Here is a 109401-nt window from a genome sequence, read left to right as displayed (position 1 = left end):
TCTCCAGCCTCCTCAGCGTGGCGGAGTGGGGGTGGTCACGGGCGGGGTCGAATGCGTTCAGCGCGGGTTCTGGCACGGTACAAGCCTGCCTTATCCGGGCGGATGCATGGCACGGACCCCTCGGCTCCGTGCACCCGTGGCTCAGATACGGCCTCCCGCGGCGGAGTCCGCGGACAGCCGCTGGGCGAGGTAGACCGGGATCACCGACGCGGCGACCAGGACGGCGGCCACCACGTTGACGACGGGTGCCTGCTGCGGCCTGGCCATGTTGCCGAAGATCCACACGGGGAGGGTCTGGACGCCGGGGCCCGCGGTGAACGTGGTGACGACGATCTCGTCGAAGGAGAGGGCGAAGGCGAGCAGCCCGCCCGCCAGCAGCGCCGTGCGCACCAGCGGGAAGGTGATGTCGCGGAAGACCTGGAAGCCGTCGGCCCCCAGGTCCATCGCCGCCTCCTCGTACGAGCCGGAGGTGCGCCGCAGCCGGGCCACGACGTTGTTGAAGACCACCACGACGCAGAAGGTGGCGTGGCCGACGACGACCGTGAACAGGCCCAGCCCGACGCCGAGCGGCTCCAGCACCGTGCGGAACGCGGTGTTCAGGGCGATGCCCGTGACGATGCCGGGCAGCGCGATCGGCAGCACGACGACGAAGGAGAGCGCCTCCCGCCCGAAGAAGCGGTACCGGGAGACCGCGAAGGCGAGCAGGGTGCCCAGCACCAGGGAGACCGCCGTCGCGCCCAGGCCCGCCTTCACCGAGGTCCACAGCGCGGAGCGGGCGCCGGAGCTGTGCCACGCGTCGGCCCACCAGTGCAGGGTCAGGCCCGAGGGGGGCCAGCCGAAGCCGCGGGCGGCGTTGAAGGAGTTGAGCAGGACGAGCAGCAGCGGCACGTAGATGACGGCGAAGCCCAGCACGGCCGCGACGCGCAGGACGATGCGGGCGGGACGGGAGAGGTGCATGGTCACGGCCTCACAGACTCTGGAGCGCGCCGGTGCGCCGCATGGCCAGCAGGTAGACGACGATGACCGCGACCGGCACGGTGCCCAGTGCGGCGGCGAGCGGCAGGTCGAGGGTGATGTTGGAGTAGACGACGTTGCCGATCAGCTGGGTCTTGCCGCCGACGATCTGCACGGCGATGTAGTCGCCGAGGCTGAGCGAGAAGGTGAAGACCGAGCCGGCCGCGACCGACGGCAGCACCATCGGCAGCACCACGGACCGGAAGGTGCGCCAGGTGCGGGCCCCGAGGTCGGCGGAGGCGTCCAGCAGGCTGGCCGGCAGCTGCTCCAGCCCGGCGTGGACCGGCAGGATCATGTACGGCAGCCACAGGTAGGCCAGCACCATGATCGTCGCGGGCAGGCCGTAGCCGGGCCCGTCCAGGCCGAGCGGCCTCAGCGCCCAGTCCAGCGGCCCGTTCTCGGAGAGCATGATCCGCCAGGCGTACGCCTTGACCAGGTAGCTGGCCCACAGCGGGGTGAGCACGGCGACGACCAGCAGGTGCCGGTACCGCGGGGCGGCGACCCTGGCGGTGTAGAAGGCGATCGGGAAGGCGATGACGATGTCGATGACCGTCACCGCGACGGCGACGCCGAGGCTGCGCAGGGCGACGTCCCGGTAGACGCCCGTGGTGAGGACGGTGCGGAAGTTGTCCGTGTTCCAGACCTTGACCACGTCGGAGGTGAAGGCGTCGGTCGTCCAGAACGCGGAGAGGAACAGCGCGGCCAGCGAGCCCAGGTAGGCGAGGACCAGCCACAGCAGAGGGGCGGACAGCAGCAGCGACAGCCGCAGCCGCGGGCGGCGGTGCAGGGAACCTGCCAGCCGCCGCCCGAGGGAGCCGCTCGTCGTGGTGGACGGGGTGGACGGGGTCGTCACGGGTGGCTCAGCCCTTGATCTCGGTCCAGGCCTGGACCCACTTGGCGTAGGGCACGCAACGGACGTCGGTGCGGCCGTCCAGGCACTGCGGGATGGGCGTGTTCCAGAAGTGGACCTGCTTCCAGTACGGCTCGTCGGCCGCGTGGAAGACCGTGCAGTGGTTCTTGTCCGTGGTCAGGGCGCAGGACTTCTCGTTCGCCGGGGCCTCGCCGAACCACTCGGCGACCTGGGCGTTCACCTTCGGCGAGACGATCCAGTCCAGCCACTTGTAGGCGCAGTTGGGGTGCTGGGCCTTGGCCGAGACCATCCAGGTGTCGGACCAGCCGGTGGCGCCCTCGCTCGGCAGGACCGCCTCGACCGGCGCCTTCTCGGCCTTGGCGAGGTTGGCGATGACCTGCCAGCTGGTGCCGATGACGGAGTCGCCGCTCTTGAAGGCGGAGATCTCCTTCAGGTAGTCGCTCCAGTACTCGCCGACGTCCGCGTTCTGCTCCTTCAGCAGGGCGACGGAGGCGTCGAACTGGTTCTGGTCCAGCGCGTACGGGTCCTTGATGCCCAGCTCCGGCTTGGTCTTCATCAGGTAGAGCGCGGCGTCCGCGATGTAGATGGCGGAGTCGTACGCGGTGACGTGGCCCTTGTAGGGGGAGGCCTCGTCGAAGACCGCCGACCAGGAGGTGGGGGCCGGGGAGACCTTGTCGGTGCGGTACATCAGCAGGTTGGCGCCGCGGCCGTGCGGGATGCCGTAGGCGACCTCGTCCACCGAGTTCCACTTCTGCATCTTCAGGCTGGCGAAGACGTCCTTGTAGTTGGGGACCAGGTCGGTGTTGACCGGCGCCGCGTCGCCCGAGGCGATGAGGCGCAGCGAGGCGTCGCCGGAGGCCGAGACCGCGTCGTACTGGCCGGTCTTCATCAGGCTGACCATCTCGTCGGAGGTGCCCGCCACCTTGGTGTTGACCTGGCAGCCGGTCTCCTTCTCGAACGGGGTGACCCAGTCGACGGACTTGTCGTTGGAGCCGTCCTCGGCGTAGCCGGCCCAGGCGATCAGGTTGACCGCGCCCTCGGTCTTGCCCAGGGCCTTGGGCGCGCTGAGCTTGGGCGGGGTGAAGGCGCCGCCGGAGGCGCCGGCGCCCTTGCCGGGGGAGGACGACCCGCCGCAGGCGGTGGCCAGGGCCAGGACGGTACAGGCTGCGAGGGCACGGGTCAGACGCACGTGGACTCCGTTTCCGGGTGGGGGGACTGGACGGTGACGTTGTGTCGGCGGTGCCACTGGAGGCGGACACGGGTTCCCCGGTAGGCGGCGACGTCGGCCGAGGAGGTCTCCTGGTTCTGCTGCAGGGCGGTCAGCCGGCCGCCCTCGTCGAGGTCGACCAGGAAGCGCGTGGTGTCGCCGAGGTAGATGACCTCGGCGACGGTGCCGGAGACGGTGCGCAGCCCGTCGTCCGGGGCGTGCGGGGCGTCCGAGGGGCCGGCGGGAGCGCCGGGGCCCAGCAGGCGGATCTTCTCCGGGCGGACGCTGTAGGTCCCGGTGTCGTCGGTCAGCAGGTTGGAGGTGCCGACGAAGCCGGCGACGAAGGGCGTGGCCGGTCGCTCGTACACCTCGGCGGGGGTGCCGACCTGCTCGATCCGGCCCCCGTTGAAGACCGCGATCCGGTCGCTGAGGGTCAGCGCCTCCTCCTGGTCGTGGGTGACGAAGACGAAGGTGATGCCCACCTCGCGCTGGATCGCCTTCAGTTCGACCTGCATCTGTTCGCGCAGCTTGAGGTCGAGCGCCCCCAGCGGCTCGTCGAGCAGCAGCACCCGGGGACGCCCCACCAGGGCGCGGGCCAGTGCGACCCGCTGCCGCTGGCCACCGGACAGCTGTGCCGGACGGCGCCCGCCGAACCCCTCCAGCCGGACCGAGGCGAGCGCCGCGCGGGAGCGCTCGGTCCGTTCCGCCTTGGGCACCTTGCGCACCTTCAGGCCGTAGCCGACGTTCTGCTCCACCGTCATGTGCGGGAAGAGCGCGTAGTCCTGGAAGACGGTGTTGACGTCCCGCTCGAAGGGGGCGAGCCGGGTGACGTCCCGGCCGGCCAGCTCCACGGTGCCGGCGGTGGGGGCCTCGAAACCCGCGACCATCCGCAGCACGGTGGTCTTGCCGGAGCCGGAGGGGCCCAGCATCGAGAAGAACTCGCCGTCGGCGATCTCCAGGTCCACCCCGGCGACCGCGTGCACCTGGCCGAAGGACTTGCGCAGGTCCCGCAGGCGTATCGCGGGCGTCCCGGTGCCCGTTTCCTTGGCCGTTCCCTCCATCGGCGGGGAACCTTTCTCTTCGGCTGGAGCATTGACCGGAAACCTATGAAGTTATATTTCAGAGGACAAGGCCTGGCCGGGGTAAAACTTTCCCCAAGTGAGAAGGTGTGCGGGTGAGCAAACTTTCGAATGGCGCACTGCACGCCGTCTTCGCACCGGTCGGCAACCTCGCCCGGGTCGACGCGGTCGTACGACGCCTCGCGGACGCCATCGAACTGGGCCTGCTCGCCGACGGCGAGCAGCTCCCCGGTGAGAGCGAGCTCGCCACCCGCCTCGGTGTCTCCACCGTGACCTTGCGCGAGGCCCTCATGGCCCTGCGCCAGCAGGGACTGGTCACCACCCGCCGCGGCCGCGGCGGCGGCAGCTTCGTCACCGCCCCCGACCAGCCGCGCACCGCCCGGCTCGGCCACCGGCTGGCCGACTGGAGCACCGAGGAACTGCGCGACCTCGCCGACCACTGGGCCGCCGTCGCCGGCACCGCCGCCCGGCTGGCCGCCCGGCGCACCGAGCCCGCGGACCTCGCCCCGCTGGAGCGCTCCCTGGAGGAGTTCGAGGCCGCCGACGACCTCGCCGCCCGCGGCCGCGTCTACGGCAGGCTCCACGTGGAGCTCGCCGCGGCCGCCCAGTCGGCCCGTCTCACCAAGGAGGAGATCCGTATCCAGGCGGAGATCGGAGCGCTAATCTGTCTCGCACTCGGGGAGGACGACGCCCGCGCGGCGGTCGTCGAGCTGCACCGCGCGCTGCTCCGCGCCGTGCGCGACGGCGACGCGGAGCTGGCCCGGTCCCTGGCCGAACGGCGGGTGCAGGACGCGATGGAGCGCCTGATCGGACTGCGTCTGACCGTCACCGGCTGACCCGGGCGTCCGCACCACCCGTCCTCCCGCACCGGAGGCAGCCGCCGTGGCCGTCAGCTCAACCGCCTTGGTCGACAGCGTCGTCGCCGACGTCGTGGACCGGGTCCGCGGCACCCTGGAGGACGTCTTCGCCGCCGTCGCCCAGGTCGCCGAGCGCACCACCGCCATCGCCGCGGTCCGTGCCGCCGGCCGGGCCCCGACCACCGCCGACCTCGCCGCCCTGCGCCCGCTGCTGCACGAGCGGCTGCGGCGCCGGCACGACCTGATCTCCGGCATCGGCTTCATCGCGGAACCCGGGCTGCTCGGCGACGTACCGGCCTGGCTGGAGTGGTGGCAGAACCACGGGGAGGACGGGCTGCGGCCGCTCCTGCCCGATCTCGACCCGGGCACCTCGGCCTACTCCGACTACACCCACTGGGACTGGTTCGCCCTGCCCCGCGCCACCGGCGAACGCGCCGTGGCCGGACCGTACGTGGACTACCTGTGCTCCGACGAGTACAGCCTCACCCTGTCGGTGCCGGTCCAGCACGGCGGCCGCTTCCTCGGCGTCGCCGCCGCGGACGTCTACCTGCGCCACTTCGAGGCCGCCGTGCTGCCCCTGCTGCGCCGCCTGCCCGCCCCGGCCGCCCTGGTCAACGCCCGCGGCCGGGTCGCCGCCTCCACCGACCCCCGGCACCTGGCCGGCTCGCTCCTGCGCAGCGTCAGCGGACGGTCCTGCGGACCGATCCCGCTGACGCTGGTCACAGCTCTGCCAGCACCGCCTCCGTGAGCGCCGGCCACAACGGCAGGGCCCACTCGCCGAAGTCACGGTCCGTCAGGACCACGCAGGCGGCCCCGGCGTCGGGGTCGACCCACAGGAAGGTGCCGGACTGGCCGAAGTGGCCGAAGGTGCGCGGGGAGGACGAGGCGCCCGTCCAGTGCGGGGACTTGTGGTCCCGGATCTCGAAGCCCAGGCCCCAGTCGTTGGGGTTCTGGCCGCCGTAGCCGGGCAGCACGCCCTTGAGGCCGGGGAAGGCGACGGAGGTCGCCGCGGCGACGGTCCCCGGGGCCAGCAGCCGCGGTGCCTGCAGCTCGGCGGCGAAGCGGACCAGGTCGTCGACGGTGGAGACGGCGCCCGCGCCGGCCGAGCCCGGGCAGTCGGTGGCGTGCATGCCGAGCGGCTCCAGCACCGCCTGCCGCAGGTACTCGGCGAAGGGGATCTCGGTGGCCTTGGCGATGTGGTCCGCCAGCGCGTCGAAGCCCGCGTTGGAGTAGATCCGCCGCGTGCCGGGGGCCGCCATCACCCGGTGCTCGTCGAAGGCGAGGCCGGAGGTGTGGGCGAGCAGGTGCCGTACGGTCGAGCCCTCGGGGCCGGCCGGTTCGTCCAGCTCGACCGCGCCCTCCTCGACCGCGACCAGCGCCGCGTAGGCCGACAGCGGCTTGGTCACCGAGGCCAGCCGGAAGCGCCGCCCGGTCTCGCCGTACGCTCCCAGGACCGTGCCGTCGCGGCGGACGACCGCCGCCGCGGCCGTCGGGACAGGCCAGTTCTCGATCGCGCTCAGGCTGTTCAGGCTCCGCATGGGCGTGAGCCTAACGAATGGCCTTGCCTGGAGTGCACTCCAGGGTTTTAGCGTGGAACCCATGACCGTGACGCAGGTGGCCAAGAGCAAGCCCGGCAGCGTACGCAGCTGCGCCGACGAGGCGCGGCACCCCCTCCCGGACGGCCGGGACCGCTACACGATCAGCGAGGTGGCGGCCTTCACCGGGCTGAGCGCGCACACCCTGCGCTGGTACGAGCGGATCGGGCTGATGCCGCACGTCGACCGCTCCCACACCGGGCAGCGCCGCTTCACCAACCGCGACCTCGACTGGCTGGGCTTCGTCGGCAAGCTGCGGCTGACCGGGATGCCGGTCGCGGACATGGTCCGCTACGCCGAGCTGGTGCGGCTGGGGGAGCACACCTTCCCCCAGCGCCAGGAGCTGCTGGAGTCGACCCGGCGCGACGTGCTGCGGCGGATCGCCGAGCTGCAGGACACCCTCGCGGTCCTCGACCACAAGATCGACACCTACGCTGACGCCCGCCGGGCGTCGGAGAGGGCATGAACGGCATGAGCGACAACAACGAACCGATCGCCAAGGTCACGCTCGGCACCGACGGCCCCCTGGTCGGCGTGCAGGGCCTGGGCTGCATGGGCATGAGCGAGTTCTACGGCCCCACCGACGAGGCCGCCGCCCGTGCCACCCTCGACGCGGCGCTGGACCTCGGGGTCACGCTCTTCGACACCGCCGACGTGTACGGCCTGGGCGCCAACGAGGAGTACCTCGCCCCCTTCGTCCGCGCGCACCGGGACGAGATCACCCTCGCCACCAAGTTCGGCATAGCGCGGAAGGCCGACGACCTGCGGTTCCGCGGGGTGCGCAACGACCCCGACTACATCCGGGAGGCCGTCGACGGCAGCCTGCGCCGTCTCGGCGTGGACGTCATCGACCTGTACTACATGCACCGCCGCGACCCCGCCGTGCCGCTCGCCGAGTCCGTCGGGGCGATGGCCGAGCTGGTGCGGGCGGGCAAGGTCAGGCACCTGGGCCTGTCCGAGGTGACCGGGGCCGAGCTGCGCGAGGCGCACGCCGTGCACCCGATCACGGCCGTGCAGTCGGAGTGGTCGCTGTTCAGCCGGGACGTGGAGGTCTCGCTGACCGGTGCCGCCGCCGAGCTGGGGGTGGCGCTCGTGCCGTACTCCCCGCTGGGCCGGGGCTTCCTGACCGGATCCTTCCAGGACGCCTCCGAACTGTCGGCGGACGACTTCCGCCGGCACCAGCCCCGCTTTAGCGGGGAGAACGCCAAGCGCAACCTCGACCTGCTGGAGCCGCTCCGCGAGGTCGCGAGGGCGCACGGCGCCACGCCCGCCCAGATCGCCCTCGCGTGGGTGCAGCAGCGGGCGCAGGTCCACGGGCTGACCGTGGTGCCGATCCCGGGCACCCGCAAGGCCGAGCGCCTGCGGGAGAACACCGCCGCCACCCGGATCGTGCTGGACGGGACCGAGCTGGGATGGCTGGAACCGATCGCCGGGCAGGTCGCGGGGGACCGCTACCCGGACATGTCGTCCACGTCGGCGGCGCGCGAGTAGCCGTCCCGGTCCAAGGCGGGCCGCGTCCGCGCGGCCCGCTGGACCGCCGCGAGGACCGCCGCCGCCAGCGGCAGCGACTCGTGGACGAGGCCGTACCCGAGGCCGAACACGACGGTCGCGGGGTCGTCGTCGGGGTTGCCGGAGCGGTGGCCGTCGGCGTCGCGCGGCAGCAGCCGCAGGTGGCCGCCGAGCATCTCGGGGGAGCGCCAGTCGACCCCGGACAGCCCGTCGACCGGGAAGTGCTGGTCGCCGGCCTTCCACTTGGCCGTCGAGGCGCCCGTCCAGAACCAGCGGAAGGACACCGTCTCGCCGTCGAAGGAGGCCTTGCCGTCGTACGCCTTGAAGGACAGGGGCGCGGACGGCACGTCCACCAGGTGGCGGGGGGCCGGTTCCGCGTCCGCGCCGCCGCCGGCCGTCGCGATCGCGGACAGCAGTTCCCCGGCGTAGTACTCGGCGAGCAGTTCCCGCTCGGCGGGCAGCACCAGGCGGTAGGGGTCGGCGGTCTCCTTGAGCTGGCCCTTCGCGGCCTCCATCAGCGGATCGGCGCCCCGCCGCGGGAGCATGCGCAGCGCGATGGCACCGCGCCGCCCCGGGACCAGTTCGACGCCCGCGAGTGCCTCGTAGGGGACACGCCGCCGCCCCAGGGTCTGCAGCAGCTTCGAGTTGCGCATCCCCCGCTCGTAACGGATGAGCACCGCATCGGCATCGAACTCCCATACGGCGTTGGATCCGGCCAATACGTCACCCATACGGGTCATCGTAGGCCGCGTCGCCGTTTCGGGAACCGGCCGGGCGCGGCCGGACTAGGCCACGTCCGCCGTGCACCGGCTGCCGTCGGCGCACCGGACGTCCGGGTAGTGGCCGAGGGCGATGCTGGTGAAGTTGGCGAGGCTGTCGGTGCCGGAGCGGAAGTAGCCCGCGTGTCCCTCGGCGTCCTCGGAGGTCACCACGCGGGCGCCGAAGGACCGGGAGACGGGGTCGGCACCGTGGCCGAGCCCGGCGAACTCCATGTGCGGCACGTCGCCGATCCAGTCGGTGCTGTCGCGGGTGGCCCACACCCGGGCGGCCGTGCCCAGGTCGGCCGCCTTGTCCACCCGCATGCCGGGGCTGCCGAAGACGGTGATGTCGGAGACCCGGCCGGACGGCAGGTCGGGGGCGGCGACACCGCACAGCACCGAGCCGTAGGAGTGGCAGAACAGCGAGACGCTGCCGCGCGCCGGCAGCGCCCGTACCAGCGCGGCCAGCCGGACGGCGCCCTGCTCCGCCAGTTCCCCGGTGGAGGCGTCCAGGCCGACGCCCTGCGGGGTGGTGTAGTCGGCCCAGGCGACGACGGCCGTGCGCGTGTGCGGGGCGGCGGCGTGCTCGGCCGCGTACAGCGAGCGGGCCATGCCGACGGGGGCGCGCGTCGGATCGTCCTCGCGTTCGAAGGAGAGCACGTCGGTGTCGACCCCGGGCACGACGAGCGACACCCGTTCGGCGGTGCCGAGGTCGCCGAAGGCCTCGGCGGCCCGGCCGCGGCCGGTGGGGTCGAAGGCGAGGATCTGCCGGCCGCCGTCGAGCAGGGAGGCGTACCGCTCGGCGCGCTGCGCGGCGTCCTGGCGGCCCTCGGCGGTCAGCAGGGAGCTGTGCGAGCGGGCGGTCTCCTGGGCGCGGGCCGTGCCGAGCGAGCGCCGGTTGGCCTGGTAACGCAGGGCGATCGGGGCGCCGTTGAGGTTGCCGACGACGAGCGGGTAGCGGACGGCGAGCCGTTTGGCCCCGTCCGGCCCGACCGAGGCGAAGAAGCGCGCGATGACGCCGGGGGCTGCCTGGGGGTCGGGGAGCGGACGCCCGCCCACCGAGCCGTGCCGCCACGCGGCCGTGGCCACCGCCAGCGCGTCCCCGCCGCCCTTGTGGTGGCGCAGCGCGGTCCAGCCGGTGGTCGCCAGCATGACGAAGACCACGGCCAGGGCCAGGAGGGCGCGCAGGGAGGGGGAGCTGAAGCGCTCGTCGACGAGGTTCACTGGGGGACACCCTAGGAGACGCCGGAGATCCCCTGCGCACCCCGTGACCCAAGTCACGTTTGGAACAAGGAGATTCCGGACACACCCTGGTGTTCGGCCCACGGCTGTGCCAGGACCGGGACCAGCAGGTCAAGGTGTTCCTCGGTGATCCGGCGGATGGACTCCACGCTGGTCTCGTCACCGTCGCCCCACAGCCGCTGGGCCACCCGGATGACCCCGCCGACGGCCGCCACCAGGACCCGCGGTCGCGGGTCCGCCGGGTCCAGGCCCTCGCGGGCGGCGATGACCGAGGCGAGCCGTTCCTCGACGAGCGCCGAGTGGCGCATCTGGGCGGACAGCAGCGGCGGCGTGGACTCGATCACCCGGTACATCGCCATGTACGTGGACAGCGGCACGACGGCGGCGATGACGGCGCTGATGCTGTGCCAGGAATCGTCCAGCGCCGCGCGCAGCGCCACGAAGGGCGGTTCGCCGGCCGGCCGCTCGGCCACCGCGGTGACGAAGGCCTCCTCGACGCTGTCCTCCAGCGCGAGCGCGACCTCCTCCTTGCCGGCGAAGTAGCGGAAGAAGGTGCGCTGCGAGACCTCCACCTCGGCGGCGATCTCGTCGACGGTCGTGCGCTCGTACCCCTTGAGGACGAACAGTTCGATCGCGGCCCGTATGAGCGCGTCGCGCGTCCGCTGCTTCTTGCGCTCGCGCAGTCCGCACACGGGCGTCGCGCGCATCGCGTGCTTCATCTGCCGTCCACCTCCAGGGGGCACCACGATACTTGCGTGCCCTCCTGACAGTTACCGACGGATGACTGCTTTGGTCAAATGTCAGGGGCTGACATAATCTCTTGCCCATGACCCAAGCCTCCGTCGTCACCGACAAGGGCCCGGACTCGATACCGGCGCCTTCCAAGAAGCCCCTGCGCGGCCACCCCTGGCTGACCCTGTTCTCGGTCGCCATCGGCGTCATGGTGGTGGCCCTGGACGGCACGATCGTCGCCGTCGCCAACCCGGCCATCCAGGCCGACCTCGGTGCCTCCCGCGAGCAGATCCAGTGGATCACCACCGGCTACATGCTGGCCCTGGCGGTCTCGCTGATCACCGCGGGCAAGCTCGGCGACCGGTTCGGGCACCGGCAGACCTTCCTCGTCGGCCTCGCGGGCTTCGCCGTCACCTCCGGCCTGATCGGCGTGTCCAGCGGCGTGGGCATGGTGATCGCGCTCCGCGTCCTGCAGGGCGTGTTCGGCGCGCTGCTCCAGCCCGCCGCGCTGGGCCTGCTGCGCGCCACCTTCCCGGCCGAGAAGCTCAACATGGCCATCGGCATCTGGGGCATGGTCATCGGTGCTTCCACCGCCGCCGGGCCGATCGCGGGCGGTCTGCTGGTCGAGCACGTCAGCTGGGAGTCGGTCTTCTTCATCAACGTGCCCGTGGGTCTGGTCGCGCTGGTCCTGGGCCTGGTCATCCTGAAGGACGTACGGGCCGAGAACGCGCCGCGGTCCTTCGACATCCCCGGCATCGTGGCGCTCTCCGGTGCGATGTTCGGCCTGGTGTGGGGCCTGATCAAGGCTCCGGAGTGGGGCTGGGGCGACCCGCTCACCCTGGGCTTCCTGGTCGGCTCGGTGCTGCTGTTCGTCCTGTTCGCGTTCTGGGAGACCAAGGCCTCCGAGCCGCTGATCCCGCTGCGGATGTTCCGCTCGGTGCCGCTGTCCGCGGGTACCGCGCTGATGGTGCTGATGGCCTTCGCCTTCCTGGGCGGCCTGTTCTTCGTCACCTTCTACCTGCAGAACGTGCACGGGATGTCGGCGGTGGAGTGCGGTGTCCACCTGCTGCCGCTCACCGCGATGATGATCGTCAGTTCGCCGGTCGCCGGCGCGCTGATCACCAAGTTCGGCCCGCGGGTGCCGCTGGTCGGCGGCATGGTGTGCACGGCGGTCGCGATGTTCGGGATGACCGGCCTGGAGGCGGACTCCGGCACCCTGGTCATGTCCGTGTGGTTCGGGCTGCTGGGCCTTGGCCTGGCCCCGGTGATGGTCGGCGCCACCGACGTCATCGTCGGCAACGCGCCGCTGGAGCTGTCCGGCGTGGCCGGCGGCCTCCAGGGCTCCGCGATGCAGGTCGGCGGCAGTCTGGGCACCGCCGTCCTCGGTACGGTCATGGCGTCCCGTGTGGACGGCCTGCTGCCCGAGAAGTGGGCCGCGGCCGGACTGCCCCCGCTCAAGGGCGAGCAGGCCGCGCAGGCCGCCGACGCGGTCGTGGTCGGTGTGCCGCCGGTCGCCAAGGACACCCCGGCCGAGATCGTCGCGGTGATCACGAAGATCACCAACGAGACCTTCCTCTCGGGGATGGGGCTGGCCTTCACCGTCGCCGGCATCGTGGCGGCCTTCGCGGCGGGCATCGCCTTCCTGACCAAGCGCGGCGTCAACGCGGACGCCGCCGGCGGCGGGGTGCACATCTGACGCCGGACGATTCCCTATCCGGGTGAACGAGGCCCGGGGCCCTTGGCGGCCCCGGGCCTCGCCGTTCACCGTGGAGCTCCGACCACCACGGGGGAGTGATCCACATGCGCAGCGCAGCCCTGACCCTTGTCCTGACCACGGCCGTCGTGGCCGCCGCGGCCCTGGCCGCCCCGGCCCCGCACGCGACGGCCGCCCCCGCGGGCGGCTGCGACCCCGGGGAGCTGTGCCTGTGGAGCAGACCGGACTACCGCGGGGCGCGCCTGGTCCACGAGCTCGCCGACACCGACGTCAACTCCTGCGTGCCGCTGCCGCCCGGGACGTCCGCGAAGTCGTTCGTCAACCGGACCCGCAAGCTCGTGACGACCTACCAGAGCGCCGAGTGCTCCACCGAGGGCGACTTCGTGACGTTCCCGTCCGGCACCTGGGTCCCGGAGTCCCGGCACACGGTCCGCGCCTTCCAGATCGTCGACCAGTGACACGGGCCCGCGGGGAGCCGGGAAAGGCCAGGGGCCCCCGTCGCGCCACCGCGCGACGGGGGCCCCTGGCCTTTGACGACGGCGTTACGCGTCGCCGCCCGCGGCGCCGGGGTCGGCGGCGGCGACGTCGAGCAGCTGGTAGCGGTCGATCGCCTGCTTCAGCACGGAGCGGTCGATCTTCCCCTCCTTGGCGAGCTCGGTGAGCACGCCGAGGACCACCGACTGGGCGTCGATGTGGAAGAACCGGCGCGCCGCGCCACGGGTGTCGGCGAAGCCGAAGCCGTCGGCACCGAGGGACTGCCAGGTGCCCGGCACCCAGCGGGAGATCTGGTCCGGGACGGCCCGCATCCAGTCCGAGACGGCCACGAACGGGCCCTCGGAGCCGCTGAGCTTCTGCGTCACGTACGGGACGCGCTGCTCCTCCTCGGGGTGGAGCAGGTTGTGCTCCTCGGCCTCGACGGCGTCGCGCCGCAGCTCGTTCCAGGAGGTCGCGGACCACACGTCGGCCCGGACGTTCCACTCCTCGGCGAGGATCTTCTGGGCCTCCAGCGCCCACGGCACGGCCACGCCGGACGCCAGGATCTGCGCCGGGATCGCGCCCGCCTCGGCGGTCCGGTACCTGTACAGGCCCTTGAGGATGCCCTCGGTGTCCACGCCCTCCGGCTCGGCCGGCTGGACGATCGGCTCGTTGTAGACGGTGAGGTAGTAGAAGACGTCCTCGTTGGCCTCGCCGTACATGCGGCGCAGACCGTCCCTGACGATGTGCGCGATCTCGAAGCCGAACGCCGGGTCGTACGCGACGACGGCCGGGTTGGTCGAGGCCAGCAGGTGCGAGTGGCCGTCGGCGTGCTGCAGGCCCTCACCGGTGAGGGTGGTGCGGCCCGCCGTGGCACCGAGCACGAAGCCGCGCGCCAGCTGGTCGGCCATCTGCCAGAACTGGTCGCCGGTGCGCTGGAAGCCGAACATCGAGTAGAAGACGTACACCGGGATCAGCGGCTCGCCGTGCGTGGCGTAGGAGGAGCCGGCGGCGATCAGCGAGGCGGTGCAGCCCGCCTCGGAGATGCCGTCGTGCAGCATCTGACCGGTCGGGGACTCCTTGTACGCCAGCAGCAGCTCGCGGTCGACGGACTCGTACGTCTGGCCCAGCGGGTTGTAGATCTTGGCCGACGGGAAGAGCGAGTCCATGCCGAAGGTGCGGTACTCGTCGGGGGCGATCGGCACGAAGCGCTTGCCGATCTCCTTGTCCCGCATGAGGTCCTTCAGCAGCCGGACGAAGGCCATCGTGGTGGCGATCGTCTGCTGGCCGGAGCCCTTGCGGGTGCCCGCGTAGGCCTTGTCGTCCGGCAGTGCCAGCGGCTTGGCGCGCACGACGCGGGTCGGGACGTAGCCGCCCAGGCCCTTGCGCCGGTCGTGCATGTACTGGATCTCCTCCGAGTTCCGGCCCGGGTGGTAGTACGGCGGGGCGCCGGACTCCAGCTCCTTGTCGGAGATCGGCAGGTGCAGCCGGTCGCGGAAGCGCTTGAGGTCGTCGACCGTCAGCTTCTTCATCTGGTGGGTCGCGTTGCGGCCCTCGAAGTTCGGGCCGAGCGTCCAGCCCTTGACGGTCTGGGCCAGGATCACGGTCGGCTGGCCCTTGTGCTCGCGGGCCGCCTTGTACGCCGCGTAGATCTTGCGGTGGTCGTGGCCGCCGCGGCCCAGGTGCAGGACCTGGTCGTCGGTGAGGCCCTCGACCATCTTGCGCAGCCGGTGGTCGTCACCGAAGAAGTGGTCGCGGATGTACGAGCCGGTCTCGGTGGCGTAGGTCTGGAACTGGCCGTCGGGCGTGGTGTTGAGCTTGTTCACCAGCACGCCGTCGCGGTCCTGCGCGAGCAGCGGGTCCCAGGTGCGGTCCCAGATCAGCTTGATGACGTTCCAGCCGGCGCCGCGGAACTGCGACTCCAGCTCCTGGATGATCTTGCCGTTGCCGCGCACCGGGCCGTCGAGCCGCTGCAGGTTGCAGTTGACGACGAAGGTCAGGTTGTCCAGGCCCTCACGGGCGGCCAGGGACAGCTGGCCGAGCGACTCCGGCTCGTCCATCTCGCCGTCGCCGAGGAAGGCCCACACGTGCGACTGCTCGGTGTCGGCGATGCCGCGCGCCTGCAGGTAACGGTTCATCCGGGCCTGGTAGATCGCACCCAGCGGGCCGAGGCCCATGGAGACGGTCGGGAACTCCCAGAAGTCCGGCATGAGCCGCGGGTGCGGGTAGCTCGACAGGCCGTACGGCGCCTTGGACTTCTCCTGGCGGAACGCGTCGAGCTGGGTCTCGGAGAGCCGGTCCAGCAGGAAGGCACGGGCGTACACGCCGGGGGAGGCGTGGCCCTGGAAGAAGATCTGGTCCCCTCCCTTGCCGTCGTCCTTGCCCCGGAAGAAGTGGTTGAAGCCCACGTCGTACAGAGAGGCGGAGGAAGCGAAGGTGGCGATGTGCCCGCCGACGCCGATACCCGGACGCTGCGCCCGGGACACCATGACCGCCGCGTTCCAGCGGGTCGCGTTCAGGATGCGCCGCTCGATGTCCTCGTTGCCGGGGAAGAACGGTTCGTCCTTGGTCGCGATGGTGTTCACGTAATCCGTGCTGCGCATCTCGGGCACGGCAACCCGCCGCTCGCGGGCTCGCTCGATCAGGCGGAGCATGAGGTAGCGGGCGCGCTCGCGTCCGCGCTCGTCGATGGCGGCGTCAAGCGAGTCGAGCCATTCCGCCGTCTCCTCGGGATCGAAATCCGGGACCTGGCTGGGAAGGCCGCCAATGATGATCGGGTTGCGATCTGATCCGGAAGCCACGCTATTCCTTCGCTTCTAGGGTCTTGCTCTGCTGGGTCGCGCCGCCTCCATCGTGTACCGCGCGTTCGGGATACGTCATCTCTACTGAGTGGTAACCACCACTAAGTGAGACAGACCCCTCTTCCAGACCCTCTTGAGGCTCTCGCATGGCTGTCCGGTGGCCGTACGACCAAACCGCAACTCTACGCCCACTCGGACGTACGACCGACCGCAACCCCGATTCGGGAGAAATGCTGGCATAGTGGAGTGAGCCACGTCACCCCTCACGGTTCGGGTTGCGGTGACACGTCAACGTTTGGGCGGGATGGGCGGCTGGGTACTTGCGCGATCCGCCGCGCCCGTGTGGACTACCGCCCATAACCCCGCACAGGAGCGGGAAGACAACCCCCATGACAGGAGGCAGAGCGTGAGCGCGACCGCGGGCCACGCGGAGGAGCAAACCAACCCGGCGAGCCGGCTTGGTTTTGAGCCCGGACAGGTGGTCCAGGAGCTCGGCTACGACGATGACGTCGATCACGAGCTCCGTGAGGGTATTGAGGGGATCACGGGCGAAGAGCTCGCGGACGAGGAGTACGACGACGTCGCCGACGGCGTCATCCTCTGGTTCCGTGATGATGACGGCGATCTGACCGACGCCCTGGTCGACGCCACGTCCGCCATCGACGAGGGCGCCCAGATCTGGCTCATGACCCCGAAGACCGGCCGTGACGGGCACGTCGAGCCGAGTGACATCGGAGAGGCCGCGCAGACTGCCGGCCTGGCTCAGACCAGCAGTGTCAACGTCTCCAAGGACTGGACCGCCAGTCGACTGGTGACCCCCAAGACGGCGAAGGCCGGCAAGCGCTGAGGCGTTCCTGACCGGCACCGCGCCCCCGTGACCGAGCGTCGCGGGGGCGCCTCGCATTGCCCCGGCGCGGCGGTGCGAGACTGGCCGCGGGGCCCCGCGCCGCGGGTCCCGTCACCGTCACCGGAGAGGTGTGTCCACCATGGCGCTCGCCGTAGGCGAAAAGGCCCCCGACTTCGAGCTGCGGGACCAGCACGGCCGGACCGTGCGGCTGTCCGACTTCCAGGGCTCCAGGAACGTCGTCCTGCTCTTCTTCCCCTTCGCCTTCACCGGGGTCTGCACGGGCGAGCTGTGCGCGCTCCGCGACGAGCTGCCGGCCTTCCAGAACGACGAGGTCCAGCTGCTCGCGGTCTCCAACGACTCGATGCACACCCAGCGCGTCTTCTCCGAGCAGGAGGGCCTGGAGTACCCGCTGCTGTCCGACTTCTGGCCGCACGGCGAGGTCTCCCGGGCTTACGGCGTCTTCGCCGAGGACAAGGGCTGCGCGGTGCGCGGCACCTTCGTCATCGACAAGGAGGGCGTGGTCCGTTGGACCGTCGTCAACGGCCTGCCGGACGCCCGCGACCTGAACGAGTACGTCAAGGCGCTCGAAGCCCTGTAGTCCTGGGGAACCGGGTACTAACCTCAGGGCGTTGATCCTGATACGAGCAGCACGCGATGACATGGGAGGACCCGTGGGAGTCAGCCTCAGCAAGGGTGGCAACGTATCGCTGACGAAGGAGGCCCCCAACCTCACGGCCGTCATCGTCGGCCTCGGCTGGGACGCCCGCACCACCACGGGCGCGGACTTCGACCTCGACGCCAGTGCCCTGCTCACCGGTGCGGAGGGCAAGGTCCTCTCCGACCAGCACTTCGTCTTCTTCAACAACCTCAGGAGCCCCGACGGCTCCGTGGAGCACACCGGCGACAACATCACCGGTGAGGGCGAGGGGGACGACGAGCAGATCAAGGTGAACCTGGCCGGCGTGCCGGCCGAGGTCGCCAAGATCGTCTTCCCGGTGTCGATCTACGACGCCGAGAGCCGTCAGCAGTCGTTCGGCCAGGTCCGCAACGCCTTCATCCGCGTCGTCAACCAGGCCGACGACAAGGAGCTGGCCCGTTACGACCTCACCGAGGACGCCTCGACCGAGACGGCGATGGTCTTCGGCGAGCTGTACCGGCACGGGGCGGAGTGGAAGTTCCGGGCCATCGGCCAGGGATACGCGTCCGGCCTGCGCGGCATCGCGCAGGACTTCGGCGTCAACGTCTGATTCGCCGGGGCCTCGCGGTCCGCGTCCGGCGGACCGCGAGCCCCGCGGGGGAGGAGAACAGCATGGGCGTGACGCTCGCCAAGGGGGGCAACGTCTCCCTCACCAAGGCCGCACCCAATCTGACCAACGTGCTGATCGGGCTCGGCTGGGACGCGCGCTCCACCACAGGGGCGCCCTTCGACCTGGACGCCAGCGCGCTGCTGTGCGCCTCGGGCCGGGTGCTCGGCGACGAGTACTTCGTCTTCTACAACAACCTCAAGAGCCCGGAGGGCTCGGTCGAGCACACCGGCGACAACCTGACCGGTGACGGCGACGGCGACGACGAGGTCCTGCTGGTGGACCTGTCGGCCGTGCCCGAGCGGGTCGACAAGATCGTCTTCCCGGTCTCCATCTACGACGCCGACGCCCGCGGCCAGACGTTCGGCCAGGTCAGCAACGCCTTCATCCGGGTGGTCAACCAGACCGACCAGAGCGAACTGGCACGCTACGACCTCTCCGAGGACGCCTCCAGCGAAACGGCGATGATCTTCGGAGAGCTGTACCGGTACGGCGGCGAATGGAAGTTCCGAGCCGTTGGCCAGGGGTATGCATCAGGCCTCCGGGGCATCGCCCTAGACTTTGGGGTCAACGTTTCGTAAAGGGATTGGATATCCAGTGCTCCTCCGAACTTTCGGCTGGTCGTTCGGTGTCACCGCCGCCGGCCTCGCCCTCGCCGGTTTCCTGTGGGGTGCGGAGGGGCTTGCCCTCGTCGCCATCCTGTCGGTGCTGGAGATCTCGCTCTCCTTCGACAACGCGGTGATCAACGCCGGCATCCTGCGGAAGATGAATGCCTTCTGGCAGAAGATCTTCCTCACCATCGGCATTCTGATCGCCGTCTTCGGCATGCGCCTCGTCTTCCCGATCATCATCGTGTCGATCACGGCGAAGATCGGGCCCATCGAGGCCATCGACCTGGCGATCAACAACAAGGAACAGTACGAGCACCTCGTCACGTCGGCGCACCCGGCGATCGCCGCGTTCGGCGGGATGTTCCTGTTGATGATCTTCCTCGACTTCATCTTCGAGGAGCGTGAGCACAAGTGGCTCGCCTGGCTGGAGAAGCCGCTCTCCAAGCTCGGCAAGCTCGACACGCTCTCCGTGGTCGTCGCCCTGGTCGCCCTGCTGATCACCGCCACCACGCTCGCCACGGACGTCTCGCACGGCGGCGGCGACAAGTCCTCCACGGTGCTGCTCGCCGGGATCGGCGGCCTCATCACGTACCTCGTCGTCGGCGGAATCTCGAGCTACTTCGAGGACAAGCTGGAGGACGAGGCCGACGAGGCCGACGAGGAGCTCGAGGAGCGGAGCTCGGGCGGCAAGCCGGCCGGCAGCGGCGCCTCGGCCGTGGGCCTGGCGGGCAAGGCGGCGTTCTTCCTCTTCCTCTACCTGGAGGTCATCGACGCGTCGTTCTCCTTCGACGGCGTCATCGGCGCGTTCGCGATCTCCAACGACATCTTCATCATCGCCCTCGGCCTCGGCATCGGTGCGATGTACATCCGGTCGCTCACCGTGTTCCTGGTCCGCAAGGGCACCCTGGACGACTACGTCTATCTGGAGCACGGCGCGCACTACGCGATCGGCGCGCTGGCGGTCATCCTCCTGGTCACCATCAAGTTCGAGATCAACGAGGTCATCACCGGCCTCATCGGCGTCGTCCTGATCGGCGCCTCGTACTGGTCGTCGGTGGTGCGAAACCGCCGTCTCGGGGAAAGCTCCGAGCAGCGGGACGACAAAGCGGAGGTGACGAGCGGGGTCTGACCCCCGTCTCGTCACGACATTCGGGTCACGCCGCCCCCCGCCGACCGGCGGGGGGCGGCCTGCGTGCAGGGGACGGACGGACATGTGGAACTTCCTGCGGCCGAGCGGCGGCTTCAACGCGCAGTTCGACATGGCGAACGCGCACACCATCGAGCTCACCAGGCGGCACCAGGTCGTCTCGCTGTCCAAGCAGGGCGCGGCCGTCGGCAACCTGCGCATCAACCTGTCCTGGCAGATGCGCACCTCCGACACCGGCGGCTGGAACCAGCGCAGCGGTTCGTGGCTGAGCCGCCAGACGCACCTGTTCAAGCCGGAGCCCGTGCAGGCGGCCGGCCCCGCCATGGTCAACGTCGACCTCGACCTGGCGTGCATGTACGAGCTGGCCGACGGCACCAAGGGCGTCGTCCAGCCGCTCGGCAACTTCCTGGGCGACCTCGACGCCCCGCCGTACATCCAGATGACCGGCGACGACCGCTTCGGCGGCTCGTCCGGCGAGACGCTCTACATCAACCTCGACAAGCACGACGAGTTCAAGCGCATGCTCGTCTTCGTCTACATCTACGACGGCACGCCCGCCTTCGACCGCACCCACGCCAAGGTGGAGATCTTCCCCAGCTCGGGTCCGCGGATCGAGATCCTGCTGGACGAGCGCGAGCCGCAGGCCCGCTCGTGCGCCGTGGTGCTCATCGAGAACAAGAAGGGCGACCTGACCGTGCGCCGTGAGGTGAAGTACGTCTACGGCTTCCAGGCCGAGCTCGACCGGCTGTACGGCTGGGGCCTGCAGTGGGGCCGCGGCTACAAGACCAAGGTCTGACCGCGCGGCCCCCTGGCGGGCCCGCTCAGCGGCGTTCCTGGAACTGGGGGCCCATCGGCGGCAGCCGGAACCCCTGCATCGGCTGCGGATAGCCGTACGCGGGGGCAGGAGAGGGAGCGGGGGCGGCCGCGGTCGGCGCGGGCTGCTGCGGCGGGTAGCCGTAGGCCGGGGCGGCCACCGTCGGCTGGGGCTCCTGCGGGTAGCCGTACGCCGGGGCGGCCACCGTCGGCTGGGGCTCCTGCGGGTAGCCGTACGCGGGCGGCGCGGTGGGCTGCGGCGGCACCGGCGCGGGGGCCTGCAGGGTGTACGCGTCGGGTGGCTCGGTGGTCAGGACGGTCGGCGGCACGGGCTGCGGCACCGAGGCCGCCTCGCCCTCCGGCCGCGGCGGCGGTGCCTCGTCGAGGTCGCCCTCCTCGACGGTGATGCCGAACTCGGTGGCGAGCGCCTCCAGCCCCGAGGCGTAGCCCTGCCCCAGCGCGCGGAACTTCCAGCCACCCGCCCTGCGGTACAGCTCGCCGCAGATCAGCGCCGACTCGTCGCCGGTGTCCGGGACGACGTCGAAGACCGCCAGCGGCTCGGCGTCGGAACCGGCGGCCGTGTCGTAGAGCAGCACCGTCAGGTCGGAGACGAGGGCGAAGGGGCCGCCGTCCGCGGAGGCCGCGACGACCACCCGGTCCACGCCCGCCTCGAGTGCGGCCAGGTCCACCTCGATGGCGTCCGTCAGCCCGGCCGGCTCGCTGCGCTTGGGCAGGTGCCGGGCGGCGCCGCCCGGGTGCCGGGGCTGGTTGTAGAAGATGAAGTCCTCGTCCGAGCGCACCTGGCCGTCCGCACCCAGCAGCAGCGCCGAGGCGTCGACGTCCGGCACACCCGCCCCCGGGCTCCAGCGGAGCACCGCCCGCACCCCCGAGGCCGTCACCGGGATGTTGGAGCCCTTCACCATCGCCTGCGTCATGCGCGTAATCCTGCCCTCCCGGGGGCCGCGCCCACAACGCGGGGCGCACGGCGGGTGCGCCGGCGGGGAAAGATGGGGACAGGGCGACACGTACCGGACCCGAGGGGGTTACCTGATTTTCACGTACGCCGGGAACGTCCGCAGGGGGCTCGCACGTACGATAATCGGCCACGGCGTCGGGGGACGCTTCCCACCTCCTCTCCAACCACCACCTGCCACGGGGGAAAGCATGCGCCACTTCGGGCACCTCGCGCCGGACGTACGGAACGAGCTCTTCCACCGGGAGCCCGCCGAATTCACCGCGGCCTCGTCGGCCGGCACGCTCGCCGTCGCCCTCGGCGCCACCCTCTACTGCCCGGCCACCCGGTCGAGGCTCGCCGACGACGTGCTCAAGCAGGCCGCGCGCGGCGTGGTGTCGATGGTGCTGTGCCTGGAGGACTCCATCGACGACCGGGAGGTCGAGGCCGCGGAGGAGAACCTGGTCCGCCAGTTCGGCGATCTCGCCCACCGGATCCCCGACGGCGACCCCCCGCTGCTCTTCATACGGGTCCGCACCCCCGGCCAGATCACCGACCTCGTGCGCCGGCTCGGCGACGACGTGTCCCTGCTCTCCGGATTCGTGCTCCCCAAGTTCACCGAGGAGTCCGGGGTCCCCTTCCTGGAGGCCCTCGCCGCCGCCGAGGCGGACTGCGGGCGGCGGCTGTACGCGATGCCGGTCCTGGAGTCCCCGCAGCTGCTCCACCTGGAGACCCGCACCGAGACGCTGTACGGCATCTCCCGGACCGTCGACAAGTACCGCGACCGCGTGCTCGCGCTGCGGCTCGGCGTCACCGACTTCTGCTCCGCCTACGGGCTGCGCCGCTCGCCCGACATGACCGCCTACGACGTCCGCATCGTCGCCTCGATCATCGCCGACGTGGTCAACGTCCTCGGGCGCGCCGACGGCACCGGCTTCACCATCACCGGACCGGTCTGGGAGTACTTCAAGCACTCCGAGCGCATGTTCAAGCCGCTGCTGCGGCAGAGCCCCTTCGTCCCCGAGGCCGTCGACCTGCGCGAGGCCCTCATCCAGCGGGACATGGACGGGCTGCTGCGCGAGATCGAACTGGACCGGACGAACGGCCTGCAGGGCAAGACCTGCATCCACCCCTCGCACGTCCAGCCCGTGCACGCGCTCAGCGTCGTCTCCCACGAGGAGTGGAGCGACGCCGTCGACATACTGCACGAGGACCGCAGCGGCGGGGGCGTGCTGCGCTCGGCCTACACCAACAAGATGAACGAGGTGAAGCCGCACCGCGCCTGGGCCGAGCGCACCGTGCGGCGCGCCGAGGTCTTCGGCGTGGCGCGTGAGGAGATCGGCTTCGTCGAGCTGCTCTCCGCGTGCGTGCCGTCGTGACCGGCAACGAGAGGGAGAGTGCCGAAGGCATGGCAGTGGAGCACGTCTGGTCCGGGCAGTGGGTCGCCGACCGGCTCGGGGTCACCCTGCGGGGGGACGGCCTGAGCGGTCTGCTCGGCCTCGCCCTGCGCCGCAACCCCAAGCGGGCGCACCTGCTCGTCTCCAACGTGCTGGGCAAGCACGTGCCGCAGCGTCCGCACGTCGTCTACGACGCCGGGTACGGCCTCGGGGTGCGCGTGCGGGAGCTGCTGGGCGAGGACGAGGCGGCCCGGGCCGTGGTGCTCGGCTACGCCGAGACCGCGACGGGCCTCGGGCACGCCGTGGCCGACGGCGTCGGCACCGCCCCGTACCTGCACTCCACGCGGCGCCCGGTCGCCGGGACCGAGCCGGTCGGCGGCTTCGAGGAGGAGCACAGCCACGCGACCTCGCACCTGCTGCTGCCCGAGGACGCCGGCCTGCTGGCCGGGGACGGGCCGCTGGTGCTGGTCGACGACGAGTTCTCGACCGGCCGGACGGTGCTCAACACGGTGCGGGCGCTGCACACGCGGTATCCGCGCCGCCGGTACGTGGTGGTCGCCCTGGTCGACATGCGGTCGGAGGCCGACCGCGAGCTGCTCGCCGGGTTCGCCGCGGAGCTGGGCGCGACCGTCGACGTCGTGGCCCTGGCCTCGGGAACGGTCGTCCTCCCCGAGGGCGTCCTCGAGCGGGGCGAGGCCCTGGTCGCCGCCCACGGCACCGCGGCGCCGGCCACCGGCCCGGCCGGGGGAGCGGCACCCCACCGGGTGCACCTCGACTGGCCCGCCGGGCTCCCCGACGGCGGGCGGCACGGCTTCACACCCGCGCACCGCGCGCGGCTGGAGGCGGCGCTGCCCGCGATGGCGGCACGCCTGGCGGAGGCCCTGCGCTTCTCAGGCGACGGCACGGCACCGTGCGTCCTCGTCCTCGGCAACGAGGAGCTCATGTACGCCCCGCTGCGGCTGGCGCGGGCACTGCAGGACGCCCTGCCCGCCGCGGAGGTGCGGTTCTCCACGACGACGCGTTCCCCGGTCCTGGCCGTGGACGACCCGGGGTACGCGATACGCACCCGGATGACCTTCCCCGACCACGACGACCCGGCGGACGGCCCCGGCGAGCGCTACGCGTACAACGTGGCGGGCGCGGGCTTCGACGCGATCGTCGCCGTCGTGGACAGCGCGGGCGACACGCCCGCCCTGCACGCCCCCGGAGGGCTGCTCGCGCAGCTCGCCGGACACACCGAAAGGCTCCTGCTGGCCGTGGTCCCCTCGTACGAACCCCGCCCGCCCGCCCCGACGCTCCCGGAGCCGCTGCGCGGTCCCGCGTTCGGCTCGTACGCGCCCGACGAGGTCGGCTGGCTGCTGAAGGACCTCTCCGACGTCGAGCTGGAGGCGCCGACCGAGGAGCGCGAGGAGGCGATCCAGAGCGGCGGGGCGCACTACGCGGAGTCGCTGCCCGTGGAGTACCAGCCCAGCGCGGAGTACCAGGAGCTGTTCCGGACCGCGCTGGCGGAATCCGCGGGCCGGATCGCCCGCGCCGTCGGCGCCGTCACCGAACTGGTGCTCGCCGAACGCGGGCCGGAGGCCGTGCTGGTGTCGCTGGCCCGCGCGGGCACCCCGGTCGGCGTGCTGATGCGCCGCTGGGCCCGGCACGCGCACGGCCTGGACCTGCCGCACTACGCCGTGTCCATCGTCCGCGGCCGGGGCATCGACACCACCGCCCTGCGCTGGCTGGCGGAGCACCACGACCCCGCGCGGGCGGTGTTCGTGGACGGCTGGACCGGCAAGGGCGCCATCACCCGCGAACTGGCCGACGCCGTGGCCCCGTACGGCGGCTTCGACCCGGAGATCGCGGTGCTCGCCGACCCCGGGTCGTGCGTCCGCACCTTCGGCACCCGCGACGACTTCCTCATCCCGTCCGCGTGCCTGAACTCCACGGTCTCCGGTCTGGTGTCGCGCACCGTGCTGCGCGCCGACCTGATCGGCCCGGACGAGTTCCACGGCGCGAAGTTCTACCGCGAGCTGGCCGGCTCGGACGTCTCCGGCCTCTTCCTGGACGCGATCACGGCACGCTTCGCCGCCGTGGCCGACGACGTCGCCGCGGACGTCAAGGAGCTGCAGTCCGCCGACCGTGCGCCCACCTGGGAGGGCTGGGCCGCGGTCGAGCGGATCAGCGAGGAGTACGGCATCGGGGACGTCAACCTGGTCAAGCCCGGCGTCGGCGAGACGACCCGGGTGCTGCTGCGCCGCGTGCCGTGGCGGGTGCTCGCCCGGCGCGGCGCGGGACAGGACCTGGCGCACATCCGGCTGCTCGCCGAGCAGCGCGGCGTCCCGGTGGAGGAGGTGGACGACCTGCCCTACTCGTGCGTCGGGCTGATCCACCCGCGCTTCACCCGGGGCGCGACCGGCACGGACGGCAAGGCGGTGGAGGCCAAGTGAAGCAGCGCCCGGAGATCGTGAAGTCCCTCGTCGCGAGCGACCTGGACCGCACCCTCATCTACTCGCCGTCGGCCCTGGCCCTGTCCGTGGCCGACGAGGAGGCGCCGCGGCTGCTCTGCGTCGAGGTGCACGAGGGCCGGCCGCTGTCGTTCATGACCGAAGCCGCCGCCGTGCTGATCCAGCGGCTCGCGGCCGCCGCCGAGTTCGTCCCGGCGACGACCCGCACCCGCAAGCAGTACCGGCGCATCAACCTCCCCGGCCCGGTGCCCCGGTACGCGATCTGTGCCAACGGCGGGCACATCCTGGTCAAGGGCCACACCGACCACGACTGGAACGCCGAGATGCGCCGCCGCCTCGCCGAGGGGTGCGCGCCGCTCGAGGAGGTCCGCGAGTTCATGGCGCGCACCGCCGACGAGTCCTGGCTGCGCAAGGAGCGCGTCGCCGAGGACCTGTTCGTGTACCTGGTCGTGGAGCGGTCGCTGTTGCCCGAGCGCTGGGTGAAGGACCTCGCCGAGTGGGCCGAGGAGCGCGGCTGGACCGTCTCGCTGCAGGGCCGCAAGATCTACGCCGTGCCCAAGCCGCTCACCAAGTCCGCGGCCCTGGCCGAGGTCGTCCGCCGCACCGGCGCCGACCACGTGCTCGCCGCGGGCGACTCCCTCCTCGACGCGGAACTGCTGCTCGCCGCCCACACCGGCTGGCGGCCCGGCCACGGCGAACTCGCCGACACCGGCTGGGGCGCGCCGCACGTCGACGCGCTGGCCCTGCCGGGCGTCGCGGCGGGGGAGGAGATCCTGCGCCGGATGCTCAGCGTGGCGCGCCGCTGACCCCGCCGGTCCGCACCACCCGTGTGCACGAGCTGCGCGTCGCCTCGACGCGCAGCGCGTTCGGCCGTTCGCTGGCCTCGATGAAGGCCCGGGCCTCCGCCTCCGTGCGACCGCCCGTCACATGCCGGGCCAGCAGACGGTCCTCACGCACCTCGGGGTCGGCCTCGACGAACCACAGCTCGTCCAGCAGGTCCCTGACCTCGTGCCAGCCGGCGCCGTCGTCGGCCAGGTAGTTCCCCTCCGTCACCACCAGCCGCGCCTGCGGGAGTACGGCGATCCCCGCCGCGACCGGCTCGTCGAGGTCCCGGTCGAAGTCCGGCGCGTAGACGGCGTGGCCCTGCCACGAGCGCAGCCGCCGCAGCAGGTGGACGTAGCCGTCCACGTCGAAGGTCTCCGGCGCGCCCTTGCGGCCGCGCAGCCCGAGCCGGTCCAGTTGGGCGTTGGAGAGGTGGAAGCCGTCCATCGGCACGTACGCCGCCGTACCCGCGCCGAGCCGCGCGTCGACCCCCTCCACCAGCGAACGGGCCAGGGTCGACTTGCCCGCCGCGGGCGCGCCCGCCAACCCCAGGAGCACCCGCCTGCCTGGCATGCTGGGCACCAGGGCGAGGACGTCATCCACGTACATGCCGCCACCTTAAGGAGCAGCCGTGCCCGAGACCAAGAACCCGCAGCTCACGCCCGAACTGTACGCGTATGTCCTCGAGCACAATCCGCCCCTGGACCCGGTCCAGGAGGAACTGGTCGAGATCACGCACACCCGCTTCGGCGACGCGGCGGGCATGCAGTCGGCGCGCGAGCAGGGTCCGCTGCTGGCCTTCCTGGTGCGGCTGACCGGGGCCCGGCAGGTCGTGGAGGTCGGCACCTTCACCGGCTTCTCCGCCCTGTCCATGGCGCAGGCGCTGCCCGCGGACGGGCGCCTGATCGCCTGCGACATCTCCGAGGAGTGGACCGCGGTCGCCCGGGAGGCCTGGGCCAAGGCCGGTGTCGCCGACCGCGTGGACCTGCGGATCGCGCCCGCCCTGGACACGCTGCGGGCGCTGCCGCGCGATCCGTGGATCGACCTGGTCTACCTCGACGCCGACAAGGGCAACTACGTCAACTACTGGGAGGAGCTGGTGCCGCGGATGCGGCCCGGCGGGATCATCGCCGCCGACAACACGCTCTTCCACGGACGGGTCGTGGACCCGCGCGCCACGGGTGACACGGCGGGGATCCGGGCGTTCAACGACCGCGTCGCGGCGGACGGGCGCGTCGAGGGGCTGCTGCTGACCGTGGCGGACGGCCTGACCCTGGCGCGCAAGCTGTGAGCCGTGGTTAATCTGTGCCCATGCCCCGTTACGAGTACCGCTGCCGCTCCTGCGGCACCACGTTCGAGCTGAGCCGCCCGATGGCGGAGTCCGCCGCGCCGGCGGAGTGCCCCGCCGGGCACGACGACACGGTCAAGCTCCTGTCGACGGTCGCGGTCGGCGGCACCGCCGCCGCCTCCGCGGCGGCCGCCCCCCGTCCGGCCGCGGGCGGCGGGGGCTGCTGCGGCGGGGGCTGCTGCGGCTGACGGGCCGCGGCAGGGCCGGATGACCGATCGCCGGACGGCGCCCCCGCGCGGGACACTGCCCGGGTGACGCAGCAGCAGGCGGCAGGACGCGTGGTCGACGTCGTGGTGACGTACGACGGCGAACGGCTGGGCGGGTACGGCCCCTTCACCGTCGCGGGCCCCTGGTGGTCCGACGTCACGGAGGTCGTGGCGCGCCTGGAGGCCCTGCTCGGCGTGCCGGTGGCCGTGCTGCGGCTGGTCGCGGTCGAGGGCGGTGAAGGCGGGCGCGACGGCGCGGTGACGTACCACGCCGAGGCACTGCGCAGGGCGCCCGAGTAGGCGCCGGTGGCTCACCGCGTACGGCTAGCGTCCCGAGGCACGGTCCTCGCGGATCGCGGCGACGACCCGGGCCGCCATGTCGCGCACCGCTGCGGTCTCGGTGAGGAAGTGCCACCAGTCGGGGTGCCGGCCCTGCAGTCCGTCGACGGCGCGGTCGAGCCGGGCGACGGCCTCGTCGAGGGGGCGCGCGTGCCGCTGCTCCGGTGTCGTACGGCCCTGCATGGCGAGCCGCTGGGCGTCCCGGACGGCGAACCGGGTCCGCTCGATCTCGCCGTGCGGGTCCTTGCTGACCTCGTTGAGCCGCCGCAGCCGGTCGCCGGCCGCGGACACCGCCGCGTCGGCGTCGTCGAGCAGCGCCCGCACCGTGCCGAGCAGGGCCGTCGCGTCCGGCCAGCGCTGCTCGTCGCGGGCCTTGGCCGCCTCCGAGAGCTTCTGCTCCGCGCGGCCCACGGCCTCCGTCGCCCGCTCCGGCACGTGCTGCAGGTCCTGCCAGCACGCCATGCTGAACCGGCGGCGCAACTCGCTCAGGACCGGATCGACGCCCTCCGTGCGGGTCGCCAGGGCCTGGGTCCGGGTCCGCAGCGACACGATCCGCTTGTCGATCTCACGGGCCCGCTCGGGCAGGCGTTCGGCCTCCGCGCGGATGGCCTCGGCCGTGCGCAGCACCTCGTCGGCGCGCCGGATGGTCTCCTGCACGCCGTGCGTGCCGGCGCCCTGGTTGAGCTTGGTCAGCTCCGGGCCGAGGGCCGCCAGCCGGGCCGCGAGGTCGTCGGCGCGAAGACCCGATGCCCGTACGGAGTCCAGCGCGTTGGACGCGGCGAGCAGGGCCTGGCGGGCCCGTTCGACGGCGGGGGCCAGGCGGGCGAGCTGGGTCTCGGCCTTGTCCAGCAGCGGGCCGAGCCCACGCGCGAAGGCGTTCAGGTCGGTCCTGGCACGGACCAGGTCGTCCTTCGCCTTGGTGAGCTCGGTACGGGCGCGGGCCGCGGTGGCGGCCTCCAACTCGTCGCGGTCCAGGTCGTAGGCGTCGACCGCCGCGATGTAGGCGGCGCTGACCTGGTCGATGCGCTCGCCCAGAGCCCGGAAGTCATCGCTCGCGCGCCGCGCGGCGGGGGAGCTGTCGACGGCGGTGATGGTCTCTATGGAGATCACCAGGTCGCGCTGGGCGGTGTCCAGCTCGTAGAACGCCTCGGCGGCGGCGTCCTTCGCGGCCTGGGCGTCGGCGCGCAGGTTGTCCCCGCGCCGCCACCACGAGCGTGCCGTCGTCACAGTCGCCCTCTCCCGCAGGTCCGCCGCCGGTGGTTGTCCGCTCCAGTCTCCCACCTGGCTGGGACGAATACACGGGCCGGGCGGTTGCGGTCAGCGGCCGGCTTCCGTGACGCTCACCGAGCCGTCGCCCGTACGGACCGTCACGACGTGGCCGCTGGTGTCGTCGCGGGGGACGTCCACGCTGACGTGCCCGTCGCCTGAGCGTGCGGAGACCTTGTAGCTCTGGTGGGGCAGCACGACGCTGACCCGGCCGTCGCCGGTCGTCGCCTCGACGAGGTCGGGCACCTTGTCGAAGGCCAGCTTCACCGAGCCGTCCGAGGTGTGGGCGCTGACCTCGCGGGAGCGGATGCCGCCGGCGTCGATCCGGCCGTCGCCGCTGGAGAGCCGGAGCGGGCCGGTCACGTCCCGGACGACCACCGAGCCGTCGCCCGTGGTGAGCTCCAGCGGGGTGCTGAAGCCGCTCGCCTCCACGCTGCCGTCGCCGTTGACCACCGTCAGGCGGACCCCGCGCGGCACCAGCACCTCGTGACGCACCGAGCAGTCCTGCACGGCGCCCTGGCACTTGGTGCGGAAGGTCAGGGTGTGCCCGTGCATCGACCAGGTGGCCTTCGGCGTGTCGCCGAACACGGCCCAGCCGTCGAACCAGCGGGTGACCTGGATCTCGTCCACGTCGGCCGGTTTCACCACCACCTTGCTGTCGGAGGAGTCGATGGTCAGTTCGTTCCCCTCGAGCGCGAAGCTCTTGCGCTCCGGCTCGCTGTCGTCGGAGGCGTTCGCGCAGGCGGACGCCGTACCGATCAGCGCCACGACGCCCGCGGCGGCGGCGAGGGTCCTCAACGTGCGGGTGCTCTTCGTCATACCCAGGACGCTACGGAGCGTCCGATGTGCCCGGAATCAGGCCGCCCACCGGAAGCGGGGTGGGGAAAACCCCCGCCCCGCCCGGGGGTTCGGCGGGCCGACGGCGTGCTCGTGGCGGACGGTACGGGCCGGCCGGGGCCGCCCGCCCCGCCACGAGCACGCGCCGCCGCTCCCGGAGGCCGTGTGCGCGCCGGGGCCAGGCTCCGGGCCTAGGCCCCGGGACGCGCGATCTCCACGTTCTCCAGGACGCCGAGGGCGTCGGGGACGAGGACGGCCGCCGAATAGTAGGTGCTGACGAGATAGGAGATGATCGCCTTCTCGTCGATCCCCATGAAACGCACCGAGAGGCCCGGCTCGTACTCGTCCGGAATTCCCGTCTGGTGCAGGCCGATCACGCCCTGGTTGTCCTCGCCGGTGCGCATCACCAGGATCGAGGTGGTGTTCTCCCGGGAAATCGGGATCTTGTTGGAGGGGAGGATCGGGATTCCGCGCCAGGACGGCACGTGGTGGCCGTGGAAATCGATGGTGTGCGGTACCAGACCGCGGCTGTTGAATTCCCTTCCGATGGCCGCGATGGCCCGCGGATGGGCCAGCAGGTACTGGGCGTTGCGGCGCCGGCTGATCAGTTCGTCGAGGTCGTCGGGGGTGGGCGGTCCGGAGTGCGTGGTGATGCGCTGCCGGTAGTCGGCGTTGTGCAGCAGCCCGAACTCCCGGTTGTTGAGCAGTTCGTGCTCCTGCCGTTCGCGCAGTGCCTCGACGGTCAGCTTCACCTGCTGCTCGACCTGGTTGTAGGGCTGGTTGTACAGGTCGGCGACGCGGGTGTGGACCTTCAGCACGGTCTGGGCGACGCTCAGTTCGTACTCGCGCGGGGAGAGGTCGTAGTCCACGAAGGTGCCGGGCAGGTCCGGTTCCCCGACGTGGCCCGAGGCCAGTTCGATGGCCTTCTCGCCGTACTTGTTCTGCGCCTGCTGGGTGCCGGTGACGAAGCCCGCGACGTGCTCGCGCAGCCCGTCGGCCTGCTGCATGACGGCCTGGAAGGCCTGGCGCGGCAGGGCGAGCACGGTGACGGCGGTGGCCGCCCTGGCGGTGTAGTCCCAGGTGCTGTCGGGGCCGGCCAGCCCTTCGGAGCCGAAGTGGTCGCCGTCGGCGATGCTGCCGATCACGCCCTGGCCGTCCCACTTGGCCGGGGCCAGCTTGTCGATCCTGCCGTGGGCGACGAGGAAGACGTGGTCGGCCGGCTGCCCGGCGGCCACGAGCGTCTCCCCGGCCGTGAACTCCCGTTGCTCGAACTGCCCGGCGAGCGCGGTCAGCACCGCGTCGTCGGTGAAGCCGCGCAGCAGCGGCAGTTCGCCGAGCTCCGCCGGGATCACCCGGACCTCGGAGCCGGTCTGGACGAAGTCCACCCTTCCGTCGCCCACCGAGTAGCTGAGCCTCCGGTTGACCCGGTAGGCGCCGCCGGCGGCCTCGACCCACGGCAGCACCCGCAGCAGCCACCGCGATGTGATTCCCTGCATCTGCGGCGCGGATTTGGTGGTCGTCGCCAAATTCCGCGCGGCAGCGGTGCCCAGACTCCGCTGAGACTGGCCGTTCCCCGTCGCCGCCTCCGACGCGACACCCGGCTCAACCGTCATGGATGGTCCTTCCCTTGCGGCCCGATGGCCCACGCGCACAAAAGCGTGGATTAGGCAATCAATTCACGGTGAAACGAGGTTTCTCGTGCGGTGGTTCCCCCTGCCTTCTGCCGCTTTCCTCTCGGAAGCTACCCATCGGGTGGAGCGCCCTGCACTCACTCATTCGGGTGAGCGTGACGTCCCGGGCCCGCCGGCGCGGGCCGGACGGTTGTGGACGTACGCATGTGCGAGGGCGGGAGCCGGATGCCGGAGGGCTGAATGCGTGGCATGTCCATGATGCGGACTGAAGGCCGAGCGGAACATCTCGTTCCGGGGACGTTCTGTCGTCCCTCCCGGTTAATCGCGTGCTATTCCCGATCGTCACCATCGAAGATGAGGAAAACGTCACGCGCCCCGAGGGGATCACAGGAGCATGGCTGGCGTACGCTGTACGGCTGAGAGCGGATCGCAGAGGAACCGCTTCTGCGTGATACCGCCTCACACCTCGGTGGCGCCGCGCACTCGCAGGGAGAGGAGGACGCGGTGTTCATCGGAGCAGGTTCCCTGTTCGATTCACCGTGGATCTACGCCCTGGTAGCCGCCTCCATCGTGCTCGACGTCTTCCTGCCGGTGATGCCGAGCGGCGTCCTGCTGATCTCGGCGGCCACGGCCGGCACCGCCGCCGGCGGCAACGACGTCCTCGACGTGCTCGCCCTGCTGCTCTGCGCGGCCGTCGCCTCCACCCTGGGCGACCTGGCCGCCTACCGCCTCGCCTGGCGCGGCGGCGAGTGGATCGACCAGCACGTGGCGCACTCCCGCCGGCTCTCCACCGCCCAGGAGATCCTGGGTGCCGTCCTGTCCCGCGGCGGTGGCGCGCTCGTCGTGCTCGCCCGCTTCGCCCCGGCCGGCCGCTCCGTCGTCAGCCTCACCGCCGGCGCCGCGCACCGCCGCATCCGCGAGTTCCTGCCCTGGTCGGCGCTGGCCGGCCTGGCCTGGGCCGCGTACAGCGTGGGCCTGGGCTACGCGGGCGGCCAGTGGCTCGGCGCCGGCTGGCTCGGCACCGCCACCTCCGCCGTCGCGCTGATCGGCTCCGGCTCCCTCGCCGCGTACGTCTTCCGCCGGGAGCGCCGCGCCCAGACGGTCGTCCCGGTGACGCTGCCCGCGCAGACCGCGGCCACGCCCGAGCGGGCCGCCGTCGCCGAGGCCCGCTGAGCCGCACCGGACCGCACCCCGGGTGGGCGCCGCCGATGGGCGGCCCCGCACGAGCCGTGACAGCATCGGTACGGACAGAAACCGGTCTGGGGGGCCAACGGACGGATCGGAGACCCCCCGATGCGACTCGGACCGCTCACCGGCCTGGCTGCCGTGATCCTCGCCGCCGTCTCCTACGCGCTCCAGGGGGACACCCCGGGGATCGGCAGCTCGGGGGTCGCGGTCAGGGCGTTCTACCTCACCCACGACACGCGGCAGGGCGTCGGCCTGTACCTGCTGCTCGTGGCGGGACTCTTCCTGGTCTTCTTCGCCGGCTACCTGCGGCACGTCCTGGCCACGTCCGACCGCACCGGCTGGCTGCCCCAGGTCGCCTTCGCCGGCGGCATCCTGGCCGCCCTCGGCTTCTGGATCAGCGCCGGGCTCACCCTCAGCCTGGTCGAGGCCAGCGACCGGGCCCTGGTCGGCGGCGGCGCCCTCCAGGCGCTCAACGCCCTCGGCAGCGACCTGTTCATGCCCATCCTGGCCGGGATCGGCGTCATGCTGCTCGGGGCGGGACTGGCGATCTCCCGCGGCGACGGCGACCCGCTGCCGCACTGGCTGGGCTGGGTGGCCTTCGTCCTGGGCGTGCTGATGTTCATCCCGTACGCCGGCTTCATCGGCCTCGGGCTGGCCGGGCTGTGGGTCATCGCCGTGTGCGTGATCCTGCTCGCACCGGGGCAGCGGCAGGGCACGCCCGGCGGTCCCGGCGCTGCCGCTCCCGGCCCGGCCGCTCCGGGTCCCGGTCAGCCGCGGGACGACACCGGCCGCTGAGCCCGCTGCGCAGCGGGCTCCGGCCGTGCGGGGCCGCGGCTCAGCGCGTCCTGCGGTACGCGGTCCCGTCCGCCGACCGCTCCAGCCAGCCGCCTTCCACCAGGTAGCGGCGGAGGGCCGCGCAGTCGTCGTGCACCGTGCGCAGCGCCTCGTTGACCTCGCGCTCGTGGTAGTCCCGCCCCGGCCGGAAGAGGGTCTCGGTCAGATGCCGCAGCAACTGCTCGCGCCGCGCCACCCGGCGCGGGATGACCGTGAGCCGTCCCTGCGAAAACAGGGCCGACACCGCATGCGCACCGCTCTCGGACACAGCGCACTCCTCCATGCTCGGGACGACACATTCCGCCGGGCAGCGTGACACGCGGGGCTGACCGGGGGCACGCGAATTTCGGCTGGCACGATAGGGACATGAGCGTCGTCAAGATCAACGTACTGACCGTCCCGGCCGAGCAGCGCGAGGTGCTGGAGAAGCGGTTCGCCTCACGGGCGGGCGCCGTGGAGGGCTCGGACGGCTTCGAGTGGTTCGAGCTGCTGCGCCCGGTCGAGGGCACCGACCAGTACCTCGTCTACACGCGGTGGCGCAGCGAGGAGGACTTCCGCAACTGGATGTCCGGCCCGATGCAGGCCGCGCACCGCGAGGGCGGCGAGGGCGGTGCGGAGCGGCCCAGGCCGGCCGCCAGCGGGTCCACCCTGTGGTCCTTCGAGGTCGTCCAGCAGGCCGCGCCGAAGCAGGCCTGACCCCGCGCGGCGCCCCGTTCCCGCGGGGCGCCGCCCACCGGCCCGGGAAACCGCCTTGCCGTCCGCGATCACCGCGCGTCAGGCTGTGACCATGGACCGGCCGCTGCTCTTCCTCGACGTCGACGGCCCTCTCAACCCGTACGCGGCCAAGCGCACCCGGCGGCCCGAGGGCTACACCACGCTGAGGGTGCCGGCGCCCGGCGTCTCCGCCCGCCCGCTGCGGGTGTGGCTCAACCCCGCGCACGGCGAGGCGCTGCTCGGGCTGGGTTTCGACCTGTGCTGGGCCACCACCTGGATGGCGGAGGCCAACCGCTGGATCGCGCCGGTCATCGGCCTGCCCGAGCTGCCGTACGTCGACTTCGGCGCCGCGCTGTTCGCGCACCGTCCCGACCTCGTGCACTGGAAGACCGAGGCGCTCGTGGCGTACGCCGCCGGCCGCCGTTTCGCCTGGGTCGACGACGAGCAGGGCCCCGCCGACACGGACTGGGTCGCCACCCACCACCCCGGTCCGGCACTCCTGCACCACGTCGACCCGCGTGTCGGCCTGCGCGAGCCCGACTTCACCGCGCTCGCCGCCTTCGCCGCGTCACCGCGGTGACCGTCCCGGTCCCGGCCGCCCCGGCTGCTCACGCCGCGGGGCGGTGGGGGCCGGGGCGGTCCTGGTCCTGGCCGCAGAGTTCGGTGGTCAGACGGGTGAGCAGGGCGGCCAGGTCGGCGTGGCGTTCGGGGTTCCAGTCGCCCAGGAGTTCGGCCAGCACCTTGCGGCGGGCCTCGGTGAGCAGGGCCACGACCTCCTGACCGCGTTCGGTGAGGTACAGCGGGTTGCCCCGGCGGACGGCGTAGCGGTGTTCCTCGACCTCGAAGGCGGCGCCCTCGATGACCGTGTACGGCACCGTGGTCTGCAGGGCGAGGTCGACGGGGTCGGCGGAGCCGGTGCGGGCGATGTACAGCAGCAGCCAGGCGGAGGCGGGCTGGAGGCCGAGGCCGGTCAACGCGGTGATCCGCACGTACAGGTCGCGGCGGGCCTCACGGCTGCCGAGGACGCTCAGGCCGCGGGCGATCTCGTCGAGGGAGGAGCGGTCCACGGGGTTGGTGCCGATCGTCTCGCTCGCGTCGGGCACGGTGAGGGTGCGCCGCAGCGGCTGCTCCTTCAGGAACCAGGCCAGGACGAAGGCCAGCGAGCACACCGGTACCGCCCACAGGAAGACGCTGGTGATGGCGGTGGAGTACGCGTGCAGCACGGGGTCGCGCAGGGACGGCGGGAGCTGCCGCACGCCGCGCGGATCGGACTGGATCATCGCCGGGTCGAAGCCGGGCGGCAGGGCGAGCCCGGCGAGGGCGGCGGTGACCTCACGGGCGAGGTTGGTGGAGAAGATGGTGCCGAAGATGGAGACGCCGAAGGCCGCCCCGATGGAGCGGAAGAAGGTGGCGCCGGAGGTGGCCGCGCCCAGGTCGGCGTAGCCGACGGCGTTCTGCACGACGAGGATCAGTACCTGCATGACCAGGCCGAGCCCGAGGCCGAAGACGAGCAGGAACAGGCTCAGCGCCCAGACCGGTGTGGTCTCGTCCAGCCGGTGCAGCAGGACCAGCCCGACGATCGTGACGGCGGTCCCGGCGATCGGGAAGACCTTGTAGTGGCCGGTGCGGGAGACGACCTGGCCGGAGGCGGTGGAGGCCACCAGCATGCCCACCACCATCGGGATCATGTGCACGCCGGACCAGGTCGGCGAGTAGCCGTGCACGACCTGGAGGAAGGTCGGCAGGAAGGTCAGCGAGCCGAACATGGCGAAGCCGACGACGAAGGAGATCACCGAGCACATCCAGAAGGTGCGGATGCGGAACAGCCGCAACGGCAGCACCGGTTCCTCGGCCCGCCGCTCGACCAGGACGAAGGCCGCGACCAGCAGCACGCCGAGCACCGCGAGCCCGACCACCTGCCAGGAGCCCCAGGCCCAGGTCGTACCGCCCAGTGAGGTCATCAGCACCAGGCAGGTCGCCGCGGCCGCCACCAGCACCATGCCCCCGTAGTCGATGCGGTGCGTGGTCCGCCGTACCGGGATGTGGAGCACGGTCGCGATCACGGCGAGCGCGACGATGCCCAGCGGCAGGTTGACGTAGAACACCCAGCGCCAGCTGAGGGTGTCCACGAACAGCCCGCCCAGCAGCGGCCCGAGCACGCTGCTCGCGCCGAACACCGCCCCGAACACGCCCTGGTAGCGCCCCCGGTCGCGCGGCGGCACGATGTCGCCCACGATCGCCATCGACAGCACGATCAGTCCGCCGCCGCCCAGGCCCTGCAGGGCGCGGAAGGCGATGAGCTCGCCCATGCTCCGGGAGAGGCCGCACAGCGCCGAGCCGATCAGGAAGATCACGATGACGGACTGGAAGAGCTTCTTCCGTCCGTACATGTCGCCGAGCTTGCCCCACAGCGGGGTGGCGGCGGTGGAGGCCAGCAGGTAGGCGGTGACCACCCAGGAGAGGTGCTTCAGCCCGCCCAGGTCGCTGACGATCGTCGGCAGCGCGGTGGAGACGATGGTCTGGTCGAGGGCGGCGAGCAGCAGACCGAGCGCGAGCGCGCCGATCGCGACGTGGACGGACCGCTTGTCGGTCACTTCCGCCGGGCCGTCCGCCATGGCCCGCCCTGCGGGGGAAGTGGTGTCGTCCTGCGCCATACGGACTCGTTCCGCTCGGGCACCGGGGCTCCGGTACCGCGTTCACGTCACTTCCTTATAAATATTCACACCCTTTCCACAAGATTGGCTCCGTTTGTACGACCGTCGGGAACGGAGGCGCCTGGGCACCGGGCATGCGCGGTCTGCATAATCACTGCGACTGTCAGGGGATGGGGAGGGGGCGCCGGTGGCGTCTGACAAGCCGGCATCACCGGCTTCGCAGGAGGAGCACGAGTACGAGTCCCTCCGGGTACGGCCGTACGTGCCGGGACCGGAGGAGTACGCGGACGCGGAGGAGGCCGTCCCGGCCGCCGTGGCGGCGGGGGCCGCCAAGGCCTTCCCACCGCAGGACGCGGACCCGCCGACCGCGCCCATGGCGCCGGTGCCACCGGAGGAGGCCGCGGGGGCCGCGGGGCCGGAGGAGGACACCGACGTCATCGACCTCGGCACGGTCTCCTCGGACCGGCTGCCGGTGCCGGTGGCCGCCGCGTCCCGTGAACTGGTGCCCTACCCGTCCCGTGCCGTGAGCAGGCGCCGTGCCGGGGCCCATCGCCGCCGCCGCGGTGCGCTCGTCGCCGGCGCGGGCATCGGGGCGGTCGGCCTCGCCGTCGGCGCGGTCTTCCTCACCGCCCAGCTGACCGGCCTGCCGGACCGTACGGAGGCGGCCCCCGACCAGGGCGCCTCCGAACCGGCGGTCGAACTGCCGTCCTCCGCGCGGCCCTCGGCCTCCGCCTCGCGCTCGGCCTCGCCCAGTGCCACCCCCTCCACGCTCGCGTCCGCGAGCGCCTCGGCCTCGGCGTCGGCCACGACCGGTGCCCCGACGCCCAGCGCCGCCACGTCGCAGCCGACGGCGTCCGCCAGCGGCCAGGTCTCCCAGGCGCCCAGCTCCGCAGCGCCGCCGCCCGCGCCCGCGACGCTGCAGCGCGGTGACAGCGGACCCGCCGTCGTGGACCTCCAGAACCGTCTCAAGGCGGTGCGGCTCTACTACGGCCCCGCGAACGGCGAGTTCGACCGGAAGGTCGGCGACGCCGTGGCCCGCTTCCAGTTCTTCTACGGGGTCAAGGGCGATCCGCAGGGCGTCTACGGGCCCAACACCCGGGCGGCCCTGGAGGCGAAGACCGGCGCGACACCGGACCCGGACTCGGGCGGCAACGGGAACGGGAACGGCTGGGGCTGACCGGCCTCCGTCGTCCGTGAGCGCCCGCCCCGGGACCAGGTCCCGCGGCGGGCGCCGCCATGTCCGGCCCCGGGGCGCTCCGGCAGGATGGGGGCGTGGCGATCGACGACTTCGGCCCCAGGGGCTTCCAGCTCGTCCTGCTGCGGCGCATGGCCGACCACCGGCCCGAACTGGTGGAGGAGGCGCTGCGCAGGCTCGGGGCGAGCCGTACCGAGATGCGGGAGGCGAACCGCCGCTGGCAGGCCTGGGGACACGCCAAGGGCTTCCCGCGCGGCGAGCGCCGCTACCGCGCGGTGCTCGGGCCGCCCGAGGCGGTGCTCCGGCGGAAGGTGGGCGACCTGACCTGCCCGGCGCTGCTGTGGCCGGTCCCGCTGTGGCCCACCCTGCGGTTCGAGGTGCTGTGCGCCCCGGGCGGCGGGGCGGTCTGGAACGAGTGGCTGGTCCGCGCCCCGGGGGAGCAGGGGCCGCAGTTGTCGGGCCTCGACGACCTCGCGCCGTGGTCCTGCACCGTCGACGAGGTGGCCCGGGCGTTCCCGCCCGCACGGCCCCTGGAGGGCGACGCCCCGACCCGCTGGCGGCTGGAGTTCACCGACCCCCAGGCCCCGCCCGGGGCCGGCCGCCGGACCGCCGGCTTCACCTACGGACTGCTGCAGTACGTGGACGGGGCGGGCGACGCGTCCTGAGGTCCGCGGGGCCCGTGAGGCGGGGCCGTGAGGCGGGGCCGGCCCCGGCGGCGGCCGCGTTCGGGCACCCCCCTGGCGGAACCGCCGCACGGTTTTGTATCGTGTAGGAACAAAGTGGCTCCGCCCGTTTCCCCTGACCGGCGGGCGGGCCACTTGATTTGTCCGTCCGAGGGAGTTCCATGCTGTCGCCGTCCACCGTCGTCCCCGCCCGCGCCCTGCTGCTGGACATGGACGGCACGCTGGTCAACTCCGACGCCGTGGTCGAACGCTGCTGGCGCCGGTGGGCCGCCACCCACGGGCTCGACGGCGACGCCGTGATGAAGGTTGTCCACGGCCGCCAGGGCTACGCCACGATGGCGGTGCTGCTCCCGGACCGCCCGATGGCGGAGAACCACGCCGACAACGCCCGCATGCTCGCCGAGGAGACCGCCGACGTCGACGGCGTCGTCCCGGTCGAGGGCGCCCCGGCCTTCATGGCCGCCCTGCAGGGCCGCCCGCACGCGCTGGTGACCTCCGCGGACGAGGCCCTCGCCCGGGCCCGCATGGACGCCGCCCGCCTCCCGATGCCCGCCGTCATGGTCACCGCGGAGCGCGTCAGCGCCAGCAAGCCGGACCCGGAGGGCTTCCTCAAGGGCGCCGCCGAGCTGGGCTTCGGCCCCGAGGACTGCGTGGTCTTCGAGGACTCCGAGGTCGGCATCGCGGCCGCGAAGGCCGCCGGTATGCGGGTGGTCGGTGTCGGCCCCCGCGCCGCGGCCCACGAGCCCACGGTCCACGTCGACACGCTCGCCCAGGTCCGCGTCGAGGCCGCCGCCGACGGGACGTTCCTGCTCTGTATCGGCTAGCGCCTCCGACCCGGGGTGCCGCTTGCGGGCCGGTGGTCGTGTGCGGGTGCGTTGCGCCTGCGGGCGGCTGCGCCGGGCTGCCCGGTGGTTGTGTGCGGGTTGTATGCGCCTGCGGCGGGCGTCCCCCCGCCCGCCGCAGGCGCATACAACCCGCACCCGCAGCAGGCCGCACCCGTAACGGACCCCCGTGCTGCCCGGCGCCGTCTGGACGTGCGCGACCTCGTGGACGTCCACATCCGCGCGATGGCCTCGCCGCAGGCCGCGGGTGAACGCTTCCCGGCCACGGGCGAGTTCCGCTGGATGGCGGACATGGCCCGCACCCTGCGCGAGGGGCTCGGTGAGGACGGCCGCGAGGTGGGCACCTGGCAGGCGGTGCCGGACCGCGCCCGGAGCCCCGTCGAGCACGGCGCGGTGTGACCCGCCCGGGGAAATCCCCGTGTGCCCCGTGCCGCCGAGGTGACATCCTGGCCGGGTGAGCGGTGTGAACGGACCCGAGATCGGCATCAGCTTCGCCTCCGCGCTGCGGCTCTTCGCCGCGGCGCCACGACGGGAGGGGCGGACCACCGTCGTCACCGACGGGGTGTCCACGCTGGGACACGTCGTGGAGTCGCTCGGCGTCCCGCTCACCGAGGTCGGCCGGCTGCTGGCGGACGGCCGCGAGGTCCCCGTCTCGTACGTCCCGGTCGCCGGCGTGCACGTCGAGGTCGAGCCCGTCACCCGGCCGCAGTCCGTGCCGGGGGCGCCGCTGCGCTTCCTGCTCGACGTGCACCTGGGCACGCTCGCCCGGCGGTTGCGGCTGCTGGGGGTCGACGCCGCGTACGAGAGCGAGGACATCGGCGACCCCGCCCTGGCCGCCCGGTCGGCCGCCGAACGGCGGGTGATGCTCTCGCGGGACCGCGGCTTGCTGCGCCGCCGGGAACTGTGGGCGGGCGCCTACGTCTACAGCGACCAGCCCGACGAGCAACTGCGCGACGTGCTCGGCCGGTTCGCCCCCGTCCTGGCGCCCTGGACGCGCTGCACGGCGTGCAACGGGCCGCTGCGGGAGGCCGACAAGGACACCGTGTGGGAGAAGCTGGAGCACGGCACCCGGCGCAGCTACGACGTGTTCGCGCAGTGCGTCGTCTGTGAGCGCCCGTACTGGCGCGGCGCCCACCACGCCCGGCTGGACGCGATCGTCCGGGACGCGGTGGGCGAGTTCGGCGGCGGCTCCGCCGTGCCGTCGGGGGCCGGGGGTTCCTGAGGGTCGCGGGCGGCTCCGGCGTCCCGCGGTGGGGACAAGTGCCCCAAAGGCCCACAAGCCGCGGCAACTGTGAGCCATGGCACAGCGCTTGCGCTTCACGATTCGTCCCACCGGCTACTCACCGGTAAGGGTCGTCGCTACGGTACTGCGCAACCGGTTCCGCCGAGCGGAGCGTAGTCGTACGGGCGCGTAGCGTGTCCCGCGCGGCGGGATCCGGCTGTCCACCGTCCGAGCAGCCTGGAGAGTGCATGCGTCGCCGTCCCGGCAGCCGCACGATCCGCACCCGGATCCTCGCCCTGGTGCTGATCCCCGTCGTCGTCCTCGTCTCACTGTGGACCTTCGCCGTGGTCTCGGTGACGGGCGAACTGCGCGACCTCATCCGGCTGCAGGCCGTCTACGTCCACTACGGGACCCCGGTCGACACCGCCGTCGGCCAGATCCAGGTCGAACGGCGGCTGTCCGCCGCGTACCTGGCCTCCGGGAGCAGCCGGAGCGCGCTGGCCGACCTCACCGGGCAGCAGCGGCACACCGACGAGGTGATCGCCGCGATGCGCGCGGCGATCGGCGACCGGGGCGAGCGCGGTGACCTCAGCGCCGGCCAGAGCCGGGTGCTCACCCGGGCGCTCGCCGCCGTGGACCGGCTGCCCGCGCTGCGCCGCGACGTCATCGCCGGGCGGATCGACTGGGCGCGCGCCGTGGACCGCTACACCGACGTCGTCCTGCCCACCTTCGAGGTGCAGACCGGTCTGACCGCCCTGCAGAACGGGCAGCTGGCCCGCGAGGCGCAGAACGTCGCCGGGCTCGTCCGGGTGCGCGAGTTCGTCTCCCACGAGGACGCGCTGGTGACCGGAGGACGGGTCGCGGGCGGCTTCACCACCGACCGGTTCCGCCGGCTGGCCGCCACGATCGAGGACCGCCGGGTCTTCCAGCGCACCTACGTACCGGCCCTTCCCGCCGACTCGCGCGCCCTCTTCCGGGAGTTCGAGCGCGGGCCGCTCTACCGGTCCCTGGTCGAGGGCGAGGACGCCCTGCTCCGGGCCGGCGCGACCGGCACCGGCAAGGTGCTGGTGAGCGCGTCGTGGCGGCGGACCATGGACGACGCCGTCCGCAGGTACATGCTGCTGTGCACCGACGCGGCGAAGAACGCCGCCGCCCGCGGCCGGGACTTCGCCCGGCGGGAGCTGCTGTACGCGGGTGCCGCGGGCGGCGCGGGACTGCTCGGCGTGGGACTGTCCCTCTGGTTCTCCGTCCGCACCGGGCGCCGGATCACCCGGCGGCTGGAGGAACTGCGGGACGCCGCCGACACCCTGGCGGTGCGCCAGCTCCCCGAGGTGACCCGGCGGCTGGGCGCGGGCGAGCAGGTCGACGTGGCCGCCGAGGCGCCGCCGCTCGCCTTCGGGCGGCCGGAGGACGACGGCTCCGACAGCGCGGGCCCGGACGAGATCGGGCAGGTCGGCCGCGCGCTGAACGCGGCGCGCCGGGCCGCGGTCGAGGCCGCCGTCCGGCAGGCCGACCTGCGGCGCGCGATGTCGGCGCTGTTCCTCAACATCGCCCGCCGCAACCAGGCGCTGGTGCACCGCCAGCTGAAGCTCGTCGACACCCTCGAACGGCGCACCTCCGACCCCGACGCGCTCGCCGAGCTGTTCCGCATCGACCACCTCACCACCCGCATGCGCCGCCACGCCGAGGGCCTGATCATCCTCTCCGGGGCCGCGCCGGGACGCGTCTGGCGCAAGCCGGTGCCGATCGTCGACGTCGTCGGCGCGGCGGTCGGGGAGGTCGAGGAGTACGCGCGCGTGGTGGTGCCGCCCATGCCGGAGGTCGGCGTGGTCGGCGAGGCCGTGGTCGACCTGATCCACCTCATCGCCGAACTGGTCGAGAACGCCACGGTGTTCTCCCCGCCGCGCACCCAGGTGACCATGCGGGTCGGCGAGGCCGCGCACGGCTTCGCCCTGGAGATCGACGACCGCGGCCTCGGCATGGACGCCGACGAGCTCGAACAGGCCAACGCCACGCTCCGGCACGCGGAGGACTTCGACCCGGCGCGCAGCGAACGGCTCGGCCTGTACGTCGTCGGCCGCCTCGCCCACCGGCACGGCGTCGAAGTGACGCTCACCCGCTCCCCGTTCGGCGGCACCACGGCGGTGGTCTTCCTGCCGGGGCCGGTGCTGGCGCCCGTCACCGCCGGGCCGGGTACGGAGTCCGGGCCGGAGCCCGTGGCGACCGCCGCCGGGGCCCGGGCGGTGATCGCGGGGAGCGCGCCGGGCGACGGGGCCGTGGCGGAGCCGTCCGGCCCGCTGCCGCGGCGCAGGCGTGAGCCGGCCACGCGGGCGGTGCCCGGGCCGGCCCCGGCCGTGCCGACGGCTCCCGGGACCGGCGCGGCGCCGGCGCTGCCCACACGGGTGCGCCAGGCGAACCTGGCCCCGCAGTTGCGCGCCGGGGCGGACGATCCGGGGGCCGGACGCGAGGTCACCGGCGCCGGCCTGTCGCCGGAGCAGATGGGGGCGATCTTCGGGGCCTTCCAGCGAGGGCTGAACCGGGGACGCGACGGTGCGGGAGAAGGAGGGGCAGGGACATGACTGACGCCGAGCCGTCCGGCACGGCACATCCCGAGGACGCCGGGGCCGCCGAGGGCCTGGACTGGCTGCTGGACGACCTGGTGGACCGCACGGATCACGTGCGCCAGGCCGTGCTGCTGTCCGGGGACGGGCTGGCGACGGCCTCGTCCAAGGGGCTGACCGGCAAGGACGTCGACCATCTGGCCGCGGTGTGCTCCGGTTTCAACGGCCTGGCCAAGTCGGCCGGCCGGTCGTTCGCGGTGGGCGGGGTCCGCCAGGTCATGGTGATGCTGGACGACGCCTACCTGTTCGTCACCCCGGCCGGCGAGGGCAGTTGCCTGGCGGTCCTGTGCGCCTCGGGCGCGGACGTCGGGCAACTGGCCTACGAGATGGGCCTGCTCGTCAAGCGCACCGGACGGCACCTGGCCACTCCCGCCCGCGCGGCGGACGATCCGGGCGAGGAGTGACCCGGCGCGCCGAGGGCGGCGAGGACCGCTGGTACGACGAGGAGTCCGGCCCGATCGTCCGTCCGTACACCGTGACCGGGGGCCGTACCCGCCCCGACACGGAGCGCTCCTTCACGCTGATGGACCGCGTCCGGGCCCTGGACGAGCCCACGGGCCCGCGGGCGCAGGGGCTGGTCGACCACGCGCGCGCCTCCCTGCTGGAGCTGCTGCGCCGTCAGGGGCCGCTGCCCCTGGTGGAACTGGCGGCCGACGCCGACCTCCCGGTCACCGTGGTGCGGGTCGTGCTCGGTGACCTGGTCGACGCCGGGCTCGCCCGGGTGGACCCGCCGCCGGCCGCGGCCGGGCGGCCCGACGCGGATCTGCTGCGCGAGGTGATCCGCGGGCTGCGCGCCCTGTGAGGGCGGGTCCCCCGCGCCGGCCCGCGGGGGAGGAGGGGCGGATCCGGTGCGGTCCGACCCCTAGACATGACGTGTCCATGTCGCCAACCTGTTACCTGCCGCTCGTCCGGCAGAAACGTCCCAGCAGAAGGATGGCCGACGGTTCCAGCGGCCAAACACCCCCACACCCAAGGGAGTTCCCTATGTCCCGGATACGCAGTGCTCTCGCGCGGCGCAGTGTCTACGCGCGTCGACGCCTGGGTCTCCTCGTGGCGCTCACCAGCCTGTTCGCCGGCTTCGCGACCCTGAACGGCCCCACCGCCCAGGCGGCGCTCCCCACCCCCGTCAGCGCCGCCACCGCCCGTACCTACCTGGCCTCGCTCAGGGTCGCCACCGAGAACCGCACCGGATACAACCGCGACCTGTTCCCCCACTGGATCACCATCAGCGGCGCCTGCAACACCCGTGAGACGGTGCTCAAGCGCGACGGCAGCGGCGTGGTCACCGACTCCTCCTGCGCCGCCACCAGCGGCAGCTGGTACTCCGTCTACGACGGCGCCACCTGGACCGCCGCGTCCGACCTCGACATCGACCACCTCGTGCCCCTCGCCGAGGCCTGGGACTCCGGCGCCTCCGCCTGGACCACCTCCCAGCGGCAGGCCTTCGCCAACGACCTCACCCGCCCGCAGCTCATCGCCGTCACCGACAACGTGAACCAGGCCAAGGGCGACCAGGACCCGGCCACGTGGATGCCGTCCCGCACCGCGTACGCCTGCACCTACGTGCGCGCCTGGGTCCAGGTGAAGTACTACTACAACCTGGCGGTCGACTCCGCCGAGAAGAGCAAGCTCAGCACCGTCCTCAGCGGCTGCTGACGGCGCGTCCCGGCCCCGCCCGGCCGCCGGGACCGCGGCCCGGGCGGCGGCCGGGAACTCACGCCTTCCCTCCGACGTCCACAACTCACGACGACGGAGGGAAGGCCGACCGCCATGGCAGAACTGCGCCTGGGCCCGCTGCTGAGATACGTGGACGAGGACACGGCCACCGTGTGGGTCGAGGCGGACCGCCCCGCCACGGCGACCGTCGCCTGCGAGGACGGGGCCACCGGCAGCGAGCGCACCTGGCAGATCGCGGGCCACCACTACGCGATCGTCACCGTGACGGGGCTGCGCCCCGGCACCTCCACGCCCTACCGCGTCCTCCTCGACGGGCAGCAGGTCTGGCCGCTGCCCGGCTCCCCGTACCCGCCCAGCACCATCCACACCGCCGGGCACGGCGGGGACGGCGGGGACGACGGACAGCCGCTGCGCGTCGCCTTCGGCTCCTGCCGCTGGGCCGCGCCGCCCCCGGACGAGCCCGACCCCATCGGCCCCGACGCGCTGGACACCCTCGCCCACCACATCGGCTCCGGCGACGCGCCCCGCCCCGACCTCCTGCTGCTGCTCGGCGACCAGATCTACGCCGACGAGACCTCCGCGGCCACCCGCCGCTGGCTCGCCCGGCGCCGCGACCTGGACGAGCCGCCCTGGGACCAGGTCGCCGACTACGAGGAATACACCCACCTCTACTACGAGTCCTGGCTCGACCCGGACATCCGCTGGCTGCTGTCCACGGTGCCCAGCTGCATGATCTTCGACGACCACGACGTCATAGACGACTGGAACACCTCCCACACGTGGCGCAACACCATGCGGGAGACGGCCTGGTGGCACGAGCGCGTCACCAGCGGCCTCACCTCGTACTGGGTCCACCAGCACCTCGGCAACCTCACCCCCGCCGAACTCGCCGCCGACAAGCTCCTCGCCGCGGTGCGCGCCGCCGAGGACGGCACGGAGACCCTGCGCGCCTTCGCCGCACGCGTGGAGGCAGACCCGGCGCACACCCGCTGGAGTTACCGCCGCGACCTCGGACGCACCCGCCTGCTCATGGTCGACTCACGCGCCGCCCGCGTCCTGGACGAGCACGACCGCGCCATGCTCGACCCGGCGGAACTCGACTGGCTGCGCCAGAACGCCCGCCCCGACGGCAGCTTCGACCACCTGCTCATCGGCACCTCCCTGCCCTGGCTCCTCCCGCACGCCGTCCACGACGCGGAGGCGTGGAGCTCCGCCCTCTGCGGCGGCAGCCGCGGCCACCGCTGGACGCACCGCGGCGAACGCCTGCGCCAGGCCGGCGACCTCGAACACTGGTCGGCCTTCCCCGATTCCTTCGACGCCCTCGCCGGGCTCCTCACCGACGCCGCCGACGCCCCCGAGGCCCCCGCCACGATCTGCGTCCTGTCCGGCGACGTCCACCACGCCTACACCGCCGAGGCCCACCGCCCCGGCACGCCGCTGCGCTCCCGTCTGCTGCAACTGACCTGTTCGCCGGTCCACAACACGATCCCCGGCTTCATGCGCCTCGCCTTCCGCTTCGCCTGGACGGGCCCTGCCCGGCTCATCGGCCGCGCCCTCGCCCGTCACGGCCGCGCCGGCACCCCGTCGCTGCGCTGGCGCAAGACGGGCGGCCCCTGGTTCGGCAACCAGCTCATGACCCTGTCCCTGCGCGGCCGCGCCGCCGCGCTCCGGCTGGACCAGACCCGGGCCCCCAAGGGGACGGCACGGCGTGCGGAGTTGGTGACGGTGATGGACACCCACCTCACGACGGACTGAGCAGGGACGCGTAACCCGAGCGGAGGGCCCCGCGCGGCGCGCGGGGCCCTCCGTCGTGCTGCGTGCACCGGATCAGAAGGTGCTGGTGCTGTTGAACCTCGCGGTGGACCAGCGGTAGCCGAGGACGGTGAGGCCGGCGCACCAGGCGGCGGCGATCCACGCGTTGTCGCCGATGCCGGTGCCCAGGAGGAGGCCGCGGAGGGTCTCGATGGCGGGGGTGAAGGGCTGGTACTGGGCGATGGGCCGGAACCAGCCGGGCATGGAGTGCAGGGGCACGAAGGCGCTGGACAGCAGGGGGAGCAGGATCAGGGGGGTGGCGTTGTTGCTGGCGGCCTCGGCATTGGGGCTGACCAGGCCCATGCCGACGGCGATCCAGGTCAGTGCGGTGGCGAAGCCGACGAGCAGGGCCAGGGCGGCGAGCCATTCCAGGGGCGTGGCGTGGGTGGAGCGGAAGCCGATGGCGACGGCGACGGCGGCGACGAGGACGACGCTGAGGACGGATTGCAGGACGCTGCCGATGACGTGTCCGACGATCACGGAGCCGCGGTGGATGGCCATGGTGCGGAAGCGGGCGATGATGCCTTCGGTCATGTCGTTGGAGACCGAGACGGCGGTGCCGATGGTGGTGCTGCCGATGGTCATCAGGAGCAGGCCGGGGACGAGGTAGGCGATGTAGGCGGAGCGGTCGGGGGTGCCGCCCGCGATGCCGGCGCTCATGGTGTCGCCGAAGACGTAGACGAACAGCAGGAGCAGCATGATCGGGGTGAGGAGGAGGTTGAGGGTCAGGGAGGGGTAGCGGCGGGCGTGCAGGAGGTTGCGGCGCAGCATGGTGGAGCAGTCGCGCAGGGCGTGGGTCGGGGTGCTCATCGCAGGGCCTCCGTGGGCTGGTGGGGGACGGTGGCGGTGTCGCCGGTGAGGGCGAAGAAGACGTCGTCGAGGTCGGGGGTGTGGACGGTCAGCTCGTCGGCGTGGACGGCGGCGGCGTCGAGCCGGTCCAGGAGGGTGCGCAGGTCGCGTTGGCTGCCGTCGCTGGGCAGTTGCAGGGTCAGGGCGTCGTCGTCGCGGGCCGCGCCGGGCAGGGCGGTGGCGGCGTGGTGGTAGGCGGTGGGGTCGGTGAAGCGCAGCCGGATGTGGCCGCCGGGGATGAGGCGTTTGAGTTCGTCGGGGGTGCCTTCGGCGGCGATGGTGCCGTTGTGGAGGACGGCGATCCGGTCGGCGAGTTCGTCGGCCTCCTCCAGGTACTGGGTGGTGAGGAAGACGGTGACGCCGCCGGTGACGAGTTCGCGGATGATCTGCCACATGGTGTGGCGGGAGCGGGGGTCCAGGCCGGTGGTGGGTTCGTCCAGGAAGATGATGCGGGGGTCGCCGACCAGGGTCATGGCGATGTCCAGGCGGCGTCTCATGCCGCCGGAGTAGGTGGCGGCGGGCTTGCCGGCGGCCTCGGTGAGGTCGAAGCGTTCCAGCAGCGCGGCGGCCACCCGCCGTCCCTCGGCCTTGGACAGGTGGTGCAGGTCCGCCATCAGCAGCATGTTCTCCTCGCCGGTGATCAGCCCGTCGACGGCGGAGAACTGCCCGGTGACCCCGATCGCGGCACGCACCGCCTGCGGATCGCCGGCCAGGTCGTGGCCGGCGACCTGGGCCTGCCCGCCGTCGGCGGCGATGAGCGTGGACAGGATCTTCACCGCGGTGGTCTTCCCCGCCCCGTTCGGACCCAGCAACGCGAACACGGATCCGGCCGGGATGCGCAGGTCGATGCCGTCGAGCACGGTCTTGTCGCCGTAGGACTTGCGCAGACCGATGGCGGAGATGGCGGCGGGTGAGGCGTGACGGTCACCTTGCCTGGGCGTGGGCATGACAGATGAAGGCACGGGGCCCTCCATTCGAAGGCTGAAGTGGGTGGGGGTCGGCGAGGGTCGGGGTCGTGGTGCTCAGACCCGGGTGCGGCGGATGTCGATGTTGCCCCAGCGGGTCCGGGCGTGGACCTCGACGGTGTCCTCGGTCGCCTCCGGGGTCCCGGACGCGGTGAGCGTGTTGCGGACCTGCCCGCGCTCGGAGCTGACGTCGAGCCAGGCGGCGGTGCCCTCGCGGACGCCGACCTCGATGGCGCCGTAGGAGGTCTCCAGCTGGACGGTGCCGCGGGCGACCTCGGCGACGCGCAGGTTGCCGTGGGCGACGGTGGCCGTGACCGAGCTCTCGGCACGCTCGACGTCGACGTTGCCGTGGGCTCCGCGCACCCGCAGTTCGCCGAGCGCGGCGCCGACGGTCGTGGTGCCGTGCGAGTTCTTCAGGACGGCGGGACCGTCGAGGGTGCCGACGCGCAGGCTGCCGGAACTGGTGGTGATCTCGGCCGTGCCCTCGATCCGGTCGACGGTGATCGAGCCGTGGGAGGCGGTCAGCTGCAGCGGGCCGGTCGTGTCGAAGCGGACGTCGTTGGACGAGGTCTTCACCCGGACCTCGCCGAGCCGGCCCTCGCCGAGCACCTGGGTCCAGGAGCCGGTCACGTTGACGCGCGAGCCCGTGGGCAGTTCGACCGTCACGTCGACGGCGCCGCTGGGCCCGATGAGGTAGCGCTCCTTGGTCCTGACGGTCAGGGCGCCGTTCGCGTAGGTGACCTCGGTCTGGCCGGCCGCCCGGACGTCCTTGTCCCGCTTCGGGTCGCGGGGCAGCACCTCGACGACGGTGTCGGGGCGGTCGCCCGCGGCGAACCGGATGGAACCGGCGCCGACGTGGGCGGTGACGGAGATCGGTTCGGGGGTGTCGAAAGAAGGCATGGCTGTCCCGTCCTCTTGGGTCTTGGGGTCGTCCCCGCTGGTGGGACGTGGTGTGGGTGACGTGGAGCGGGTGCGGGTGCGGGCGGGCCCGGCTAGCGCACCCAGCCCGTGAAGCTCTGTCCGATGGTGCGGGTCTTCTCCGTCGTACGCTGCTGCGGGCCGCCGTCGACCGCGGCCGACACGGCCCGTACCAGCCACGCGTTGACCGACAGGCCCTCGCGGTTGGCGGCCTCCTCGGCGCGGGCCTTGAGGTGCGCCGGCAGGCGCAGGTTGACGCGTGCGGTGCCTCCCTCGTCGCCCTCGGCCGGCGCGGGGGCCGGGGCCTTGAGCGGTTCGACGGGCGCGTCCACCCGGTCCGCGGGGCCGCCGCCGGTGGGCGGCAGCGTCACCACGAAGTCGGGGTCCAGCCCGCGCAGCCGTACGTCGACCGAGCCGGGGGCGAGTTCGCGGGTGATCTCGTCCATCGCGGCGGAGAGCACGTTGAGCATGGTCAGGCGGGTCGCCGACTCCAGCGGAGCGGTGAGCCGCTCGGCCAGCTCGCGGGCATCCTCTCCGCCGGCTTCGGCGGCCACCGCGAGTTCACGGCGGAGGGTGTCGACATACGGGGTGAGGTCCATGACGTCATAGTGGCACCACTATGGCGCCATGTGCAAGCCTGAAGGGCGCCACATGGTGCCCACCCTGTGGTGTAGCCGACCTGACCTGGTGAAACGTGATGGCGGTGGCCTGAGCCATGATGGCGTCACATGGGCGCGATGCGCCATGGATGGCGCCGGATGGTGTCACGTGGTGCCAGATGGTGCCGCCAGGTGGTGCCAGGTGGCGCCAAGAGCTGACGCCGCCGGTACGCCGGTCCCGCGATCAGCCCGCGCGCTCCAGAGTGACGGTGCTGCGCACAGGCGTGGCCCGCCACATGGCGGCCAACGGCGGGTAAGACCGGATCAGGCGGAGCGTCTCCGCGAGCGCGGCGGTCCTGGGCGCGCCGATGGCGTGGTGGTCGAATCCGGTGTCCTGGAGGCCCAGGTCGTCCAGTTCGGCCCACGCCGGATCCTCGGCGAAGCAGAGCTGCAGCTCCACCTTCCAGTACTCGGGTTGCCGGTGGGGGTCGTCGCGGTTGCCGCCGGTGTCGTGGACTGCGAGCAGCCGCCCGAACGAGAGCGCGGGCAGGTCGTCGTTCCAGTCCCACCGGCCCCATTCGGCGATGAAGCCGTCGCCGTCGGCCTCCTCGACGCCCTCGACCTCGATGGCGAGGAACTCGGCGAACGACTGCCAGGCCGCGTCGACGTCGTGGACCGCGCCGGGCGCGGCGCCGTGGCGGCGCAGGATCCGGGCCAGGGCCTCGTCGGCGGATCGCCAGGGGATGGGCACCGGGGCGCTATCCCTCGTGCTCGTCGAGCCAGAGGACGATCCCGGTCACACCGCCCAGGACGGCCGCGACGCCGGCGCGGACGGCCGCGGCGCAGCGGGCGGGGGTGAAGGTGGCGGGGTCGTACGTCGAGGACATGCCCAGACCCTCGCCGCGGAACGACGCGCCGGACCAGTCGACGGCGGTGACGTTGGCGGTGGGCTCGGCCAACTCCGCGCCCACCACGAGGAACTGCTGGGAGAGGTGGTTCGGGGTGACCGTGGCGAGGGGGTCGATCAGGTCGTTGCCGGCGCTGACGATGAGGTCCGGATGCATGTCGAGGGCCCGGGTGACGTCGGACAGGAGGTCGGCGGGGTGGTCGGTGACGACCGTCCTGAGGTCGACGTGCTCGGCCTGGGCCCACTCCTTGACCGCGGTCGCCAGCGCCTTGGCGGGGCGGTCGTCGCCCGCGGTCAGCAGGACGACGCGGTAGCCCTCCGAGGGGTGGACCCCGGACCAGGAGCCGGGGCGCGGGGTGGCCGTGGCCTCGGGGGCGGGCGGGGCGGCGCGGTCGACGAACCCGGGGCCCGGGGTGCCGACGGCGCTGGGGCTGGGGTGCGGGTGTGACCAGTCGTCGCCGGAGCCGCATCCGGTGAGCAGCGCGGCGGCCGCGGCCAGGGTGGCAGCGGCGCGAAGCGGGGGGCGCAAGGCGATCGACCTCCGGGTGGTGACAGGTGGTGCCGCCCCCATCCTGCAATCCCGTTCCCGTCGTCTCCATCCGGGGGGCGCCGTTGTCGAACTTGTTTTCGCACGATTCGCCGACCGGCCGGTTCCGGTTCACCCGTGACGTGCACGGTGCAGTGGCAACCTGAAGGAGCCACATGTCACATCGCGTCCGCCGCACCCTCGTCGGGATCACCGCGGCGGTGATCGCCTTCCTGGGCCTCGGGCAGCAGTCCGCGCTCGCGCACGGCTTCACCTCGACCGTGTACGTGGACGTCGCCCCGGCCGACGGAGGCCGCATACGGACCACGCTGCAGCTCGAGTACGACCTCTTCGTCGTGTCCGCCGCCGACTACCAGCACGACGACACCCTCTTCCGCGAAGGGACCGCCGCGTTCGACGCCGGCGACGCCACCGCCCAGGCCGCGGCGCTGGAGGCGCACGCGAAGTCGGCCGTCGCGTACGCCACCGGGCGTTTCACGGTGAGTTCCGACGGCAAGGCCTGCACCCCCGCCCAGGCGGGAGGCTTCACGATGGGCCGCCGGGAGGGCGTGCCGTACGCCACCCTCCGCCTGGACTGGAACTGCCCGCAGGGCGAGGACCGCGAGGTGCGCAGCGGGCTGTTCCCCGATTCCGAGGGCTACGTCAAGGGCACCAAGACGATCGTCACGTACGCGGTCGACGGCAGTTCCGGCAGTGCCGCGCTCGACGCCGAGCACCCGTCCTTCTCCATCGGCCAGTCCTGGTACGAGCGGTTCTGGGAGTTCTTCCGCCTCGGCGCCGAGCACCTGCTGACCGGGATCGACCACATCCTGTTCCTGCTCGCCCTGATCGCCGGATCGCGGCGGCCGCGCGAGATCGTGCTGGCGGCCACCAGCTTCACCCTGGCGCACTCGGTGACGTTCATGCTCGCCGCGCTGGGCGTGGTCGACGTGCCCGCGCGCATCGTCGAGCCCGTCATCGCGCTGTCGATCGCCGTGGTCGCCGGCTGGTACCTGTGGCGGATCTGGCGGCGCGGTGACCACGCGACCGACCTCGAGGCCGCCGGGCAGGGGCATTTCAGCCTGGACCGGGCCGGATGGACCCGCCTCGGCGTGGTGTTCTGCTTCGGCCTGGTGCACGGCCTCGGCTTCGCGGGCGCGCTGGGGATCGACGAGGCGTGGTCGTGGACCCTGCTGTGGTCCCTGCTGGTGTTCAACGTCGGCATCGAGGCCGTCCAGCTGGCCGTCATCGCCGTCGTCTTCCCGCTGCTGCTCGTGCTGCGCCGCCGGTCGGCGCGGGCCGGGCTCTGGACCACGGGCGCGATTTCCGCGGGGGTGTCCGTCATGGGGCTGGTGTGGTTCGTGCAACGAGTGTCCGGATTCTGAGACTACGTCCAGGACACGTGTGAAGTTCAACTATCTCGGGGCTCGCATTTATGTTCGCTTTACCTGACGAGGTGAGCGTGGGGGTCTCCACTCGATGCACACGATTCGTGCACAGAAGGAAAAGACAAAAATGAGATCGAGCAACTCCTCGCGGACCTCCGGGTCCGCGCGGCGCCGTGTGGCCACCGGGGCCACCGCGGCGTTCCTCGGCCTGACGGTTGCCCTTGGCAACGGGCTGGTCACCTCGGCGTCCGCCGCCGACACCGCCACCCTCAGCGGCATCGTCCTCGGTGTCGGCGCCAACGAGGCCCAGCGCACCGTGACCTGGTACTCCTCCGCCGACACGGCGCAGCAGATCCAGCTCGCCCCGACCGCGCAGGTGGCCGACGGCCAGTTCCCGGCCGGCGCCGCCACCTTCGACGCCATCGGCGCGGCGAACATCGCCTCCAGCGGCGGCTACAACCGCCACGCGACGATCACCGGCCTGAAGGAGAACACCCAGTACTCCTACCGCGTCGGCAGCGAGGGCAACTGGTCCTCCACGTACTCCTTCAAGACGCAGGACTTCGAGGGCGAGTACGACTTCCTGTTCTACGGCGACCCGCAGATCGGCGCGTCCGGCAACCTGGCCGCCGACCAGGCCGGCTGGCAGGACACGGTCGACGTCTCGCTGCGGGCCAACCCGAACGCCGAGATCCTGGTGTCGGGCGGTGACCAGGTCGAGACGGCCAACACCGAGTCCCAGTGGAACTCCTTCCTCGCCCCCGACGGGCTGCGCCAGTACCCGTGGGCCGCCACCATCGGCAACCACGACGTCGGCGGCAAGGCCTACGAGCAGCACTTCACCACCCCGAACACCGACCGCTCGGCCCCGTACTACGACAACGGGAACCCCGCGGGCACCAAGTCGGGCGGTGACTACTGGTACATCTACAAGGACGTGCTGTTCATCGACCTGAACAGCAACAGCTACAACTCCGCCAACGGCGGCGGTGACGCGGCGCACGTCAACTACGTGACCGACGTCATCAACAAGCACGGCAACGAGGCCAAGTGGAAGGTCCTCGTCTACCACCACGCGATCTACTCGCCGGCCTCGCACGCCAAGGACGGCGACAACAAGCAGCGTCGTCAGGACTTCCCGACCACGTTCTCCAAGCTCGGCGTGGACCTGGTCCTGCAGGGCCACGACCACAGCTACTCCCGCAGCTACCTGATCAAGAACGGTGAGAAGGAGAACCCGGCCGAGCAGCCTGGTGCCTCCGACGTGTACCCGGGTCCCGGCGGCGTCCTCTACGTGACGGCCAACTCCGCCTCGGGCTCGAAGTACTACGACATCACCAAGCCGGACAGCAGCGGCACCAGCGGCGCGGGCAACGGCGCCGACCCGCTGAACCCGGACAACTACTGGTACAACTCGGTCCAGAACCAGGAGCACGTCCGCACCTACGTCAAGGTCCAGGTGCGCAACGACAAGCTCGTCGTCGAGAACGTCCGCAGCGCCGCCAACGGCGCCGACCAGCCGGTCGGTTCGCACGTCGACGACGTCACGGTGCACCCGTACCACGGGGACAAGCAGGACCTGCAGGTCAACGTCCCCAACCCGGCTCCGGGTGAGTTCGGCTGGACGATCGACGGCTACAACGGCCTGGTGGACCTCGGTACCGCCAAGGAGCAGAACGGCGACCACTTCGTCGCGGGCGGCAAGATCAACCCGATCCTCGTCTCCGACAGCCGCCGTTCGCTCGCCCCGTGGTCGATCTCGGCCAACGTGGGCGACTTCAAGGACGCCGACAAGACGTTCTCCGGCTCCTACCTCGGCTGGACGCCGTACGTCCTGGACGGCGGCGCCGGTGCCGCGGCCGGTGACCCGGTGGCGTCCGGTTACGACGACCACGGCCAGGGCCTGTCCGTCTCGCGTGGCCTCGGCTCCGCCGAGCAGGGCCACCCGCGGGGTTCCGCCAAGCTCGGCGCCGACCTGGATCTGAAGATCCCGGACAGCGTCGAGAAGGGCGGCTACCGCGCCACCCTCACGATCACTGCGCTGAGCAGCTGACCGTACCCGTTTGACGGCGGGGCAGGCACCGTCGGTGCCTGCCCCGCCTCCCGCTCCAGGAGAACCCCGACATGCACCCGTCCGCACCGCGCCGCACGACGCCCCTCGCCCGCACCGCCGTCCTGGTCCTGCTCGCGGCCCTCGCCCTCGTGGGCCTCCACGCCGGCCCCGCCCGTGCGGCCGACGGCGACGTCACCTGGACGGTCAGGACGGCCGCGAACGGGTTCGGCAACGACCGGTCCAGCTACAGCTACACCGCGAACCCCGGCGGACAGGTCAAGGACGCCATGGTCGTGGCGAACCGCAGCACCTCCGCGCTGCGGCTCGCGCTCTACGCCGCCGACGGCTACACCACCGACACCGGGCAGCTCGACCTGCTCACCAAGGACAAGAAGTCCGTCGGGATCGGCGCCTGGGTCCACGCCGACCGCGACAGCGTCGAGATCAAGCCCGGCAAGACCGCCGAGATCCCCTTCACCGTCACCGTCCCGGACAACGCCACCCCCGGTGACTACGTGGGCGGCATCCTGACCTCGCTCAAGCAGTCCGACGAGGCCCAGGGCATCAACGTGGACCGGCGCCTGGGCATCCGGGTCAAGCTGCGGGTCAGCGGGGAGCTCAAGCCGAAGCTCGCCGTCGAGGACCTCCACGTCGACTACGACGGCCCGGCCGGCCCCTTCGCCTCGGGCGACGCCACCGTCACGTACACGATCCACAACACCGGCAACGCGATGCTGTCGGCCCGCCAGTCCGTCTCGGTGGCCGGCCCGTTCGGATGGCTGCGGGCGAAGGCCGGCGACATCCCCGCGCCGCCGGAGCTGCTCCCCGGCGAGAGCTGGAAGGTGAAGGTGCCCGTCCACGGCGTCGCACCCGCCGTCCGCCTCACCGCGACCGCCACCCTCACCCCGATGCTCACCGACGCGTCGGGCTCGATCACCCCGTTGGACCCGGTCGAGGCCACCGCCCACGGCTGGGCCGTGCCGTGGGTGCTGGTCCTGCTGATCGTCCTCCTCGCCGCGGCGGTCGCCGCCGCGATCGTCCTCACCCGCCGCGGCCGCACGCGGCGCAAGCAGCGCGAGGACACCCGCGTCCGGGACGCCGTGGAGAAGGCGCTCCGCGACAAGGAGACCCAGAAGGGCTGACCCCGGGCCGTCAGTCCGCGCGGACGGCGGGGCCCCGGGGCCATGAGGCCTCCCGCCCCGCCGCCAGGGCCCGAAGACGCGCCGGAGCCGGGCCGACGGCCGCCGGGTGGTCTTCCGCCCGTTCGGTCGACGCCCGGCACCCGTGCGGGAGGGGCCCGCCGCGTCAGAGGATGTACTCCCCGAGCGCGTAGCCCTTCCGCTCCGTGATGAGCTCGATCCTGAGCCCGTTGGGGTCGGCCAGGAACATGCTGTCCGCGACCTCGGTGGGGAAGGACGCGTACGGCAGGCCCCGCTCGTCGAGGCGGGCCTTGACCATGTCGTAGGCCTCCTGCGTGACCGCGAGGGCGACGTGGTGGCCGCCGCCCACCGTCTCCGCGTAGTCGGGGTGGGGGTGGCCCGGGAAGTCGAAGAAGGCGAGCATGTTCTCGCCGCCCATGTCGAAGAAGAAGTGGGTCGATCCGCGGTAGTCGCGGTTCTCGATCAGGTCCACCAGCGGAAGCCCCAGCACGTCCCGGTAGAAGAGGATGGTCTCCTCGACGTCCCGGGCGATGAACGCGGCGTGGTGGACCCCCTGGGTGGTGGGTGCCGGGCGTTCCTCGGCCGGGAGGAGATAACGGTCCCTCAGTTCCGCCTGGCGCTCCAGGATCGCCTGCAGCTCCTCGCCGTGCGGCTGTGCCATGGTCGTGACTCCTCATCGTGGGGGCGGCGCGGACGGGCCCCGGGGCGACGGTACGGGGCCCGCCCTGCTCCCATCATCGCTTGACGTGTCAAGCAAACATAGAGGCATTTATTTGACACGTCAAGGATTCGGGAAGGGGGCCCGGCTTCCGGCAGGCCGAGCGGCAGGGGGGCGGGCGCCTCGGCCCGTCCATGTCCGCGCCCGGTTCCCGACACCTGTGGGCAAGGACGCGGGATCAAGGTCTCCAGGTAGTTGTATCTCCCAACCGGAGGTTTTGAGCCATGTCCTCAGTGTCCCGGAGAGACTTCCTCGGCACCGCCGCGACCGTCGCCGGCGCGGCCGCCATCGGCGCCACGCTGCCCGGCGTGAGCGCCGCCGCGACCCCCGCCCAGGCCGGGCCCGCCCCGCGTGGCCACGGCCACGGCCACGCGCACGGCGACATCCGCGACATCAAGCACGTCGTCGTGATCATGCAGGAGAACCGCAGTTTCGACCACTACTTCGGTGCCCTCAGGGGCGTACGCGGCTTCGGCGACCGCGCGACGATCCAGCTGCCCGGCGGCGGCTCCGTGTGGCAGCAGCCCAAGACGCCGACGGAGGGCGCCGAGACCCAGTACCCGTGGCGGCTGAGCGGCGCGAAGTCCTGGAGCGGCCCGACCCCGCCGAGCGCCGAGCTCGGCGCCGCCAACTACGGCGGCACCAGCCACGGCTGGACCGACCAGCACGGCGCCTGGTACGGCGGCCTCATGAACGGCTGGTACTACGCCAAGGGCGGTCCCACCACCCTCGGCTACCTGGACCGCAAGGACCTGCCCTTCCACTACGCCCTCGCCGACACCTACACCGTCGGCGACGCCTACCACTGCTCCGTGCTCAGCGCGACCGGCCCGAACCGCACCTACCTGTGGGGCGGCACCATCAACGCCGACAAGAAGCACGGCGACTTCACCGCCAACGACGGCGGCGACGAGCGCGGCAGGTTCCTGCCCTGGGAGTCCTACGCCGAGACGCTCCAGGAGGCCGGCGTCAGCTGGCGCGTCTACCAGTGCGCCGACGACTACGGCGACAACGGGCTGGAGTACTTCGGCACCTTCGCCAGGCTCGACGCCACCCAGGGAGGTCAGGCCGCCCCCGGCAACGTCTACTACGACAACGGCGTCAAGGACGTCCCCGAGCCGGTCACCGGCCTCGCGGGCAACGCCGACAACATCAACGCCGCGATCCGCGCGGACGTGCTGGGCGGCACGCTGCCGCAGGTCAGCTGGGTCGTCAACAACCAGTTCTTCTCCGAGCACCCGGTCACCGCGCCCAGCAACGGCGGGTACTTCCTGCGCGGCGTCCTGGAGGCCCTCCACGCCGACCCGGACGTCTTCGACTCGACGCTGGTGATCGTCAACTACGACGAGAACGACGGTCAGTTCGACCACGTCCCGCCGCCCGTCCCCGCCCCCGGCGAGGCCGACGAGTTCGTCTCCGGCACCATGGGCCAGTACGGCGTCACCGAGCCCCTCCCGGTCGGCCTCGGCTTCCGCGTGCCGCTGCTGCTCATCTCGCCCTGGACCCGCGGCGGCTGGGTGACCTCGGAGGTCTCCGACCACACCTCGGTCATCCAGTTCCTGGAGAAGTGGACCACCGCCCTTGGCACGCCCGCCATCTGCCCCAACATCAGCGACTGGCGGCGCGAGGTGTGCGGCGACCTCACCGGCGCCCTCGACTTCGCCTCCCCCGTCTACGGGCTGCCCCACCTGCCCGACACCGGCCCGCTCGTCCCCGAGACCCGGTACACCCCGCTGCCCGGCGACAACGAGATGCCCACGCAGGAGAAGGGCACCAAGCGGGCCCGCCCGCTGCCGTACCAGCCCAGCGCCAACCTGACCGGCTTCGCCGACGGCGCGGTCCAGCTGGAGTTCGGCAACGAGGCCCCCTTCGCCACCAAGGCGAGCCACTTCTCCGTCCACAACAACCTCGGCGGGTTCCCCTCGCTGGCCGCGTACCCGGCCGCGTTCCCCGGCCAGTACACCGTCTCCGCGGGCGCGCGGGTCACCGGCACCGGCCCCGTCGGCTCCACCGCCGGCGACACCGTGTACGACCTGACGGTCACGGGCCCCAACCGGTTCCAGCGCCGCTTCACCGGCGACACCGCCGGCGCCGGCAAGGACCTCGTCGTCGAGGCCCGCTACCACGACGGCAGGGCGACCGCCCACCCGAAGCTCAAGCTGTGGCTGCGCAACGACGGCCGCAAGCCGGTGACGTTCACCGTCACGCACAACCACTACATCCAGGGCGCCCCCACGAAGGTGCGGGTCGCCCCGCACGGCAAGGAGGCGTGGACGGTCAACCCGCTGGAGGTCAGCGACGGCTGGTACGACGTCACCGTCACGGCCGACTGCGACCGCACCTGGTCGCAGCGCTTCACCGGGCACCTGGAGACCGGCCGGGCCAGCGTCACCGGCTGACCTGACCTGACCTGACCGGCCGGGGACGGGCCACCGCCGTCGCCCGTCCCCGGCCGCGTCCGTGCCCGGCGTCCCGGCCGCGGTCAGATGACGGTGAGCGTCAGGACCGCCATGTAGGTGCCGGGCCGCGTGCCCGTCGGCGCGTCGAGGTCCAGCCGGGCCCCCACGTCGGCGCCACCGGGGCCGGCCCCGGTGGCCGGGGTCCGGGCCCGCCCCGGCCCGCCGTCGTCGCCGGGGAGGACCGGGGGGCCCGCCGTGACGCCCCGGACGTTGCCGGCGTCCACGACCTCGGGTGCCCAGGTCAGGCTGCTCACGGGGATGCCGGTGCGTCGGCTGGACGGCCCCAGGACAGGCCGGCGACTTCGCGGGCCCGTACTGCCGGGTCCGGTGCTCGACGCGTCGGGTGAACGCCTCCACACCTCCGGGCGGGTGACCCCGGTCACCGTCACCACGACGCGCGGGCTGCCCTCGATGGAGATCACCAGCGCGCCCGGTTCCACGACCGTCATGATCGACTGCTGGCCCCCTCCCGGGGTCGTGCTCCCGCACGTGGGGACGCCCAGCCGGTCGCACGCCCGCGGCTGCGGAGCGCTCCCCAGCGCCTCGGTGGCCGAGGCGACGCAGCCCGAGGTGTCGACGTCGCCGGACGTTGAACCGGGGATGCCCGCCGCGGTGTTCAGGCCTTTCCCGCGTTGATCGGTCGCCGCCGGGACGATCAGGTAGCCGACGATCGGCAGGGGATACGTCCGCGGGTCCGGGTCGGTGCAGGCGGTGGCGATCCTGACGAGGCCCGAAGGGTCGGAACAACGCCGTGGCCGGCCCCACCGTCACGCCCCGGTGGACGTCCTCCCGTTGCGCGGGACCGGAGAAGCGGGTACGGCCCTCCCGGACGGCCCCTCCTGGACGCTGCGCGAGGAGGCGGACCCGGCGATCGTGTGACGCGGCCGGGCGCGGGCCGGACCGCCGGCGACGGAGGGTGACCGTGACCCCCGGGTCCTGGCCAAGGGCCGCCGGTGGGTGAACGCCCGCCCCCGGCGCCCGGAAGATTTCCCACAGCGCCCTCGCATAGCCGCTGACCTGCGAAGAAGCGCCCGCCGCGGCGCTGCGCCGCGGCGCTTTCTTTTGACTACGGGCCCCACCCGTGTCACGGTCATGTCCTCGGCGTTTGCCGCCTTGCATCACGGCGTCCCTGCCCGGTGAGCGAGAACGCGTGGGTCACGTGGCCCTCGTCCTACCGGCTCCAGGCACACGAAGCCGGTTCGACGACGGTCGGAAATGGCACGGCCGTTGTCCACCAATCTTCACGTACGAAGGAGATTGACATGCGTGCAAACATCACCGTCCGCCGGACTGTCGCCGCAGCGCTGGCGGCACCGTTGCTCGCCGTCGTCGCGGCGGGCACCGCCGACGCGGCACCACAGATCACGACCTCAGCCCTCCAGACGGCCCCGACCAGCTACGTCCAGGGCGGCGGCGGCGGCTTCGGCGGCATCGGCGGCTTCCGCGGCAACGGGTTCTACGGCAACAACTTCTACGGCGGTTTCGTCCCCGTCGTCGTCGTCCCCGTGGCCGTCCCCGTCGGCGGCTTCGGCGGGTACTTCCCGTTCCGCTGAGGGCTCCCCGCCCCACCGACCGCGGCACACCCCGACCGGCCGGAAGTCCCGTGGCGAACCGCCGCGGGACTTCCGGCCGGCGGGCCGCCCTCGCCCCGCTCCTGTCACACCCCCACGACGGCTCCGGTCTCAGCTGTCGGCCCCGTCCACGCGGGGCCGGTCCAGTCGACGACGAGGAGAGCACCGTGACCGTCCGGTCCAGGGAATTCAACTTCGGCATGCCGTGGGAATCGCTCTACGGGTACAGCCAGGCCGTACAGGCCGGCGACACGCTCTACATCTCGGGGCAGTTGTCCCACGACAGCGCCGGAACCTTCATCGGGACCGGCGACTTCGAGCTCCAGATGAGCACGACCCTCGACAACCTCGACCGCGTGCTGGAGCACTTCGGCGCCGGCCGCGACCAGATCGTCGAGACCACCGTCCTGGTCAGGGGCCTGCGCGACCACTTCGACACCGTCGCCCGCCTGCACGCCGCCTACTGCGGCGACCACCGCCCCACCAGCACCGTCATGGGCGTGTCCGACCTGGCCCTGCCCGACCAGCTCGTGGAGATCGGCGCGGTCGTCCGCCTCGACATCACCCACTGACCGGACACCGGACGCGGGGCTAGGATCCGGGCCATGGCCCTGACCCTGCACGACGTGGACCGGTTCGAGGCCTCCAGGCCGCGCCTGGAGGCCGTCGCCTACCGGCTCCTCGGCTCCGCGAGCGAGGCCGAGGACGCCGTGCAGGAGACCTTCCTGCGCTGGCAGGCCGTCGACGTCGACCGCATCGACGTCCCCGAGGCGTGGCTGACCAAGGTGCTCACCAACCTGTGCCTCAACCAGCTGACCTCGGCCCGGGCCCGGCGCGAGACCTACGTGGGCCAGTGGCTCCCCGAACCGCTGCTCGCCGGTGACCCGATGCTCGGCCCGGCCGACACCGCCGAACAGCGCGAATCCGTCTCGTACGCGGTCCTCGTCCTGCTGGAGCGCCTCAGCCCCAACGAGCGCGCGGTGTACGTGCTGCGGGAGGCCTTCGACTACCCGCACCGCGAGATCGCCGGGATCCTCGACATCACCGAGGCCGCCAGCCAGCAGATCCACCACCGCGCCAGGAAGCACATCGCGGACGGCAAGGCCCGCAAGGCCGGTACCGAGGTCGACGAGGCGGCCACCCGGCGGGTCGTCGAGGAGTTCCTGGCGGCCGCCACCAGCGGCCGGACGGAGCCGCTCGTGCGGCTGCTCACCCAGGACGTCGTCGCGGTCGGCGACGGCGGCGGGAAGGTCCCGGCCCGCGCGAAGGCGTTCGAAGGCGCGCTCGCCGTCGCGAAGTTCCTGCGGGGCCTGTTCAAGCCCGGCACGGCCAAGCGTGCCCTGGTCGGCGGCTCGGCCGAGATCCACGCGACGACCGCCAACGGCGGCCCCGCCGTCGTGGCGGTCGTCGACGGCCGGGTCGTCGGCGTCATGTGCCTGGAGGTCACCGCCGAGGGCATCGCCGCCGTACGCAACCAGGTCAACCCCGACAAGCTCCGGCGCGCGACCGGGCGATGGGCGGCCGGCGACCACGGGGAACCCCTGCTCCACGCCTTCTGACCCCGGTGTGACGTGCTTCACATCGCGTTCCTGTCAGGAAACGGCGGGCCGCCCGGTTCAAGGGGCGAACCCGCTGGAGAGAAGACAGGAGCCAGGACATGCAGCACCGCATCGTCGTCCTCGGAGCCGGATACACCGGAGCCAGCGCCGCCGGGCGCCTCGCCAGGCGGCTGCACCGCGAGGACGTCGCCATCACCCTCGTCAACGCGGAGCCCGACTTCGTCGAGCGCGTCCGGATGCACCAGCTCGCGACCGGCCAGGACCTCACCACCCGGCCCCTCGGCGAGATGTTCGCGGGCACCGGCGTCGAACTGAAGGCGGCGAAGGTCACCGGCGTCGACCCCGACCGCAGGACCGTCGCCGTCCACGGCGCGGACGGCGCCGGGGAACTGACGTACGACACCCTCGTCTACGCCCTCGGCAGCGGCTGGAAGGACCAGGGCGTCCCCGGCGCCGCCGAGCACGCCCACGAGATCGCCGGCCGCCCCGGGGCACTGCGGGTGCGCGAGCGCCTGGCCGCCCTGGACGCCGGACGGCCCGTGCTCGTGGTCGGCGGCGGCCTCACCGGCCTGGAGGCCGCGACCGAGATCGCCGAGGCCCGCCCGGACCTCGCCGTCGCCCTCGCCGCCCACGGCGGCCTCGGCGACTGGCTCTCCGCCAAGGGCGCCCGGCACCTGCGCAAGGTCGTCGACCGGCTCGGCATCACCGTGCACGAGCACACCACCGTCACCGCCGTGGCGGCCGACCACGTCACCACCGCCGACGGCACCTCCGTCCCGGCCGCGGTCACCGTGTGGACCACCGGCTTCGCCGTCCACCCGATCGCCGGGGCCACCACCCTGGAGACGACCGGCACCGGCCGGATCGTGGTCGACGGCACCATGCGCTCGGTCTCCCACCCGGACGTCTACGCCATCGGCGACGCCGCCCTGGCGATGGGCCCCGGCGACAAGCCGCTGCGGATGTCGTGCGCCTCGGGCATCCCCACCGCCTGGCAGGCCGCCGACGCCATCGCGGCCCGCCTGACCGGCGGCAAGCTCCCCAACACCCCACTGCGGTACTTCAACCAGTGCATCTCGCTCGGCCGCAAGGAAGGCCTGATCCAGTACGTCACCGCCGACGACCGCGCGGTCAGCGCGGCCCTGACCGGACGGCTCGCCGCCCTCTACAAGGAACTGGTCTGCAAGGGCGCCGCCTGGGGCGTCGCCAACCCGACGATGGGCCTGCCCACCCGCCGCCGCCGCGTCACCCCCCGGCCCGCCCCGTCCGGACCCGCGGTCCGGACGCCTGCCTGACCCGCACCGCACGCGCCGTCCCGCCGCGGGGGAGCCGCCCCGCGGCGGGACTGCGGCGCTGCGTGCGGCCGGGGGATCAGGAGCTGGCGATCAGCGCCGCCGTCGGCAGCAACGTGCCCAGGACGCTGAGCAGCCAGTAGGTGCGTGCGGACAGCGCCGTCCGGACGGCGAGGGGCCGGTTGGCCACCCACCAGAGCACGGCGTAGAGGAGCACGACCGGCCCGAAGAGCAGCAGCCCGGGCAGGATGCCGTCGTTCTCCGTCGGCTCCCGCACGGTCAGACCCAGGTCGGCGAGCGGCCAGTTCGCGGCGAGGTACCAGAGCATCCACATCGGCACCACTCCCGGGATCCCCAGCAGCAGATTCACGCCCAGGGCGGTGCACCACCGTCCGGTCATCCCCGTCGCCCCTCCCCGTGATCGTCCGTGGAGACGGTACAACGAAGGCGGGCAGAGCCGACCGCCGCAGCCGCAACGGACTTCCCGCGCGGAGCGGCGGTCGGGCCTCCCGTACCCGCTGCTGGCCGGGCGTCAGCCGATCTCCACCGCCATCCCCTTGACGTTGGTGGCGTCCAACGCCTTCCGGATCCCCTTGGCGAGCTTGACCGCGTCACCGACGGCCCAGAAGTGGACGAAGAAGAGCCGCGGTTCGTCCGTCAGCCCGTGGTTGTGCAGCTCCACGAGTTGGCACCCGGCACGCCTGAGGGCCGCCAGGACGTCCTGGACCTCGCTGGCGATCATGGCGCAGTCGCCGCTGACCGCGGCGCGGCCGTTGCCCAGCGGCTGGTAGTTGATCGCACTGGTGGATCCGAGGCCCGGCGGCAGGACCATACCGGCGTCGGTGATGGTCTCCCGGCGCACGAAGGTGTTCTTGTAGACCCCGTCGTCGATGCCGCCCTTGATGCCCATCACCTTGTCGATGGTGGCGACGTCCATGTCGAGCTTGCGCGGCACGGTGTGGTCCGGCCGTCCCGGCGGCGGGGCGCCGGTCCGGTCGAGCGCCGCACGCAGCCCCGTGGCGATGGCCACGGGGTCCTTGCCGTGCGCGTGGACGTGGACCCACCAGATCTCCGGGTCCTGCGAGAGCAGGTGCTTGTGGATCGCCGTCTGCTCGATCTTGCGCTCGTGCAGCACGTCGGCGAACGACTGCATCTCCTTCTCGGTGACCACCACGTCGCCCATCAGCAGCGTGTTCCCGTCGGCGTAGCGGACGAAGGACACGTGCGAGCCCAGGGCGAGCCCCGGTTTGACGGTGACGCCCTGCGAGACCACCTTGAGGTCCCGGCGCGGCAGACCCGTGTGGTACATGAACTCGCGCCTGATGTCGCCCGTCCGCCCGAGCGCGACGGACACGTCCTTCCAGTCCGTCAGAGCGGTGCGCACGGGCATGACCGACGGGTGGTTGTGCTGTTTCGACGTTCCGGTTGGCGCGCACGCGGAGATCGCCCCGCCCAGCATCGGCGCCAGAGTGGCCGCGGCGAGCAGATGCCGCCGTGACGCACCCGCCTGCGGGTGGGTGTCCTGCTGTCGGTCCTCACGCATCATGTGTGCCTCCTGACGGGATGGAAGCACGACGAGCCACGGACAGACCCCAGCACCGCCAGCACTGCGGCCAGGTGGGTGAAGCGCCCGTCGGCAAACGGGTGAGCAGGCCCGCCGACGGAGCCCGTACGCCCGCCCCGGCCACGCCTGGCGGCCCCCCAACTGCGCCACGACGCTCCGCATGCTCGACCGACTGGCGCAGTGCAGCGGGCCCGGCCGGCGAACCCTGCCACGGACCGTCACCGAGGGAAGCCGTGCCGTGTGCACGGCGTGGCCCCCCTCCGGCCCGTTCTGGGACCCTCCGACCATGCCGACGCACCGCTTCGCCGAGGTCCCCGCCGACGCCTTGGCCGTCATCGAGGAGCACACCGGGCCCGTGCTGGAAGCCGAGTCGGTCCCGACGGGCCTCAATTCGGAAGTCGCGGCCCGTATCCGTACGGCGACGGGCGCCGTCTTCGTCAAGGGACTGCGGCTCGGGCATCCACGGGCCTGGACGCAGGAACGCGAAGCGGCCATCGCCCCGCACGTCACGCCGCTGGCTCCGGCCCTCCTCTGGCACACCCGGTGCGCGGGCTGGGACCTCCTCGGCTTCGAGGACCTCGACGGCCCCCACGCCGACTACGCCCCCGGCTCACCCCACCTGGCCCTCGTCGCCGACGCGATGCGCACCCTCGCGGCCCTGCCGCTGCCCGACCTGCCGCTCAGGACCATGCCGGACCGCATGCGGGCCCACGCCGGCGACGACGCCGGGCTGTTCACCGGGGACCGGCTGCTCCACACCGACTGGAACCTGCACAACGTCCTCATCGCCGGACGGGCCCGGCTCGTCGACTGGGCCTGGGCCGCCCGAGGCGCCGGGTGGATCGACCCCGCCCTGTGGGCCATCTGGCTCATCGCCTCCGGCCACACTCCCGAGCAGGCAGAGCAGTTGTCGGCCGAGCACCCCGCGTTCGCCGCCGCCCCGGCACCCGGGCTCGACGCGTTCGCGCGAGCGCAGCACCGGCTCTGGGACGAGATCGCCGGCGACTCCCCGAGCGAGTGGACGGCCACGATGCAGACCGCGGCCGCGGCGTGGCCCCGGCACCGAAGCGGCTGACCGAGCCGCGGTCGCCTTGCGCAGTGCCCAGGAACCGATGTGAACCCCCTCCGCCAGCAGCAGCGTTGACGTGACCGCGGCATGGCCCGGCCACCTCGCCGGCGGCGTGGCGTTCCGTTTCCTCACCCAGCCGCTCGGGGCGGGCGGATCCCGTCACCTGCCATGCCCGACTTCGCGGCACGCCGTCAGCAACCCCGATCAGCACGGCCCTCGGCGTTGGTGCGTTCGCTGTCCGTCCTTCACCGGGCTGTCGCCCCGGGTTGCGGCGATCCGCGCATTCTTACGCGATGCGATCAAGGCTCAGGGGGCGGCCGTCGATCGCGCTGCGGGCACGGACACCGTGCCCGGCGACAGGGGGGGACGACGGTTCATGGGAAGCGGTCGGCGATCAACGGCACCGGTCCGTGCAGGCCCGCGCCGGGACGTCGAGCACGCATGAGCAGGCGAGCCCGCCTCAGGTCCTCCGGGCACCGCCCAGGCCACCGAGCAACCGCCCCACCACCACGGCCCGCACTCACCCACACCGACCAGGAGTCACCCGCCATGCACGGCCCGCCTCCGGCACTCCTCGCCCGCCCGGGAATCGTCACCGCCCTCTGCCTCCTCGCCGCCCTCTTGTTCGGCGCCACCCCGGCGACCGCCGCGACACACGTGCCGATCGCGGGCGCCGGGTCGACCTGGAGCCAGAACGCGCTCGACCAGTGGCAGGCCGACGTCCAGCAGTACGACATGCGCGTGACCTACAGCGGCACGGGCTCGTCGGACGGCCGCAACCAGTTCCGCAACGGCACCGTGGACTTCGCCGTCTCCGACATCCCCTACGGCCTCGAGGACTCCGGCGTCGCCGACCCGCCGCCGTCCCGCACGTACGCCTACATGCCGATCGTGGCTGGTGGTACGTCGTTCATGTACAACCTCACCATCGGCGGCCGGCGCGTCACCGACCTACGGCTGTCCGGCGAGGTCATCTCCAAGATCTTCACCGGACAGATCACGACCTGGGACGATCCCGCCATCAAGGCCGACAACCCCGCGCTCGCCTCCACGCTGCCCGCCCGCCCGGTCGTCCCGGTGGTGCGCTCCGACAGCTCCGGCAGCACAGCGCAGTTCAGCACCTGGATGAGCAAGCAGTACCCGTCGCCGTGGGACGACTACTGCCGCCGGGCGGGCCGCAGCACCCCTGCGGGACGGCGTCGGTCTACCCGGTCGTGCCGGGCAGCACCTTCGTCCGCCAGGCAGGCTCGAACGGCGTCTCCGGCTATGTGGCGCAGTCCCGCAACGTGGGCACCATCACCTACGTCGAGTACTCTCACGCGGCACTCACCACCAGGTCCCCGGTCGCCAAGGTGCTCAACAAGGCCGGGTACTACGTCGCGCCCACCGCGCAGAACGTGGCGATCGCGCTGCTGAAGGCGCGGACCAACGAGGACAGTTCCTCGCCCGGCTACCTCACGCAGGTCCTTGACGACGTCTACAACAGCACGGACCCGCGCGCCTATCCGCTCTCCGGCTACAGCTACGCGATCGTCCCGACCAAAGTGGAGCGCAACTTCACCCTTCAGAAGGGCGAATCCCTCGGTGCCTTCGCCTACTACTTCCTCTGCCAGGGGCAGCAGCACGTGGACGAACTGGGCTACTCGCCGCTGCCCGTCAACCTCGTGCAGGCGGGCCTGAACCAGGTCCGCAGGATTCCCGGCGTGGACGTCCAGAGTATCGACATCAAGAGCTGCCACAACCCCACCTTCTCCACCGACGGGACCAACACGCTCGCCCTGACGGCCCCTTACCCGTCCCCCTGCGACCGGGTGGGCAGCACTCCGTGCGACGGCACCGCCCCCGGCGGCCGGTCGCAGTCGATCACGACGACCCTCGAACCCGGGGCGCTGCTGATCTCCGTCGCGGGCGACCCGCACGTCGAGTTGCCCGGTCCGGTGCTCGACCCGTCGGGCGAGTTCCTCCACGCCTCGGGGCAGATGACCCCGGTCACCGTCACCGACACCCGCGCCGGCAACGTCGGCTGGACGGTCTCCGGCCAGGTCGGCGACTTCACCGGCCCGGCCGGAAGCACCATCGACGGGAGCAGCCTGACCTGGGCCGCCGCGATCGCCGACCGTGGCAATGTCCCGTCCATCACGCCGGGCGCCCCGGTCGTACCCGGCGACGGCAACGGGCTCAAGGAGTCCCGGACGCTGGCCACCGGCATCGGCCCCGGCACCGCGGATGCCGGGGCCGGGCTCGACTTCGACGCCCCGACCTCCACGCCCCCCGGCACGTACACGGCGGTCCTGACGCTGACCGTCATCTGATCCCCATCCGCTGGAGAGCTGACGGCCGCCGGTGCGGTTCTCACCGCACGCCCACCGGGCATGCTCCGGGCGGCCGTCAGCCGGTGTCGGGCGTTGGCAGGCAGTGGGAGACCCGGCCGTTCCAGCGGCTGATGGGCGAAGGTGTCCAAGCGGCCGCGTCTGCTGTTCGGGTAGCCGGCGAAGGTACACCGATGAGTTCCGCCGGCCAGGCCGGTCTCCCAGTACGCACGCCATCGAGCCGCCGACTGGAGACCCACCATGACGAATCCCGCACACCCCGGCCGCATGCTGTTCGTGAACCTCCCCGTAGCGGACCTCGAACTCAGCAAGGCGTTCTTCGCCAAGCTCGGGTTCGGCTTCAACCCGCAGTTCACCGACGAGTCCGCAGTCTGCATGCTGGTCGGCGAGCAGGCCTTCGTCATGCTGCTCAGCCGCGGGAAGTTCGCGGAGTTCGCGAAACTGCCGATGGCCGACCCCACCACGCACACGCTGGCGTTGTACTGCTTCAGCGTGCCGTCCCGCGATGAGGTCGACACGGTCAGCGTCGCCGCACTCGCGGCGGGCGGCTCCGAGGCGGATGCCGCCGAGGACCACGGCTTCATGTACTCACGCAGCTTCTTCGACCTCGACGGCCATGGCTGGCAGGTCATGTGGATGGATCCGGCAGCGGCGGAGCAGGGCCCCGAGGCGTTCGCGGACTCCACCACCCGCGACGCCGACACCCCGGCCTGACCTTTGGACTTCCCGCTGCCCGCTCCGGCACGACGGTGGCACGGCATCCGCGCTAGTTCACGCCGATGGGCAACGGGACGACCGTCGAGCCCTACCGTGGAGCGCACGGGCTGGACCTCTCGCTCGATCCGGCCCTCGACGAGATCGTGAGCGTGCGTGACGCACAGGCCGCCGAGCTCGAGGCCTGGCTGGACGAGGTCACCGCTGTGCAGCTCGCAGCGCGAGCGCCGGTGCCCGACGACGATGTCTGGCCGCCGTACGCCCGGGGCCGCTCGGTGCGGCAGTGCCTCGGTACGGTGCTCAACGAGACCTTCGAGCACCACGGCTTCTGCGTCCGCGACCTCGACCTGATCGAGGCACAGGACGCCGAGTAGGGCCGGCTATGGAGCCACTTCCTTGCTTTCGCTGCTGGTGCGGATCTTGCCGCCGGTGATGCGGGCGCGGAAGCAAATGGAGAACTGCTGCCGTACCTCGCCGTCGTCGTAGGCCATGACGTGATCCGAGTTGGTGTAGATGCCGATCAAGCCGGTCACCTCTACATCGAACCCGGTCTCTTCCTTCATCTCCCTCACGGCTGCGGCCAGCGCGGACTCCCTGACGTCGACGCCTCCGCCTGGAGTGGACAAGCAAGATCTCCCCGGCCTCGTTGAACGCGACCGCCGTGACCGAGGGCACGATGCTGTTCGCCTTCGGGGTGCTTGGTCGTTGAAGTAGTCGACGCGGGCCATGCGGCGAGCCTCACACATACGACCTGCCTCCTTCAGTCCGTGATGAAGGGGGCGTATCCGGTCGGAACCTCACTGACGCGCAAGTCAGAGAAGAGCAGGGTGAGACGGTGCACGTTCGTCTCGATGCAGACCTCATGAAAGTCGAGCCCGGTGGCTCGGGACCAACGAAGAGCCGCTTCTGACTCAGGGAGAATCGACGCGCCCGGGTACATGCAATGCCACTTGACGCCCCAGACATAACCATCGAGGTTGGCAGCCGTCTCGTGGTCGATGAGGCGGTCGTCGAGAGAGGAACGCCAAGTCTCGGGCGGCACAGAAGACTCGCATCGCGCCTCGACGCAGTACCTGAAGAGGTACCTCCGATGGCCCGGCTCGATGCCGGTTCGAGGATCCGCAGTCATGTAGACGATGACTTCGTAGTCGCGCATGTAGTCGGTGTATCCATGGTGCACGACCGCGTGATCGAAGGCCTCATCCAGCAGTCGTTCCAGTTCAGCGACGTCCATGCCGCCGTTCTACCTCACGTGATCAGCTCTCCGCAGTGAGGTATCCGACGGTGCTGGCCGGTACTGCGGCTGCAGCGATCTCCCGTCCAGGATCTCGATGTCGACGATGGCGGTTCCGGTCGGGTCGAGGTTGAGCCAGATCACCACTTCGCCGTCCTCCTCCAGTGGGCAGATGTAGGGAGTGGGCGAGCCTTGGGGTGACGTCAGAAGGTTGCGGCAGGTGGCCGAGCAGGTGCATACGCCGTAGTACCGCAGCGTTGGGATCTGTTCGCTGAGAACCCCTCCATCCGGCTCAAGGAGACGCAGGATGTCGGCGGCCAGCTCCGGGAACACGTCGGCAAACAGGGGCAGGTCGGCGGTCATCGGACGGCGGGAGTCCCGCGCTCCCATGCGTAGTCGAAGCTGCGCATGTAGTGCCGGAAGGTACGGGCGCCGGGCAGGTAGCGGAAGTGCAGGACCGGGTTCTGGCCGGCGGGAGCTCCGAGGACGTGCGGGTTGACCAGGACGTCGTCGTCGAAGCGGTAGCTGGAGTTGTAGAGGATCGTGTCGTGCGACCTGACCTCCACGCCTGGGGTGGTCATGGTCGGTTCGAGGTAGCGGCGCGTGATCCGGGCTCGCGTGGCCAGGTCCCCGCCGATCCCCTCCTCATCGCCGCGCTGGCGGACTGCTTCCGAGTCCGGGTCGCCCAGCAGTATCCGCACCTGGGCGCCAGCGGCGGCTTTCTGCGCCAGCAGGTCGGGGAGGTCGGGGTGGCTGTCGAAGAGGAACAGCCCTGCGTAGACCAGGATCTCGACGTGGCTGGTGGCCTGCTCGATCAGCGATGACCACAGGGCCGCCGGGACCGCTCCGCGGTGCGGGTAGTACGTGATCAGCTCGGATGTGCTCGCCGTCTCGGCCTGTTTCTGGACCGACGGCCACATGTAGACCTCGTCGACACCGAGGAAACTCGCCGCTTTCCAGCGGTGGCCGCGGTGGGGTGTGCGGTTGGTGGTGATCCAGCGCTCCACGCTTTTGGGATCAACGCCGACGTGGTCCGCCACGGACTGGATGGTCTCGTCCTTTGCCGAAATCGCCGCGCGTAGCCGTTCGTTCGCCATCGTCGTGCCCTCCTGAGAGGACGCTAGCGACGTTTTGACGATAGTTCAGGCGTCCCCAAACGTCCATACGGACCGTGAGGCGTCCACTACCTCTCGCGGTCTCCTGATGTCACCGCCGAACGACGGCGGAACGCCTACTCCCACAGGAGACAGACGATGCGTCAGATTCCCGTGGACACCTCCGCCGCCACCGTGATGGTGGCCCAGGCACCCCAGCCGAAGATCCGCGACCGCCGTACCGGTGAGATCGCCACGGATGCCGAGACCGGCGCGACGATGATGACCGTCGACGTGATGTTCGCGGCGAACGGCGAGGCCGAGATCCTGGCAGTGGCCGTCCCGGAGTCGGGCATCTCGGGTGACCTGGTGATGGGCACGCCCGTCGCGCTGACCGGTCTGGTGGCCCGGCCGTGGGAGAACGAGTTCAACGGCCAGCGCCGCCACGGGATCAGCTTCCGCGCGGTCGCGGTCACCTCGCTCGCCGCCGGCGCTGTGAAGGCGGCCTGACCCATGACCCGCTTAACGGTCGCGCTGCTGCTGGTCGTCGCCATCGCCCTGATTCTGCGGTGGCGGCGTCCCGCCTGGTACTGGCTGACCTTCGGGGTCTCGCTCGCGCTGCTCCGGGTGGCCGTCCGCTACAGCTCGGTGATGGACGCCTGCGGGCTGACCGTCCCCCCGTCCCGCTGGCGCCTGGCGCTCGCCCGGGCCGCCAACCGCCCCGTGCCGGGGTCGCGGGTGCAATCGGCACGGCCGGCCTCGGTGACGTTCACTTCCACGATCGGCGGCACACCGGCAGCACCCTCGCCGCGACGGGCGGGCCTTCCACGCGGGAGCTGATGCGTCGCACGGGGCACTCGTCGGTGCGGGCCGCGCTGATCTATCAGCACCTCGTCGACGGCCGCGACCACGAGATCGCGGGGCACGTGGACGACCAGATCCGGCGGGTGAAGGGGCCCGGCGCCGATCCATCTGGCACGTGAGTGGCACGGCGGCCCTCACAGGAGGCAAATGATCAAGGCTCGGGTTTCCGGAGCCATGCCGGATGACCTGGGCCTTTGCCATGCGCTGGGGCTGGGGCTGGTGGGCGTAGACGGTTTCGAACCGCCGACATCTGCCTTGTAAGTTCGGGCCAGGCTTCTTACGGACTGGCAAAGGGCGCCTACACGGGCGGTCTCTCTTCGGTCTCCGGTCGCCTTGCTCTGCAGGTAGCCGCTGACGTTGATGAAGCTCCTATAGAGCGTCAAGCATCGTGCAATGTGGCCGTTGCGCGGGTGGTTCGCTGGGTGAGGTGGTGGTAGACCTCGCGGGCGATGAAGCGTTTGAGGCAGCGCAGGATGTCCCTCTTGGACAGGCCTTCGGCGGTGCGGCGGGCAACGTATGGGTCTGCTGCACGATCGGGTGACATCTTGACCTGCCCCACAGTTTGGGTTCCAGCTGCGGTGGCTAACTGGCGGCGGGGACGGTGTCTTGTGCGGAGAGTAGCTCGTACTCGATCGGGGTGCGGTAGCCCAGTGCTGAATGTCGTCTCTGGCGGTTGTAGAAGATCTCGATGTACTCGAAGATCGCGTTGGCCAGTTCGACCCGGGTCTTCCAGCGCTTGCGGTTGAGCAGCTCGATCTGCATGGAGGACCAGAATGACTCCATCATCGCGTTGTCCAGGCCGTCCCCGACGGTGCCGAATGGCGGCAGGAGGCCGGCGGAGCGGATCCGTTCGCCGAAGACCCAGGAGGTGAACTGGGTGCCGTGATCGGCGTGAACGATCCCGCCCGGCTCGGGGCGGCGGTTGCGGATGGCCATGTCCAGCGCGTTGACCACGAGGGTGGAGTCCTGCCGTGAGTCGATGGACCAGCCCACGATCCTGCGGCTGAACGCATCCAGGACTGCCGCGCAGTACACCCACCCTTCCCTGGCGCGGTGCTGCGTGATGTCGGTGACCCACAGCTCGTCGGGACGCAAGCGATGGAACTTGCGATTGACCAGGTCCTCGGCGGTGACGATGCCACGCAGCCGCTTGATGCGCACCGGTCTGGGCAGGCCGTGGATCCCGGCTTGTGTCATGAGCACCGACACGGTCCTGGTGCAGACCCGGATGCCCATGCCCAGGGTGAGCTCGGCGTGGATGCGGCGGTAGCCGTAAGTTCCGCGGGAAGCGACGTGAACCTCTCGGATCAGCCCGGTCAGCCAGTCTCGCCGTAGCTGCCGTGGAGTGGTCGGTGTGCGCTTGTGCTTGTAATAGTTCTGCCGGGCGACACCAAGGATCCGGCAGCATCTGTTGACCGGTGCCCCGGCATCGACGAGTCGGTCGATCACCGGGTAGAGCCTTTTGGGGCCGGCTTGTCCTCACCGAGGAACTTCGCCGTCTGCCGGACGATCGCCAGCTCGGTTTCCAGCTCATGGATCCGCCGGCGAGCGGCCCGCAGCTCAGCAGACTCGCTCGACGGCGTTCCCGGTCGCCGCCCGTTGTCGATGTCGTCTTGCCGCAACCACTTCGACAACGTGACGGGATGGATGCCGAGCTCCACCGCCGTCTGTCTGGCCTGCTTGCCGGCGCGGATGAGCGCGATGGCGCGCGCCCGGAACTCCGGAGGATAGGGACGAGGCATGGCTGCCAGCCTTCCGTGAAGGGCTGTCAGTTAGCCACCAGAACTGGAACCTGAGAGGGGGCAGGTCATCTGAACTGGCTTGCCCTGTGGGGCGGGTGGGAAGGATGTCGCTGTGCCCAAGGCAAAAGATCAAGGCCCAGGCACCCGGAGTGATACCGGTTTACCTGGGCCTTTGCCATGCACGTTTCGAACCACTGACATTTGCCTTGTAAGCCTGTTGGTTAGGGCTGTTGAGGGTATGTGGGTCACAGCCGCTTGGAAGGGTCCCCAGCTCGCCTGCGTCGAATCGATGTTGACGTGACTGACTACCCGAAGTGACACGACTATGGCGCGCGTTGACGCCGGTGGGCTTCCGGGCAGGCAGTATGCTGCCGTCGTAGGCGGGGGACCCTTCACGTCACAGACTGCGGCGATCAAGCCACATTGAAGGTCTTCCAGAGCCCCGGATGTAGCTGCATTGCGTCGTCATAGACCAAGGCGGCCTGAGGGTTTCGAAATTTGAATCTGAAGTATTGCTCATAGCCGCCAGCGGGGCCGCCTGAAGTTACATTGCCCAGGAATCCGCTATCAAACATTGCGGATAGAATCTTTTCGGGGTCAACTTTCCCCTTGAAGCGGTGGTCGCGCTGCACTACGTCGACAAGTTCTTGATGTGAGAATTGCCGCTTACGCAATGTGCCAAGCAGTTCTTCGATACGTCGGATCTCTTCTTGCTGGAAGTAGGTCGAGAGGGCATCCCTCATCTCTCCGATGAAGTAACTGCCAGAATATTCGGCGACGCCCGCCAAGATGACGGGCTCCGGGATTGGGCCGGGTTGTTCTACGTGCCCTTGGATGATCTTGAGGAGCTGGAGCAGATCTCTTGGAGTGTGGCGTGTTTGCAGCAAGAGAAACTCAATAGCACCTCTATTCGAGATCCGTTCAGGGAGGAACTCGTCGAACACATTGGAGCAGTTGGGATCTACCAGTTTTGCGCGAAGATTAGCCAGTCGGACAAGGTGGGTCGCTCGATAATCTCGCGTATTCTGATACCAGTTCAACTCCAGCCCGTCATCGCGGCGAATCTTTCCTGCCCGGGGAAGGGATAGGCGGGCGTACAAATCGGTCCGACAGCAGACAATAATTTTGACCGGGCTCTGGACCGTCACGAACATATCATTAAGGTCGGCTGCGGCTTGAATGAGGCCACCGAGCAACGCTGCTCTGCCTTCTTGGACGATAGAGGCATCGTCCAGCCCGTCAATAAAGACGTAGTGCTGTCGCGAGCTTCTAAAGGACGAGACCTCGTGCTTTAGGTAGAGAATCCAGTCTTCGAGCCTACTTGCGTCGGTGCTTCGTCTGGTACCCGATGATTGCAGCAAAGTGTCAGTCGTGTCGACGTTACTCGTGCGCAGCCGTTTCATTGCTGCCGGGCTTTGTGGTGTAACACCTGCTTTCTTGAGTTGCTCGTGGGCAGCGCTGATACTCTCTCTGTGCTTTTTTTCTGCCTGAGCATCTTGAGTCAACTGGGACACAATGTGAATCAACAGATGTAGCTCCCAGACCCATTTATGGCGAATGTGAGGGTCAATCGCCTCCGGAACGATTCCCCTAAACTCCTTGAGGGAGAGTCGATCTACATGAATTGGCGCTGGAGCGGAGTACCGGGCTGGCGAGTCCTGCGCAATCAGTTGCAATCGCCCACCAATTGCTGATTTTCCGGACCCCTTATAGCCGAGAATCAGGAATTCGTGCGAATTTATTACGCTTTCTTCGATCCTGCCAAGATCGTAGTAGCCCTCCCGTAGTAGCCGCGGAGATCGACTGAATTCACGAACTGAATCAGCATATCCGAAGTCAAACTTACGAAAATCGCTGGCTACCATGACAAGACACTCCCCATGTTGGCTGCGTGGCGTCGAGGACCGGATAATTATCTTGAGTGTTCAGGTAGATTCAAGATTGCGGATTTACTGGACTCTGTTGGCGGTTTAGGCGCTGCTGGCGAGCGCGCTCTACGCGGGCCGGAGATTGGTAGACTTCGAGAAGGACCTCGTCCATCAATGTTAGGATCTCTGCTGTTTCCTCGCGAGAGAACGGGCCGTTCAGAATATCGCCGTGCGCCACATCATTTCCGCCCATTCGAACCTCATGTGCGGCCTCTTTGATATGCTCTCGAATGAGGCCGGAGGCGTGAAGTTGGTCAATCTTTGCGTACAGGCTTCCGTTCGTAATTCCCTTGTCCTTGGCCGTGGCTTCAATTACGGCTCGGGCAAGGATTACTGCCCCTCTGCCTGCATTAACGGATAGGCAGTCGTGGGCCTCTATGGCGAGCGATGCAATTTCGATAGGTACGTCGGGAAATTCCTTGTGTGCCCCTGTCCTAGGCAACCACTGCTCAGGCTCTCCTCCATCCATGTATCCATACCTGATGAGAAGCTTTCTGCAGTGATCGCATTCATGGGCTTGAGAGTATGTTTCTCGCTGAAACTCTTCTCCACCCTGAAAGATGGTTTCGCTCAACGGACGCATGTTGGCCACTCGGCCGCACCATCCACACATCGTGCTCGTCATGGAGTGAGGCTACCGGCCTATGTTGGGTAGCACCTGCCGCATGCCGGAAGTTGATCGCGGACTCCGTAGGACGGTGAAGCGGGTTGGCCGGTGGCATGCCCGGCCCCAGCCCAGGTTGTTCGGGCGCGTCCACAACCGGCCCGACACCGGCCGCTGCCGCTGCGACACCCAGCACTCCGCTGGCGACCTGGCCCTCGGTACTGCGATCGACCCGGCCATGTACGACTACGCGGGGGCGGTGCTGTTCAACAACCACGCCGGGCAGCTGTGGCAGCGCTTCACCAACCGGCTCCGCCGCGAGATCGCCGCCCGCGCCGGCCTCACCCAACGCGCCATGGCAGACGTCCTGCGGGTCTCCTTCGGCAAGGTCGCCGAATTCCAAAAGCGCGGTGCCGTCCACTTCCACGCCGTCATCCGCCTCGACGGCCCCGAAGGTCCCGACACCGAGCCACCGGCCTGGGCCACCACGCAGTTACTGGAAGACTCCATCCGCGCCGCCGCCCACCACGGCTACACGAGCGTCAGCGTCCCGGCCGCCGGTGACCAACCTGCCCGGACCCTTCCGCTGGGGCACTCAGCTCGACGTCAGCCCAGTCAAGGCGTTCGGCGACGGCTCGGACATCACCGAACAAGCCGTCGCGTCCTACGTCGCCAAGTACGCCACCAAAGCCGCAGAGAACACCGGCACCCTCGACCGCCGCATAGGCGAACTGACGGAGCTCGACCGCTACCAGGTGCCCGACCACGCCCGCCGCCTCATCCAAGCCTGCCGCGACCTCGACGACCTCTACCCCGACCGGCGCCTGTGGGCCTGGGCACACATGCTCGGCTTCCGCGGCCACTTCTCCACCAAATCCCGCGCCTACTCCACCACCCTCGGCGCGCTGCGCCAGGAACGCGCCGACTACCGCGCCGCCCAAGAACACGCGGACCTCGGCCTGGAGGACATCGAGCCGGACACCGTCCTGGTCCTGGCCGACTGGCAATACGCCGGCCACGGCCACACCCCCGGCGAATCCGCCCTCGCCGCGTCCATCGCCCGGGACCTCCGGCTCAACCGCGAAACCGCCCGCGAAGCCCTGCACGATCAACTGGCCCTGGAAGGAGCCGCAGTATGAAGGATCGATACCTCAGCGTGGACCAGGTGGCCGAGATGCTCGGGACCTCGGTGCGCTTCCCGCGTCGGCTGATCGCCGAGCGCCGCATCACGTTCGTCAAGGTCGGCCGCCACGTCCGCATCCCCGAGAGCGCGGTCGAAGCCTTCATTGCGGATCACACGGTCCAGCCGGTCACGAGCGGCACGGCGCGGCTGAAGGCGGTGGCCTGATGGCGAACTCCAAGGGGCGCCGCCGTCGCTTCGGGTCGGTGCGGAAGCTGCCTTCGGGGCGTTTCCAGGCCCGTTACCGGGGCCCGGACGGGCTGATGCGGACGGCGGACAAGACCTTCGCCAGTCAGACCGATGCGGACCGCTGGCTGGTGAAGCAAGAGGCCAAGATCCTCGACGGTGACTGGCAGAACCCCGACGTCAAGATCGCGTTCGGTGAGTACGCCGAGAGCTGGTTCAAGGATCGGGACTACGCGGCCACGACCCGCGAACGGAACGGCAGCGCGCTGTACTTGCACATCCTGCCGACCTTCCGCACTGTGCCGCTGAGGGACATCACCACCCCGCAGGTCCGGCGTTGGCGGACGACCCTCCTTGACCAAGGTGTGGGCGGGGCGACCGTCGCCAAGGCCTATCAGATCCTCCGCGCCATCATGAACACCGCCGTGGACGACGGCCTGGTCCAGCGCAATCCGTGCCGGATCAAGGGTGGTGCCACCGCACCGAGTGCCGAGCGCCCGTTCCTGTCGGTGGCGGAGGTCTTCCGGCTCGCGGACGCCGTGCCCGCGCGCTACCGGGTGATGATCCTGCTGGCGGCCTTCACCGCGCTGCGCTTCGGGGAGCTGGCCGGCCTCCAGCGGTGGGACGTGGACCTGGAGCGACGCACCATCTCGGTCCGCCGGTCGGTCGCCGAGACCCGGTCGGACGGACTGACGGTCAAGGCCCCCAAGTCCGCAGCCGGCGTGCGCACTGTGGCGTTCCCCGCCTCGCTCACCGCGGAGCTGGTGGCGCATCTCGCCGACTACGCCGAGCCAGGGCGCACGGGTCGGGTCTTCGTCGGCCCGCGCGGGGGAGTGTTGCGGCGGAACAACTTTCGGCGCATCTGGCTGCGGGCCATCGCTACGGCCAGCCTCGGGGACGTCCACTTCTACGATCTGCGGCACACCGGGAACACCCTCGCCGCGACGGGCGGGGCCTCCACGCGAGAGCTGATGCATCGCATGGGGCACTCGTCGGTGCGGGCCGCGCTGATCTATCAGCACCTCGTCAACGGCCGCGATCACGAGATCGCGGGGCACGTGGACGACCAGATCCGGCGGGTCAAGGGGACGGACTCCGGTGTGGATTCCGGTGGACTTTCTGGCACGTGAGTGGCACGGCGGCCCTCACGAGGGGCAAAAGATCAAGGCCCAGGTTTCCGGACTCATACCGGACGACCTGGGCCTTTGCCATGCGCTGGGGCTGGTGGGCGTGGACGGTTTCGAACCGCCGACATCTGCCTTGTAAGGGCAGCGCTCTACCGCTGAGCTACACGCCCGCTGGACACGCGAAAGCACACCCTACCCTGCCATACCCCGTGACCAGCAAACGCACGCTCGGGGTCAGGTGTAGGTCACACGGAGTTCCTTCACTCCGTTGAGCCAGGGGGAGCGGAGGCGGCGGGGGGCGCCGGCGAGGCGGATGGCGGGGAGGGTGTCGGCGATGGCGTTGAAGATGAGGTCGATCTCGAGGCGGGCGAGGCTGGCGCCGAGGCAGAAGTGGGGGCCGCCGCCGCCGAAGCCGAGGTGGGGGTTGGGGTCGCGGGTGACGTCGAAGGTGTCGGGGGTGGTGAAGACCTCGGGGTCGTGGTTGGCGGAGGCGTAGAAGATGCCGACGCGGTCGCCCTCGCGGATCTTGGCTCCGCCCAGCTCCGTGTCGTGGGTGGCGGTGCGCTGGAAGGAGGTGACCGGGGTGGCCCAGCGGACGATCTCGTCGGCGGCGGTGCGGGGGCGCTCGGCGCGGAAGAGGTCCCACTGGTCGGGGTGGGTGAGGAAGGCGTGCATGCCGTGGGTGATGGCGTTGCGCGTGGTCTCGTTGCCGGCGACGGCCAGGACGAGGACGAAGAAGCCGAACTCGTCGGTGGTGAGGTTGCCCTCGTCCTCGGCGGCGACGAGCTTGGTGACGATGTCGTGGGCGGGGCAGGCCTTGCGTTCGTCGGCCATGTTCATCGCGTAGGAGATGAGCTCGATGGAGGACTCGGTGCCGATCTCCTCGGTGATGGCGAGCTCGGGGTCGTCGTAGCCGATCATGTTGTTGGACCACTCGAAGATCTTGCCGCGGTCCTCCTGGGGGACGCCGATGAGTTCGGCGATGGCCTGGAGGGGCAGTTCGCAGGCGACGTCGGTGACGAAGTCGCCGCTGCCGTGGGCGGCGGCGCCGGCGACGATGCGTTCGGCGCGCCGGCGCAGGGCGTCCTCGAGGGCGCGGATGGCGCGGGGGGTGAAGCCGCGCTGGACGATCTGCCGCAGGCGGGTGTGTTCGGGCGGGTCCATGTTGAGGATGATCAGCTGCTGGGCGTCGATGCGGTCCCGCTGCATGTGCTCGTTGAAGCGGATGATCGCGGTGTTGGTGCGGGAGGAGAAGGTCTCGGGGGTGGTGGAGACCGTCTTGACGTCGGCGTGGCGGGTGACGGCCCAGTAGCCGTCGTCCCCGAAGCCCGCGATGCCGTGGGGCTGGGGGATCCAGGAGACGGGTGCGGTGCGCCGGAGGGCGGCGAACTCCGGGAGGGGTATGCGCTCCTGGTTGACGTCCGGGTCGGTGAAGTCGAAGCCGTCGGGGAGGGCGGGGCAGGAGGGGGGCGGCGGCGTGGCGGACATCGGCGGCTCCTGGTCCGGGTGGTCCGGCGTGGTCCGGGTCGTGGTCCGGGTCGTGGTCCGGGTCGTGATCCGGTTGGTCCGGATGTCTCCGTGGTGGTCTCCGGGGCTTCCCTGGGCGGCGGCCCGCGGACGTCCCCGCGCACCGCTTGCTGACGCTCCATCAGATGTGCCTGTGGACGGTAGCTCCGGCCCCTGCAAGTCGCAAGACCCGTGACGGTGCGGATCGGCCGGCTTGGTGCACGACCCTTGCGCCCGCGTACCGCCGGTAATCAGACTGCTGGGCGGAACTAGAACGCGTACTAGTTCTGCCGTGGGCGCCGGGACGCCCCGCGGCCGAGGAGAGGACGAGGTACATGGCCGCTGAACCCGTCATCGTCGAAGCTGTACGCACCCCCATCGGCAAGCGCGGCGGCGCGCTCGCCAATCTGCACCCCGCCTACCTGCTCGGTGAGACGTACCGCGAACTGCTCGGCCGCACCGGCATCCAGCCCGACGCCGTGGAGCAGATCGTCGGCGGTACGGTCACCCACGCCGGGGAGCAGTCGATGAACCCGGCGCGCACCGCCTGGCTGGCCTGCGGGCTGCCGTACGAGACGGCCGCGACGACCGTGGACTGCCAGTGCGGTTCCTCGCAGCAGGCCAACCACATGGTCGCCAACATGATCGCGGCCGGGGTGATCGACATCGGCATCGGCTGCGGCGTCGAGGCCATGTCGCGGGTGCCGCTCGGCAGCGGCTCCAAGCACGGGCCCGGCAAGCCCTTCCCGGACGAGTGGAACGTGGACCTGCCCAACCAGTTCGAGGCGGCCGAGCGCATCGCGCGGCGCCGCGGGCTGACCCGGGAGCACGTCGACCGGCTCGGGCTGATCTCGCAGGAGCGGGCAGGGCGGGCCTGGGCCGAGGAGCGCTTCAAGCGGGAGACCTTCGCCGTGCAGGTGCCCACGACGGAGGAGGAGCAGCTCGCCGGCCAGGGCATGTGGCGGCTGGTCGACCGTGACGAGGGGCTGCGCGACACCACCATGGAGGCGCTGGCCGGGCTGAAGGCGATCATGCCGACGGCCGTGCACACCGCGGGGAACTCCTCGCAGATTTCCGACGGCGCGGCGGCCGTGATGTGGGCGTCCAAGCGGATGGCGCGGGCGCTGAAGCTGCGCCCGAGGGCCCGGATCGTGGCGCAGGCGCTGGTCGGCGCTGACACGCACTACCACCTGGACGGACCGATCGACGCGACGCGCGCGGTCCTCGGCAAGGCCGGCATGACGCTGGACGACATCGACCTCGTCGAGATCAACGAGGCCTTCGCCTCGGTGGTGCTGTCCTGGGCCCAGGTCTTCGACCAGGACCTGGAGAAGGTCAACGTCAACGGTGGCGCGATCGCCCTCGGCCACCCCGTGGGCGCCACCGGGGCCCGTCTGATCGCCACCGCGCTGCATGAACTGGAGCGCGCGGACAAGGAGTTCGCGCTGATCGTGATGTGCGCGGGCGGGGCGCTCGCGACGGGCACGATCATCCAGCGGATCTGAGCCGGCGGGACGCGGGCAGCGCACCGGGGCCTTGCGCCGGGGCGCTGCGCCGGGCCAGGGACCGGGCCGACGGCAACTGCGACGGGCGGCCGGCCGTGCCGCTGCGGCCGCACACCGCGAGCGGGACCCGCGACGTGCCGATCGGCAACAGCGGGAGCTGCCGCGTCGGCGTCGCGGCGCACGGCGTGCGGGCGGCGCCGGCCGACCCCGGCGACACCGACCGCTTCGGCGCGTTCCTGTGCTCGGCGCCCCGCGTCGCGCGCGCTGGTTCGCGGCGCCGGCCCGTCAGCGCGCCTGAGGCGGCACGCGCGGCGCGCCGTCCCCGCTCCCGTCCCCGCCACCGTGCACGTCCACGAAGGCCACCGGTGCGCCGAACGCGGCGCGCCGGGTGGCCCGGCGCAGGGCGCGCAGCACGAACGGGCCCAGGGTGAGGACCAGGACGGCGGTCAGCACGGCGCGCGGGACGTCCCAGCCGAGCGAGGTGGCCAGGCAGTACGCGGCGAAGCGGGCGAGGTTGTCGGGGAGCGGACCGCCCGGCACGAAGGAGACCCCGGAGGACATGCCGCCGAGGTACGGCCAGCCCTGCAGGTTCATGATCGTTCCGTAGGCGATCGAGGACACCGCCCCGTAGCCGGCGAGGAGGACGAGCTCGCCCCGGCCGCGCAGCCCGCCGGCGCCCGGGAGCAGGCCCGCGCCCAGCGCCACCCAGCCCATCGACAGCATCTGGAACGGCATCCACGGCCCGACCCCACCCGTGAGCAGGGCCGACGCGAACATCGTCAACGCCCCCAGCGCGAAGCCGAAGCCGGGGCCGAGCACCCGGCCGGACAGCACGACGAGGAAGAACATGGGCTCGATGCCCGCCGTGCCGCCGCCGAGCGGACGCAGCGCCGCTCCCGCGGCGGCCAGCACCCCCAGCATGGCGACGGACTTGGCGCTCAGGCCCTCCTCGTCGTCCGCGATCGTCGCCATGACGACGGCGAGCAGCAGCGGCAGCAGCAGCGCGAACAGCCAGGGTGCGTCCTCGCTGTGGGCCAGCCCCGAGCCCGGGTCGGCGAGCAGCGGCCAGCCGAAGGCGGCGACGCCGATCACCGAGACGAGCGTCAGCGCGACGACGGCCCGGCGGCCCAGCCGGACCGCGCGCGGTGGACGCGCGGTCACGCCGTGCCCGCCAGGGCCGCCTCGACCTGGCCGACCGTCAGCCAGGGCAGCGGGCTGAGCACCTTGGCCACCTGCGGGGCGAAGGCGGGCGAGGAGACGACGACGTCGGGGGTGGGGCCGTCCGCGACGAGGTCGCCGTCGGCGAGGACGACGACGCGGTGGGCGAGTTCGGCGGCGAGTTCGACGTCGTGGGTGGCGAGGACGACGGCGTGGCCGTCCGCCGCCAGGGCGCGCAGGTGCGCGGCGAGACGGGCCTTGGCGGCGTAGTCCAGGCCGCGGGTCGGCTCGTCGAGCAGGATCAGCGGGGGCCGGGCGGTCAGTACGACGGCGAGGGCGAGCGCGAGGCGCTGGCCCTCGGACAGGTCGCGCGGGTGGGTGCCGTCGGCGACCCCGGGCAGCAGTTCGCCGACGAGGGCGCGGCAGGTGCCGGGGGTGGCACGGGCGTCGGTGTCGGCGGCGGCGCACTCGGCGGCGACGGTGTCGGCGTACAGCAGGTCCCGGGGGTCCTGCGGGACCAGGCCCACGCGGCGGATCAGCTCCGCGGGCCTGGTGCGCGACGGCTCCAGCCCGCCGACGGTCACGCTTCCCGAGGTGGGGGGCCGCATCCCGGCGAGGGTGGACAGCAGGGTGGACTTGCCCGCGCCGTTGCGGCCCATGAGGGCCACGGTCTCGCCGGGCCGTACGGTCAGGTCGACCCCGCGCAGCGCCTCCAGCCGTCCGCGGCGCACGGTGAGTCCCGACACGGCCGCCACGGGCTCGCCCGCGGCGGGCGCGGGCGGCGCGGGCGGGGTGCGGCCGTCGAGGCGTTCGCGCAGCGGGGCGGCGGCGCGGCGGGCGTCGCGCACCGACAGCGGCAGCGGGGACCAGCCCGCGAGACGGCCGAGCGCGACGACCGGCGGACGCACCGGCGAGACCGCCATGACCTCGGCGGGCGGCCCGGAGACCGGGGCGGCGCCCCCGCCCGGGAGGAGGACGACCTGGTCGGCGTACTGCACGACCCGCTCCAGGCGGTGCTCGGCCATCAGCACGGTCGTCCCCAGGTCGTGGACGAGCCGCTGCAGCACGGCGAGCACCTCCTCGGCCGCGGCGGGGTCGAGCGCGGACGTCGGCTCGTCCAGCACCAGCACCCGCGGGTGGACGGTCAGGACGGAACCGATGGCGACGCGCTGCTGCTGCCCGCCGGAGAGGGTGCTGATCGGGCGGTCGCGCAGGTCGGCCAGACCCAGCAGGTCGAGGGTCTCCTCGACACGGCGGCGCATCACGTCGGGGGCGAGGCCGATCGACTCCATGCCGTAGGCGAGTTCGTCCTCGACGGTGTCGGTGACGAAGTGCGCGAGCGGGTCCTGGCCCACGGTGCCCACCAGATGGGCCAGTTCGCGCGGTTTGTTGCGGCGCGTGTCGTGCCCGGCGACGGTGACCCGGCCGGTGAGGACGCCGCCGGTGAAGTGCGGCACCAGACCGGAGACGGCGCCGAGGAGGGTGGACTTGCCGGTGCCGGAGGGCCCGACGACCAGGCAGAGTTCCCCCTCGGGGACGGTCAGCTCGACACCGGCGACGGCGGGCGCCGCGGCGCCGTCGTACGTGACGGAGACCTGCTCGAAGCGGATCACGGGCGGGCTCCCTTCAGGTGCGCGGGCAGCAGCCCCAGCAGGACGGCGGCCGCGGGCCACAGCGGCAGCGACGGCGCGGTCAGCGGCACCACGGGCGGATCCAGGTCGGCGGGGGAGGCCCCGGCGGCCCAGATCGTCAGCGCGGCGACGGCCACGCCCGAGGCGGTGATCAGCCACGCGGTCGCGTCCCAGCGGTCGGGACGGTAGCGGGTGCGGACGGAACGGCGCCCGCCGAGCCGCAGCCCCGCGACGGCGGCGGCCAGACCGGCCAGCAGCAGGGGCAGGCCGTACGCGGCACCCGCGGCGGCCAGCAGCGCGTAGGTGCCGGCGCACAGCCCGAGCAGCCCGCCGAGGGTCAGTGCGGCGGTCGCCCGGCGCACGGCGGGCGGCACCTCGGCCGTACGGCCGTAACCGCGGGCGTCCATGGCGGCGGCGAGGGCGACGGAACGCTCCAGCGCGCCCTCCAGCACGGGCAGGCCGACCTGGAGCAGCGCCCGTACGCCCTTGTCCGCGCGGCCCCGCAGCCTCCGGGCCGTCCGCAGCCGCCGGACGTCGGCGACCAGGTGCGGCGCGAACGTCATCGCGACGACCACGGCGACGCCCGCCTCGTACAGGGCGCCGGGCAGCGACTTCAGCAGCCGCGCGGGGTTGGCCAGGGCGTTGGCGGCGCCGAGACACGCCAGGAGCGTGGCCAGCTTCATGCCCTCCCGGAAGGCGAACCACAGCCCCTCGGCGGTGACCCGCCCGCCGAGACGGACGCCGCGCGCCCAGTCGGGCAGCGGCACTTCGGGGAGGGACACCACGGTGTGCGTGCCCGGGATCGGCGACCCCAGGACGACGGCGAAGGCGAGCCGGATGGCGATGACCACCAGACCCAGCCGGAGGAACGCGGCGTACGACCGCGACCAGGGCGCGTCCGGCACCCGGCACACGGCCACGACGTATCCGGCGACGGCGGCGAGCAGCGCGAGCAGCGCCGGATTCGTCGTCCGCGACGCGGCCGTGGCGAGCCCCAGCGCCCACAGCCACCACGCCCCCGCGTGCGGCCCGCGCCTCCGTCCCGCCCGTCCGCCCTCCGTGCCCGCGTCCTTGGTCCGGTCCGGCAGCCGGAGCAGCGCGCGCAAGCGGGCGGAGCCGCCGCCTTCCGCGCTGCGGGGGAGGGTGCGGTGGTCGCCCCCGGCGGGCGGTGTGAGGACCTGTCGGGGGCGTGTTGCCGCGCCAGGCAGGGCGGTTGCGTGGCCTGTGCGCGGTTCGCCGGCATCGCCCCCGGGGGCGATGTCCCGCAGGAGCCGTGCTGCCGCGCCGCCGGGGCGGATGGCCGGGGCGGCCGACTGACCGTGGCGCTGCGTCGCGGCCCGCGCGTGCGGTGCGGTGGCCGTGCGTGGTTCGCCGGTCTTGTGGAGGGGACTGTCGGCGCTGCCCAGGGGGGTGTCGTCCCGCTGGGTCCGCGTTGCCGTGGCCGGCGTGCCGGTCGGACCGTCCGCGGGTCCGGCGGTGCCGGCGCGGTGGCGTCGGCACCGCGGATCCTCGCCCTGCGTCGCGGCCCTGGCGGCGCGCGAGGGGAGGGCGGGGGCGCCGGGCCGCGGGGAGGGCGCAGAGGTGGTCACGGGCGGTCGCTCGGGCGCCGCCGGGCCTGCCAGGTCCTCCCGGGTGCGCGGACGCAGTGGGGCGGGGGCGCCCGATACCTGGGCCTGCGCGGTGGTTGCGTCGCCCGTGCGCGGTTCGGCGGGGGTGTCGGCAGAGGGGAGGTCCGTCCGCCGGGGCCGGGCGGCCGGGCCGGTCAGGTCGTCGCGGTTGTGCGGGCGCAGCCGGGCAAGCAGGGCGAGGGCCCGTAGGGCACGCGGTCCGGAGACCGGCGCGCCGCTGGTCCACCGCAGGGGCGTGGCGGTGGTCACGGGCGGTCGCTCCGGCGCCGCCGGACCTGCCAGGTGGCGGCCGCGGCGACGACGAGGACGACGGCGGCGGCGCCGTACGTGCCGAGCGCGGGACCGGAGGAGGGCGCGGGCGCGGGGGCCGCGGCGTCGTCGGTGACCTGCTCGCCGCAGCCCGTGGCGGGGTAGCCGGCGATGGCGCAGACGAGGCCCGCGGAGTTGTAGCGCAGCGGGGGCGCGACGGCGGCCAGGGCGTCGGCGGAGGTGGCGTCGGCGGGGACGCGGGCGCAGGCGGTGCGGGCGGCCGGGGCGCCGGCGGCGGTGCCGAAGTCGAGCAGCAGGGCGACGCGCTTGGTGCCGGGGCGGGCCGGGGTGCCGTCGCAGACGTCGGCGAACCGGGCGGCGCCGCGGGGGCGCGCGGCCGAGTCGGCGTCGGGGCTGACGCCGAAGCGCCAGCCCTCGACGGCACCGTCGCCGGGGCGGCTGAGGGCGGGGCCGGTCCGGGCGTACGCCCAGGTGTCGGTGGCCGCGTCACGCTGCCAGAAGGACCAGTACCGGTAGCTGGCCGCGTGCGCGGGCGTCGCGACGAGGGCGGCCACCAGGGCCAGGAGGAGTGCCGCCGCCGTGAGGGGCGGCCGCCTCACAGCCGGTGCTTCCGGCCGGCGAGCAGCACCCCGATGCCGATGCCCGCGACCAGGCAGGCGCCGACGATCCACCACACCGAACTGCCGCCGGAGGAGTCGGGCTTCTGTTCCGCGACCGGACCGAGGGCGCTGAGCTGCGTGATGTGGTCGCGCAGGGGGTTGCCGGTGGCGTACGCGGCGAGGGCGAGCTGCGCGAGGGCGGTGGGGTTGTCCTTGGACCAGGCGGCGGAGTTGGCGGCGAGCCAGTTGTACGCGCCCTTGGCGGCGTCGAGGTGGCCGCCGGCGGCGAGGGCGACGACGGCGTCCGCGGTGGTGCCGAAGTCGGGGGTCTTCCGGTCGGAGCCCGGGGTGACCGCGTCGAAGTGGCTGCCGCCGGCGGTGAGACCACCGGCGAGCCAGGCGGCGCCCGCGTCGGAGGCGCTGCCGCCGCACTCGGCGCGCACAGGGACGTCCCGGTCGGGGGCCTCGACGACGAAGCCCGCGCCCTCGGCGCCGCGCACGGCGTCGGCGGTGGCCTTGGCGTTGGCCGCGAGGGCGCCGGACTTGGGGTCGGGCTGGTAGGCGAACGCGCCGCCGTCCTTCTTGCCGCAGGCCACCTGGAGGGAGCGCAGCGCGTCGTAGGGCGACCGGCCGTCGGTGGTCACGGACTTGACGTCGGTGCCGGCGGCCTTGAGGCCGCCGATGACGACGCCGGTGGAGTCGGCGTCGGAGGCGCCGCCGGGGTTGTAGGACCAGCCGCCGTCGCGGTTCTGCACCTTGGCGAGCCACTCGGCGGCGCGCTCGACGGCGAAGTCCTGGCCGTGGACGGCGAGCGCCTGGACCGCGATGGCGGTGGCGTTGGTGTCCTCGGTCTTCGGGTCGCAGGGCGCCGTCGGGTCGGGACGGTACGAGGCGAAGCCGCCGTCCGCGCACTGCTGCTTGGCGAGCCACTCCACCGCGTCACCGGCCGGGTCCGTGTCGGCCGCGTGGAGCGCCAGCAGCGCGTACGACTGACGCCACACGCCGTCGTACGTCGGGTCGCCCTCCCCGTACAGCGCGGCGGGCGCCGCCGCGGGCGACGGTGACGGCGACGCGGCTATGAGGAGCGTGCTGAAGGCGGCCAGGGCGGCCGCGGCGGTGCGGCGCAGGTGCATCGGGTGGTGCCTTTCGGGTGAGCGGTCGCGCAGCCGGATGCGGGCGCGCGGTCACGGCACCGGGCTCCGGCTCCGTGTACCTCGACGGAAGAGCCGCTCCCGTCCGTGCGGGTGCTCCGGCTGGGCCCTCCCCGGGCGGGGACGGCTCACGGTTGCGGGTCAGCGCCGGATTCGCACCGGCTTCCCCCGCTCGGACGTGATTGGACTTGGTGTGTCGACCACACCTTAGCCGGGACCGCGCGCCGGGCCGTGCCCGGCCGTGTGCGGTCTGGCTCACACCGGCGGCCTCACACCGCGGTGTACGCGACCGGATCCGACCCGGGTACGGGTTCGGCGTGCCCGAGCTTGACCAGGCGGCGCAGGTGCGCCTCGGCCTCGGCGACGGCGATGTTCCGGGAGGGGAAGGGGATCTGCTCCCAGGGGCGGTTCCACTGCATGGCCTCGGCCAGTTGCCACGGGGTGCGCGGGGCCTCGGCGATCAGGGCGCGGAGCGAGGCGAGGCGGTCGGCGTGGTGGTCCAGCAGCTCGCGCACGCGGGCGCCGGCGTCGGTGAAGGGGTGCTTGTGGGCGGGCAGCACCTCGGCGGGGTCGAGCCGGGCGACGCGTTCCAGGGAGTCGAGGTAGTCGCCCAGGGGGTCGCCGGCGGTCGCCTCGTCGGGGTCCTCGTACAGGCCGATGTGCGGGGAGATCCCGGGCAGCAGGTGGTCGCCGGAGAAGAGGCGGCGGCCGTCCTCCTCGAAGAGGCAGACGTGACCGGGGGTGTGGCCGGGGGTCCACACCGCGCGGATGGCGCGGCCGGCCAGCGGGACCCGCTCGCCGGGGACGATGTCGCGGTCGGGCAGGGCGGGCCGCAGGCCGGGTACGTTCGCGGCGCGGCGCTCGGCGCGCACCGCCCGCAGCGGGGCGAGGTGCTCCTCGGGGGCGCCGGCGGCGGCGAGTTTGACGGCGAGGTAGTCCAGCCACAGGCCCGGTGCGGCGCCGCGGGCGCGGCGGACGACGGCGGTGTCGGCGGGGTGCATGGCGATCCAGGCGCCGGAGGCCTCACGGACCTGGCCGGACAGGCCGTGGTGGTCGGGGTGGTGGTGGGTGACCAGGACGCCGTGGACGTCGGCGACACGGGTGCCGAGCGCGGTGAGGCCGTGGGCGAGGGCGTCGTAGGAGGCGGGGTCGTCCCAGCCGGTGTCGACCAGGACGGGGCCGCGGTCGGTGTCGACGACGTAGACGAGCGTGTGGCCCAGGGGGTTGTCGGGGATCGGGACCGGGATGCTCCAGATGCCGTCGCCGTGCTCCATGAGGGCCCCTCTCCGCTCCGTCGCATGCATTGCCCACCATAACTAGAACTGGTATCAGTCCTGAAGCAGAGTCGCTTTCTGACGAGGCATCAGCCAAAGGCGGGACGGGACAGGCATGGACGGGAACGGGATCGTCGAACACGGACAGCTCTTCATCGGCGGGGAGTTGGTGGACCCGCTCGGCACCGGCATCATCGAGGTGGTCTCGCCCCACACCGAGCAGGTCTTCGCGCGGGTGCCGCACGCCTCCCGCGAGGACGTCGACCGGGCCGTCGCCGCCGCCCGCAGGGCCTTCGACGAGGGCCCGTGGCCGCGTACGACCCTCGACGAGCGCATCGCGGTCGTCACGCGCATCAAGGACGCCATCGCCGTGCGCCACGACGAGATCGCCCGCGTCATCAGCTCCCAGAACGGCTCGCCCTACTCCTGGAGCGTGCTCGCGCAGGCGCTGGGCGCGATGATGGTGTGGGACGCCGCGATCACCGTCGCACGCGGTTTCACCTGGGAGGAACGACGGGCCGGCGTGCTCGGGCCGCTCCTCGTGCGCCGCGAGCCGGCCGGCGTCGTCGCCGCCGTCGTCCCGTGGAACGTCCCGCAGTTCACCGCCGCCGCCAAGCTCGCCCCCGCGCTGCTCGCCGGGTGCGCGGTGGTCCTCAAGCCCTCGCCGGAGTCACCGCTGGACGCGTACCTGCTCGGCGAGATCGCCGCCGAGGCGGGGCTGCCCGAGGGTGTGCTGTCGATCCTGCCCGCCGACCGCGAGGTCAGCGAGTACCTGGTCGGCCACCCCGGCGTCGACAAGGTCTCCTTCACCGGCTCGGTCGCCGCCGGCAAGCGCGTCATGGAGGTCGCCTCCCGCAACCTCACCCGCGTGACGCTGGAACTCGGCGGCAAGTCCGCCGCACTGGTCCTGCCCGACGCCGACCTGGACACCGCCGTCCCCGGCATCGTCTCGGCCGCCTGGATGAACAACGGACAGGCCTGCGTCGCCCAGACCCGGATCCTCGCGCCCCGCTCCCGCTACGACGAGACCGCCGAGCGCCTGGCGGCCGCCGCCTCCGCCCTCGTCGTCGGCGACCCCCTCGACCCCGCCACCCAGGTCGGGCCGCTGGTCGCCCGCCGTCAGCAGCAGCGCTCCCTGGACTACATCGCCCTCGGCCAGCAGGAGGGCGCCAAGGTCCTCACCGGCGGCGGCCGCCCGCAGGCGCAGCCCACCGGCTGGTACGTCGAGCCCACCCTCTTCGGCGACGTCACCAACTCCATGCGGATCGCCCGCGAGGAGATCTTCGGCCCGGTCATCTGCCTGCTGCCCTACGAGGACGAGGCCGAGGCCGTCCGCATCGCCAACGACTCCGACTACGGCCTGTCCGGCAGCGTGTGGACCGCCGACGTCGAGCACGGCATCGACGTCGCCCGCCGGGTGCGCACCGGCACCTTCAACGTCAACACCTTCAGCCTCGACATGCTCGGACCCTTCGGCGGCTACAAGAACTCCGGGCTCGGGCGCGAGTTCGGCCCCGAGGGGCTGGGCGAGTACCTGGAGCACAAGATGATCCACCTGCCCGCCGGCTGGGAGGGCTGACCCCGTGGGGGACCGGTGGCACGTCGAGGTCGACCGGGGGGTGTGCATCGGCTCGGGCATGTGCGTGAACTCCGCGCCGGGCGGCTTCACCCTCGACTCCGCCCGCCAGTCCCACCCGGCGGCCCCCGACACCGACGCCGCCGAGGTGCTGCTCGCGGCGGCGGAGGGCTGCCCGGTGGAGGCGATCAGCATCACGCTGGCCGGCTCCGGCGAGGCGGTCTTCCCGCCCGAGGAGTGACCGGGCCGGAGGGGTCAGGGCTTTGCGCGGCGCGGATCGGTGAGGTCGATCAGCCGGCACACCGTCTCGATGTCGATCTTCACCTGGGCGATCGAGGCGCGTCCCGACAGCCAGGTCACCAGGGCCGAGTGCCAGGTGTGCTCGATGACGCGGACCGCGGAGAGCAGCTCGGGCCCGGGCGGCCCGTCCAGCCGCATCGCGTCCAGGACGATCGCGGTCGTCAGCCGCGACACGGCGTCCACCTCCGGGCTGACGGAACGGTCGGCGAAGGTCAGCGCCCGCACCATGGCGTCCGCGAGGTGCGGTTCGCGCTGCATCGCGCGGAAGGCGCGCATCAGCGTCTCCGCCACGCGGTCCGCGGGCTCGGCGGCCGAGGGCGGGCGCTTGCGCAGCGCCTCGTGGAGGTGCTCCAGCTGGTCCCGCATCGTGGCGACGAGCAGATGGATCTTGGACGGGAAGTAGCGGTAGAGGGTGCCCAGCGCGACGTTCGACTGCTCGGCGACCTCGCGCATCTGGACGGCGTCGAATCCGCCCCGCACGGCGAGCTCGGCGCTGGTGCGCAGGATGCGGCGGCGGCGGGCCTCCTGACGCTCGGTCAGCGGCACGGGGGACGGCGTCGGCTGAGGAGCTGCGGTCATCTGTCCCAATCCGAATCTGTGCGCCGTGCGGAACCGGCCCCCAGCGTACTGCGGTGCCCTTCTGCGGGGGGTGCCCCTTGCGGCCCGGTGGTTGTGTGCGGGTTGTTCGCGCCTGCGGCGGGCATCCCCCGCCCGCCCTCCCCCCCCCCCGGCCGAAGGCTGGGGGGACCCCCATGGGCGCACCCCGCTACACCCCCTCCGGTCGTGTGGGCGGCCGACGGCCGGTGGGGGTTCAGAGAGCGGTTCGGGGTTGCCGCAAGTGCCTTACTCACCCCCCACTGGCCGTCAGTCGCCCCAACCGGCATGAGGGGGTGTGGCGGGGTGCGCCCGGAAGCGACGAGCGGCGGACCCGGGCGCCGAACGATGTGGACGTAAACCGCGAGCGCTGAGGGGGTCCCCCCGGCCGAAGGCTGGGGGAGGGTGGGCGGCGGGGAAACCGCCCGCCGCAGGCGCAACGGAGCCGCACGCGAACACCGGGCGCAGCCGCAGGCACGGCGTGGCGGGAATCACCCGGACCGACCAGGGCACCCCGCACGCCTACAGGTATCTTCGTGCTCTCGGGCCAACTCCTGAGTAACCGAATCTGAAACTTGTTCTAGCAAGGCACGGGCGGCTACGCTCCCGCTGAAGTGCAGTGAGAAGGGGGCCGTGAGTGACCGCAGAGGCCAGGCCGCTCCGGATCGCCCTGCTCACCTACAAGGGGAACCCGTTCTGCGGGGGCCAGGGCGTCTACGTACGCCATCTGTCCAGGGAACTCGCCCGGCTCGGGCACAGCGTCGAGGTGATCGGCGCCCAGCCCTACCCCGTGCTCGACGCGGTCGGTGACGGGGTACGTCTCACCGAGCTGCCGAGCATGGACCTCTACCGCCAGCCGGACCCGTTCCGCACCCCGAAGCGCGGCGAGTACCGCGACTGGGTGGACGCGCTGGAGGTCGGCACGATGTGGACCGGCGGCTTCCCCGAGCCGCTGACGTTCAGCCTGCGGGCCCGCCGTCACCTGGCCGCCCGGCGCGGGGCCTTCGACGTCATCCACGACAACCAGACGCTCGGCTACGGCCTCCTGGGCGGCCCCCGTTCCCTCGGCGCGCCGCTGGTGACGACCATCCACCACCCCGTCACCGTCGACCGGCAGCTCGAACTCGACGTCGCGCAGGGGTGGATGCGCCGGGCGTCGGTCCGCCGTTGGTACGGCTTCACCCGGATGCAGAAGCGGGTCTCGCGCCGGCTGCCGTCCGTGCTGACCGTCTCCGGCAGCTCCCGCCAGGAGATCGTCGACCACCTCGGGGTGCGCGAGGACCGCGTGCACGTCGTGCACATCGGCGCCGACACAGGGCTGTTCTCGCCCGACCCGTCCGTGCCCGAGGTGCCGGGCCGGATCGTCACCACGTCCAGCGCCGACGTGCCCCTCAAGGGCCTGGTCCACCTCGTGGAGGCCCTCGCCAAGCTGCGCACCGAGCACCCCGACGCGCACCTCGTCGTCGTCGGCAAGCGGGCCGACGACGGCCCGGTGGCCGCCGCCATCGAGCGGTACGGGCTGGGCGGTGCCGTCGATTTCGTCAAGGGCATCAGCGACGCGGAGCTGGTCCGCCTGGTGCGCAGCGCCCAGGTGGCGTGCGTGCCGTCGCTGTACGAGGGGTTCTCGCTGCCGGCCGCCGAGGCCATGGCCACCGGGACGCCGCTGGTCGCGACCACCGGCGGTGCCATCCCCGAGGTGGCCGGACCCGACGGGGAGACCTGCCTCGCCGTGCCGCCGGGGGACCCGGGCGCGCTGGCCGCGGCGCTGGGCCGGCTGCTGCGCGACTCCGAGCTGCGCCGCCGTCTCGGCCGGGCCGGCCGGGAACGCGTACTGGCCCGCTTCACCTGGGAGCGGGCCGCCATCGGCACCGCCGAGCACTACCGCGCGGCGATCGAGGCCGCCGGGGGGCCGCGGCCCACTGTCCAGTCACCGTCCCGGACGAAAGCAGACTCCACGTGCTGACCGTCGACTTCTCCCGCTTCCCGCTCGCTCCGGGTGACCGCGTGCTCGACCTGGGCTGCGGCGCGGGCCGCCACGCCTTCGAGTGCTACCGGCGCGGTGCGAACGTGGTCGCCCTGGACCGGAACGGCGACGAGATCCGCGAGGTCGCCAAGTGGTTCGCCGCCATGAAGGAGGCCGGGGAGGCCCCGGCCGGTGCGACCGCCACGGCCATGGAGGGCGACGCGCTCAGCCTGCCGTTCCCCGACGACAGCTTCGACCGCGTCATCATCTCCGAGGTCATGGAGCACATCCCGGACGACAAGGGCGTGCTCGCCGAGATGGTGCGCGTCCTCAAGCCGGGCGGGCTGATCGCGATCACCGTGCCGCGCTACGGGCCGGAGAAGATCTGCTGGGCGCTGTCCGACGCGTACCACGAGGTCGAGGGCGGCCACATCCGCATCTACCGGGCCGACGAGCTGCTGGGCAAGATCCGTGAGGCGGGCCTGCGCCCGTACGGCACCCACCACGCGCACGCGCTGCACTCCCCGTACTGGTGGATCAAGTGCGCCGTCGGCGTGGACAACGACAAGGCCCTGCCGGTGAAGCTGTACCACAAGCTGCTGGTCTGGGACATCATGAAGAAGCCGCTGGCCACCCGGCTCGCCGAGAACACGCTCAACCCGCTGATCGGCAAGAGCTTCGTCGCCTACGCCACCAAGCCGCACAACCCGAAGGCGGGCGTCGACGCGTGAGGCGGACCGAACACCTCGTCCTGCCCGGCGTCCTGACCTCCGAGCAGGCCGCGCAGACCGTCGCCGGGATCCTCGCCGTCCAGCGGCCGGACGGTGCCATACCGTGGTTCGAGGGCGGTCACCTCGACCCCTGGGACCACGTCGAGGCCGCCATGGCGCTGGACGCCGCAGGCGAGCACGAGCACGCCGAGGCCGCCTACGCATGGCTCGCCCGACGGCAGAACCCGGACGGCTCCTGGTACGCCGCCTACGGCTACGCCGACGGCGCCGAGGGCGAGCCCACCGACCTGGGCCGGGAGAGCAACTTCTGCGCCTACGTCGCCGTCGGCGTGTGGCACCACTACCTGTCCACCGGCGACGACGCCTTCGTGGAGAGCATGTGGCCGGTGCTGTACGCGGCCGTCGAGTACGTCCTGGAACTCCAGCTGCCCGGCGGGCAGATCGCCTGGAAGCGCGAGCAGGACGGGACGTTCCCGCAGGAGGCGCTGCTGACCGGCTGCTCGTCGATGTACCAGGCGCTGCGCTGCGCGCTGGCCGTCGCCGAGCACCGCGAGGACCCGCAGCCCGACTGGGAGCTGGCCGCCGGTGCCCTCGGCCACGCCATCGCCCACCACCCCGAGCGGTTCCTGGACAAGGACCGCTACTCGATGGACTGGTACTACCCGGTCCTGGGCGGGGTGCTGCGCGGCGAGGCCGCCCGGGAGCGCGTCCTGGCACGCTGGGACGAGTTCGTCGTGCCCGGCCTCGGGGTCCGCTGCGTGGTGCCCAACCCCTGGGTGACCGGCGGGGAGAGCGCGGAACTCGCCCTCGCCCTGTGGGCGATGGGCGAGTCCGACCGCGCGGTGGAGATCCTGGCCGCGATCCGGCACCTGCGCGCCGAGGACGGCATGTACTGGACCGGGTACGTCTTCGAGGGCGACGCGCAGGCCGGCACCGGACCCGCGGTGTGGCCCCGCGAACGCACCACGTGGACGGCCGGGGCCCTGCTGCTCGCCGTCGCCGCCCTGGGAGGGGACGAGGCGACGACGGCGGTCTTCGGGGGCGAACGGCTGCCGCTCGGGCTGGTGCCCGAGGCGGCGGGGTGCTGCGCCGGCCGGTGAGCGGGCGTCAGGCCCGGTTGACGCGACCCGCCACGGCGTGCCCGACGATCAGGTAGACCGCCGCCGGCAGACCGTAGTTCAGCAGGGTGCGCGCCCATGCGGATTGGGTGGAGAAGATGTCGTGGGCCCAGCCACCGAGCCAGGACGCCATGTCGTGGATCCACTCCACGAGGTCGTTCGCCCGGTTGGCGTCGAGGACCCACAGCACGATCCAAAGGATCAGGATGAATGCCGCCACGTCCGCGGCCACCATGATGATGGTGGCCGCCAGATTGCCGCGATAACGTCTGGACATACCTGCCGTCTTGCCCCGATCGGCGGACTGAAACGTGGCGGGCCGGCGGGCCCCTGACGCCCCGTACGGCCCTGTGCGGTGGCCGGTCGCCGGGGCCCGGGCGAGGATGCGATCACGCACCGCATCCCCCGGGAGTAACCGTCATGCCCTTGCGCCGCGCCCTGACCGCCCTCCTGCTCTCCGGCGTCCTCCTCGTGGTCCCCGCCTGCGGCGGCGACTCCGACGGGAGCGCGAGCGGCGGCACCGCGAGCCCCACCTCCTCCGTGCAGAAGCAGAAGCTCGCCAAGACCCGCTTCGTCGCCAACGCCGGACTGGCCGCCGGGGCGACCTACCAGTGGATCGTCAAGCCCTACCGCGAGGGCAAGTTCAAGAAGGACGCCGACGGCCGCAAGCTCACCCTGGTGAAGGCCGGCCTCGCCGGGGCCTTCGCCTACAACCGGCTCAAGGCCGCCTCGGAGAACGCCAAGGGCGACCCGACCCTCTCCAAGCTGGTGGCCCCGCTGACGGCGGGCATCGACTCGCTCAAGGACCTGCCGGCCAAGCTGCGCAGCGGCCAGGGCACGGACGACATCGTGGGCACCTTCCAGGACACCATCAGCGGCGTCAAGTCGGCCGGCGAGGACGCCGGCGCCAAGGTCACCGACAAGGTGCCCTCGCTGTCCCAGCTCAGCGGCGGATGAGCTCGGCCAGCACCCGCAGGGTGGCCGGGTCGGGCGCGGTGACCAGCAGGTCGGTCACCGGGCCCGACCGCCACACCTCCAGCCGCTCCGCGATCCTCCCGCGCGGGCCGACGAGCGAGATCTCGTCCGCGAAGGCGTCCGGCACCGCCGCCACCGCCTCCTCGCGCCGCCCGGCCAGGAACAGCTCCTGGATGCGCCGGGCCTCCTCCTCGTACCCCATCCTGGCCATCAGGTCGGCGTGGAAGTTGCGGGAGGCGGCGCCCATCCCGCCGATGTAGAAGCCGAGCATCGCCTTCACCGGCAGCAGCCCCTCCGCCGGGTCGTCGCACAGCCGGGCGCGCGCCATCGGGGCGATCATGAACTCCTTCGGCGCGTCAGCCAGCGACGCCTCGTACACGTCCGTGCGGAACGGCGACCAGTACAGCGGCAGCCAGCCGTCGGCGATGCGGGTGGTCTGGGCGATGTTCTTCGGGCCCTCGGCGCCCAGCAGGATCGGCAGGCCGGCCCGGAGCGGATGCGTGATCGGCTTGAGCGGCCTGCCGAGGCCGGTCGCGTCCGGCCCCGCGTACGGCAGCGGATGGAAGCGCCCGTCCAGCGCCACCGGGCCCTGGCGGCGCAGCACCTGCCGCACGACGTCCACGTACTCCCGGGTCGCGGTCAGCGGACTGCGCGGGAACGGCCTGCCGTACCAGCCCTCCACCACCTGCGGTCCCGACAGGCCGAGACCCAGCATGACCCGGCCGCCGGAAAGGTGGTCCAGGGTCAGCGCGTGCATCGCGGTGGCGGTGGGGGAGCGGGCCGCCATCTGGGCGATGCCCGTGCCGAGCCGGATCCGGCTGGTGTGCGCGGCGATCCAGGTGAGCGGGGTGAACACGTCCGAGCCCCAGGCCTCGGCCGTCCACACCGAGTCGTAGCCGAGCCGCTCGGCTTCCTGCGCCAGGGCCAGGTGGTCGGGGGAGGGGCCGCGCCCCCAGTAGCCGAGGGCCAGACCGAGCCGCATGCGCAGGCCTCCTGCCGCATCTGACGGTATGTCAGCCGTACGGTACGGCAACCTCCCCCGCCCCGGAAGGGGAACAGCCGTGCCCCGGACCGGACGGCCCGGGGCACGGCTGGTGCGCGAGGAGCGGGGGGATCAGCCGCGCTGGATGCCGCCGGCGTCCTGCAGGACGCCGCGCCGGCCGTCCTGGGTCTGCGCGACCAGGGCGGTGCCGCTCTGGTCCACCGCCAGGTACCAGGTGCCGGGGGTCAGTTCGGCGATCTGCCGGCCCGAACCGTCCTCCGCGTACAGCGGCCGCGCCACGGGCACCGCGAACCAGAAGGCCGTGAACTCCGCCGAAGGCTGGGCCTGCGGCTGCTGCTGGGGCTGCTGCTGTGCCTGCGGGTAGCCGTACTGCCCGCCGCCGAACGACGGGTCGGCCGGCGCGCCGTGCCCACCGGTCTGCCCCGGGTACCCGTAGCCGCCCTGCTGCACGCCCGGGTACGGCTGGCCCTGCTGGCCGCCGTACGGCTGCGCCTGCTGGGGCTGCTGCGGCTTGGGAGCGGGCAGCAGCGGCGCCTTCAGCGCGGGCAGGCCCTGCAGGGTGAGCAGCATGGCGGCGGCGAGAGCGGCGGCGGCGACGAAGGAGAGGTAGGCGCCGGCGCCCAGCTCGAAGGCCTCGTTGCCGTTGAAGAGCGACCACAGGGCGTCCCAGGCGGCGGCCACGGACAGCACCGCGCCCCACTGGGCCAGGCCGATGCCGAGCACCTTGCGCCCCTCGGGCTGGAAACGCGAGGCCACGAACAGGCCGGCGGCGACCAGGCCCAGCAGGTGCACCGAGGGCAGCAGCGGGAACAGCTCGCTCTTCCAGGCGCTGACGGCGCACCCGTCCGCGTCGCAGTTCTTCGCGGCGTAGAAGTTCAGGAACGAGGCGATCAGCAGCAGCAGCGCCGCGCCGATCACCGCGCCGTCTCCTCGGGTGAGGGAGCGGTTATTCACGGGGGGTCCTTGTCAGTCGTCTCGTCATCGCTGTCGCAGGGCTGTTCCCCATCGTATGAGGACGCGCGTCCGCGGCTGAGCCCGGCAGGGTCCCGGTGACAGGATCGGGACCCGATGGACACCGGTCGATCACTGCCTGCCCTGCAAATACGCCGTGATGCCGTCCGCGATGCCCTTGGCCGCCTTCTGCCGCCAGGCCGCGCTCTTCATCAGCGCCGCGTCCTTCGGGTCGCGCATGTTGCCGCACTCGATCAGCACCTTGGGCACGGTGCTGAGGTTGAGCCCGCCCAGATCGCTGCGGACGACCAGGCCCGTACCGCGGCCCACGTAGTTGGACGGCTTGGTGCCGGACGCCGTCGCGAAGTGGTTCTTCACGGCGGTGCCCAGCCGCTTGGAGGGCGCGACGATCTTGCGGGTGTCGGCGATGCCGCGGTGCACCGAGGCCGGGAGGATGACGTGGAAGCCGCGGTTGCCGGCCGCCGACCCGTCGCCGTGCACCGACACGACGGCGTCGGCCTTCGCCTTGTTGCCAATCCGGGCGCGCTCGTCGATGCACGGGCCGTACCCGCGGTTCCCGTCCTGCGTCAGCTTCACCGTGGCGCCGCGCGCCGCGAGCAGCGCCCTCACGCGCCGGGACACGTCCAGCGTGTACGAGGCCTCGGAGTACCCCGAGTTGGTCGCGGTGCCCGTGGTGTCGCACGCCTTGCGGCCGGTGCCGATGTTGACCAGGCGGTTGATCTCGCGGGTGTGGCGGCTGTTGCTCGTGTTGTGCCCCGGATCGAGGACGACGACCTTCCCGGCGAGCGGCTTGGCGACAGACAGGGCCTTCGGCGCCGACGGCTGCTGCGACGCCGCGGCCGAGGGCGGCAGCGGCTGCGCGTTCAGCGAGAGGTCGGCGTTCTTGCCGGCTGCCGGATCGCCCGACGCGGTCCATACGAGCCAGGCCGCCGCACACGTCGGCACCAGCGCGGTCACGGCCACGGCGATGCGTGTCTTGGTCTTGAACACGTCAGCGATGCTATCCGCAGGCTCAGATTCCCGGGCCCGTACGCCGCAGTACGTGCAGGGAACCGGTCACCGAGAGCTCCTCGAACGCGCCCGACTCCAGCGCGCGCCGGTAGATCCGCCAAGGCGCCTGGCCGCCGTCGGCCGGGTCCGCGAACACGTCGTGGATCACCAGCAGGCCGTCCTGCGCGAGGTGCGGCGCCCAGCCCTCGTAGTCGTTGCCGGCGTGCTCGTCTGTGTGCCCGCCGTCGATGAAGACCAGGGCGAGCGGCTTCCCCCACACCGCCGCGACCTGCGGGGAGCGGCCCACGACCGCGACCACGTGCTCCTCCAGCCCGGCGGCGTGCAGGGTGCGCCGGAAGGTGGGGAGGGTGTCCATCAGGCCGACCTCGGGGTCGACGAGCGCCGTGTCGTGGTACTCCCAGCCGGGCTGCTGCTCCTCGCTGCCGCGGTGGTGGTCGACGGTGACGGCGACGGTCTTGGCCTCGCGGGCGGCGGCGGCCAGCAGGATCGTGGAGCGGCCGCAGTACGTGCCGACCTCCAGCAGGGGCAGGCCCGGGAGGCGGGTGGCGGCGTCGGCGGCGGCCGCGTGGAGGGCGAGGCCCTCGTGGGTGGGCATGAAGCCCTTCGCGGCCTCGAAGGCGGCCAGTGCGTCCGCGGGGACGTCTGCGGGGGGTGGCGTGCTCATGCCCCCCATCGTCCCCCACGCGTGCGGTCCCCGACGCGGGGGGTGACCCTTGCGGGCGGTCGTCGTGTGCGGCGCGGTTGCGTGTTGCGGTTGGGGGTTTCCCCGCCGCCCTCCCTCCCCCAGCCTTCGGCCGGGGGACCCCCATCCGGCGCGGTTGGTGCGGGTCTCGCATCGTGTGCCTGGGTCGGTGCCGCGCCGGCGCACCTCCTCGGCGCTCGCGGCGCTGCCCCACATCGCGGCGCCGAACGATGTAGGGGTAAACCGCGAGCGCTGTGGGGGTCCCCCGGCCGAAGGCTGGGGGAGTGCGCCGGCGCGGCACCGACCCACAACGAACGCAGCGAGGCGGTCACTGACCGCGCCGGGCAATCGGGAGGGGGGTGGGGGAGAAACCGCAACAGCAACAAACGCGGCGCCGCACACGACAACCGGGCCCCACAGAACGCACCCCGGGCAGACGGTCAGAGCCACCCGTTGTGGCGGGCCGTGCGCACCGCCTCCGCACGGTTCCGGGTGCCCGTCTTCCCGATGGCGGACGACAAATAATTCCGCACCGTCGACTCCGACAGATGCACCCGCGCCGCGATGTCCGCCACCGTCGCCCCGTCCGCCGCCGCGTTGAGCACGTCCTGCTCGCGCGGCGTCAACGGGCTGGGCCCCGTGCTGAGGGCGGCCGCGGCCAGGGCGGGGTCGATGACGCGGTGCCCGGCGAGGACGCGCCGGATCGCGGCGGCGAGGTCCTCGACGGGGCCGTCCTTGACCAGGAAGCCGGACGCCCCGGCCTCCATGGCGCGGCGCAGGTACCCGGGGCGGCCGAAGGTCGTGAGGATGAGCACCTTGCACTGCGGCAGCCGCTCGCGCAGTTCCGCCGCCGCGTCGAGCCCGCTGCGCCCGGGGAGCTCGATGTCGAGCAGGGCGACGTCGGGCCGGGCCTCCAGCGCCGTGGTGACGATCTCGTCCCCCGCGGCGACCTGCGCGACGACCTCGATGTCGTCCTCCAGGTTCAGCAGCAGGGAGAGCGCCCCGCGCATCATGCCCTGGTCCTCGGCCAGCAGGACCTTGATGGGGCTGCTCATACGGCCTGTTCCTCCTCCACCGGCAGTTCGGCGACGACCCGGAACCCGCCGCGGGGCGCGGGGCCGGTGCCGAGGGAACCGCCGGCCGCGGCCAGCCGCTCCGTGAGCCCCCTCAGGCCGGAGCCCGACCCGGGGGCCGAGCCTACGCCGCGGCCGTCGTCGGTGATCCGCAGGCGTACCTGACCGTCGGCGCCGGCGAGCTCGATGACGCAGGTGGTGGCCCCGCTGTGCCGTACGACGTTGGTCACCCCCTCCCGCACCACCCAGCCGAGGAGGGCCTCGGTCTGCGAGGGCAGCGGCGGCCCGGACTCCTTGACGACGGCCTCGATCCCGGCCGCCGTCAGGGCCGAGCGGGCGCGGTCCAGCTCGGTGGAGAGGCTGCCCTCGCGGTAGCCGGTGACGGCCTCGCGGATCTCGGTGAGGGCCTGGCGCCCCACCGCCTCGATGTCGGCGACCTGGGCGAGGGCGGCGTCCAGGTCGCGCGGGGCGAGCCGGCGGGCGGCCTCGGCCTTGACGACGACCACGGAGAGGGTGTGTCCCAGCAGGTCGTGCAGGTCGCGGGAGAAGCGCAGCCGCTCCTCGGCGACGGCGTTGCGGGCCAGCTCCTGGCGGGTGGCGCGCAGCTGGGTCACCGCGTCGAAGAGGGTGAGCATGGCCGCGGTCACCAGGCCGGAGATGAGGCTGCCGTACCCGATGGACACGCCGTCCCAGACGTCGCCGCTGCGCAGCCCGGAGACGATCCCGGCGGACACCGCGAGGGCGACGAGGACGGGACCCATCCGCCGGCCGCGCACCACGATCCCCACGGCCAGCGACAGCAGCGGGAAGAACACCAGCCAGCTGCCGCCGTAGCCGATGGCGAGGGCGTAGGTGACGGCCGCCAGCGCGAGCAGGTACAGCCGGGGCGCCTTCCCGGCCGCGGCGCGCGGGTTGAGGGCGGTGAAGACGACCCCGATGTAGAGGGAGTTGAAGGCCAGCAGGCCGAGGCCGCCGAGCCAGGGGTTGGCGGCCTTGCCCTGCAGGAGGTGGGACAGGGCGCCCACGCCCATCAGCAGCCAGGGCAGGAAGGTGAAGCGGGTCGGGGGCTTGAGGTCCTCGATCTCCGCGGAGGCGGACCGGGTCACCCGCAGGTGCCGCCACTCGCGCCAGATGCGTGCCGGCAGCGGGGGCCGGGATTCCGTCGTGGTCGCCATGGCCGTCGTCTCCTCCTTCTCCACGGTGCCGGCGGGCTTCACGGGGTGCGTGCCGAGCGGCGGTAGGCGTACACGGCGTACGCGCCGAACAGGGCCGTCCACGCGGCGAGCACGACGACGGTACCCGCCCGCGGGACCGCGCCGTCGGCGATGCTCCAGCCGAGCTGCCCGAAGCGGTGGGACGGGGTCCACTCGGAGACCGCCCGCAGCCAGCCGGGGAAGACGGACGAGGGGATCCACAGTCCGCCGACGACGGACAGGCCCAGGTTGCAGGCCATGTTCACCACGCCGGTGGTCTGCCCGGACAGCCGGTAGCCGTTGCCGAGGCCGAGCAGGGTGAAGGGGGCGGTGCCGATCCAGAGCAGCCCGCCGACCGCCGCCCACTGCCAGGGCTCCAGTTCGACGCCGTTGACGAGCCCGCCGGCCAGCAGGACGGCCAGGATGGCGGGCAGCACGGTGACCGAGCCGCTGATGCAGCGGCCGGTGACGACCAGCAGCGGGGACATGGGGGTGATCCGCAGCTGGCGCAGCCAGCCGAGGCCCTTGTCCTCCGCGACGCTGGACCCGGTGGACACCGCCGAGCCCAGCGCGCCGTACGCGGCCATGCCGATCATGGAGGCCAGCGCGATGGACTTGTCCTCCTCCGAGCCGCTGACCCCGAGGTTGGTGAAGAGCAGGTACATCATGACGGGCATGCCGACGCCGAAGATCACGAATCCGGCGTCGCGCAGGGTGCGGCGGATCTCCAGCGAGACGTAGGCGAGCAGCATCAGACCTTCTCCTCGGTGAGGGCGGCGGTGTCCGTGGCGGTGGCGGGGGTGGCGTCCTCGGCGGAGGACTGCGAGGTCAGGGAGAGGAACGCGTCCTCCAGGCTGGCGGCGGTCACCGTCAGGCCGCGGACCATGCCGCGGTCGGCGAGGGCGACGACGGTGGCGTCGGAGTCCGCGGAGCGCAGCAGGGCGCGGTCGCCGCGGACCTCCACGGTCACCACCCCGGGCAGTTGCCGCAGGCCCTCGGTGGGGGTCCCGGCCAGGTCGAAGGAGACGAGGTTGCCGCCGACGGCCCGCTTGATGCGCTCGCCGCTGTCGTCGGCGACGACACGGCCGCGGTCGATGACCACGATGCGGTCGGCGTTCTCGTCCGCCTCCTCCAGGTAGTGGGTGGAGAACAGCACGGTGTTGCCGCGGGCCGCGTACGCCCGCATCGAGTCCCAGAAGGCGCGCCGGGCCTCGACGTCGAGGGCGGCGGTGGGCTCGTCCAGCACGATGAGCTCGGGGTTGCCGGCCAGGGCCACGGCGAAGCGGACCCGCTGCGCCTGGCCGCCGGAGAGCCGGTCGGCGCGGCGGCCGGCGACCTCGGTGAGGCCGGCCAGCTCCAGGGCCTCGGCCACGGGCATGGGGCGGGGGTAGGTGCGCGCCACGAAGGTGAGCAGCTCCCGTACGGTCACCCGGGGGATCGGCCGGCCGTCCTGCAGCATCGCGCCGATCCGGCCCGCGCGGACCGCCGTGTGCGGGGTGGTGCCGAAGAGCCTGACCTCGCCGCTGTCGGGTTCGTTGAGCCCGAGCAGCAGGCTGATCGTGGTGGACTTGCCCGCGCCGTTGCGGCCGAGCAGGGCGACGGACTCCCCCCGCCGGATCTCCAGGTCGACGCCGTCCACCGCGCGTACCGCGCCGAACGTCTTGACGGCCCTGGTGAAACTCACTGTCGTCGTCATGTCACTGACACTAGGGCCGCCGCCCCCCGCGGGGTCAGTGGGGAATGTACGGACCCGGACAGGACAAATGTCACCACCGGTGGCCGTTCTGACGACGTGTCAGCTATTCCCAGCGGCCGGGCGATGCGTTATACATGGGCTGGCTAGAACGCGTTCTAGTACACGCCCTGGCGGGGCCGACGGTGCGGACGGCCGCGCCAGGGCCCATCGCGCAGCGAAGGAGCCGCCGGACATGCCGATCGACGTCGCCGCCGCCACCTCGGCCGAACCCCGCAGCGCCGAACTCGTCTGGGACCACAGGGACGTCATCCTCTACCACCTGGGCCTCGGCGCGAACACCCTCAACTACGCCCTCGAAGGCCCCGGCCTGCAGGTCCTGCCCAGCTTCGCCACCGTCGCCGGCGGCTCGGTCGCCGCCGGGGAGGCACGGGGCGGGCTGTCCCTGCCCGGCATCGAGATCGACCTCGCCGCCGTCCTGCACGGCGCGCAACGCATCGAGGTGCACCGCCCGGTCCCCGTCCGCGGCCGGGCGCTGCAGTCCTCGCGCGTCGCCGACGTGTACGACAAGGGCAAGGCCGCCGTCATCGTGCTGCGCCGCGAGGTCACCGACGAGCAGGGGCCGCTGTGGACCTCCGACGCGCAGATCTTCGTCCGTGGCGAGGGCGGCTTCGGCGGCGACCGCGGCCCCTCCGCCCGCACCGCGCCGCCCGGACGGGCCCCCGACCGCACCGTCCTGCGTGCCACCCGGGAGGACCAGGCGCTGCTCTACCGGCTCTCCGGCGACTGGAACCCGCTGCACGCCGACCCCGAGTTCGCCAAGCACGCCGGCTTCGACCGGCCCATCCTGCACGGCCTGTGCTCCTACGGCATCACGCTCAAGGCCGTCGTCGACACCCTGCTCGGCGACGACGCGGGCCGCGTACGGTCCTGCTCCACCCGCTTCGCCGGGGTCTTCTTCCCCGGCGAGACCCTGCGCATCCGGATGTGGTCAGAACAGGGCCGCGTCCTGGCGTCGGCGACTGCCGTCGAACGGGACGACGCGCCGGTCCTCGCCGACACCGTCGTCGAGTACTCGTAGGCCCCGGAGGGGAGAGGGGAACACCCATGCGCGCAGCACTCCTGCAGGAGATCGGCCAGGACAAGCTCGAGGTCGTCGACGACATCGAGACGGTGGGCTTCGGCCCGGGCAAGGTGCGCATCCGGCTGCGGGCGACCGGGCTGTGCCACTCCGACCTGTCCGCCATGAGCGGCGTCCTGCCGCAGCCCGCGCCCTTCGTCCCCGGCCACGAGGGCGCCGGGGAGATCGTCGAGACCGGCGAGGGCGTCGAGGGCCTCACGGCCGGAGACCGGGTCCTGGTCTGCTGGCTGCCGGCCTGCGGCGCCTGCCCGGCCTGCCGGCGCGGCCAGTCCCACCTGTGCCTGGCCGGCTTCATGAACGCCGGTACGCCCAACTTCCGCCGCCCCGCCGGGGACGTCTTCGGCTTCGCCGGCACCGGCACCTTCGCCGAGGAGGTCGTGGTCTCCGCCTCCTGCGCCGTGCCCATCCCCGACGACCTGCCGTACGAGATCGCCGCCCTCATCGGCTGCGGCGTCACGACCGGCATCGGCGCCGCGCTGAACACCGCGCGGGTCACCCCCGGCTCGTCGGTCGCCGTCATCGGCTGCGGCGGCGTCGGCATCAGCGTCATCCAGGGCGCCCGCGCCTCCGGCGCCTCGGAGATCATCGCCGTCGACCCCGTGGAGTCCCGCCGCGACGCGGCCCTGCGCTTCGGCGCCACCGACGCGGTCGCCCCGGAGGAACTGGCCGACGCCAAGGCCAAGAGCACCGGCGGCGAGGGCTTCGACTACGTCTTCGAGGTCGTCGGCCGCAGCGCCACGGCCCGCACGGCCTACGAGACCACCCGCCGCGGCGGGACGCTCTGCGTCGTCGGCGCCGGGGCGATGGACGACCTCCTGCAGATCAACATGTTCGAGCTCTTCTTCGACGAGAAGCGCATCCTGCCCTCCCTCTACGGCGGCGGCGACGTCCTGCGGTCCTACGACCGCGTCATCCGCCTCTGGCGCGCCGGACGCGTGGACCTGGAGGGGCTCATCACCCACCGCGTACGGCTCGACCAGATCAACGAGGCCGTCGACCAGATGCGCAGCGGTGAGGCGCTGCGCACCTGCATCGCGGTCTGACACCAGGGCTGGAGAAGGCATGGGCGTGCTGGACGGCAGGACGGCGATCGTGACGGGGGCCGGACGCGGCCTGGGCCGTGCGGAGGCGCTGGAACTGGCGCGGCTGGGCGCCAACGTGGTCGTCAACGACTACGGGCAGCCCGGCCGCGACGGCTCCGGCGCGGCGTCGGCGACCCCCGCGGACGAGGTCGTCGCCGAGATCGCCGCCGCCGGCGGCCACGCGGTGGCGCACCACGGGGACGTCGCCGACTTCGGGCAGGCGCAGGACCTGGTCGGGCTGGCGGTCGGCACGTACGGGGCCCTCGACATCCTGGTCAACAACGCGGGGATCCTGCGGGACCGCATGGTCTTCTCGATGACCGAGGACGAGTGGGACTCCGTCGTCCGGGTCCACCTCAAGGGCCACTTCGCCACCACCCGGTTCGCCGCCGCCCACTGGCGCGAGCGCGCCAAGACGACGGACGCCCCGGTCTACGGCCGGGTCGTCAACACCTCGTCCGAGGCGTTCCTCGCCGGCTCGGCCGGCCAGCCCAACTACGCGGCAGCCAAGGGCGGCATCGTCGGCCTCACCTCGTCGACGGCCGCCGCCCTCGGCAGGTACGGCGTACGCGTCAACGCCATCTGCCCCCGGGCGCGCACGCGGATGACCGAGGACGTCTTCGCGGGCCTCGGGCGGCCCGGGGACGGGCCGGACCCGCTGGGGGTGGAGCATGTCGCCCCGCTCGTCGGCTACTTGGCGTCACCGGCGGCCGACCGGATCACCGGTCAGCTGTTCGTCGTGCACGGCGGGATGGTGGCGGTGATGGACCGCCCCCGCGTCGCGGCGAGGTTCGACACCGCCAAGGAGGCGTTCACCCACGACGAGCTGGACGACCTGCTCACCCCGTACTGGGCGGGCCGTGACCCCGGTGACACCTTCGCCGCCACCGACGTCCTGGCCCTGCGCCACGGGGGCTGAACCGGGCCTTCCGGGCTCCGGGCCCGTCAGACCTCCATGGCGGGGGGCCCGGAGGGGCGGCGGTGGCGGCCGTGCGGCGCCTGGACCACCTGGGCGTTGTCGTCTTGGGCGGAAGCCGTACCGCGGTGGCGGCCGGCGTGCTGGCCCTCGGCGGAACCGTCCTCGAGGCGGGCCTCGGCGGCGGTGTCGTGTCGGGCATCGGACATGAGGAAACTCCCCGTGACTAGCGTGCAAGGTGCGCGGAACGCCGCAGGAGTTTACCGATTCAAGATCCTGTGGCCAGCGGCGCCTTCTGCAACGGGAGCACAGGGCTGGTCGTGGCCGCCTCCGGGACGTCCGCGGGAGCGCCCTCCGCCGCGCTCCCCGGCGGGGGCGGCACGGGCACCGCGGGCGGCGCCTGGTACTCCACCGTGCCGCACGGGCAGTGCGTGCAGGCGTACGGCAGGCGCAGCACCCCGCGGTCCGACCACAGGCCGGCCCCGGGCAGCCAGCCCTCCGGCGCCGACAGCCAGGTGGTACGGCGTTCCCCGGGCCGCCAGACCGCCAGCGACGTGCCGTGCGGGCCGTCCGCGCGCAGCGCCACCGCGCACGCCTCGGGCATCAGCACCTGGCCGGGCTGCGCCGCGAACGGGGTGAGCACCGCGTCCGGGACACGCAGGCACTCGGCGAACCGCAGGGGCCGGCGGCTGCCCAGGACGCCCCAGCCGATGCGGTCCTCGCCGGTGGCGTCGGTGCGCACTATCAGCAGCCCGCTGTCCGGCTCCGCGAGCAGCAACCGGTCGTTG

At 72.1% G+C, this 109401-nt stretch carries 111 protein-coding genes, 1 tRNA gene, 5 pseudogenes and 1 riboswitch (2 of these 118 only partly in view); of the genes and pseudogenes, 62 read left to right on the top strand and 55 right to left on the bottom strand.

Annotated features, from left to right (window positions below; all coding sequences use genetic code 11):
- From ACFYYN_RS10215 to ACFYYN_RS10195, 5 genes are all read right to left on the bottom strand, one after another.
- Positions 1 to 76: the start of a PucR family transcriptional regulator gene (locus ACFYYN_RS10215; RefSeq protein WP_500545398.1), read on the bottom strand. The gene continues 1124 nt to the left of window position 1, outside the view; the window shows 76 of its 1200 coding nt (coding positions 1-76); its start codon is at positions 74 to 76; its stop codon lies beyond the left edge, outside the window.
- A 65-nt stretch (positions 77 to 141) separates the two neighbouring features.
- Positions 142 to 957, bottom strand: a complete 816-nt coding sequence (locus tag ACFYYN_RS10210) for an ABC transporter permease (protein WP_500545488.1) — start codon at positions 955 to 957, stop codon at positions 142 to 144.
- A 10-nt stretch (positions 958 to 967) separates the two neighbouring features.
- A complete protein-coding gene (locus ACFYYN_RS10205) occupies positions 968 to 1867 on the bottom strand; it encodes an ABC transporter permease (RefSeq protein ID WP_500322079.1) in 900 nt (299 codons plus the stop codon).
- A 7-nt stretch (positions 1868 to 1874) separates the two neighbouring features.
- Positions 1875 to 3074, bottom strand: a complete 1200-nt coding sequence (locus ACFYYN_RS10200) for an ABC transporter substrate-binding protein (protein ID WP_500545397.1) — start codon at positions 3072 to 3074, stop codon at positions 1875 to 1877.
- Complete coding sequence (locus tag ACFYYN_RS10195; RefSeq protein WP_500545396.1) at positions 3065 to 4153, bottom strand: ABC transporter ATP-binding protein; 1089 nt, start codon at positions 4151 to 4153, stop codon at positions 3065 to 3067. Before ACFYYN_RS10195 ends, ACFYYN_RS10200 begins: the two co-directional genes overlap by 10 nt.
- A 107-nt stretch (positions 4154 to 4260) precedes the next feature.
- Here ACFYYN_RS10195 and ACFYYN_RS10190 point away from each other — a divergent pair, with 107 nt between their 5' ends.
- Together ACFYYN_RS10190 and ACFYYN_RS10185 are read left to right on the top strand one after the other, a co-directional pair.
- Positions 4261 to 5007, top strand: a complete 747-nt coding sequence (locus ACFYYN_RS10190; protein ID WP_500545395.1) for a FadR/GntR family transcriptional regulator — start codon at positions 4261 to 4263, stop codon at positions 5005 to 5007.
- 46 nt (positions 5008 to 5053) lie between these two features.
- Positions 5054 to 5776 carry a cache domain-containing protein gene (locus ACFYYN_RS10185; protein ID WP_500322084.1) on the top strand — a complete coding sequence of 241 codons (723 nt, stop codon included), beginning with the start codon at positions 5054 to 5056 and terminating at the stop codon, positions 5774 to 5776.
- On the opposite strand, the gene ACFYYN_RS10180 is transcribed toward ACFYYN_RS10185, so the two are convergent.
- Positions 5748 to 6566: a serine hydrolase domain-containing protein gene (locus ACFYYN_RS10180; RefSeq protein WP_500322085.1), complete on the bottom strand. Its 819-nt coding sequence runs from the start codon at positions 6564 to 6566 to the stop codon at positions 5748 to 5750. The two genes, ACFYYN_RS10185 and ACFYYN_RS10180, sit on opposite strands and share 29 nt — an antisense overlap.
- Positions 6567 to 6627: 61 nt before the next feature.
- On the opposite strand from ACFYYN_RS10180, the gene ACFYYN_RS10175 reads away from it, so the two are divergent.
- The gene (locus tag ACFYYN_RS10175) at positions 6628 to 7089 is read left to right on the top strand and encodes a MerR family transcriptional regulator (RefSeq protein ID WP_500322087.1); all 462 of its coding nucleotides are present in this window, start codon (positions 6628 to 6630) and stop codon (positions 7087 to 7089) included.
- Between the two features lie 5 nt (positions 7090 to 7094).
- A complete protein-coding gene (locus ACFYYN_RS10170) occupies positions 7095 to 8114 on the top strand; it encodes an aldo/keto reductase (protein WP_500545487.1) in 1020 nt (339 codons plus the stop codon).
- Here the strand turns inward: ACFYYN_RS10170 and ACFYYN_RS10165 are convergent.
- Genes ACFYYN_RS10165 through ACFYYN_RS10155 form a run of 3 tightly spaced genes read right to left on the bottom strand, consistent with a single transcriptional unit; the run spans position 8075 to position 10851 of the window.
- Complete coding sequence (locus ACFYYN_RS10165; RefSeq protein ID WP_500545394.1) at positions 8075 to 8863, bottom strand: DUF4429 domain-containing protein; 789 nt, start codon at positions 8861 to 8863, stop codon at positions 8075 to 8077. The genes ACFYYN_RS10170 and ACFYYN_RS10165 overlap by 40 nt on opposite strands.
- Before the next feature lie 54 nt (positions 8864 to 8917).
- On the bottom strand, positions 8918 to 10114 hold the full coding sequence (locus ACFYYN_RS10160) for an alpha/beta hydrolase (RefSeq protein WP_500545393.1): 1197 nt from the start codon (positions 10112 to 10114) through the stop codon (positions 8918 to 8920).
- Positions 10115 to 10167: 53 nt separating this feature from the next.
- Positions 10168 to 10851, bottom strand: a complete 684-nt coding sequence (locus ACFYYN_RS10155) for a TetR/AcrR family transcriptional regulator (RefSeq protein ID WP_500322090.1) — start codon at positions 10849 to 10851, stop codon at positions 10168 to 10170.
- Between the two features lie 107 nt (positions 10852 to 10958).
- Here ACFYYN_RS10155 and ACFYYN_RS10150 point away from each other — a divergent pair, with 107 nt between their 5' ends.
- Positions 10959 to 12560, top strand: a complete 1602-nt coding sequence (locus ACFYYN_RS10150) for an MFS transporter (RefSeq protein ID WP_500322091.1) — start codon at positions 10959 to 10961, stop codon at positions 12558 to 12560.
- 104 nt (positions 12561 to 12664) lie between these two features.
- Positions 12665 to 13036, top strand: coding sequence for a peptidase inhibitor family I36 protein (locus tag ACFYYN_RS10145; protein ID WP_500322092.1), 372 nt, complete (start codon positions 12665 to 12667; stop codon positions 13034 to 13036).
- 84 nt (positions 13037 to 13120) lie between these two features.
- On the opposite strand, the gene aceE is transcribed toward ACFYYN_RS10145, so the two are convergent.
- Complete coding sequence (gene aceE / locus ACFYYN_RS10140; RefSeq protein WP_500545392.1) at positions 13121 to 15853, bottom strand: pyruvate dehydrogenase (acetyl-transferring), homodimeric type; 2733 nt, start codon at positions 15851 to 15853, stop codon at positions 13121 to 13123.
- A 406-nt stretch (positions 15854 to 16259) separates the two neighbouring features.
- Between aceE and ACFYYN_RS10135 the strand changes: the two genes are divergently transcribed.
- From ACFYYN_RS10135 to ACFYYN_RS10110, 6 genes are all read left to right on the top strand, one after another.
- On the top strand, positions 16260 to 16700 hold the full coding sequence (locus ACFYYN_RS10135) for a DUF3052 domain-containing protein (protein WP_026250565.1): 441 nt from the start codon (positions 16260 to 16262) through the stop codon (positions 16698 to 16700).
- A gap of 139 nt (positions 16701 to 16839) precedes the next feature.
- Positions 16840 to 17298: a peroxiredoxin gene (locus ACFYYN_RS10130; protein ID WP_499511688.1), complete on the top strand. Its 459-nt coding sequence runs from the start codon at positions 16840 to 16842 to the stop codon at positions 17296 to 17298.
- A 73-nt stretch (positions 17299 to 17371) separates the two neighbouring features.
- Positions 17372 to 17947: a TerD family protein gene (locus tag ACFYYN_RS10125; protein WP_500545391.1), complete on the top strand. Its 576-nt coding sequence runs from the start codon at positions 17372 to 17374 to the stop codon at positions 17945 to 17947.
- Between the two features lie 62 nt (positions 17948 to 18009).
- On the top strand, positions 18010 to 18585 hold the full coding sequence (locus ACFYYN_RS10120) for a TerD family protein (protein ID WP_500322098.1): 576 nt from the start codon (positions 18010 to 18012) through the stop codon (positions 18583 to 18585).
- A gap of 16 nt (positions 18586 to 18601) precedes the next feature.
- On the top strand, positions 18602 to 19744 hold the full coding sequence (locus ACFYYN_RS10115; RefSeq protein WP_499511685.1) for a DUF475 domain-containing protein: 1143 nt from the start codon (positions 18602 to 18604) through the stop codon (positions 19742 to 19744).
- 82 nt (positions 19745 to 19826) lie between these two features.
- Positions 19827 to 20558, top strand: a complete 732-nt coding sequence (locus ACFYYN_RS10110; protein ID WP_500545390.1) for a TerD family protein — start codon at positions 19827 to 19829, stop codon at positions 20556 to 20558.
- Between the two features lie 25 nt (positions 20559 to 20583).
- Here the strand turns inward: ACFYYN_RS10110 and ACFYYN_RS10105 are convergent, their stop codons facing one another.
- Entirely contained in the window at positions 20584 to 21510 is a 927-nt protein-coding gene (locus ACFYYN_RS10105; protein ID WP_500545389.1) for a TerD family protein, read from the bottom strand.
- Between the two features lie 229 nt (positions 21511 to 21739).
- Between ACFYYN_RS10105 and ACFYYN_RS10100 the strand changes: the two genes are divergently transcribed.
- Genes ACFYYN_RS10100 through ACFYYN_RS10090 form a run of 3 tightly spaced genes read left to right on the top strand, consistent with a single transcriptional unit; the run spans position 21740 to position 26183 of the window.
- The gene (locus ACFYYN_RS10100; protein ID WP_499511682.1) at positions 21740 to 22906 is read left to right on the top strand and encodes an HpcH/HpaI aldolase/citrate lyase family protein; all 1167 of its coding nucleotides are present in this window, start codon (positions 21740 to 21742) and stop codon (positions 22904 to 22906) included.
- A gap of 29 nt (positions 22907 to 22935) precedes the next feature.
- Positions 22936 to 25359, top strand: a complete 2424-nt coding sequence (locus tag ACFYYN_RS10095; protein ID WP_500545388.1) for a phosphoribosyltransferase — start codon at positions 22936 to 22938, stop codon at positions 25357 to 25359.
- Positions 25356 to 26183: an HAD family hydrolase gene (locus ACFYYN_RS10090; RefSeq protein WP_500322106.1), complete on the top strand. Its 828-nt coding sequence runs from the start codon at positions 25356 to 25358 to the stop codon at positions 26181 to 26183. Before ACFYYN_RS10095 ends, ACFYYN_RS10090 begins: the two co-directional genes overlap by 4 nt.
- Here the strand turns inward: ACFYYN_RS10090 and ACFYYN_RS10085 are convergent.
- Complete coding sequence (locus ACFYYN_RS10085) at positions 26164 to 26808, bottom strand: nucleoside/nucleotide kinase family protein (RefSeq protein WP_500545387.1); 645 nt, start codon at positions 26806 to 26808, stop codon at positions 26164 to 26166. The two genes, ACFYYN_RS10090 and ACFYYN_RS10085, sit on opposite strands and share 20 nt — an antisense overlap.
- Before the next feature lie 22 nt (positions 26809 to 26830).
- Between ACFYYN_RS10085 and ACFYYN_RS10080 the strand changes: the two genes are divergently transcribed.
- The 3 genes from ACFYYN_RS10080 to ACFYYN_RS10070 all read left to right on the top strand — a co-directional run bounded on the left by ACFYYN_RS10080 (position 26831) and on the right by ACFYYN_RS10070 (position 28053).
- On the top strand, positions 26831 to 27490 hold the full coding sequence (locus ACFYYN_RS10080) for an O-methyltransferase (RefSeq protein WP_500322108.1): 660 nt from the start codon (positions 26831 to 26833) through the stop codon (positions 27488 to 27490).
- Positions 27491 to 27510: 20 nt separating this feature from the next.
- Positions 27511 to 27735, top strand: a complete 225-nt coding sequence (locus ACFYYN_RS10075; RefSeq protein ID WP_499511677.1) for an FmdB family zinc ribbon protein — start codon at positions 27511 to 27513, stop codon at positions 27733 to 27735.
- A 63-nt stretch (positions 27736 to 27798) separates the two neighbouring features.
- On the top strand, positions 27799 to 28053 hold the full coding sequence (locus tag ACFYYN_RS10070) for a hypothetical protein (RefSeq protein WP_500545386.1): 255 nt from the start codon (positions 27799 to 27801) through the stop codon (positions 28051 to 28053).
- Between the two features lie 24 nt (positions 28054 to 28077).
- Here the strand turns inward: ACFYYN_RS10070 and ACFYYN_RS10065 are convergent, their stop codons facing one another.
- The 3 genes from ACFYYN_RS10065 to ACFYYN_RS10055 all read right to left on the bottom strand — a co-directional run bounded on the left by ACFYYN_RS10065 (position 28078) and on the right by ACFYYN_RS10055 (position 31808).
- The gene (locus tag ACFYYN_RS10065; RefSeq protein WP_500545385.1) at positions 28078 to 29319 is read right to left on the bottom strand and encodes a hypothetical protein; all 1242 of its coding nucleotides are present in this window, start codon (positions 29317 to 29319) and stop codon (positions 28078 to 28080) included.
- 90 nt (positions 29320 to 29409) lie between these two features.
- Entirely contained in the window at positions 29410 to 30177 is a 768-nt protein-coding gene (locus tag ACFYYN_RS10060) for a DUF4097 family beta strand repeat-containing protein (RefSeq protein WP_500545384.1), read from the bottom strand.
- A 209-nt stretch (positions 30178 to 30386) separates the two neighbouring features.
- Positions 30387 to 31808, bottom strand: a complete 1422-nt coding sequence (locus tag ACFYYN_RS10055) for a family 2B encapsulin nanocompartment shell protein (RefSeq protein ID WP_500322115.1) — start codon at positions 31806 to 31808, stop codon at positions 30387 to 30389.
- A gap of 522 nt (positions 31809 to 32330) precedes the next feature.
- Here ACFYYN_RS10055 and ACFYYN_RS10050 point away from each other — a divergent pair.
- Both ACFYYN_RS10050 and ACFYYN_RS10045 read left to right on the top strand, forming a co-directional pair.
- Positions 32331 to 32999, top strand: a complete 669-nt coding sequence (locus tag ACFYYN_RS10050) for a DedA family protein (protein WP_500545383.1) — start codon at positions 32331 to 32333, stop codon at positions 32997 to 32999.
- A 120-nt stretch (positions 33000 to 33119) separates the two neighbouring features.
- Entirely contained in the window at positions 33120 to 33809 is a 690-nt protein-coding gene (locus ACFYYN_RS10045; protein WP_500322119.1) for a hypothetical protein, read from the top strand.
- A 40-nt stretch (positions 33810 to 33849) separates the two neighbouring features.
- On the opposite strand, the gene ACFYYN_RS10040 is transcribed toward ACFYYN_RS10045, so the two are convergent.
- On the bottom strand, positions 33850 to 34131 hold the full coding sequence (locus tag ACFYYN_RS10040; protein ID WP_500359953.1) for a DUF2087 domain-containing protein: 282 nt from the start codon (positions 34129 to 34131) through the stop codon (positions 33850 to 33852).
- An 83-nt stretch (positions 34132 to 34214) separates the two neighbouring features.
- Here ACFYYN_RS10040 and ACFYYN_RS10035 point away from each other — a divergent pair, with 83 nt between their 5' ends.
- Both ACFYYN_RS10035 and ACFYYN_RS10030 read left to right on the top strand, forming a co-directional pair.
- A complete protein-coding gene (locus ACFYYN_RS10035; RefSeq protein ID WP_500322123.1) occupies positions 34215 to 34544 on the top strand; it encodes an antibiotic biosynthesis monooxygenase family protein in 330 nt (109 codons plus the stop codon).
- A gap of 91 nt (positions 34545 to 34635) precedes the next feature.
- Entirely contained in the window at positions 34636 to 35142 is a 507-nt protein-coding gene (locus tag ACFYYN_RS10030; protein ID WP_499511667.1) for a hypothetical protein, read from the top strand.
- Positions 35143 to 35170: 28 nt separating this feature from the next.
- Here ACFYYN_RS10030 and ACFYYN_RS10025 read toward each other — a convergent pair whose 3' ends face one another.
- The gene (locus ACFYYN_RS10025) at positions 35171 to 37216 is read right to left on the bottom strand and encodes an MDR family MFS transporter (RefSeq protein WP_500545382.1); all 2046 of its coding nucleotides are present in this window, start codon (positions 37214 to 37216) and stop codon (positions 35171 to 35173) included.
- 187 nt (positions 37217 to 37403) lie between these two features.
- On the opposite strand from ACFYYN_RS10025, the gene ACFYYN_RS10020 reads away from it, so the two are divergent.
- The 10 genes from ACFYYN_RS10020 to ACFYYN_RS09975 all read left to right on the top strand — a co-directional run bounded on the left by ACFYYN_RS10020 (position 37404) and on the right by ACFYYN_RS09975 (position 47211).
- Positions 37404 to 38393: a peptidoglycan-binding domain-containing protein gene (locus tag ACFYYN_RS10020; protein WP_500545381.1), complete on the top strand. Its 990-nt coding sequence runs from the start codon at positions 37404 to 37406 to the stop codon at positions 38391 to 38393.
- A gap of 59 nt (positions 38394 to 38452) precedes the next feature.
- Positions 38453 to 39076 carry a hypothetical protein gene (locus ACFYYN_RS10015; RefSeq protein WP_500545380.1) on the top strand — a complete coding sequence of 208 codons (624 nt, stop codon included), beginning with the start codon at positions 38453 to 38455 and terminating at the stop codon, positions 39074 to 39076.
- A gap of 179 nt (positions 39077 to 39255) precedes the next feature.
- On the top strand, positions 39256 to 39918 hold the full coding sequence (locus tag ACFYYN_RS10010; RefSeq protein ID WP_500545379.1) for an HAD-IA family hydrolase: 663 nt from the start codon (positions 39256 to 39258) through the stop codon (positions 39916 to 39918).
- A gap of 210 nt (positions 39919 to 40128) precedes the next feature.
- Positions 40129 to 40335 (top strand): hypothetical protein, encoded by a 207-nt coding sequence (locus ACFYYN_RS10005; RefSeq protein ID WP_500545378.1) that lies wholly within the window; start codon positions 40129 to 40131, stop codon positions 40333 to 40335.
- Between the two features lie 64 nt (positions 40336 to 40399).
- A complete protein-coding gene (locus ACFYYN_RS10000) occupies positions 40400 to 41158 on the top strand; it encodes a Mut7-C RNAse domain-containing protein (RefSeq protein ID WP_500545486.1) in 759 nt (252 codons plus the stop codon).
- A gap of 248 nt (positions 41159 to 41406) precedes the next feature.
- Positions 41407 to 43737, top strand: coding sequence for a sensor histidine kinase (locus tag ACFYYN_RS09995; RefSeq protein WP_500545377.1), 2331 nt, complete (start codon positions 41407 to 41409; stop codon positions 43735 to 43737).
- Positions 43734 to 44183, top strand: coding sequence for a roadblock/LC7 domain-containing protein (locus ACFYYN_RS09990; RefSeq protein ID WP_500322132.1), 450 nt, complete (start codon positions 43734 to 43736; stop codon positions 44181 to 44183). Before ACFYYN_RS09995 ends, ACFYYN_RS09990 begins: the two co-directional genes overlap by 4 nt.
- The gene (locus tag ACFYYN_RS09985; RefSeq protein ID WP_500545376.1) at positions 44180 to 44581 is read left to right on the top strand and encodes a DUF742 domain-containing protein; all 402 of its coding nucleotides are present in this window, start codon (positions 44180 to 44182) and stop codon (positions 44579 to 44581) included. Before ACFYYN_RS09990 ends, ACFYYN_RS09985 begins: the two co-directional genes overlap by 4 nt.
- Before the next feature lie 182 nt (positions 44582 to 44763).
- The gene (locus ACFYYN_RS09980) at positions 44764 to 45435 is read left to right on the top strand and encodes an HNH endonuclease family protein (RefSeq protein WP_500545375.1); all 672 of its coding nucleotides are present in this window, start codon (positions 44764 to 44766) and stop codon (positions 45433 to 45435) included.
- Between the two features lie 114 nt (positions 45436 to 45549).
- The gene (locus tag ACFYYN_RS09975; protein WP_500545374.1) at positions 45550 to 47211 is read left to right on the top strand and encodes an alkaline phosphatase D family protein; all 1662 of its coding nucleotides are present in this window, start codon (positions 45550 to 45552) and stop codon (positions 47209 to 47211) included.
- Positions 47212 to 47283: 72 nt separating this feature from the next.
- Here ACFYYN_RS09975 and ACFYYN_RS09970 read toward each other — a convergent pair whose 3' ends face one another.
- The 6 genes from ACFYYN_RS09970 to ACFYYN_RS09945 all read right to left on the bottom strand — a co-directional run bounded on the left by ACFYYN_RS09970 (position 47284) and on the right by ACFYYN_RS09945 (position 52035).
- Positions 47284 to 48078, bottom strand: a complete 795-nt coding sequence (locus ACFYYN_RS09970) for an ABC transporter permease (RefSeq protein ID WP_500545372.1) — start codon at positions 48076 to 48078, stop codon at positions 47284 to 47286.
- A complete protein-coding gene (locus ACFYYN_RS09965) occupies positions 48075 to 49064 on the bottom strand; it encodes an ATP-binding cassette domain-containing protein (protein ID WP_500545485.1) in 990 nt (329 codons plus the stop codon). Before ACFYYN_RS09965 ends, ACFYYN_RS09970 begins: the two co-directional genes overlap by 4 nt.
- Positions 49065 to 49139: 75 nt before the next feature.
- A complete protein-coding gene (locus tag ACFYYN_RS09960; RefSeq protein ID WP_500545371.1) occupies positions 49140 to 49982 on the bottom strand; it encodes a DUF4097 family beta strand repeat-containing protein in 843 nt (280 codons plus the stop codon).
- A gap of 92 nt (positions 49983 to 50074) precedes the next feature.
- Positions 50075 to 50599, bottom strand: coding sequence for a toxin-antitoxin system HicB family antitoxin (locus ACFYYN_RS09955; RefSeq protein ID WP_500322143.1), 525 nt, complete (start codon positions 50597 to 50599; stop codon positions 50075 to 50077).
- 244 nt (positions 50600 to 50843) lie between these two features.
- Positions 50844 to 51350 carry a hypothetical protein gene (locus ACFYYN_RS09950; protein WP_500545370.1) on the bottom strand — a complete coding sequence of 169 codons (507 nt, stop codon included), beginning with the start codon at positions 51348 to 51350 and terminating at the stop codon, positions 50844 to 50846.
- 7 nt (positions 51351 to 51357) lie between these two features.
- On the bottom strand, positions 51358 to 52035 hold the full coding sequence (locus ACFYYN_RS09945; RefSeq protein ID WP_500545369.1) for a type 1 periplasmic-binding domain-containing protein: 678 nt from the start codon (positions 52033 to 52035) through the stop codon (positions 51358 to 51360).
- Positions 52036 to 52208: 173 nt separating this feature from the next.
- Here ACFYYN_RS09945 and ACFYYN_RS09940 point away from each other — a divergent pair, with 173 nt between their 5' ends.
- The 3 genes from ACFYYN_RS09940 (at position 52209) to ACFYYN_RS09930 (ending at position 56615) form a co-directional block, all read left to right on the top strand.
- A complete protein-coding gene (locus tag ACFYYN_RS09940) occupies positions 52209 to 53417 on the top strand; it encodes a HupE/UreJ family protein (RefSeq protein ID WP_500545368.1) in 1209 nt (402 codons plus the stop codon).
- Positions 53418 to 53547: 130 nt separating this feature from the next.
- The gene (locus ACFYYN_RS09935; RefSeq protein ID WP_500322151.1) at positions 53548 to 55473 is read left to right on the top strand and encodes a purple acid phosphatase family protein; all 1926 of its coding nucleotides are present in this window, start codon (positions 53548 to 53550) and stop codon (positions 55471 to 55473) included.
- Between the two features lie 71 nt (positions 55474 to 55544).
- Positions 55545 to 56615 (top strand): COG1470 family protein, encoded by a 1071-nt coding sequence (locus ACFYYN_RS09930; RefSeq protein WP_500545367.1) that lies wholly within the window; start codon positions 55545 to 55547, stop codon positions 56613 to 56615.
- 163 nt (positions 56616 to 56778) lie between these two features.
- Here the strand turns inward: ACFYYN_RS09930 and ACFYYN_RS09925 are convergent, their stop codons facing one another.
- Positions 56779 to 57294 (bottom strand): VOC family protein, encoded by a 516-nt coding sequence (locus ACFYYN_RS09925; protein ID WP_500322154.1) that lies wholly within the window; start codon positions 57292 to 57294, stop codon positions 56779 to 56781.
- Between the two features lie 281 nt (positions 57295 to 57575).
- Here ACFYYN_RS09925 and ACFYYN_RS09920 point away from each other — a divergent pair, with 281 nt between their 5' ends.
- Positions 57576 to 59750: a phosphocholine-specific phospholipase C gene (locus ACFYYN_RS09920; RefSeq protein ID WP_500545366.1), complete on the top strand. Its 2175-nt coding sequence runs from the start codon at positions 57576 to 57578 to the stop codon at positions 59748 to 59750.
- Positions 59751 to 59833: 83 nt separating this feature from the next.
- Here the strand turns inward: ACFYYN_RS09920 and ACFYYN_RS09915 are convergent, their stop codons facing one another.
- Positions 59834 to 60064, bottom strand: a complete 231-nt coding sequence (locus ACFYYN_RS09915) for a hypothetical protein (RefSeq protein WP_500545365.1) — start codon at positions 60062 to 60064, stop codon at positions 59834 to 59836.
- A gap of 73 nt (positions 60065 to 60137) precedes the next feature.
- Between ACFYYN_RS09915 and ACFYYN_RS09910 the strand changes: the two genes are divergently transcribed.
- The 5 genes from ACFYYN_RS09910 (at position 60138) to ACFYYN_RS09890 (ending at position 64235) form a co-directional block, all read left to right on the top strand.
- Positions 60138 to 60446 (top strand): hypothetical protein, encoded by a 309-nt coding sequence (locus ACFYYN_RS09910; protein WP_500545364.1) that lies wholly within the window; start codon positions 60138 to 60140, stop codon positions 60444 to 60446.
- Positions 60447 to 61072: 626 nt separating this feature from the next.
- Entirely contained in the window at positions 61073 to 61363 is a 291-nt protein-coding gene (locus ACFYYN_RS09905) for a hypothetical protein (protein ID WP_500545363.1), read from the top strand.
- Between the two features lie 185 nt (positions 61364 to 61548).
- On the top strand, positions 61549 to 61953 hold the full coding sequence (locus tag ACFYYN_RS09900; protein ID WP_500369875.1) for a RidA family protein: 405 nt from the start codon (positions 61549 to 61551) through the stop codon (positions 61951 to 61953).
- Positions 61954 to 61986: 33 nt separating this feature from the next.
- Entirely contained in the window at positions 61987 to 62940 is a 954-nt protein-coding gene (locus tag ACFYYN_RS09895; protein ID WP_500545361.1) for an RNA polymerase sigma-70 factor, read from the top strand.
- Between the two features lie 98 nt (positions 62941 to 63038).
- Positions 63039 to 64235 (top strand): NAD(P)/FAD-dependent oxidoreductase, encoded by a 1197-nt coding sequence (locus tag ACFYYN_RS09890; RefSeq protein ID WP_500545360.1) that lies wholly within the window; start codon positions 63039 to 63041, stop codon positions 64233 to 64235.
- Positions 64236 to 64311: 76 nt separating this feature from the next.
- Here the strand turns inward: ACFYYN_RS09890 and ACFYYN_RS09885 are convergent, their stop codons facing one another.
- Positions 64312 to 64632 (bottom strand): hypothetical protein, encoded by a 321-nt coding sequence (locus ACFYYN_RS09885; protein ID WP_500545359.1) that lies wholly within the window; start codon positions 64630 to 64632, stop codon positions 64312 to 64314.
- Positions 64633 to 64764: 132 nt separating this feature from the next.
- Entirely contained in the window at positions 64765 to 65778 is a 1014-nt protein-coding gene (locus tag ACFYYN_RS09880) for a DUF1259 domain-containing protein (protein ID WP_500322163.1), read from the bottom strand.
- Positions 65779 to 66082: 304 nt separating this feature from the next.
- On the opposite strand from ACFYYN_RS09880, the gene ACFYYN_RS09875 reads away from it, so the two are divergent.
- The 5 genes and pseudogenes from ACFYYN_RS09875 to ACFYYN_RS09855 all read left to right on the top strand — a co-directional run bounded on the left by ACFYYN_RS09875 (position 66083) and on the right by ACFYYN_RS09855 (position 70283).
- Complete coding sequence (locus ACFYYN_RS09875) at positions 66083 to 66871, top strand: aminoglycoside phosphotransferase (RefSeq protein ID WP_500545358.1); 789 nt, start codon at positions 66083 to 66085, stop codon at positions 66869 to 66871.
- Between the two features lie 81 nt (positions 66872 to 66952).
- A pseudogene (locus ACFYYN_RS09870) lies at positions 66953 to 67951 on the top strand (substrate-binding domain-containing protein); the annotation flags it as partial.
- Between the two features lie 62 nt (positions 67952 to 68013).
- The gene (locus ACFYYN_RS09865; RefSeq protein ID WP_500545493.1) at positions 68014 to 69177 is read left to right on the top strand and encodes a substrate-binding domain-containing protein; all 1164 of its coding nucleotides are present in this window, start codon (positions 68014 to 68016) and stop codon (positions 69175 to 69177) included.
- 258 nt (positions 69178 to 69435) lie between these two features.
- Complete coding sequence (locus ACFYYN_RS09860) at positions 69436 to 69909, top strand: VOC family protein (RefSeq protein ID WP_500545357.1); 474 nt, start codon at positions 69436 to 69438, stop codon at positions 69907 to 69909.
- A gap of 65 nt (positions 69910 to 69974) precedes the next feature.
- Positions 69975 to 70283 (top strand): hypothetical protein, encoded by a 309-nt coding sequence (locus ACFYYN_RS09855; RefSeq protein WP_500545356.1) that lies wholly within the window; start codon positions 69975 to 69977, stop codon positions 70281 to 70283.
- Between the two features lie 6 nt (positions 70284 to 70289).
- Here ACFYYN_RS09855 and ACFYYN_RS09850 read toward each other — a convergent pair whose 3' ends face one another.
- Genes ACFYYN_RS09850 through ACFYYN_RS09835 form a run of 4 tightly spaced genes read right to left on the bottom strand, consistent with a single transcriptional unit; the run spans position 70290 to position 72240 of the window.
- Positions 70290 to 70637 (bottom strand): NUDIX hydrolase, encoded by a 348-nt coding sequence (locus ACFYYN_RS09850; protein ID WP_500545355.1) that lies wholly within the window; start codon positions 70635 to 70637, stop codon positions 70290 to 70292.
- Between the two features lie 32 nt (positions 70638 to 70669).
- Positions 70670 to 71143 carry a YxiG-like protein gene (locus ACFYYN_RS09845; protein WP_500545354.1) on the bottom strand — a complete coding sequence of 158 codons (474 nt, stop codon included), beginning with the start codon at positions 71141 to 71143 and terminating at the stop codon, positions 70670 to 70672.
- Between the two features lie 9 nt (positions 71144 to 71152).
- A complete protein-coding gene (locus ACFYYN_RS09840; protein WP_500545353.1) occupies positions 71153 to 71506 on the bottom strand; it encodes a hypothetical protein in 354 nt (117 codons plus the stop codon).
- Entirely contained in the window at positions 71503 to 72240 is a 738-nt protein-coding gene (locus tag ACFYYN_RS09835) for an XRE family transcriptional regulator (RefSeq protein ID WP_500545352.1), read from the bottom strand. The genes ACFYYN_RS09840 and ACFYYN_RS09835 overlap by 4 nt, the downstream gene beginning before the upstream one ends.
- Before the next feature lie 156 nt (positions 72241 to 72396).
- Here ACFYYN_RS09835 and ACFYYN_RS09830 point away from each other — a divergent pair, with 156 nt between their 5' ends.
- The 3 genes and pseudogenes from ACFYYN_RS09830 to ACFYYN_RS09820 all read left to right on the top strand — a co-directional run bounded on the left by ACFYYN_RS09830 (position 72397) and on the right by ACFYYN_RS09820 (position 73220).
- Positions 72397 to 72747: an SCO3933 family regulatory protein gene (locus ACFYYN_RS09830; RefSeq protein WP_500545351.1), complete on the top strand. Its 351-nt coding sequence runs from the start codon at positions 72397 to 72399 to the stop codon at positions 72745 to 72747.
- A gap of 3 nt (positions 72748 to 72750) precedes the next feature.
- A pseudogene (locus ACFYYN_RS09825) lies at positions 72751 to 72975 on the top strand (plasmid transfer protein); the annotation flags it as partial.
- 101 nt (positions 72976 to 73076) lie between these two features.
- The gene (locus ACFYYN_RS09820) at positions 73077 to 73220 is read left to right on the top strand and encodes an integrase (protein WP_500545350.1); all 144 of its coding nucleotides are present in this window, start codon (positions 73077 to 73079) and stop codon (positions 73218 to 73220) included.
- A gap of 260 nt (positions 73221 to 73480) precedes the next feature.
- On the opposite strand, the pseudogene ACFYYN_RS09815 reads toward ACFYYN_RS09820, so the two are convergent.
- From ACFYYN_RS09815 to ACFYYN_RS09800, 4 genes and pseudogenes are all read right to left on the bottom strand, one after another.
- A pseudogene (locus ACFYYN_RS09815) lies at positions 73481 to 73618 on the bottom strand (IS110 family transposase); the annotation flags it as partial.
- A 65-nt stretch (positions 73619 to 73683) separates the two neighbouring features.
- Positions 73684 to 74843: pseudogene (locus ACFYYN_RS09810) on the bottom strand (IS3 family transposase).
- Between the two features lie 413 nt (positions 74844 to 75256).
- On the bottom strand, positions 75257 to 76708 hold the full coding sequence (locus tag ACFYYN_RS09805; RefSeq protein ID WP_500545349.1) for a P-loop ATPase, Sll1717 family: 1452 nt from the start codon (positions 76706 to 76708) through the stop codon (positions 75257 to 75259).
- A gap of 70 nt (positions 76709 to 76778) precedes the next feature.
- The gene (locus ACFYYN_RS09800; protein ID WP_500545348.1) at positions 76779 to 77396 is read right to left on the bottom strand and encodes a DUF4145 domain-containing protein; all 618 of its coding nucleotides are present in this window, start codon (positions 77394 to 77396) and stop codon (positions 76779 to 76781) included.
- 64 nt (positions 77397 to 77460) lie between these two features.
- Between ACFYYN_RS09800 and ACFYYN_RS09795 the strand changes: the two are divergent.
- The 3 genes and pseudogenes from ACFYYN_RS09795 to ACFYYN_RS09785 form a co-directional block, all read left to right on the top strand.
- Positions 77461 to 78514, top strand: a pseudogene (locus ACFYYN_RS09795) (replication initiator); the annotation flags it as partial.
- Positions 78511 to 78723 (top strand): helix-turn-helix domain-containing protein, encoded by a 213-nt coding sequence (locus tag ACFYYN_RS09790; RefSeq protein ID WP_400802141.1) that lies wholly within the window; start codon positions 78511 to 78513, stop codon positions 78721 to 78723. The pseudogene ACFYYN_RS09795 and the gene ACFYYN_RS09790, both read left to right, overlap by 4 nt.
- Positions 78723 to 79871: a tyrosine-type recombinase/integrase gene (locus ACFYYN_RS09785; RefSeq protein WP_500545347.1), complete on the top strand. Its 1149-nt coding sequence runs from the start codon at positions 78723 to 78725 to the stop codon at positions 79869 to 79871. Before ACFYYN_RS09790 ends, ACFYYN_RS09785 begins: the two co-directional genes overlap by 1 nt.
- Before the next feature lie 92 nt (positions 79872 to 79963).
- Here ACFYYN_RS09785 and ACFYYN_RS09780 read toward each other — a convergent pair.
- Positions 79964 to 80038: transfer RNA gene (locus ACFYYN_RS09780), tRNA-Val, on the bottom strand.
- A 64-nt stretch (positions 80039 to 80102) separates the two neighbouring features.
- The gene (locus ACFYYN_RS09775; RefSeq protein ID WP_500545346.1) at positions 80103 to 81356 is read right to left on the bottom strand and encodes a cytochrome P450; all 1254 of its coding nucleotides are present in this window, start codon (positions 81354 to 81356) and stop codon (positions 80103 to 80105) included.
- 353 nt (positions 81357 to 81709) lie between these two features.
- Here ACFYYN_RS09775 and ACFYYN_RS09770 point away from each other — a divergent pair, with 353 nt between their 5' ends.
- On the top strand, positions 81710 to 82879 hold the full coding sequence (locus ACFYYN_RS09770; RefSeq protein WP_500545345.1) for a steroid 3-ketoacyl-CoA thiolase: 1170 nt from the start codon (positions 81710 to 81712) through the stop codon (positions 82877 to 82879).
- Positions 82880 to 83164: 285 nt separating this feature from the next.
- On the opposite strand, the gene ACFYYN_RS09765 is transcribed toward ACFYYN_RS09770, so the two are convergent.
- The 6 genes from ACFYYN_RS09765 to ACFYYN_RS09740 all read right to left on the bottom strand — a co-directional run bounded on the left by ACFYYN_RS09765 (position 83165) and on the right by ACFYYN_RS09740 (position 90590).
- A complete protein-coding gene (locus tag ACFYYN_RS09765) occupies positions 83165 to 84085 on the bottom strand; it encodes an ECF transporter S component (protein WP_500545484.1) in 921 nt (306 codons plus the stop codon).
- Positions 84037 to 85650 (bottom strand): ABC transporter ATP-binding protein, encoded by a 1614-nt coding sequence (locus ACFYYN_RS09760; RefSeq protein WP_500545344.1) that lies wholly within the window; start codon positions 85648 to 85650, stop codon positions 84037 to 84039. The genes ACFYYN_RS09765 and ACFYYN_RS09760 overlap by 49 nt, the downstream gene beginning before the upstream one ends.
- Positions 85647 to 86756 carry a CbiQ family ECF transporter T component gene (locus ACFYYN_RS09755; protein WP_500545483.1) on the bottom strand — a complete coding sequence of 370 codons (1110 nt, stop codon included), beginning with the start codon at positions 86754 to 86756 and terminating at the stop codon, positions 85647 to 85649. The genes ACFYYN_RS09760 and ACFYYN_RS09755 overlap by 4 nt, the downstream gene beginning before the upstream one ends.
- Before the next feature lie 785 nt (positions 86757 to 87541).
- Complete coding sequence (locus ACFYYN_RS09750) at positions 87542 to 88165, bottom strand: SCO2322 family protein (RefSeq protein WP_500545343.1); 624 nt, start codon at positions 88163 to 88165, stop codon at positions 87542 to 87544.
- Positions 88162 to 89298: an SCO2321 family membrane protein gene (locus ACFYYN_RS09745; protein ID WP_500545342.1), complete on the bottom strand. Its 1137-nt coding sequence runs from the start codon at positions 89296 to 89298 to the stop codon at positions 88162 to 88164. Before ACFYYN_RS09745 ends, ACFYYN_RS09750 begins: the two co-directional genes overlap by 4 nt.
- A gap of 110 nt (positions 89299 to 89408) precedes the next feature.
- Positions 89409 to 89484, bottom strand: a riboswitch (cobalamin riboswitch).
- A gap of 101 nt (positions 89485 to 89585) precedes the next feature.
- Complete coding sequence (locus ACFYYN_RS09740; RefSeq protein ID WP_500545341.1) at positions 89586 to 90590, bottom strand: Strvi_7410 family MBL fold metallo-hydrolase; 1005 nt, start codon at positions 90588 to 90590, stop codon at positions 89586 to 89588.
- Positions 90591 to 90705: 115 nt separating this feature from the next.
- Between ACFYYN_RS09740 and ACFYYN_RS09735 the strand changes: the two genes are divergently transcribed.
- The gene (locus ACFYYN_RS09735) at positions 90706 to 92169 is read left to right on the top strand and encodes an aldehyde dehydrogenase (RefSeq protein WP_500545340.1); all 1464 of its coding nucleotides are present in this window, start codon (positions 90706 to 90708) and stop codon (positions 92167 to 92169) included.
- Positions 92170 to 92173: 4 nt separating this feature from the next.
- Positions 92174 to 92407, top strand: coding sequence for a ferredoxin (locus tag ACFYYN_RS09730; RefSeq protein WP_500545339.1), 234 nt, complete (start codon positions 92174 to 92176; stop codon positions 92405 to 92407).
- A 14-nt stretch (positions 92408 to 92421) separates the two neighbouring features.
- Here ACFYYN_RS09730 and ACFYYN_RS09725 read toward each other — a convergent pair whose 3' ends face one another.
- The gene (locus tag ACFYYN_RS09725; RefSeq protein WP_500322178.1) at positions 92422 to 93045 is read right to left on the bottom strand and encodes a TetR family transcriptional regulator; all 624 of its coding nucleotides are present in this window, start codon (positions 93043 to 93045) and stop codon (positions 92422 to 92424) included.
- Between the two features lie 652 nt (positions 93046 to 93697).
- Between ACFYYN_RS09725 and ACFYYN_RS09720 the strand changes: the two genes are divergently transcribed.
- Genes ACFYYN_RS09720 through ACFYYN_RS09710 form a run of 3 tightly spaced genes read left to right on the top strand, consistent with a single transcriptional unit; the run spans position 93698 to position 96854 of the window.
- Entirely contained in the window at positions 93698 to 95023 is a 1326-nt protein-coding gene (locus ACFYYN_RS09720; protein ID WP_500545338.1) for a glycosyltransferase family 4 protein, read from the top strand.
- Positions 95017 to 95754: a class I SAM-dependent methyltransferase gene (locus ACFYYN_RS09715; protein WP_499511605.1), complete on the top strand. Its 738-nt coding sequence runs from the start codon at positions 95017 to 95019 to the stop codon at positions 95752 to 95754. Before ACFYYN_RS09720 ends, ACFYYN_RS09715 begins: the two co-directional genes overlap by 7 nt.
- Positions 95751 to 96854, top strand: coding sequence for a prenyltransferase/squalene oxidase repeat-containing protein (locus ACFYYN_RS09710; protein ID WP_500322180.1), 1104 nt, complete (start codon positions 95751 to 95753; stop codon positions 96852 to 96854). The genes ACFYYN_RS09715 and ACFYYN_RS09710 overlap by 4 nt, the downstream gene beginning before the upstream one ends.
- A 7-nt stretch (positions 96855 to 96861) precedes the next feature.
- On the opposite strand, the gene ACFYYN_RS09705 is transcribed toward ACFYYN_RS09710, so the two are convergent.
- Positions 96862 to 97149, bottom strand: a complete 288-nt coding sequence (locus ACFYYN_RS09705; protein WP_499511603.1) for a hypothetical protein — start codon at positions 97147 to 97149, stop codon at positions 96862 to 96864.
- Between the two features lie 143 nt (positions 97150 to 97292).
- Here ACFYYN_RS09705 and ACFYYN_RS09700 point away from each other — a divergent pair, with 143 nt between their 5' ends.
- Positions 97293 to 97829, top strand: a complete 537-nt coding sequence (locus ACFYYN_RS09700) for a hypothetical protein (RefSeq protein WP_500322182.1) — start codon at positions 97293 to 97295, stop codon at positions 97827 to 97829.
- Here the strand turns inward: ACFYYN_RS09700 and ACFYYN_RS09695 are convergent.
- From ACFYYN_RS09695 to ACFYYN_RS09660, 8 genes are all read right to left on the bottom strand, one after another.
- Positions 97816 to 98829, bottom strand: coding sequence for an LLM class F420-dependent oxidoreductase (locus tag ACFYYN_RS09695; RefSeq protein WP_500545337.1), 1014 nt, complete (start codon positions 98827 to 98829; stop codon positions 97816 to 97818). The genes ACFYYN_RS09700 and ACFYYN_RS09695 overlap by 14 nt on opposite strands.
- 132 nt (positions 98830 to 98961) lie before the next feature.
- Positions 98962 to 99804, bottom strand: a complete 843-nt coding sequence (locus tag ACFYYN_RS09690) for a DUF5336 domain-containing protein (RefSeq protein ID WP_500359211.1) — start codon at positions 99802 to 99804, stop codon at positions 98962 to 98964.
- Positions 99805 to 99933: 129 nt separating this feature from the next.
- Positions 99934 to 100812: an N-acetylmuramoyl-L-alanine amidase gene (locus ACFYYN_RS09685; RefSeq protein ID WP_500545336.1), complete on the bottom strand. Its 879-nt coding sequence runs from the start codon at positions 100810 to 100812 to the stop codon at positions 99934 to 99936.
- A 22-nt stretch (positions 100813 to 100834) separates the two neighbouring features.
- A complete protein-coding gene (locus tag ACFYYN_RS09680) occupies positions 100835 to 101506 on the bottom strand; it encodes a class I SAM-dependent methyltransferase (RefSeq protein ID WP_500545335.1) in 672 nt (223 codons plus the stop codon).
- 449 nt (positions 101507 to 101955) lie between these two features.
- A complete protein-coding gene (locus tag ACFYYN_RS09675) occupies positions 101956 to 102570 on the bottom strand; it encodes a response regulator (protein WP_499511597.1) in 615 nt (204 codons plus the stop codon).
- Positions 102567 to 103763, bottom strand: a complete 1197-nt coding sequence (locus ACFYYN_RS09670) for a sensor histidine kinase (RefSeq protein WP_500545334.1) — start codon at positions 103761 to 103763, stop codon at positions 102567 to 102569. The genes ACFYYN_RS09675 and ACFYYN_RS09670 overlap by 4 nt, the downstream gene beginning before the upstream one ends.
- Before the next feature lie 38 nt (positions 103764 to 103801).
- The gene (locus ACFYYN_RS09665) at positions 103802 to 104533 is read right to left on the bottom strand and encodes an ABC transporter permease (RefSeq protein ID WP_500545333.1); all 732 of its coding nucleotides are present in this window, start codon (positions 104531 to 104533) and stop codon (positions 103802 to 103804) included.
- Positions 104533 to 105465: an ABC transporter ATP-binding protein gene (locus ACFYYN_RS09660; protein ID WP_499516816.1), complete on the bottom strand. Its 933-nt coding sequence runs from the start codon at positions 105463 to 105465 to the stop codon at positions 104533 to 104535. The genes ACFYYN_RS09665 and ACFYYN_RS09660 overlap by 1 nt, the downstream gene beginning before the upstream one ends.
- Before the next feature lie 244 nt (positions 105466 to 105709).
- Here ACFYYN_RS09660 and ACFYYN_RS09655 point away from each other — a divergent pair, with 244 nt between their 5' ends.
- Genes ACFYYN_RS09655 through ACFYYN_RS09645 form a run of 3 tightly spaced genes read left to right on the top strand, consistent with a single transcriptional unit; the run spans position 105710 to position 108616 of the window.
- Complete coding sequence (locus ACFYYN_RS09655; protein WP_500545332.1) at positions 105710 to 106555, top strand: MaoC/PaaZ C-terminal domain-containing protein; 846 nt, start codon at positions 105710 to 105712, stop codon at positions 106553 to 106555.
- Positions 106556 to 106581: 26 nt separating this feature from the next.
- Complete coding sequence (locus ACFYYN_RS09650; protein ID WP_500545331.1) at positions 106582 to 107658, top strand: Zn-dependent alcohol dehydrogenase; 1077 nt, start codon at positions 106582 to 106584, stop codon at positions 107656 to 107658.
- A gap of 19 nt (positions 107659 to 107677) precedes the next feature.
- Positions 107678 to 108616 carry a 3-oxoacyl-ACP reductase gene (locus ACFYYN_RS09645; RefSeq protein WP_500545330.1) on the top strand — a complete coding sequence of 313 codons (939 nt, stop codon included), beginning with the start codon at positions 107678 to 107680 and terminating at the stop codon, positions 108614 to 108616.
- A gap of 26 nt (positions 108617 to 108642) precedes the next feature.
- On the opposite strand, the gene ACFYYN_RS09640 is transcribed toward ACFYYN_RS09645, so the two are convergent.
- Both ACFYYN_RS09640 and ACFYYN_RS09635 read right to left on the bottom strand, forming a co-directional pair.
- Positions 108643 to 108822 carry a hypothetical protein gene (locus tag ACFYYN_RS09640; protein ID WP_500545329.1) on the bottom strand — a complete coding sequence of 60 codons (180 nt, stop codon included), beginning with the start codon at positions 108820 to 108822 and terminating at the stop codon, positions 108643 to 108645.
- A 59-nt stretch (positions 108823 to 108881) separates the two neighbouring features.
- A protein-coding gene (locus tag ACFYYN_RS09635) for a hypothetical protein (protein WP_500322199.1) crosses the window boundary here: on the bottom strand, positions 108882 to 109401 show its 3' end. 611 nt of this gene lie beyond the right edge of the window; 520 of the gene's 1131 nt are visible here — the last part of the coding sequence; the start codon falls outside the window, past its right edge; the stop codon is at positions 108882 to 108884.

The organism is Streptomyces sp. NPDC001902, assembly GCF_042891295.1.
Classification (GTDB): domain Bacteria; phylum Actinomycetota; class Actinomycetes; order Streptomycetales; family Streptomycetaceae; genus Actinacidiphila.
The sequence above is the reverse complement of the archived record's forward strand: the minus strand, read 5'-3'. Positions and strand labels throughout refer to the sequence as shown.

Excerpts from the sequence above, each read along its gene's own strand:
- ACFYYN_RS10100 (WP_499511682.1), top strand. The coding sequence starts at position 21,740 with ATGCGCCACTTCGGGCACCTCGCGCCGGACGTACGGAACGAGCTCTTC.
- ACFYYN_RS09925 (WP_500322154.1), bottom strand. The coding sequence starts at position 57,294 with ATGGCACAGCCGCACGGCGAGGAGCTGCAGGCGATCCTGGAGCGCCAG.
- ACFYYN_RS10110 (WP_500545390.1), top strand. The coding sequence starts at position 19,827 with ATGTGGAACTTCCTGCGGCCGAGCGGCGGCTTCAACGCGCAGTTCGAC.
- ACFYYN_RS09725 (WP_500322178.1), bottom strand. The coding sequence starts at position 93,045 with ATGACCGCAGCTCCTCAGCCGACGCCGTCCCCCGTGCCGCTGACCGAG.
- ACFYYN_RS09990 (WP_500322132.1), top strand. The coding sequence starts at position 43,734 with ATGACTGACGCCGAGCCGTCCGGCACGGCACATCCCGAGGACGCCGGG.
- ACFYYN_RS09790 (WP_400802141.1), top strand. The coding sequence starts at position 78,511 with ATGAAGGATCGATACCTCAGCGTGGACCAGGTGGCCGAGATGCTCGGG.
- ACFYYN_RS09975 (WP_500545374.1), top strand. The coding sequence starts at position 45,550 with ATGGCAGAACTGCGCCTGGGCCCGCTGCTGAGATACGTGGACGAGGAC.
- ACFYYN_RS09700 (WP_500322182.1), top strand. The coding sequence starts at position 97,293 with ATGCCCTTGCGCCGCGCCCTGACCGCCCTCCTGCTCTCCGGCGTCCTC.
- ACFYYN_RS09695 (WP_500545337.1), bottom strand. The coding sequence starts at position 98,829 with ATGCGGCTCGGTCTGGCCCTCGGCTACTGGGGGCGCGGCCCCTCCCCC.
- ACFYYN_RS09840 (WP_500545353.1), bottom strand. The coding sequence starts at position 71,506 with ATGACCGCCGACCTGCCCCTGTTTGCCGACGTGTTCCCGGAGCTGGCC.
- ACFYYN_RS09895 (WP_500545361.1), top strand. The coding sequence starts at position 61,987 with ATGGCCCTGACCCTGCACGACGTGGACCGGTTCGAGGCCTCCAGGCCG.
- ACFYYN_RS09705 (WP_499511603.1), bottom strand. The coding sequence starts at position 97,149 with ATGTCCAGACGTTATCGCGGCAATCTGGCGGCCACCATCATCATGGTG.
- ACFYYN_RS10040 (WP_500359953.1), bottom strand. The coding sequence starts at position 34,131 with ATGGAGGAGTGCGCTGTGTCCGAGAGCGGTGCGCATGCGGTGTCGGCC.
- ACFYYN_RS09785 (WP_500545347.1), top strand. The coding sequence starts at position 78,723 with ATGGCGAACTCCAAGGGGCGCCGCCGTCGCTTCGGGTCGGTGCGGAAG.
- ACFYYN_RS09855 (WP_500545356.1), top strand. The coding sequence starts at position 69,975 with ATGGGCAACGGGACGACCGTCGAGCCCTACCGTGGAGCGCACGGGCTG.
- ACFYYN_RS10170 (WP_500545487.1), top strand. The coding sequence starts at position 7,095 with ATGAGCGACAACAACGAACCGATCGCCAAGGTCACGCTCGGCACCGAC.
- ACFYYN_RS09905 (WP_500545363.1), top strand. The coding sequence starts at position 61,073 with ATGCGTGCAAACATCACCGTCCGCCGGACTGTCGCCGCAGCGCTGGCG.
- ACFYYN_RS09935 (WP_500322151.1), top strand. The coding sequence starts at position 53,548 with ATGAGATCGAGCAACTCCTCGCGGACCTCCGGGTCCGCGCGGCGCCGT.
- ACFYYN_RS10120 (WP_500322098.1), top strand. The coding sequence starts at position 18,010 with ATGGGCGTGACGCTCGCCAAGGGGGGCAACGTCTCCCTCACCAAGGCC.
- ACFYYN_RS09930 (WP_500545367.1), top strand. The coding sequence starts at position 55,545 with ATGCACCCGTCCGCACCGCGCCGCACGACGCCCCTCGCCCGCACCGCC.
- ACFYYN_RS09775 (WP_500545346.1), bottom strand. The coding sequence starts at position 81,356 with ATGTCCGCCACGCCGCCGCCCCCCTCCTGCCCCGCCCTCCCCGACGGC.
- ACFYYN_RS09940 (WP_500545368.1), top strand. The coding sequence starts at position 52,209 with ATGTCACATCGCGTCCGCCGCACCCTCGTCGGGATCACCGCGGCGGTG.
- ACFYYN_RS09880 (WP_500322163.1), bottom strand. The coding sequence starts at position 65,778 with ATGATGCGTGAGGACCGACAGCAGGACACCCACCCGCAGGCGGGTGCG.
- ACFYYN_RS09980 (WP_500545375.1), top strand. The coding sequence starts at position 44,764 with ATGTCCCGGATACGCAGTGCTCTCGCGCGGCGCAGTGTCTACGCGCGT.
- ACFYYN_RS10095 (WP_500545388.1), top strand. The coding sequence starts at position 22,936 with ATGGCAGTGGAGCACGTCTGGTCCGGGCAGTGGGTCGCCGACCGGCTC.
- ACFYYN_RS09645 (WP_500545330.1), top strand. The coding sequence starts at position 107,678 with ATGGGCGTGCTGGACGGCAGGACGGCGATCGTGACGGGGGCCGGACGC.
- ACFYYN_RS09805 (WP_500545349.1), bottom strand. The coding sequence starts at position 76,708 with ATGGTAGCCAGCGATTTTCGTAAGTTTGACTTCGGATATGCTGATTCA.
- ACFYYN_RS09965 (WP_500545485.1), bottom strand. The coding sequence starts at position 49,064 with ATGCCCACGCCCAGGCAAGGTGACCGTCACGCCTCACCCGCCGCCATC.
- ACFYYN_RS09860 (WP_500545357.1), top strand. The coding sequence starts at position 69,436 with ATGACGAATCCCGCACACCCCGGCCGCATGCTGTTCGTGAACCTCCCC.
- ACFYYN_RS10210 (WP_500545488.1), bottom strand. The coding sequence starts at position 957 with ATGCACCTCTCCCGTCCCGCCCGCATCGTCCTGCGCGTCGCGGCCGTG.
- ACFYYN_RS09830 (WP_500545351.1), top strand. The coding sequence starts at position 72,397 with ATGCGTCAGATTCCCGTGGACACCTCCGCCGCCACCGTGATGGTGGCC.
- ACFYYN_RS09875 (WP_500545358.1), top strand. The coding sequence starts at position 66,083 with ATGCCGACGCACCGCTTCGCCGAGGTCCCCGCCGACGCCTTGGCCGTC.
- ACFYYN_RS09885 (WP_500545359.1), bottom strand. The coding sequence starts at position 64,632 with ATGACCGGACGGTGGTGCACCGCCCTGGGCGTGAATCTGCTGCTGGGG.
- ACFYYN_RS10165 (WP_500545394.1), bottom strand. The coding sequence starts at position 8,863 with ATGGGTGACGTATTGGCCGGATCCAACGCCGTATGGGAGTTCGATGCC.
- ACFYYN_RS10085 (WP_500545387.1), bottom strand. The coding sequence starts at position 26,808 with ATGTACGTGGATGACGTCCTCGCCCTGGTGCCCAGCATGCCAGGCAGG.
- ACFYYN_RS10055 (WP_500322115.1), bottom strand. The coding sequence starts at position 31,808 with ATGACGGTTGAGCCGGGTGTCGCGTCGGAGGCGGCGACGGGGAACGGC.
- ACFYYN_RS09735 (WP_500545340.1), top strand. The coding sequence starts at position 90,706 with ATGGACGGGAACGGGATCGTCGAACACGGACAGCTCTTCATCGGCGGG.
- ACFYYN_RS09995 (WP_500545377.1), top strand. The coding sequence starts at position 41,407 with ATGCGTCGCCGTCCCGGCAGCCGCACGATCCGCACCCGGATCCTCGCC.
- ACFYYN_RS09655 (WP_500545332.1), top strand. The coding sequence starts at position 105,710 with ATGCCGATCGACGTCGCCGCCGCCACCTCGGCCGAACCCCGCAGCGCC.
- ACFYYN_RS09970 (WP_500545372.1), bottom strand. The coding sequence starts at position 48,078 with ATGAGCACCCCGACCCACGCCCTGCGCGACTGCTCCACCATGCTGCGC.
- ACFYYN_RS10060 (WP_500545384.1), bottom strand. The coding sequence starts at position 30,177 with ATGACGAAGAGCACCCGCACGTTGAGGACCCTCGCCGCCGCCGCGGGC.
- ACFYYN_RS10130 (WP_499511688.1), top strand. The coding sequence starts at position 16,840 with ATGGCGCTCGCCGTAGGCGAAAAGGCCCCCGACTTCGAGCTGCGGGAC.
- ACFYYN_RS09800 (WP_500545348.1), bottom strand. The coding sequence starts at position 77,396 with ATGACGAGCACGATGTGTGGATGGTGCGGCCGAGTGGCCAACATGCGT.
- ACFYYN_RS10015 (WP_500545380.1), top strand. The coding sequence starts at position 38,453 with ATGTCCGGCCCCGGGGCGCTCCGGCAGGATGGGGGCGTGGCGATCGAC.
- ACFYYN_RS10010 (WP_500545379.1), top strand. The coding sequence starts at position 39,256 with ATGCTGTCGCCGTCCACCGTCGTCCCCGCCCGCGCCCTGCTGCTGGAC.
- ACFYYN_RS10025 (WP_500545382.1), bottom strand. The coding sequence starts at position 37,216 with ATGGCGCAGGACGACACCACTTCCCCCGCAGGGCGGGCCATGGCGGAC.
- ACFYYN_RS10105 (WP_500545389.1), bottom strand. The coding sequence starts at position 21,510 with ATGACGCAGGCGATGGTGAAGGGCTCCAACATCCCGGTGACGGCCTCG.
- ACFYYN_RS10035 (WP_500322123.1), top strand. The coding sequence starts at position 34,215 with ATGAGCGTCGTCAAGATCAACGTACTGACCGTCCCGGCCGAGCAGCGC.
- ACFYYN_RS09820 (WP_500545350.1), top strand. The coding sequence starts at position 73,077 with ATGCGTCGCACGGGGCACTCGTCGGTGCGGGCCGCGCTGATCTATCAG.
- ACFYYN_RS09920 (WP_500545366.1), top strand. The coding sequence starts at position 57,576 with ATGTCCTCAGTGTCCCGGAGAGACTTCCTCGGCACCGCCGCGACCGTC.
- ACFYYN_RS09665 (WP_500545333.1), bottom strand. The coding sequence starts at position 104,533 with ATGCTGCTCGCCTACGTCTCGCTGGAGATCCGCCGCACCCTGCGCGAC.
- ACFYYN_RS10145 (WP_500322092.1), top strand. The coding sequence starts at position 12,665 with ATGCGCAGCGCAGCCCTGACCCTTGTCCTGACCACGGCCGTCGTGGCC.
- ACFYYN_RS09650 (WP_500545331.1), top strand. The coding sequence starts at position 106,582 with ATGCGCGCAGCACTCCTGCAGGAGATCGGCCAGGACAAGCTCGAGGTC.
- ACFYYN_RS09770 (WP_500545345.1), top strand. The coding sequence starts at position 81,710 with ATGGCCGCTGAACCCGTCATCGTCGAAGCTGTACGCACCCCCATCGGC.
- ACFYYN_RS10150 (WP_500322091.1), top strand. The coding sequence starts at position 10,959 with ATGACCCAAGCCTCCGTCGTCACCGACAAGGGCCCGGACTCGATACCG.
- ACFYYN_RS09680 (WP_500545335.1), bottom strand. The coding sequence starts at position 101,506 with ATGGGGGGCATGAGCACGCCACCCCCCGCAGACGTCCCCGCGGACGCA.
- ACFYYN_RS10045 (WP_500322119.1), top strand. The coding sequence starts at position 33,120 with ATGCGACTCGGACCGCTCACCGGCCTGGCTGCCGTGATCCTCGCCGCC.
- ACFYYN_RS09675 (WP_499511597.1), bottom strand. The coding sequence starts at position 102,570 with ATGAGCAGCCCCATCAAGGTCCTGCTGGCCGAGGACCAGGGCATGATG.
- ACFYYN_RS09845 (WP_500545354.1), bottom strand. The coding sequence starts at position 71,143 with ATGGACGTCGCTGAACTGGAACGACTGCTGGATGAGGCCTTCGATCAC.
- ACFYYN_RS09955 (WP_500322143.1), bottom strand. The coding sequence starts at position 50,599 with ATGGACCTCACCCCGTATGTCGACACCCTCCGCCGTGAACTCGCGGTG.
- ACFYYN_RS09740 (WP_500545341.1), bottom strand. The coding sequence starts at position 90,590 with ATGGAGCACGGCGACGGCATCTGGAGCATCCCGGTCCCGATCCCCGAC.
- ACFYYN_RS09745 (WP_500545342.1), bottom strand. The coding sequence starts at position 89,298 with ATGCACCTGCGCCGCACCGCCGCGGCCGCCCTGGCCGCCTTCAGCACG.
- ACFYYN_RS10175 (WP_500322087.1), top strand. The coding sequence starts at position 6,628 with ATGACCGTGACGCAGGTGGCCAAGAGCAAGCCCGGCAGCGTACGCAGC.
- ACFYYN_RS09890 (WP_500545360.1), top strand. The coding sequence starts at position 63,039 with ATGCAGCACCGCATCGTCGTCCTCGGAGCCGGATACACCGGAGCCAGC.
- ACFYYN_RS10155 (WP_500322090.1), bottom strand. The coding sequence starts at position 10,851 with ATGAAGCACGCGATGCGCGCGACGCCCGTGTGCGGACTGCGCGAGCGC.
- ACFYYN_RS10030 (WP_499511667.1), top strand. The coding sequence starts at position 34,636 with ATGGACCGGCCGCTGCTCTTCCTCGACGTCGACGGCCCTCTCAACCCG.
- ACFYYN_RS09640 (WP_500545329.1), bottom strand. The coding sequence starts at position 108,822 with ATGTCCGATGCCCGACACGACACCGCCGCCGAGGCCCGCCTCGAGGAC.
- ACFYYN_RS10075 (WP_499511677.1), top strand. The coding sequence starts at position 27,511 with ATGCCCCGTTACGAGTACCGCTGCCGCTCCTGCGGCACCACGTTCGAG.
- ACFYYN_RS09835 (WP_500545352.1), bottom strand. The coding sequence starts at position 72,240 with ATGGCGAACGAACGGCTACGCGCGGCGATTTCGGCAAAGGACGAGACC.
- ACFYYN_RS10180 (WP_500322085.1), bottom strand. The coding sequence starts at position 6,566 with ATGCGGAGCCTGAACAGCCTGAGCGCGATCGAGAACTGGCCTGTCCCG.
- ACFYYN_RS10195 (WP_500545396.1), bottom strand. The coding sequence starts at position 4,153 with ATGGAGGGAACGGCCAAGGAAACGGGCACCGGGACGCCCGCGATACGC.
- ACFYYN_RS09960 (WP_500545371.1), bottom strand. The coding sequence starts at position 49,982 with ATGCCTTCTTTCGACACCCCCGAACCGATCTCCGTCACCGCCCACGTC.
- ACFYYN_RS09670 (WP_500545334.1), bottom strand. The coding sequence starts at position 103,763 with ATGGCGACCACGACGGAATCCCGGCCCCCGCTGCCGGCACGCATCTGG.
- ACFYYN_RS09850 (WP_500545355.1), bottom strand. The coding sequence starts at position 70,637 with ATGGCCCGCGTCGACTACTTCAACGACCAAGCACCCCGAAGGCGAACA.